The following is a 115343-nucleotide window of genomic DNA, read 5'->3' on the forward strand; positions in this document are numbered from 1 at the left end:
AAGCTTTGAGCATCTTCCCTAAAAGTGATGATTTTGTTGGACTTTAAAATTAAATCCATATTTACTATTCATAAAAAAAGACCGTTACAGAATTTGTAACGGTCTTTTTAGTTTATAAAAAGTGATTCTTATTCTATAATAATCTTAAAATTGCTATTCAAATTTTCACCTGAAACATTCAGCATGTAAATTCCAGAAACTTCTTTATGGGCTATATTTAAAGTAAAATCTCCATTTCCGTCAGAAGAAATCTTTTCTTTTAGAATAATTTTCCCAGTCATATCGCTTAATGTAGCTGTTGCATGTAATAAATTATAATCAGGAATCGTAATATGAACCTGATCTTTTACCGGATTGGGATACACAATTATATTACTTTTGTTTTGACTGAATTTATCTGTACTTAAAAATACCTGCGTATACAATCCCATTACTTCAGTAGCATTTAGCGGATAATTAAATAGTTGGAGTTCATCAAACAAGCCTTTATATGGCGCCGGAGCAGTACCGGATGACAGTTCGAGTTCGCCAATATTCCCTATTATTAAATCAGTAGGTTCAGCAATACCTGTAACAGCTGTTTCATCAAGTTCTGCCGATAAAATACCATCTGTGTAAATTCTCATTTTATGGGCAATAATATCCCTCATAATAACCACATTTACCCAATTTTCAGTAAAATATTTTGCCGCAGCCGTAGTCACTTCTCTTTTTGTAACATCATCATCTATTGCAAAACGTAAAAGCCCGCCTTTAACCTCAATATTATATCTTTTACCAGTTGCTCCGGTTGTCGCATTTTTTGTAAATGAACCTTTGCACAATACATAAATACTCGTTGCTGAAGAACTTGGTAATAAAGCCGGAGCTGCTTTCATCCAGAAAGAAACGGTAAAGGAATTTTTATCAAATAATAAATAATCCTGATTCGGGATATTTACCATAGATTTATTATTTAATGATGTCGAAAAATCAATCGCATTGTTTGCCTTTCCCGGAACTCTGACAGCAGCATTATCAAAAGAAATATCCAATACACCATGATTTGCATAAGTCGTAATATCAGTAATTCGTTCTCCTTCTAAGGCTGATTCTTTAAACGGCCAATGTCCCACAATTCCCGGTTTTATCGTACTGAAATTCCATACATCGCCTGTTGCCGTTCCTTTAGCATTTATTGCATCTATTCGCCAGTAATAATTTGTTGCAGCACTTAATCCTGTAACCTGATAAGATGGATTTGCAGAATATGCAACATCTGCCATTTTAGTCAAGTTTGAAGGATTGGTACCAAAATATACCGCATAACTAAGCGTGTTCGAGCTTCCGGTCCATTTTAGAGTCAAATTTCCACTTGTCAATTCTACAGTATTAAATCCTGCAGCAGGTGTTGGTGTAATTGCTTTTGTTGGTGCAGATGGAATTGGCGGTGTTGTTATCACTGCTACAGTATTATACACAGAAGATTCTGTGCTATTTGTAGCCTTAACACGATAATAATATTGCGTATTGGGCACTAGACCTGAATCATTATAAGTCGTGATATTAGATCCTAATGTAGCAATTATTGTAAAGTCAGTTCCATTAGCAGAACGCTCTAAAACATAATGATCTTCATTTGCTGCATTATCACCCCAATTTAAAGTAACAGAACTAGAGACCGGAATTTCGGTAGAAACCACATTGGTAAAAGTAATATCAGATGGTGGAATAATAAAATCCGGTGGTGTTTCATTTGTCAATCCATTTATATAAACCTCAATATTCAAATAAGGTGCATGAATTGTACTTACTAATAAAGCATCTGCAACATTTTTGTTAAGACCATTTGCATCTTCCCACGCATCAGGCATGCCATCATTATCAGTATCAATTGGAGCCGGAGCACCATAAACATGTCCTGCGCCACCGTTTATAAAACCAAATTTTTGTGTTAAATCAGTTTGAACATACACATAAGTTGCCGTTGTTCCTTTAGACTTTAAATCAGAAATCATTAAATTCTCGACCTGATCACGTCTTGGGTAAGAAGCTCCAACATTCAGCACTATTTTATCATAAGCATCCTGAGCCGTAACTGTTGTATTTTTCATAGGATAATCATAAGGTGTTGATAAAATAGTAGCAGCATCTCCAGTAGGATATCCGGTTAAATCTGCCGGAACCAAAGTGCCGTTTAAAACACCATCTTTATTATTATCAAAATAATTTCCGGAACCGTACAAAGAGAAATTGTCATTTCCTCTGTTAAAAGGCGTCGAAATCGTAGAACTTGTATTTGGACCGCCAATAAAATAATTATTGATAATATTAACATCAGATCTTCCTGCAGAATCTCCTCCCATAATATAAGCATCGCCAGATTCTGTATGTCCGTAAGTGTTTCCGTAATTACCCCAGTTATAAACAACATTGTTTACAAACTCATTAATTCCCTTTATTTTATTATTACGCGTTTTATTGCAGATATATAAGTTTCCTATTAAACTTATTTTTCCTCCGGAAGGCTGCATCAAACCACCGGCCGAATGATTATGACGATGCAATCCCTGACCAATAATCGAATTTTGAATGGTTATATTATCAGGACTTATTCCTTTATTATCCCAATTAATAGAGAAAACTTCATCTGTTCCCCACGTAAAAGTCATGTGGTCAAAAATAAGGTTAGCCCCATTTGATAAGCCTGATGCATCCTGATTTTGAGCCGTGCCACCATACCGAATACGAAGATATCTGGCAATTGTATTACTGGCTCCCGAAAAAGTAACACGAGGGCCTAAAAACACAATTCCTTCTCCGGTTGCAGTTTGCCCTGCAATCGTAGTATTACTTGCTACAACAACCTGAGTTTGCAAATTTACAATACCGCCAACTCTAAAAATTACAAATCGGCCTTCCTGACTAACTGCATCCCGAAACGATCCCGGTCCGCTGTCATTTAAATTGGTTACTAAATAAATTTGAGGATTTGCAGCGCCTCTTGCTCCTGTAGTGAATCTGCCAAAACCTGTAGCTTCAGGAAATGCCAGTGTTTGAGCATCACAAAAGTGTACCGAAAATGTACAAATCATAAAAATTTTAAGAGCATACGTAAAGGTTAAAAAACTTTTTTTCATGATAAATTGGTTAATTTGGTTAAATAGTTATAACCAAATTAGCGATATCACAAAAGGAGACCGTCCTGCCCTATCCTGATTTACATTATTAATTATCAACACGTTACACAATTCACAAGAAAACAGAAACTAACATCAATCGTAATAACTTAAAATTAAAAAAATCTTCTTTTTACAAAATTTACTTCAAAAAATGTAACAAAAAATAATATTATTACACAATAATCAACTCATAACTTATTATCTGATAATTTACCAATTAAAAATAAAAATTGAATATCACAGGATTATATCCTATCAAAAAATCTACACCTGCATACAAATTATTAAGAGCAACTATACATACAAAGATCTAAAACTTCGTAAATTAGCTTAAAACTGAAATCCTCACTTATTTATTAAATACAAAATATTAGATTTAATATAAAAGCTTAAATGTTTATGATCGACTTTTCAAAAGACTTTAGAATAGCTATAATAATTGCCATAATTGCTCTTACTACAATTGTTTTAGGTGCATTGACCGAAAAAATTTTACGCTATTTTTTATATCGAAAATTAACGGATAAAGAATATGATGCAACAGGTTTTAGATTCTTAAAACATTTAATCATTACCGTAATTTATATTTTAGGTTTTGCTTTTGCCCTCATACAAATTCCGGAATTCAAAATTATTGGTCATTCCTTTTTAGCTGGCGCAGGTGTTATTTCGTTAGTAGCAGGTTTAGCTTCTCAACAAGCTTTAAGTAATATTGTAAGCGGAATTTTTCTGGTGATTTTTAAGCCTTTCCGAATCAATGATAAGATTACAATAAACAATTTTGTTGGTACGGTTGAAGATATCAATTTAAGACAAGTTGTCTTGAAAGATGCTGAAAACAACCGAATCATAATTCCTAATTCTGTGATCAGCAATCAGATAATTGTAAACACCAATATGCATGATACTAAATGCTGCAAAATAATCGAAATAGGAATTGGTTATGAATCTAATATCGAGAATGCATTAGCAATCATGCAGGACGAAATTGCTAAACACCCTCTTTTTATTGATACGAGAACAGCTGAAAATAAAAAGCAAAAAACACCTTTGGTCATTGCCCGTGTTGTGGCACTGGCAGATTCAAGCGTGACGCTAAAAGCCTGGGCATGGGCAAAAAATTCTACAGACGGTTTTGTTATGTATTGTGACTTACTGCAAAGCATTAAAAAACGTTTTGATGAAGCTAATATCGATATTCCTTATCCGCAACGTGTTGTCACTTTAAAAAATAATGAAACAAAAACTTCAGAAAAATAATTTCATGTATGCTATCTCCAAAAATTGTTCCCATAAAAACCGTACATCTCTTTTCTATTTTAGATGAATTACTAATAGACCTTCTAAATTCATTATCAGATGAAGAATGGAATGCACCAACCGTTGCCAGAAAATGGGCTGTAAAAGATATTGCCTCGCATTTGCTGGATGGAAACTTAAGAGGTTTATCGATCTCAAGAGATCAGTATTTTGGCGAAAAACCTGAAAATATTAATTCATATGGTGATCTGGTTACATTTTTGAATCAGCTTAACATGAGTTGGACAAATGCAACAAAACGACTTAGCCCAGTTGTTTTAACCCAATTGTTAGAAACTACAGGCAAACAATATTCAGAACATTTACAAACATTAAATCCTTTCGAAAATGCCATTTTTTCGGTCGCATGGGCAGGAGAAGAAACTTCGCTAAACTGGTTTCATATTGCACGCGAATACACTGAAAAATTCCTGCATCAACAACAAATTAGAAATGCCGTAGGAAAACAGGCACTCCTGACAAAAACATTATTTCATCCATTCATCAGTACATTTATGTATGCATTGCCTCATACTTATAAAAATACAGCCGCAGAAAAAGGTACAATTGTAACATTAATAGTTAATAGTGACATTGGTGGTCAATGGAATATTATTAAGGAGGAAAGGGAGTGGAAATTCATTGAATCTTTTGATGATGAACAAAGTGCAATTATAAAAATTGATCCAGACGATGCCTGGCTATTATTTTCAAAAGGCATGACTCCTCATCAGGCAAAAGAAAAAGTAACAATTATTGGTGATAAAAAATTAGCTGAAGTCGCTCTAAATATTGTTGCCGTCATGGCATAATTAGCAGTAGATATTTTCTGATAATTTTAAGATTTTATTTTTTGAATTTAAAAAGGTTAACTTTAATTTTATAAATACTCCAAAACCAATACATTCAAAAGATGAAAAATATAAAAATTATAATGTTACTGCTGCCCTTCTTGTGTTTTTCGCAGCAAGAGAATATAAAGGCACTCGACATCAACTTAACCCATTATGAATATCCTTTTACTGTACAATTTTTAGAATTGAGCAATCAGCGTCAATATCTTAAAATGGCTTATATGGATATCAAACCTGATAATTACAACAATAAAAATATTGTTTTACTTCATGGTAAAAATTTTAATGGCGCTTATTGGGAGACTACTATAAAAGCTTTGACAAAAGAAGGTTTCAGGGTTATTGTCCCTGATCAGATAGGATTTGGTAAATCCTCTAAACCAGATAATTTTCAATATACATTTCAGCAGCTTGCTGCCAATACAAAAAAACTATTAGATCATTTAGGAATCGAAAAAGCAACTATTTTAGGACATTCTATGGGCGGAATGTTAGCGACGAGATTTGCTTTAATGTATCCGGAAACGACACAGAAATTAGTATTAGAAAACCCAATTGGTTTAGAAGACTGGAAACTCGTTGTGCCCTACAAACCTGTAGATTGGTGGTACGAATCTGAACTAAAACAAAACTATCAAAATATAAAAAGCTATCAAATGGCAAACTATTATGATGGTAAGTGGAATGCTGATTTTCAAAAATGGGCTGAACTTGGAGCCGGCTGGACAACTGCTCCTGATTATGCAAAAGTTGCCTGGAATTCTGCACTTATGTATGATATGATATTTACACAACCTGTTTTATATGAATTTAAAAACATCAAAAGTCCAACACTTTTAATCATTGGTACAAGAGATAAAACAGCTATAGGAAAACCTTTGGTATCTGAAGAAATCAGAAAAACTATGGGTAATTATATGGAGCTGGGCAAAAAAACACAAAAAGCAATTCCGAATGCGAAATTGGTCGAAGTCCCAAACACAGGACATTTACCACATATCGAATCTTTCGACCAATGTATAAAACCATTAATCGTATTTTTGAAATCATAATTTTTCATGCCACCGATGATAAAAATCAGCATTAATTTTTTTATTCAAAATTCTTAATTAATTTCATAACAATTCGTGGCAGCCTTTAACTTTAACTAAAAACTAAAACACATGTTTACAATCGAGCAAATAAAAGAAGCACATGCCAAAGTGCAAAGCGGTGCAGATTTTCCAAATTATATACAAGACCTGATCATTTTGGGTGTAAAAGGGTACGACACCTTCGTTAACAATGGAAATGTTGAATATTACGGCGTAAATAATTACAAAGTTTCTGCAGACGAGAAATATCCTGAAATTCAGGTGGCTCCAGTTGCCAATAAAGAACGTTTTATAGAATTTTTAGTAATGCACCAGGATGGTCAAACAGATTACTTGACCTTTTGCCAACATGCAGCACAATCCGGAATTGCAAAATGGCGCGTTGATATCATTGAAATGACTTGTACATATTACGACAAAGCAGATAATGAAATATTGATCGAAAAAATTCCAGATTGATAGATCACAATATTGTTTTTTCAACAAAAAAAGAATTTACTAAAATGTCAAACAAATTATCTTCCATTATAAATCCGGAAGAACTTTTAAACATAAAAGATTCTCCTGAAGTTATATTAATCGATGCCAGAGCAGGAATTAATGCTGAAGAAAACTATCAAAACGAACATCTAAAAAATGCACGTTATGTAGATTTAAATCGTGATCTGGCAACTGTTGAAAATCCCGCAAACGGAGGAAGACATCCTTTACCATCACTTCAAAAATTTTCTGAAGTACTTTCTAAAGTCGGAATTTCACCTTCGAGTCATGTTGTTATTTATGATGACAAAAACGGATCGAATGCCGCTGCCAGATTTTGGTGGATGTTACGTGCGATTGGTCATGAAAAAGTTCAGGTTTTAAACGGAGGTTTACAAGCCGCGATACAAACTGGTTTTCCTGTCAGTTCAGAATTAGAAACTTTTGAACCTACACAAAAATATACAGTTACAGAATGGAAATTAACTCAAGCCGATATCGATGAAGTCGAAAAAGCCAGAAATAACGAAGAAAGTATAGTCATTGATGTAAGAGATAAAAATCGTTTTGATGGCCTTACAGAACCGCTGGATTTAATTGCAGGACATATTCCCGGCGCTATCAATGTTCCGTTTAGTGAAAACTTAAGCGAAGATGGATTTTATAAATCGGCTGACGTTTTAGCAAAAAAATATACTGAAATTACAGGAGCCAAAAATCCTGAAAATATAATCGTGCATTGCGGTTCTGGTGTTACTGCTTGTCATACTTTACTCGCGATGGATTATGCCGGACTTCCAATTCCTAAACTATATGTAGGATCCTGGAGCGAATGGTCTCGCAACAATAGAGAAATGGCAACAATAAAAACAGAATAAACTAAAAAACATTTAAAGCATATATAATTCTTTAAAAAATCTATTTGTCACAGATTAATTGATCATTCTAATCTTTTTAATCTGTGGCAAAAAAAGCTATTAATCTATGCGCAAATAAATAATATATTAAAATGCAACATTGGGATATACTCTTATCAAATCACGTAAATAAAAAAGCTTTTATAGATACTTTACTTTCTGGTGAAGCCAAAGGAGAATTAGCCGTTTTTAACAATCAAAAAGGTATTTTGTTTTCAGACATTGCGATTGAAAAATTCATCGAAAAAGAATATCAATATGATATTGTAGAAGCATCTCCGGAATCCCACAGGCAATTAAGAACTTTTTCATCAGGAGAACGCAAAAAAGAATTTCTGAAATATTGTATCAATCAAAAACCCGATTTTATCATTTTTGATAATCCGTTTGATCATTTAGATCAGGCCTCCCGCGTAATTTTAGCCGAATCCTTAAAAGACCTGACAGATGAAATTGCTATTATCCAAATCGTAAATCGTGTAGTTGATGTATTAGCTTTTGTGCCTAATAAAGCACATATCAAAGACAATACTTTTGAATTACATCCTATACCAAAAGCCATTCATCATTTTAAAACCCTAAACACAGCAGCGATTCCAAAAGCTATTGAGCCGCATTCCTTTCACGAAAGTGTACTAATAAAAATGGAAAACGTTTCTGTAAGTTATGACGACCGCAAAATTGTAGACAACATTTCCTGGACGATAAAACAAGGTGAATTCTGGCAATTAATTGGTCCGAATGGTTCGGGAAAAAGTACTATCCTTTCATTGATTACAGGAGATAACCCAAAAGGATTTGGACAGGATTTACATTTATTCGGAAGAAAAAAAGGAACTGGTGAAAGCGTTTGGGATATCAAAAAACAAATTGGAATCTTCACTACTTCTATGACTGATTTATTTCAAAAAGGACATACTTTAGAAGAAATGATTCTTTCCGGCTTTTTCGATTCCATAGGATTATATATTGAACCAACTACTTTGCAAAAACAAACCGTAGCACAATGGCTTGAAGTTATTGAAATGAGCGATTTAAGAAAAAAACGTTTTATCGATCTATCAATTGGTCAGCAAAGAGTTGCCTTGATTGTTCGTGCCGTTTTAAAACACCCGCCATTATTAATTTTAGACGAACCTGTTGAAGGCTTAGACGACGAAAATGTCGATTTGGTCATTCAGCTTATCAATACCATTAAACAAGAAACAAATGTTAGTATTTTATATGTTTCGCATCGTATAGAAACTGGCCTCGCTCCTACTTCGGTTTTTGAACTTTTACCAAATCCTGCAGGATCTATTGGTAATATTAAATACCACTCAGAGTTAAACTAAAAAACAAATGAGAATTAAACATATCGTATTATCAGCCTTTTCAATAGTAATCACTTCATGTTGCGGAACAATTTCGACCGCAAAACATCAATACAAAATAAGTGAAAGCGGTTCTTTAAAATCAGAATGGAAATCAAATCCCAAAGAATGGTTTCTGGAAAAAGACACCTTAAAAGGAATTGGAGGTCCAATGCATTGGGGCGTTATAGAATCTAAAAAACAACTGCCTGAAAATTATGAGATCGATTTTAAAGTAAACATGACGCGAGAATCTCTTTTTGAAGTAATGTTAAATATCGACAAAGAAAATTACATCAGGACTTATCTGTACCAAATCGACCAGAATATTGTGATAGGCAGAGGGGTTTACAATAAAAACAGCGACGAATATGGCAAACGAGGCGGTCCAACTTTGTTTAAAAAATCAATGAAACTTGAAAACAATAAATGGTATGCCGTAAAAATCAGGGTTTCAAATAATCAATTGTTTTTTTCTGTAGATAACGAAAACTTCTTAGAATGTTCCATAGAAAAAAGTAAATTAAATGAACAAGGTAAATTAGGTTTTCTAACAAACGGCGAAGTAAAAATCATAGATTTAATAATAAAAAGTATTTAGTAGAAAAACACCCTTTTAATCTATATACAATCTATTAAATTAGTACATATATTTGAACGATGGAAAAATATATTATTAAGAAAATGGAAAGTAATGAAATTATTATTTCTTTTAATTTTAATAAGACCTCCACAATTCTATCAATAGTATTTTCACTATCTATTTTAACATTAATAGCTTTAAAAATAAGATCTGGTGTAATACAAAATATTTGGGGTTCATTAATAATTTTAATACTTATTCTATTATATCTAACATTTAATAAATACTACGAGTGGACAAAAAACAAATATCACAAATTCAACATTCAAGAAGAAAATTTGTTTATTAATGATAAGTTTCATTGCAATCTAAACAAATTACAATCTATAAACATTTATAATAGCATCAATAAATTTGAGAGCGGATGGATTATTTATTTAAAAATTTTTCCTGGTTCTTCTCACGATTATATAATCAAAAAAAGATTAGGCGAGAAAGAAGCCATTGAGATTGCGGATAAAATTTCACTATTTCTAAATAGAAAAGTCATAATTGATTAGATATAAAAAAAAGCTCCAAATTGGAGCTTTTTTTATATCAGAAAATCTTATCTCTATTTTCTTTATTCTAAAATCTAATTTCTAAAATTAGTTCTCATCATCTTCCATATTATGCGTCTTTCCATAATTGCGCCATTTCTCGATACAATCCTGAAAATCCTGAGGTAGTTCAGTATCAAAACGCATCATTTCGCCAGTTGTCGGATGCACAAAACCAAGCGTTTTAGCGTGAAGCGCCTGACGTGGCAAAGCCTTAAAACAATTGTCTATAAATTGTTTGTATTTTGTAAACGTCGTTCCTTTCAAAATCAAATGACCACCGTAACGTTCGTCATTAAAAAGCGGATGACCAATATGTTTCATATGCGCACGAATCTGGTGTGTTCTGCCTGTTTCCAGTTTACAGGAAATCAAAGTCACATACCCAAAACGTTCTAAAACTTTATAATGCGTAATCGCAGGTTTTCCTATTTCTGGATCAGCAAAAACTGCCATTTGCATGCGGTCTTTTAAGTGCCTTGCAAGGTTACCTTCAATAGTTCCCTCCTCTTCAGCAACATTCCCCCAAACAAGGGCAATATATTCACGTTCAGAAGTTTTAGCTTCAAATTGTTTAGCCAGATGCGTCATAGCCGCTTCGGTTTTAGCCACCACTAAAAGTCCGGACGTATCCTTATCAATTCGGTGAACCAAACCTGGGCGTTCGCTGCTGTTCATTGGCAAATTATCAAAATGATGTGCCAGAGCATTTACCAAAGTTCCGGTATAATTACCGTGACCAGGATGGACCACCATTCCAGGTTCTTTATTAATCAGTAATAAAGCATCATCTTCATAAACGATATTCAACGGAAGGTCTTCCGGAAGAATATGATTCTCAAAAGGCGGATGCGTTAACATAACCGTCACTACATCAAACGGTTTAACTTTATAATTTGATTTTACCGGAATATCATTTACGAAGATATTTCCTTCAGTTGCGGCGTTTTGAATTTTGTTTCGCGTCGCATTCTGAATCAAATTCATTAAATACTTGTCAATACGCAAAAGCGCCTGACCTTTAGGGACTTCAAATCTAAAATGTTCGAATAATTCGTCTTCCAGATCTAAATTTTCATTATTATTGTTCATCTTTTGGGGTTTCAGTAGTTGGCGCAGCTAAACTGTCTGTCGCCTGACTTTCATCTACATACGTTGCTTTTCCGTCTCCTAAAACCAAGTCGATTTTAGAAGCTTTAAGCACGCGGTCTCCTACTTTTAAGTTTCTACCTTTATAACGCATCTCTAAAACCATATCTTTTCCAAGATTTGGGATATAAGTAATCGTTCCCTGTTCAAGCCCTAAAGCCTTTAAAGTAGGAACAGCCTCACGATACGTTTTCTCGATCAAATCCGGAATTTTAACAGACGAAAATCCAGATGCATTAATTTTAATATATATTTTTCTTCCTACTTTTACCATTGTTCCCGGCAACGGATCTTGCTCAACAACACTGTATTTAGGAAATTCACTTCGGTAATCAACACTATCCAAAAGCACGTAATCCAAGTCTAATTCGTCCAATTTTGATTCTACCTGCTCCTCAGTCAATTTAGATAAATTAGGAACGGCAATTTCGTGACCATGATCAGTTGTAAAAGTCAGCCAATGCATAAACAAATAACCTAAAACTGCAATGATAGCAGCCGCGATTAGTATTTGTACAAAAAATACACGGCTCGTTAAATACTTACGTAAACTCATAAATTTATTTTTAGTTGTGGCAAAGATAAAGCTATTTCGTTTCAAAAAAAATGATAATTTTGTTTTAAGCAAGAAAGTGTTGCGATTGTCATCCTCAGAGAAGTCTAAGGACAATTTTCAGGAGCTGTTTCCTGCTGTCCGCTGTATCTTTTATGCCGAACCCCGGCAAAAAAGGATGCCGCTCCAATCAGGGCTAGGGCTTTAGGTTTTATAAGAACATTTTTATTGCTTTTTTTGTCATTCCGAGAAATGACAAAATGAGAACACAATAATGGCAAAAACCTGAAACCTGAAATAAATAAACGATTAAACAAATACACAATAAACGATTAAACATCAAATCAATGAAAAACATAGCCATCATCATGGGCGGATATTCAAGCGAATATAAAATTTCTCTTATCAGCGGAAACGTCGTTCACCAATATCTTGACAAAACAAAATACAACGGATTCCGTATTCATATTTTTAAAGAAAAATGGGTTTATGTAGATGAAAACAATGCTGAATATGCTATTGATAAAAATGATTTTTCTGTAACTGTAAACGATCAGAAAATTACTTTCGACTGTGTTTTCAATGCTATTCACGGAACTCCCGGAGAAGATGGATTAATGCAGGCTTATTTTGAATTATTAGGAATTAAACAATCGTCTTGCGATTATTACCAAGCCGCATTAACATTCAATAAACGTGATTTATTATCGGTTTTAAAACCATACGGAATCAAAACGGCAATTTCTTATTACTTAAATAAAGGTGATGTTATCAATACTGCCGAAATCGTTAAAAAAGTAGGTTTGCCATGTTTCGTAAAACCAAACAAAGCAGGTTCTAGTTTCGGAATCTCAAAAGTAAAATCAGAAGCCGAATTGCCAATTGCAATTGAAGTAGCGTATAAAGAAGATAACGAAATCATCATCGAAAGCTTCCTTGACGGAACCGAAGTTTCTGTTGGAGTAATCAACTATCAGGGAGAAATTAAAGTTTTACCAATTACCGAAATTGTCTCTGACAATGATTTCTTTGATTATGAAGCTAAGTATGAAGGAAAATCACAAGAAATTACACCCGCCAGAATTTCAGATGAACTAACACAAAAAGTAGGAGAAACTGCAAAACGTGCTTACGAAGTACTTAAAATGAAAGGCTTTTCAAGAAGTGAATTCATTATCGTAGACAACGAACCATATATGCTGGAAATGAACACAATTCCAGGTCTGACAACAGAAAGTTTAATCCCGCAACAAGCAAAAGCAGCCGGAATATCTCTGGAAGATTTATTCACTAATGCAATTGAGTTAGCGTTGGCATAATATAGAAAAGGTTCTGAGATACTAAGTTGCTAAGGCACTAAGATTTTAGAACCTTTTTTTAGCTCAAATATTTTCAGACTTCGGGAGAAGTCTCTCTCAAACTGATTTAGCCCAAAGAAAAAGACTTAGTAACTCAGCGCCTCAGCAACTTAGAACCTCAAAAAAATGAAAGAAATCTTCGAATGGAATAGACTTTTTTACAACAATCTTCCCGCAAACTTTGCTTTGGAAGTAATATTTCGTTCTACAGTTATGTTTATCATTTTACTGTTAACCCTAAAACTGGCAGGAAAACGAGGTGTAAAACAATTATCGATTTTCGAAACTGTAATCATTATTGCCTTAGGATCTGCAGCAGGAGACCCTATGTTTTATGAAGATGTTGGTATTGTTCCGGCTGCCATCGTTTTTACGGTCATTATTATTTTATATCGATCCGTAACCTGGCTTACCGGAAAAAGCAAAAAATTTGAAGAATTTATAGAAGGTAAAACGGAATGTCTGATCAATAATGGTAAATTTTCTATTGCGACTTTCAAAAAGGAAAGCCTTGCACAAGACGAGTTTTTCTCTGAGCTTCGCATAAAATCTATTGAACATCTGGGACAAATAAAACATGCTTTTATAGAAACCAGCGGAGAAATAAGCGTCTTTTTTTATGAAGATCAGGAAGTAAAATTCGGATTACCAATCCTACCCGGAGCATTCAATAAAAAAAGCAAAATCATCGAAAATGATGGTATACACGCCTGCACTTTTTGCGGACATACCGAAGAACAAAAATCAGGAACTGCAAAATGTGAAGTCTGCAAAAAAGATGAATGGGTTCCGGCTATAAATACAAAAAGGATTACTTAACAGAAAATCTCAAATAAAAAGATATGATATTTCTTGTTGGAACTCGAGAATCAAATATGAAAAATGGTTCTATATTGAATGAAAAATGTCCAAATTGTGGAGCACAAGATGATTTATATTTTAGTATTTATAAAAGATATACCCATATTACTTTGTTTCCTTTATTTCCAGTTGGAAAATCAGTTTATATAAAATGCAGTCAATGTAATAAAAACTTTGATTATGAAGATTTATCTGAAATCGCTCAATTACAACTGAGAAACGAAAAATTAGATAATTCACTTTGGATGTTTTCTGGTTCCATTATAATTGCTTTATTCCTTATTTTTACAATTTATAGTTATTTTGAAAAGAAAGACGAAGCTGGAATTTTAATTAAAAATCCAATACAAGGAGATGTTTATAATTTAAAATTAAATAATGGATATTATTCAAATATGCGAATTGATAAAATCACAACTGATAGTGTATACGCTACTTTAAACGATTTTGACGCTTATATGCCTAATGAAATAGATGACTTAAATAAACCTGAAAACTATTCAAATCGAAAAGTTTCTTATTCAAGAAAAGATTTAATTAAACTTTATCAAGAAAATCAAATATTAAAAATTACTCAAAAAAACGTTAATGGTTTTAGTAATTAAAAACCTTTATAACCTTGAATCTCTCAATCTCTGAACCTTAAAAAAATGAGAAAAGCCATATTTCCGGGATCATTTGATCCCATTACATTAGGACACGAAGACATCATTAAAAGAGGAATTCCTTTATTTGATGAAATTGTAATTGCAATTGGTGTGAACGCCGAGAAAAAATACATGTTTTCACTCGAAGAAAGAAAACGTTTTATAGAAGAAACTTTCAAAGACGAACCAAAAATTTCTGTTATAACATACGAAGGATTGACTATTGATTTGGCAAAAAAATTAAAAGCCAATTTCATTTTAAGAGGTTTGCGCAATCCTGCCGATTTCGAATTCGAAAAAGCCATTGCCCACACCAACAGAAAACTATCTAAAATAGAAACCGTATTTCTATTAACAGCAGCAAGTACCTCATTTATTAGTTCAAGCATTGTTCGTGATGTATTGCGTCATGGCGGCGAATATGAAATGCTGGTTCCGGATGCAGTTCGAGTGAAAAAATAACCCAAAAAACATAAACTTGCCAGCGAAGCAAATTATAAGTAATTTCGCATTTTAAAATAAACACCAAATAATGAGCATCGAAAGAGAATTAAACAAACGCAGCGGATCTAAATGTGAACTTTGTGGAGCCGAAGAAAACCTAAAAGTATATCAGGTATTACCAACTCAAAAAGGCGGACTTGACGAAAGCATAATGGCATGTAGTACGTGCATTGATCAAATTGAAAACCCTGATAATGTAGATTTAAATCACTGGAGATGTCTTAATGACAGCATGTGGAATGAAAATATTGCTGTACAAGTTGTAGCCTGGAGAATGCTAAGCCGCATGCGTGCTGCTGGTTGGCCTCAGGAATTATTAGACATGATGTATTTAGACGAAGATACTCTGGCATGGGCACAAGCAACTGGAGAAGGGGAAGAAGACGAAAACAAAATCATTCACCGCGATAGTAACGGCGTAATTTTAGAACACGGAGATTCTGTAGTTTTAATCAAAGATCTTAAAGTAAAAGGATCAAGTATGGTTGCCAAACAAGGAACTGCTGTTCGTAACATTCGTTTAGATCACGAAAATGCGGAATATATTGAAGGAAAGGTAGATGGACAGCAAATTGTAATTATCACACAATACGTGAAGAAAATATAAGTCGCAGTGACAGTCGCAGTATTCAGTATTCAGTTATTTGCTGACTCAATACTGAGACCGAAAACTGTAAACTAAAAAAGGCTATTCAAATCTGAATAGCCTTTTTTGTGTTTAAAAGTTTCCTAACACAGATTTTAACTTGAAACAAATAAAAACCTGAAACTAGAATTTATTTTTGAAATAATTTATTAATCTGATCTTTTACAAATGGCTCAGAAACACTGCTTGTAGCAGAAGAAGCTTCTTTAGAAGAAACCATAAACTGAACTGTCGCTTTCTCAGGAATAACACTTCCTGTGTAATGCAACCAAATATAGTTGTTAGGTAATTCTAGTTTTATATCATACAAAGGACTTGCAGTAAAACCGTTTACAATAATACTATAAAGGCTATTATAATCATTATTTACATTTTTAAATGTAAACTTTCTTAAGCTTGAAGATTCGTCATCATTTTGAATACTAGTATAATAAACAGTATACTCATCTCCTATTTTTTGAATATAGTTGTTATTTACTTTTCCTAATCTTTCAACTGGAACGGTTTCAAGAACTTTGATTTGTGCAAAAGACACAAAACTAAACATCAAAATAGCAATCGTAATAATTCTTTTCATAATTAATTTGGGGTTTATTATTTACGGGTACAAGAAACGCAGAAAATATGATAAATTAAAGTCTTAGCCGTTAATTTATTAACAATAGATTAAGATGTTATTTTAAAACCGTTTTACGACTATAACAACCCATAATTAAAATATTGAAATTCAATAAATTAAAACATTAATCAGGTCTTAAAACGTTTAATCGAAATAATTTAAAATCAAAAAAACAAAGGCCTGTCAGTGTCATAAAATCCTGATTTTTCTTCTATAATACTCACTTTTAAACGATATAAAAGCTGGGTTTTAAACAAAGATTTGCTACAAAATATCTAAAAGCAGATTCTAAACGTAATCAGGATTGAAAAAAGTATTACCTCTCCTCTTCTTTTTTAACCACTTTGCGAGCAACTTCGATTTTAAATTTCTTGCCTTTCATTTTTTCATCCTTAATACTATGCAGCAAGTCTTTTACTTTATTGAATTTTACAGCAGCAAACGAAATGAAATCTTTTACCTCGATTAAACCTAAATCGCCTTTTTCCAGTTTTCCTTTTTGAGAAAAGAAACCAACAATATCAATTTTATTCAGTTTTGTTTTCTTTCCGCCACTAATATAAATAGTTTGATATTCCGGTGGCTTTGGTAAAGTTGTTGCATTTTCGACCTTCAAAACTTCCATTCCGTAGTCAATATAATCTAATTGTTTTTCACTTTCGTGAATGATGATATAAGCCGTTCCGGAAGCTTGCATACGAGCAGTACGACCGTTACGGTGTGTAAATTCATCTTCTTTAAGTGGTAAATGATAATGAATTACATGTTTCATCTCCGGAATATCCAGTCCACGAGCTGCTAAATCAGTTGTGATGAGGTAACTCATACTTCCGTTTCTAAACTGGATCAAAGCACGTTCGCGTTCATCCTGATCCATTCCGCCATGATAATACGTTGCGTAGATTCCTTTTTCGTTTAATGTATCACTAATACGTTCTGCCGCATCACGATGATTACAAAAAATAATAGCCGATTGCGATTTCAACGAACAAATCAAATTAAACAAACTTCCTAATTTATCTTTGGCTGGTGAAACAACCATTTTCATCGAAAGATTTGTTTTCTCTTCCTGCTCCGGAATAAAATCTAAAACCGTAGGATTTACTACTCTCGTGTATCTTGGAATCTCAATATCTGAAGTTGCCGAAACCAAAACACGTTTGTTCAGTTTCGTCAATTTACCAATGATATAAGACATTTGCTCATGGAAACCCAATTGCAATGATTTATCAAATTCGTCCAGAATTAAAGTCTGAATTTTATCTGTTCTAAAAGTATCTCTGTCAATATGATCTGCAATTCTTCCCGGCGTTCCTATTAAAACTGCTGGTGGATTGCTAAGGTTTTTAATTTCGGTATCAATCGAATGTCCGCCATAACAAATGTTTACTTTGTATTGCGTTCCCATTTTTTTCCAAACCTGCTCGATCTGCAAACCCAATTCGCGCGAAGGCACTAAAATCAAGCACTGAACCGAAAGTATCTCAGGTTGTAATAATTCTAAAACAGGCAGTAAAAAAGCCAGTGTTTTTCCTGATCCGGTAGGCGAAAGTAATAATACATTGTTATCGTTTAAAATTGCGTCTTGAGCAACTTCCTGCATTTCGTTTAGGCTTTCGATTCCTAAATTCAAAAGTATGTTATTGGAATGGTGATTTTTATTCATTTTGCAAAAGTAGATAAAATAGTTGGCAGTGTACCGTTTTTAATATTCAGTTTTCAATCGCAGTCGCAGTTTTCAGTCTCAAGTCAAGTTTATACAAATCGTAAATAATGTTTCCCGCAGATTTTGCAGATCCAGCAGATAAATTTTTAACAATAAAAAAATCCGCTCAATCTGCAAAATCTGCGAGAGAAAAAAACACAAAGTATTTCAACCTGAAACAAATAAAACCTAAAACAAAATTTCTATATTTGATTTCTATTTAAAACCAAAATCATGAGATTTTTCACCATTATCATTTCACTTTTCACGCTTACCATTTTCGCTCAAAACAATAAAAAATACGATACTTTTTTTGAGAAAGGAAACGGAAATCAATCTGCTTCTTATGCAGAAACCATTGCTTATTTTAAACTTTTGGCGAATGATTTCCCTACGATTCAAATGAAGGAAATGGGTCTGACAGATTCCGGAGAACCATTGCACATGATAGTTTATAATCCTGACAAGGAATTTGATTTTGAAAAAATCCAGAAAAATAAAGCGGTTCTTTTTATTAATAACGGAATCCACGCCGGAGAACCTGACGGAATCGACGCCACAATGCAATTCTATAGAGATCTGGCAATTGGCAAACTAAAAGCACCTAAAAATACGGTTTTGGTTACGATTCCGGTTTATAATATTGGCGGAGCTTTAAATAGAAATTCGACTACAAGAGCCAATCAGGACGGACCGGAAATTTATGGATTTAGAGGAAACGCAAGAAACTATGATTTGAATCGCGATTTAATGAAATCTGACACTCGGAACACAAAGAGTTTTGTAGAAATTTTCCAGAAAATAAACGCCGATGTTTTTATTGATAATCACGTAAGCAATGGATCAGATTATCAATATAAGCTGACATATATTATGACGCAACACAACAAATTAGGAACCGTTTTGGGTGATTTTCTAAATAACGAAATGATGCCGGCATTAGTAAAAGATTTACAACAAAAAAAGATTGAGACTACGCCTTATGTTGATTCGTTTAAAGATACTCCGGACAAAGGTTTTGGTCAGTTTGTTGATAGTCCGAGATATACAACCGGTTATACTTCGTTGTTTAATACAATTGGTTTTGTAGTAGAAACACATATGCTTAAAAAATATGCCGAACGTGTAAAAATGACTTACGAATACACCAAATCGACTTTGGATTTTACAGATGCTAATTATCAAAAAATCAAAGAACTCAGAATAAAAAACCTCGAACAATATCAGCCTAAAAAACCGTACACTTTAAAATGGGAATTAGACAGTACAAAAGCAACCACATTTTCGTTTTTAGGATATGAAGCCGGTTACAAAAAAAGCGAAGCCACAACAGGAAATCGTTTGTATTATGACAGAAGCAAACCATACAAAAAAGACGTTCCGTATATCAAGGAATTCAAATCAGTAAAAGATGTTGTTATTCCGTCTGCTTATATCATTCCGCGTGGGTATTGGAATATTATTGATTTATTAAAGAATAACAATATCAGTTATTCTCAACTTAAAAACGATACAATTATAGCAGTAGAAAGCTATAAAATTGCCGATTTTAAAACAGTCACAAATGCTTACGAAGGACATTATTTGCATTATAATACAACGATAAATTCTAAAGTTTTAAAAATGGCTTTCGCCAAAGGTGATTACGTAGTTTCGACAAACCAAAAAGGCGTAAAATATCTCGTAGAAGCTTTTGAGCCGGAAGGTGTTGATTCGTTCTTTAACTGGAATTTCTTTGATCCTATTTTACAGCAAAAAGAACATTACTCAGAATATATTTTTGAAGATACAGCTGCAAAACTTTTAAAAGAAAATCCAGCCCTAAAAGCCGAATTAGAAACAAAAAAACAAAACGATCGCGAATTTGCGAAAAACGCTGAAGCACAATTAAACTGGATTTACAAAAATTCTGTGCATTACGAAAAGGCGCATATGCAATATCCTGTTTATCGTGTTTTGTAGATTTTTGTAACCGCTAAGTTTGATTATGTTGAAAAACACAAAGATCGCAAAGCTTTATGCTTAGAACTTTGTCAAAGTTTCTAAGGATATTTCGCAGAATTAACCCAATCATTGTCATTTCGACGAAGGAGAAATCACAATCGCAGCTCGACAAAGATTGTCGACATTGTTTATAGAATTTCTGATGCGATTTCTCCTTCGTCGAAATGACAAACTTTATGCAAAAATTTTTGAACGAATAAAACAAAGTTTCTTAAAGTTGTAGTTTTAAACTTTGACAAAAATTAATTGAGTTGAAACACTTTCAATAAACTGATAAATAATGGCATACAAACTTTTTCTAGACGATATTAGAGATGTAAAAATGGTTTATAAAAACCTAACCGACGATGATTTTGTGATTGTCAGGAATTTTAATGATTTTAAAAAAGTTATACTTGAAAACGGAATTCCTGAACTAATTAGTTTTGACAATGATTTAGGATTAGATGAAAATGGTATAATTGCAGAAGATGGTTATGCCGCAGCAAAATGGCTGGTTTATGAATCTGGACTTGATCTGGAAAATCTAAAATTTAATGTTCATTCTGCCAATCCTGTTGCATCTGTACAAATACAAAGTTTACTGGATAATTATATTAAGTATTTGAAAAATGAGAGCAACAACAAGTAGAATATCAAAAATAGCTTGCAAGAAATGTTCTCAATTGCGTGGGTACAAAGTCGGGAGACTTCGCACAGCAATCATCAAAGTGAACACTTCACAGAGCTGGTTTGTTTACTTGTAAACTAGATATTAAAATTATACAATTCCAATTCTTTAAAAATAGGCTGAAAGTCTAAAATCATTAGCGTAGTGCAACGCGCTACAAACTAAATTAAGTACGAAAAAAAGCCCTGAAAGGGCAAAAGCAAACAAATAATATTGAACTACAATACGATTATAACTTTCTTAAAAATGATATTAAAATATTAAGAAACGCTTTGTTCGAAATGAAACTTACGCCCTTACAGGGCTAAACAATAATCGTAATTTAATCATAGTGCTTCGCACCATGCTAATGCTAAAGCTCTTTCAGAGCAAAAGAATGTGATACTTTTTTTTAAATACGATGAAGAAAACATAGTTTTAAATAATAACAGTAAACTAAATAGCATAAAAAAGCCCAATAAAAATTTAAATTTTTATTGGGCTTTTTTTCACAGAAAGAATAAAAACTATTTATCCTTCAATATATTTTCTAAAAACTCAACTTTGTCTTTTTCTGCCTGAACCAAACGTTCGTAAAGCTTTTTATTTTCTTCTATTGTTTCCATTAATTTATCTAATGGATTAAAAGTGAATATTGATCCATTTGCAAACGCACCATTACTGCCGCTATTATCATAAAAATTATTGAAATAATTAATTGCAGCTTCGTCTGAAAAATTTTTTAGCGCTTCAACACTTACTCCCAAAGCTTTTGCTACTTCTGCAAGTCTGTCGTCATCGATGGTTTCGCTGTTTTCAAGAGCCGATATAGTTTGTTGGCTAGTTCCTAAAGCTTGTGCCAAAGCTTCTTGCTTCATGTCACGAAGTTCACGAATTCGGCTGATTTTTCGCCCTATATGATTTTGTTTTGTTAGTGTGCTCATAATTCAAAGATACTGTTAAGGGTAATAATAGGCAATAGATAAAAAACAAATTTTGTGATGTACGATACCAACAAAATGATTTGTATACTAACAATGTATTACTTATTGTACTAAACAAAAATACGATTTTTGAGACATGAAATCGTTAAAATTAGAAATTATAAAACGCATGACTTCTAGCAAAAAAACCTAAAACGTGAAACTTTAAACAAATTTTATATTCAAAGTGTAGCTTTGCGTGAGGGATAGAGCTAAGCTACCGAAGTAGCAGCGAAAGCCCGACAGCAATTAAAAAAAGACCTAATGAACGCAAAGTTGATTAGGTCTTTTTTTAATTGGTGGCACGCCCAAACTATGCTTCTAAGTCGCTAAGTTACTGAGTTGCTAAGATTAGAAAATCTGTATTCTATTTTTTATAATCTTGATTCTTGATTCTTTCTTCTTCTTCTTCTAAGAAACTGTATTCTCTTCTTCAAACAACAATTTAATGTTTTCGTAGGAGTTTTTTAAGGCTTCCTTGATTTGTTCCGGGTTTAACCATGCTACTTTTTCGATGCCTTCTTCGGCCTGACCGTGAGGAATTCCGTCAAAATCTGATTGCATTTCAAACCAATGTGTGATTTTGAGTTTGTATTTTCCGTTGCGTTTAAAAACGTGGTAGGTTTTTTCGAGTTTATTGGTTATTCTAAGCTTCCCTACTCCGGTTTCTTCTTCGACTTCTCGCATTGCGGTGTCTTCAATTTCTTCTCCTTTTTCGATTCCGCCCTTTGGTAAGTCCCATTTTCCATTCCTGAAAATAAAAAGAACCTCGCCTTTTTTATTGTAAACAAGTCCTCCACCCGCTTTGTTTACAGGGATTTTAGCCTTGAGCGTCTTCATAATTTCCTTTTCGTCAGGATAATACAAATAAGCCTTTTGAATTTTATTTTGAAACATTTTAACTATAAGATGCTCGATATCAATACTCTCTAACAAGAATAATTGAAAATCAGTCTCTCTCGAGATCTCATTTGTCAAAAAAAGTGGTTTGTCGTTCACAAAAACTTTATACATTTGTACTATGATTTTTAATAAAGATACTGCCGAAAAAACAGCCGAATTGCTTTTGCAAATAAATGCAATTAAATTGAATCCCGAAAATCCTTTTACATGGGCTTCTGGTTGGAAATCTCCTATTTATTGCGATAATAGGTTAATTCTTTCATTTCCTAGCATCCGAAACTATGTTCGTGATGAGTTTGCGAAAAATATTGAAAAACAATTTGGGAAACCAGATGTGATTGCCGGTGTTGCCACTGGTGCTATTGGAGTGGGGATTCTTGTTGCTGAAAGCCTTGGATTACCGTTTGTATATGTGCGTCCGGAAGCCAAAAAACATGGAAGACAAAATCAGGTGGAAGGTTTTTTACAAAAAGGTCAAAATGTTGTTGTTGTCGAAGATTTAATAAGCACAGGAAACAGCAGTTTGATGGCTGTAGAAGCTTTACGTAACGAAGGCGCCAACATAAAAGGAATGGCAGCAATTTTTACTTATGGCTTTAATGTTGCCGAAGAGAACTTTAAAAATGCTAATATAGATTTGTATACGTTAAGTAATTACGAAAATTTACTGGACTTAGCGGTTCAAAAACAATACATTACAGAAGATCAGCAATCGACTCTTTTAGAATGGAACGAGAGTCCATCTACCTGGGGACAAGAAGAAGAGTAATTTTAGATTTTAATTAAACATAAAGCTTTCAGTCCCGATTGGGATTACGGTAAAAAACAATAAAAGTTAAATAAAAAAAATATGAACTTAGAAAGTCCAAAAGTTACTGTTCAGAAATCAGCTCAAGATTTATTTGATTTATTGACTGATGTTAGGAATTATGAAAAATTAATGCCGGATAATATCGCTAAATTTGAAGTGATTGGCGAAGATGCATTTATCTTTGGATTAAAAGGCATGCCGGAAATAAAACTTAAAATGAAGGATAAAACAGCACCAAACAAAATTGTTCTGGGAGCTGCAAGTGATAAACTTCCTTTTACTTTGGTTTCGAATATCGATAGTATTTCAGATACTGAAAGTGCCGTACAACTACAATTCGATGGTGAATTTAATGCTATGATGGCTATGATGATCAAAGGGCCAATTAGTAAGTTTATCGAAACTTTGGCCAATAACATGACGAAACTTTAATTAATTATTAATAGTAAATAATTAATTTTCGAATTACATAAAATTTAAAGCCTGATTTTACAATCAGGCTTTTTTATGAATAGACTTTTTATGGTTACTATTGTCATTTCGAAAAATGAGAATCTTCGAAAGAAACTCGACAATGCAAATCATTAATCTTTGTTGAGCTATTAGTGTGATTAGAAACAAAAACAAGTCAAGGAAAAACCTTTGAACCTTTGTCACTTTCTCCCTTTGAACCTTCCTCTAATAAAGCATCTGAACTTCCTTGATTTCAAACTCTGAAACAGAATCATCTTCCAGCAAAATTTGAATTTTTCCAACGCTTGAAACGCCTTGAATGATTCCCATAAAGTTTTGCCCGTCAGAGTCGGGATGAAGATTTTTGAATGGCATTGGAACTCCTTTTCTAAATAAAGTATCGAAATATTCTTTCCAGAAATCAGCCGAATTATCTTTCCAGGATTCAATTTTGTCTTGTATTTTTTCGACAATTAAAAAAGGTAAAGCATCTTTGTCAAAATCCTTATTACAAATTGCTTTTAAAGAAGTCGCAAGTGGCAAATGCTCATAATTTGTCTGATTTACATTGAGCCCAATTCCGACAACTGACACGATCCTGCCATCACTTTTGATGGTATTTTCGATAAGTATGCCACCAATCTTTTTGTTGTATGACATAATGTCGTTAGGCCATTTGATACATAAATCAGGAATATTCAACGATTTTAAAGCATCGATTACACTTAAGGAAACTATAATACTTAGATTAAAAACCTGCTCGTTATCATACAGAAAATCCTTTACCAAGACACTCATAATTAAGTTTTTACCTGATTGTGACTGCCATTTAGAACCCATCTGTCCTTTTCCTTTTGTCTGATTTTCAGCAGTTACAACGGTAAAATTATCGAGTTCATCCTGACTTGCCAGCGATTTAAGGAAGTCATTTGTCGAATCTATGGCATCGAGTTTGATTAGTTTCATTAAAGTAATTTAATTAACTTAATTTAATATTTTGTTAAGGTTCAAAAATAATCACAAAATTTGGTAACTTTACAAAATCATATAAAATAATTCATGGCGAAAAAGACTATTAATAATGATGTTCTATTGGCGAACATAATCAAAGGGATTGAAGAAGTAAAAGGAAATGATATCGATATTCTTGATTTACGAGATATAGATACGGCAGTTTGTGACTATTTTGTCATTTGTAACGGAAACTCAAATACCCAAGTTAACGCCATTGTAAACTCAATACAAAAAACAGTATCTAAAGACTTAAAAGATAAACCGTGGCACGTAGAAGGAACCGATAATGCAGAATGGGTTCTTATGGATTATGTGCACATCGTTGTACATGTTTTCCAGAAACACATTCGTGAATACTACAATATCGAGAGCCTTTGGGGTGACGCCAAAATAACTACAATCGAAAACAAATACTAAAAGAAACTTTCTCTAATGGCTAAAGATAATAATCCAAATCCGAGTAAATTTAAAATAAGTCCTTGGTTAATATACACCGCAATACTTCTAGTTTTTTTATTTATAAGTTTTGCAACCGGAGGATCTAACTTAAGCGAACCAGCTCAATTAACCTCTTCTAAATTTAATGTTTTATTAGAAAAAGGTCAGATTGAAAAAGTTATTGTTTACAATAAAGCTGAAGCTGAGGTATATTTAAATGCTGCTGCTCTTAAAGATGCAGCTAATAAAAAAGTAGCTAAAGATATATTCGAAAGACCAAACAAAGGTCCTCACTATACTTTGGAAATAGGTAACGACCAGATTTTTCAAACTAAATTAGAAAAAGCAGTTGGCGAAGGCAAACTGAAAGATTTTAATTTTCTTCAAAAAAATAACTGGAGCGATATTCTAATCAGCTTACTTCCTATCATCATCATTATTGGTGTTTGGATTTTTATTATGCGTAAAATGTCAGGTGGCGCTGGTGGCGGTGGCGGACAAATTTTTAACATTGGAAAATCTAAAGCTAAATTGTTTGATGAGAAAACTGACATCAAAACTACATTTAAAGATGTTGCAGGTTTAGAAGGTGCTAAAGAAGAAATACAAGAAATTGTAGAATTCCTTAAAAATCCTGAAAAATATACCAACTTAGGAGGTAAAATCCCTAAAGGTGCATTACTTGTAGGACCTCCGGGAACTGGTAAAACCTTATTGGCAAAAGCAGTTGCAGGAGAAGCTCAGGTACCTTTCTTCTCGTTATCAGGTTCTGATTTCGTAGAGATGTTCGTAGGAGTTGGTGCTTCACGTGTTCGTGACTTATTTAAACAAGCAAAAGAAAAATCTCCTGCTATTATCTTCATCGACGAGATTGATGCCGTTGGTAGAGCAAGAGGAAAAAGCAATATGTCAGGTGGAAACGACGAAAGAGAAAATACATTGAACCAATTACTGACAGAAATGGATGGTTTTGGTACAAACTCAAACGTAATCGTTTTGGCTGCAACCAACAGAGCTGATGTTCTCGATAAAGCTTTAATGCGTGCAGGTCGTTTTGACAGACAAATTTTTGTTGACTTACCGGACATTCGCGAAAGAGCTGAAATCTTTAAAGTGCACTTAGCTCCTATTAAAAAAGTAGAAGGTCTTGACCTTGATTTCTTAGCAAAACAAACTCCTGGTTTCTCCGGAGCTGATATAGCAAATGTTTGTAACGAAGCTGCATTAATTGCTGCACGTAATAACAAAACTGCTGTAGACAGACAAGATTTCTTAGATGCTGTTGACAGAATCATTGGTGGTCTTGAAAAGAAAAATAAAATTATTACCCCAGAAGAAAAAAGAGCAATCGCTATTCACGAAGCTGGTCACGCAACTGTAAGCTGGATGTTAGAACATGCTGCACCACTTATAAAAGTAACTATTGTGCCTCGTGGACAAAGTTTAGGAGCTGCATGGTACCTTCCTGAAGAAAGACAAATTGTGAGAACTGACCAAATGTTAGACGAAATGTGTGCTACTATGGGAGGAAGAGCTGCTGAAAAGGTAACTTTTGACAGAATTTCGACTGGTGCATTAAGCGATTTAGAAAAAGTAACACGTCAGGCTCGTGCAATGGTAACAATTTATGGTTTGAATGAAAAAATTGGAAATGTTACGTATTACGATTCAACAGGACAAAGTGAATACAACTTTTCTAAACCATATTCTGATGAAACTGCAAAAGTAATTGACAAAGAAATTTCAGAATTAATTGAAGGTCAATACCAAAGAGCAATTCATATTCTTGAAGAAAACAAAGACAAGCTAAATCAATTAGCAGACATATTAATTGAAAAAGAAGTTATTTTTAAAGATGACTTGGAAACTATTTTCGGAAAACGAACTTTTGATAAAAATTTAGAAGAAGTGGTTTCGTAAATAATCAATAAATATGTAATATTTTTTAAAATCTTAATTCAAAATAGCCTTTTGAATTAAGATTTTTTTATCTTTGAACGTTTTCAATTAACATGTAAAGTATTTCATATAAAAATGAATTTTTTCAAAAAAATATTTGGTTCAAGCGACACCTCTTCAGATGAAGAAAATGAAAGCGAGTATGGAGGAAATCACGCTCCGGACAGTCATTTATCAATAGATGAAAGATTCATTTTCAATTTTAAGAAAAATGGCGGTAAATTTTTGTATTGTGAAAACAAACAAGAAGTTGCAGAGCAATTTGAAAATATATTAGAAGAAAATGACTGGTTCGAAAATGAAGTTTTATGCTATGAACCAGCTTTATTTAGTTTATTAGAAGAAAATAAACTCACTTACATTTCCCCTAGAAATCCTAAATTTTTACTGGCCACTTGCGAAAATCTAATTGCTGATGAAGGTTCTATCTTATTTTCATCAAAACAAATCAGACAAGACAAACCAAACGAATTACCTGCAAATATTGTAATTATTGCTACGACAAGTCAACTGCAATTGATTAAAAGTGATGGCCTGAGCGCTATTAAAAGAAAATACGAAAGGGACTATCCTACTAATATTACCACCATAAAATATTTCGAAAAAGCAAAAGAAGAAGATTTTACACAATACGGAAGTGTTGCCAAAAATTTGTATTTATTGCTCCTAGAAGATCTTTAAGATGAATGAAACACTTAAGAGAACCATTTCTGGTGCTGTTTATATCGCTTTACTATTAACATCAATTTTGTTTTCTACAGAAAGCTTTATTATCCTTTTTGGTGTTTTTCTAGTGATTGCAACTTATGAATTTTGTAATCTTGCAAGAATCAATAAGATCTTTTCTATTTTGTTTGTTTCTTTATTTTATTCGACCGTTTCCCTAATTAGTTTTTACAGAATCGAAACTGAAAATTATCTCAATAAATTTTTAAAAGAGAATATTGTATTTACTATCGATACAGATCGATTATTTAGCATATTACTCATTATTACTTTATTTGTATCTATAAAATGTATTTTCTTTTTATTCGATGACACACAAACTATAAGCAGAGTATCCAAATACATTTACCTAATTGGATATATTATGCTTCCTTTCCTTTTTATCACTAAAATTTCTTTTGGTATAAAAGATTACAACCCGAAAATTATTATTGGTTTATTTATTTTAATCTGGACAAATGATACATTTGCCTACCTCGTTGGGAAATCGATTGGAAAACATAAGTTATTTGAACGTATATCTCCTAAAAAAACAATAGAAGGATTTCTTGGTGGAGTTGTTTTTGCTGCTTTAGCAGGATTTTTAATTTCGAAATTTTATATTCAGCCAAATCCGGATTTCAGCAGCAAATCTATTTTAATCTGGACTATAATTGCATTGATTGTAAGTGTTTTTGGAACTATTGGAGATTTGATTGAATCAAAATTCAAAAGGATTGCCGGCGTAAAAGACAGCGGTAAAATAATGCCTGGTCACGGAGGTGTTTTAGATCGATTAGATAGTGTTATATTTGTAGCACCAATTATATTTTTATTTTATCAAATTTTATATTATGTTTCATAAAGAAGGAGGCCCATCCATTTTATTAGGTACTGTGTTTGCAGTAGCTGTACTTTTAATTGCTGACAAATTCATTGACATTACCTGGCTTAGAATGCTTGTTCAGATTGCCGGCGTAATAGTTTTGATTATTATTTTACAATTTTTTAGAAATCCTAAAAGAATTGCAATTAGAAACAGCGATCAGATTCTTGCTCCTGTTGATGGAAAAGTTGTAGTTATCGAAGAAGTTTATGAAGGAGAGTATTTTAAAGATAAACGTTTACAGGTTTCTATCTTTATGTCTCCAATAAATGTTCACGTAACTCGTTATGCTATGGACGGAATTATAAAATTCAGTAAATACCACCCAGGTAAATTTTTAGTAGCCTGGCACCCAAAAGCAAGCGAAGAAAACGAAAGAACCACTGTGGTAATCGAAAATGAAACTTTTGGACAAATATTATACAGGCAAATTGCTGGTGCATTAGCAAGAAGAATTGTAAATTATGCTCAGGAAGGCATGCAAGTTGTACAAGGTACTGATGCTGGTTTTATCAAATTTGGTTCAAGAGTAGATTTATTTCTACCTTTAGGTACGCCTATTAATGTGGTATTAAACCAAAAAGCAATTGGCGGAAAAACTATTATTGCTACAAAAGCTTAATGACTGAAAAGGATTTAGATACTCGTTTTTCTGAGGCTGTAGAAACTGCATTAAAAATGACTCAGGCCTCACTGCCGCAAGATGTGCAGCTACGCCTTTATGCCTATTACAAACAGGCAACTTTTGGGACTGCAGTCTATAATCAATCTGAAAATTTTGATTTAAGAGATGCTTTCAAAACAAATGCCTGGATGCAAATTAGCCATATTTCGATCGATGAAGCTAAAGAATGCTATATTGAAATCATTAATTCACTAACAACAAAATAAATAACACTATGAAGAAAAACATTGTTTATTTCAGCATTTTGGCTTCATTTTCTCTATTATTTTCTTGTAATGATAACAAGCTAACCGAAGTTGTGGAAGTTCCTTTACCAACCAAGGAAGAAAAAATAACAATAGGATCACCAAATGATGTTAAAGCAGATCCTGGTTCTTTTGAGATGACAAAGTTATCTTACTCTTATGATGGTTTAGCACCTGCAATAAGAACACTTACTTTAGAAACACATTACTCTAAACACTATTTAACGTACACAAACAATTTTAATAAAGAAATTATAAATACTGAATTTGAAAACATGCCCATTGAAGATATCCTGAAAAAAATGGATCTCAGCAATGCAAAACTTCGTCAAAACGCCGGAGGTTATTATAATCATACCTTATATTTTAATGTTTTAACTCCTAAAGAGCAAACTCCTAAAGACACACTTTCTGGCTCGATTAATAAAGAATTTGGTTCTTTTAGCAATCTTACCAATCAATTTAAAGGTCAGGCAACAAAGCAATTTGGTTCAGGATGGGTTTGGCTAGTAGTTGACAGATACGGAAAACTACAAGTAACAACAACCGATAATCAGGACAATCCTTTAATGAAAAATGCTTTGATTCCCGGAACACCAATTTTAGGAATCGATTTATGGGAACATGCTTATTATCTCGATTATCAAAATAGAAAAGGAAGTTATATTGATGCTTTTTACGAACATATAAATTGGGAAAAAGTAAACGAAAACTATATTGAGGCTTTAAAGAAAGTCAAGAAAGTATAAAAAATATAAAAGCTGATACAATTAAGTATCAGCTTTTTTTATATCTACTAGTTTCCATTACTGCATTAAGCAATTTTAACGCTTTGGGAAGAATGTCAATAATTTAAATACTCTGGCGTCACTACTTTAATTCAAAAATAAATGATTGAGAAGGCATAATTTTTATTCTCACCACTCCTTCTCCATTTTCTACTTTGAGTTTAGACGAAGTATTTTGATACAATTGATCTGTAAGTGTATATTCTCCATTCTTCAGGTTCCATTTCGAAATAATATCAGCCGGGATTTTCAAATCAAACTCACTTGTTTTTTCTGAAGAAAAATTCGCAACTACAATCAGTTTTTGATTATCTGACCAACGAACATAAGAATAAAGTAATTCATCGTAACCAACATTATTTTGACGGTTTAAAGTTTGAATTTCCTGAAAACTTCCCATTAAAGCCGAACTATTAATGGAGAAATTCAACAATCGTTTATAAAAATCACGAAGATTTTTCTCTGATTCAGACAGCTGCCCTCCGTCAAATTTTCCATCATTCATCCAACGCTGATGATTTGGTACTCCAATATAATCAAAAATAGAAGTTCTGGAACGAGTTCCAAAACCTGCATTTTCATTTCCAGGCTCACCTACTTCCTGTCCAAAATAAACCATTGTTGGCGAAGTACTAATAGTTGTAGAAACCACCATCAAAGGTTTTCCTCTTTCTGGCGTTCCTGCAAATTCAGACGAAGCCAAACGTTGTTCATCATGATTGTCTAAAAAATGAAGCATGTTATGCTCGATATCCAACATTCCTTTCTGAATATCCGATAATCCATCAGGAGAAGATTTACCACGAATTATATCTTTTAGTTTATCATACGTTTCGACCTTATCATACAGATAATCCATTTTTCCTAAACGAATATAATTACGATATTCATTCGGGTTATATACTTCTGCCAATAAAAAAGCATTCGGATTTTTCATTTTGATCGCCGAGTTCATATAACTCCAAAATTCATACGGAACCATTTCAGCCATGTCGTATCTAAAACCATCAACACCTTTCGCAGTCCAATACAAAGCGATTGATTTGAATTTCTTCCAGGAATCAGGCACATCTTTATCCTGCCAAAAAGCAAAATTTTCTACGTATGATTTCTTATCAAATCCAGCCGGAAGCTCCGGAAAATCTTTAGAACCATCAGGGCGAATTCCGTAATTTACTTTTACTGTTTCGTACCAGTCATTTTGATCCGGTTTCACCTTACGCGAGCCATTTCCTGTCCATTTTGCGGGATTTTCATCAAATACACCATCAATAAGTGGATTCTTTTCTCCGTTTAACGGAATATCATTGTCAGGAATTTCAAAATGATTATTTGGGATATAATAAAAATTATTGTCTCTGCTGTATTCTACAGTAACATCATCATCAGCACCAAAATCTTTAACGCTTTCAGGATTATTTTTTCCTTCATATTTTCGGGCAATGTGATTGGGTACAATATCAATAATAACTTTCAAACCTGCTTTGTGCGTACGCGCAATCAAATCTTCAAATTCTTGTAATCTATTCGCAGGATTTACTGCCAGATCAGGATTTACATTATAATAATCTTTTACCGCATATGGCGATCCTGCACGGCCTTTTACTACTTCAGGATCATCATCAGAGATCCCGTAAGCTTTATAATCTCTTACCAAAGCGTGGTGCGGAACACCGGTATACCAAATATAAGTAACACCTAAATCCTTAATTTCCTGAAGTGCCTTATCCGTAAAATCATTAAATTTACCAACACCATTTTCTTCAATTGTTCCCCAAGGTTTATTGGTTGTATTTTTATTTCCAAACAAACGGGTAAAAACCTGATATACTACAATTTTCCTATCAGTAGAAACTTCTTCTTTTGCTGTATTCATTTTAAAATCTTTTGTTTTACATGCAGAAAACAGCATGCTTGCTGCCAATCCCGTAATGAAAACTTTTTTGTTGATCATATTCATTTATAACTAATTTTTCCTGACTAAAGATTCAATCGATAATCGATAAACCATTTTCTAAATTTAGGCTTATTTTTAAATTGAAAGGAACCTGAAAGCAATTTTAACCTAATCTCAATTAAAAAAAACAAACTACAACGAAAGAGTACCATATTTTGTTGATAAATTAAAAAAGGTTCAAAGCCATGTAGATTCAGCTCTTTTAAAACTTTAAACCTTTGTTCCTTTGAACCTATGCAACTTTGAGCCTCATAAGAAACCTTTGCAACTAAAAACCATAATTTAATCCTAATAACATTATAAGGTTGTAACCTTTTTCATAAATTTGACAAAAAATTAATCAATTGAAGAAATCACTCTTTTTCATATCATATTGTCTGCTATTGTTAAGCATACATTCCATTTATGCGCAAGCACAAAAGCCAAAAGTAATTAATATTGAAAATTCAGATTTAGTAGAAGTGAATCAGGATTTAGTGCCTGACGGTGTTTTGCTTACCGGAAATGTAAAAGTAAATCATGATGGCGTTGTATTAACGTGCAATAAAGCCTACTTTTTTCAGAAAGAAAACTATCTTAAAGCCTTTGGAAATGTGCAATTAGTACAAGGTGATACTTTATTCCTGAATAGTAAATATGCCGAATATAGTGGAAATCTTAAAAAAGCGTTCGCAACCGGAGATGCTGTAATGAGTTCTCCAGATGCTACTTTACGAACAGATACGATTAATTTTGACCGAAATATTCAACAGGTTTTTTACAATACAAAAGGTACAATTGTCAATAAAGACAATACTTTGGTGAGTAAATCCGGAAAGTATTTTGTATCCGAAAAGAAATTTCAATTTCTTACAGAAGTCACTATTACAAATCCCAAATATGTAATAAAGTCAAATCACCTGGATTATTACAGCAATTCCGGACATACTTATTTATTTGGGCCTTCGACTATTACCAGTAAATCAAATTATATTTATACTGAAAAAGGGTTTTATGACACTAAGAAAAACCTTGCTCATTTTTTAAGGAAATCATACATTAAATATGATGATCGACGTATAGAAGGAGATAGTTTATATTATAATCGAAATATCGAATTTGCTTCAGCAACGCGAAATGTAAAAATTACAGACTCTATAAATCGAGGGATTGTAAAAGGTCATTATGCTGAAATTTACAAGCTTAAGGATTCTATGTTTGTTACTAAAAGAGCCGTTGCAGTGAATCTTGTCGAGAATGATTCGGTTTATATTCACGGAAAAAAGTTAATGGTTACCGGAAAAGAAGGCGAACGAATATTGAGAGCTTATAATAATGTTCGCTTTTATAAAGTAGACATGAGCGGAAAATGCGATTCGATACATTCGAATTCAAAAACTGCTTTGACAAAACTAATAGGAAATCCAATTTTATGGAATGGCGAAAATCAAATCACCGGAGACGTCATGCATTTAATAGGTGATAACAATACTAAAAAGTTAGACTCTTTAAAAGTGCTCAATAATACGTTTATAGTCTCGCGGGATACCCTTGGAACCGGTTTTAATCAGGTAAAGGGCCTCAACTTGTTTGGCAAATTCCTGGATGGAAAATTACATGATGTAGATGTTATCAAGAACACTGAGGTCATATACTATATGCGTAATGACGCCAATGAGCTTATTGGAATCAATAAAAATGTAAGCAGTAAAATCAATCTTATATTAGAAAATAATGCGGTAGAAACTATCACTTTTTTTAATAAAGTAGATGGAGATGTTTACCCTGAAGCCGATTTGCCTGAAAATGCACGTAAGCTAAAAGGCCTTCGATGGCGCGGAGACGAACGAATAAAATCGAAAGATGATATTTTTACTGCCGAAGATAATGAACTAAACGACAAATTAGTACAGGAAGGAAAAGACGAAGAAGCCAAGGATAAAAACACCCCAATGAAAGTTAGGAAAGAAACTTTAGATTACGACAAGAAGAAACCCGCTGTTAAAACAAGTACTGCAAAAGCAAGCACTACTAAGACTAAGAAGTAGTTTTCAGTCGCAGTCACGGTTTTCAGTCTACAATGCGTTGTGGACTTTGCATTTTAATAATATGATCTTGACCTAAATCTTAGTAAACTTTGCGATCTTTGCGTTTAAATTCAGTCACAGTATTTAGTCACAGTTTTCAGTTTCATACTGAGACCGAAAACCGAGACTAAACTTTGAACCTTAGTACCTTTGCCACTTTGAACCTTAAAAAAAAAATGAATCCAGATTTTATAAAATACCAGGCACAAACTTCTCCTTATCCGTTAGGAATGGAAGTTTCGCATGCTATTGGTTCCTATATTTACGATACTAACGATAAAAAATATCTAGACTTTGTTGCCGGTGTTTCTGCTTGTACACTTGGGCATCAGCACCCAAGAGTAAATCAGGCTATCAAAGATCAGCTGGACAAATATTCGCATGTTATGGTGTACGGCGAATATTCTCAAAGTCCGGCCGTTCAGTATTGCAAACTTTTAGCCTCGCTCCTACCCGAATCTCTAAATAAAACCTACTTAGTCAATTCAGGTACAGAAGCAATAGAAGGTGCGCTTAAATTAGCGAAACGATCCACCGGACGCAGCCAGCTTATATCTTGTCATAACGCCTATCACGGCAATACAATGGGTTCTATGAGTGTTATGGGATTTGAAGAGCGTAAACAAGCTTTTCGACCATTACTTCCTGATGTTGATTTTATTACGTTCAACAACGAAGAAGATTTACAAAAAATAACTACCAGAACTGCTGCCATACTTTTAGAAACCATTCAGGGAGGTGCGGGATTTATTCAGCCTGAGAATGATTATCTTCAAAAAGTACGCAAACGTTGCGACGAAGTTGGTGCAATGATGATTGTAGACGAAATTCAGCCAGGCTTTGGAAGAATAGGTAAACTATTTGGCTTTCAAAACTATAACGTCATTCCGGATATTGTTGTTATGGGAAAAGGAATGGGTGGCGGAATGCCAGTGGGAGCTTTTACAGCTTCGGCAGAAAAAATGGATCTCCTTACCGAAAATCCGAAATTGGGACATATTACAACCTTTGGAGGCCATCCTGTCATTGCGTCAGCTTGTTTGGCTACTTTGCAGGAATTAACTGAAACTACGTTAATGCAAGATGCCTTAAATAAAGAAAAACTCTTTAGATCACTTTTGGTACATCCTTTGATAAAGGAAGTTAGAGGAAAAGGATTAATGCTTGCCGCCATGACCGAAACGGCCGAAATAACCAATCAGGTTATTTTAAACTGTCAGGACAAAGGGCTCATTTTATTCTGGTTGCTTTTTGAAGGTTGTGCAATTAGAATAACTCCTCCATTAACCATTTCTGAAGAAGAAATAAAAGAAGGTTGTGCCATAATCTTAAATGTTATGGATGAAATAATGAAAAAAGAACAAGCAGTTTAACCAGGAGCTGTTTCCTGCTATCCGCTATATCTTTTATTTTTTCTAAAGAAAAAAAATAAAAGGATACCGCTGCTATCAGGGCCAGGACTTACGGTTAAAAACAAAATAGAATAAAAATTAAATTTAATCTTTTACAGATCAAAAGATTATAACTTAAAACAGAATAGAAATCCTGTCCATATTGTTAATTAAATTGTTCACAACAATTAATTCGCATTCCTCACAACAATAATATGGTTGCCTAAATTTATAACAGGCTAATTTCAAATAAAGACAAGTATGCAATTAAGCAACGAAGAAGAAGATTATAACCTATCCTTATCCAAATTTGAGTCAATGTTAAAAACTAACAAAGTACTCTTTTTTGATTCTGAAGAATTTGAAGAAATCATTCTTCATTATTTAGATATAGGCAAGGCTAATTTAGCAAAGAAGGCCTTGAAACTTGCATTAGACCAACACCCAAAATCTACGGGCTTAAAATTAGTACAAGTAGAAATGTTGGTTTACGACGACAAACTAGAGATCGCCGAGAAGCTCTTAAATGAGTTATATGCAATCGAACCTAATAACGAGGAAATTTACATCCAGAAAGCGAATATCTGTTCTAAGAGAGATCAACACGAAAAAGCAGTAGAATTGCTTAAAATTGCCTTGCAATATACTGACGACTACGCTGATGTGTACAACTTGATTGGGATGGAATACCTTTTCATGGATAACCTTGAGATGGCAAAAGATAGTTTTATCAAATGTCTTGAAGAAGATTTAGAAGATCAATCTGCCTTATATAACGTCGTGTATTGTTTTGAATTTTTAGATCAAAATCAAGAAGCGATTGTATATCTAAACGAATACATCAATAAAAATCCTTACAGCGAAATCGCGTGGCATCAGCTTGGACGCCTGCATTATGGTGTAAAAGAATATCAAAATGCTATTCGTGCTTTTGATTATGCAACTCTGATCGACGATGAATTTTTGGGTGCTTTCATGGAAAAAGCAAAAGCGTATGAGCGTTTGAAAAAATATGCTGAAGCGATTGAAAGTTACAATCGTACAATCGAATTAGACGACGCAACTTCTTATGCATTATTACGCATTGGTAAATGCTATGAAAAATTAGGCAACGCCGTTAAAGCACTTCAATATTACAACCAAACAGTACACGAAGATCCTCTTTTAGACAAAGGATGGATTGCCATTACTGATTTTTATGTACGCCAGAAAAATTTTCAAAAAGCATTATTTTTTGTCAATAAAGCATTAGCAATTGACAATCAAAATAAGCTGTACTGGAAACGTTATGCAACGATCAATAAACAAATGAACTTTTTTGAAGAAGCCGAATTTGGTTATAGAAAAGCTGTAGAATTTGGAGATTATGCCTTAGATACATGGTTATTTTGGGTGGATATTCTTCAGTTTTTGGGCGAATTCGAAAGCGCTATTCAGACTTTATTACAAGCAACAGAATATTTTCCGGAAGAAAACGAAATCGAATATCGTTTGGCAGGATTGTATTTTATGATTCAGGACAATACAAAAGCAAAGTTTCATTTAAGCAATGGTTTACGTTTAAACTTTGATAATTATATTCTGATTGAAGATTTATTTCCAGTAGTATGGTCGAAAAAAACAGTTAAAAATTATATTGAAAAACATAGAAAACAATAATGATTGATATTTTAAGAAGACGCTTTGGCTTATTAGGCCGTAATATTAGTTATTCATTTTCAAAAGGATATTTTACAGAAAAATTTAGTGATGAAGTTTTTGCAGGAAACAGCTACGAGAATTTTGACATCTCTGAGATTAATGATTTTACTGAATTAGTAAAAAACAATCCCGATTTAAAAGGATTAAATGTTACCATTCCTTATAAAGAACAAGTTATTCCCTTCTTAGATAAACTTTCAAAAAAGGCCGCTTTAATAGGCGCTGTAAACACTATTAAATTTACCAAAAGCGGAAAATTAAAAGGATACAATACAGACTATTATGGTTTTAAAAAATCATTAGAGCCACTATTAGAGCCACATCATAAAAAAGCACTTATCTTAGGCACAGGCGGCGCATCAAAAGGTGTAGCTTTTGCGCTGAATGAACTTGGAATTCCTTATACTTTTGTTTCAAGAGAAGCTAAGGAAAATATTATCGATTATAATTTAATAAATGCTACTACATTTGACAATTTTCAAATTATAATCAATTGTACGCCTGTTGGTACAAGCCCAAATATAGAAGCTTGTCCTGATCTTCCGTATGAGTTTTTTACTGAGAAACATATCGCCTACGATTTAATTTATAATCCTGCAGAAACTCAGTTTTTAAAAAATGCCAAAGAAAAAGGAGCAGTAATAAAAAATGGTTATGACATGCTTATTTTTCAGGCAGAAAAAGCCTGGAAAATCTGGAATAAATAAAAAAGAAAAAATACACTAAAGGCTAGTGTATTTTTTTTTTGTAATTTAGACTACTCATTAATAAGTAGTTATGAATAAATTATTCTTTTTTTATTTATCATTTCTTTTAATTGTTTTTTCTGTAAAAGCTCAGGATACTTTAAAGCGAGAAAAAAATCCTTATACAGAGGCACGTTATCATTATTATCTAAAAACCATTTTATTTTTTAATGAATATCTGGATACTGATTCCGGCTCATACAATACTACACAACTCCGGTTTTTACATCCTATTGCAAATAAGGCTTGGAATTTAAGGGTAGATCTGCCTTTAATATCAACCAATACTTCAACTAATATTAAAACAGGAATTGGTGATATTGGTGTTGGTATTAGCTACATTCCTTATTTAGATCAAAGCAAGGGGATTGCCTTCAGAGCGAGGGTCATTTCAAATTCTGCTGTAGATCCCGCATTTGGTACAGGAAAATGGGTTTTCGCCCCTGCATTATTTTATGGTACTTATTTCATAGAAAAAAAGATGCTCTGGATTGCTTCGTTAGAAAACCAATTGAGTTTTGCCGGATCTCACAACAGACAAAATATAAATACAACAGCACTTGAAAATTATTTCATGTACATCATTGGAAAAAACTGGATTGCTGCTGACGTTGCTTTTCGATATAATGCAACCAATAAAGGATATCCTAATAATGCTTTTGTAGAATTTGGTCGAAAATTCACTTCGAATAACATGTTTTACATTCATCCCAGTATTGCATTTGGTGGTCAAAAAACATATAATTATGGTATCGAAGCAGGGCTTTTAATTTTGTTTTAGTCATAAAAATTTAAAATTTAATATTGATTTTTGAAAAAACAGATAGTTTAATTTTTAAATTAAATTCAAAAAAAACAGCAAAAAAATTCACATCATATTTGTAAAATTGCATAATAAATAAGAATTTAATTAAAAAATAGTGTATAAACAAACGAATTATTTTGTATTTAGAAACACCTTTACTATCTTTCGCTCTGTTTAAAATAAAAACCTTATACATTTAAAATGTTAGAAGAAAAGAATGATAACCTGCAGGAAGCAGACGGAAAACTAGAAATCGAAATTAACGATTCTGTACAAGAGAATGCAATTGAAAAATTGGAGCCTGAAACAGTTACCGAAAATCCAGTTTCTGAAACTGAAAATGAAGCAGAAAACACAGACGAAACGACTGAATCCAATCATCAGACTGCATTAGACGCGATAACAAACTCGAATGCCGAAGAAAGTGAAGATGAAACACTAAAAGAGCGTCATGATATTCCTATGCAGGATTATGATACTTTTTCTTTGGATGCACTTGTTGATGAGCTTAAAAAACTGATCAATACAGATAAAGTAATGTCTGTAAAAGATCATATTGAAGAAATTAAAAAGTCATTTTTATTACAATACAATCACCTTCTAGAGGAGAAAAAAGAAGAATTTAATGCTTCTAAACAGGATCCGAATGAAGAATTTGAATATCACTCTCCGTTAAAAAATAAATTTGACGAATATTACAATGTTTTTAGAGAAAAAAGAAATGCTCATTTCAAGCATTTACAAACCAATTTAAAAACAAATTTAGAAAACAGACTTGCGATAGTTGAAGAGCTTAAAGAACTTATTAATCCACAGGAAAACATCAAGGACACTCTTAAACATTTTAATGATTTAAGAGAAAGATGGAAAAATGCCGGAGCAATCCCTAAAGACAAGTACAATCACGTTTGGAATAACTATCATTTTCACGTAGAGAATTTTTATGATTACCTGCACTTAGACCGTGAAGCAAGAGATTTAGATTTTAAATATAATTTAGATCAAAAACAAAAAATAATTGCTCGTGTCGAGGAATTAGTGAATGAAACTGATATCAGCAAATCTTTTAGAGAATTACAAGATTTACACCGAATCTGGAAAGAAGATATTGGACCTGTTTCTAAAGAACACCGTGACGTAATCTGGAATAAATTCAGTGAACTGACTAAAAAAATCCATGATAAAAGAGAAGTTTTGTTTGAAAGCCAAAGAGCAAACGAACAAAAAAATCTTGAAGTTAAAAAAGAAATCATTGCCAAAATTGAGGTTTTAGGAACTGAAAAAGTAAATTCTCACTCTCAATGGTTAGTACAGATTCAGAAAGTAGAAGCACTTAGAAATGAGTTTTTTGCTGCCGGGAAAGTACCTTCTGAAGTTAATGAGGAAACCTGGGCTGCGTTTAAAACTGCCGTTAGAAACTTTAATTCTTTTAAAAATTCATTTTACAAAGACATTAAGAAAGACCAAAACGACAATTTAAATAAAAAAATGGCTCTTGTTGCAAAAGCAAAAGAATTACAAGAAAGTACTGATTTTAGTGCAACTACTCCAATAATGAAGCAAATTCAGGAAGAGTGGAAACAGATTGGTCACGTTCCTAAGAAATATTCAGACAAAATCTGGAAAGAATTCAAAGATGCCTGTAATCATTATTTTGACAAATTAAAAGAGCACAAATCAGAAGAAAACGTTGACGAAGTAGCTGCTTTTGATAATAAAAAAGCATATTTAGATATCTTAAGAGCATATCAGCTTATAGGTGACCACAAAACTGACCTGGATGCCATAAAAGCTCATATCGAAATCTGGAAAGGTTATGGAAAAGTACCTTTTTCAAGACGTCACATCGAAGGGAAATTCAATAAAATATTAGATGCTCTTTTTGAAAAATTAAGTTTGAGTAAGAAAGAAACTGAAATGATGCGTTTCTCTAATAGAATCGATTCTTTATCTGACAGTAATGATACTCGTAAATTAGACAACGAAAAGATTTTCTTAATGCGCAAAATTGAGGAAGTTCAAAATGAAATTTTCCAATTAGAGAACAATATTCAGTTTTTTACAAATACAAAAAATGCAAAAAAAGAAAACTCAATCGTTCTTGAAGTTCGCAAGAACATCGCTATTCACAAAGAAAGCCTTGAACTTTGGAAAGACAAATTAAAACAATTACGCAACCTGGGTCAGGAATAGACTTTAGTTTATATAATAATTTATTAAGGAGTAATGATGTTTTCATTGCTCCTTTTTTTGGTTATTGATGGAGCGAATTTTACCGCAAAGAGCGTAAAGTTTTTTTTTATCTGCTCGGTTTTATAAAAACACAAAGCTTACAAAGCTTAGTCTTAATATTGTTTACAGTCAATTGTTGACATACAATCTTGTCATTCCAAGAAACTTCACAATCAGAATCGCCAATCTTTGTAGAGCCACTAACGGAGATCCTTCGTTCCTCGGGATGACAAGATTGTCGATTATAATTGTAACGAAACACAAAGCTTTGTGATCTCTGTGGTTTTAACCATAATACAAAATAAAAAACCTTAGCATACTTAGTGGCAAAGAACTACTTTCAATAGGAACAGGCTTCGACTTCGTTCAGCCTGACAAACCTGAAACTTGAAACAAAAGAAACTTTAAACCTAAACCTTAACATTTCCAATTTAAATTCATAAAACATTTCTTTAAAATATTCATTATATTTGATAACCACATCAACTTTTGATGATCTAAAATGAACAAATTCAATTATTAATCTTAATAACGACGAAAAATGAAATTTACAAGAAAAGCAAATGCCAACTGGAAAGGAACTGGTATGGAAGGAACCGGAAAAATCAGTACTCAGAGTACCACATTAGATAATGCACAATTATCGTTTAAAACAAGGTTTGCTGACGGTGTTGGAACTAATCCTGAAGAATTGGTTGCTGCAGCACATTCTGGCTGTTTTACCATGCAATTAAGCTTTTTACTTAACGAAGGTGGTTTTACTGCAGATGATTTAAATACAGAAGCTACAGTAACTTTTGAAGATGGAACAATAACTTTAATACATTTGGACTTAAAAGGTAAAGTTCCTAATATTTCAGCTGAAGAGTTTGAAAAAACAGCGGCAAAAGCAAAAGAAATCTGTCCGATTTCTAAACTTCTAAATACAACAATTACACTTTCTGTGACTTTATTATAAGCTGTTTAAGAAAATTGTAAGCATAAAAAAACCATTCACAAAGGTGAATGGTTTTTTATTTTTATCTAATGTTGTTTAGAATTACATTGTAGCTTTCAAAGCTTTTGCTTCAGCTGTCATTTCTAATGCTTTATAAACCCCTAATAATGTTTTAGAAACGTCTTCATTTTTAGGATCTAATTCATTTGCCTTTTTAAGGTAAGGAATAACTCCTTTAAAAACATTTTCTCTTTGTGCTTTCAACACATCGTAACGTTTCATATCTTTTGCAGAAGTACCCAATTTATTCATCTCATCAATAATTGGTTTTTCAGCTTCTAATTTTAAAGCTGCCAGGTTAAGATAAGCATTTGCATAGTTTGGATTGATCTCGATTGCTTTCAAATAATATTTTTCAGCATCTGCATTATTCTTTGAATTTGCACTAATAACACCTAAATTAAATACTAAATCAGCATTGTTTGGTTCTTTTTGCAAAGCCTCACCAACTAATTTTTTGTAAGTTTCAAAATCTTTAGACTCCAAATACAAGTTAGCTTCGGTAAGAATCAAAGAAGTGTCATCCGGATTTGCTTTTCTTGCATCAGCGATTGCTTTTTTAGCATCTTCGCTACGTCCTTTTTGAACTAAAATCAAGGCTAAGTTTTTATAAATCTCACCTCTTTTAGAAGGAATAGCTTCAGTTTTAGGTTTTTCGTGAGTTCCTAATTTTACAGCTAAATCTCTATCTTTAGCACTATTAAAACCATCTTCGTTACCTGAAATTTTATTTACAGCAGTATAACTAGTTCCTTTTCCTGAATAGTTTAATTTTTTTAATTCTTCATACATTGGCAATGCAAGATCAAAATCCTGTGCATTTACTGCTGTTGAAGCTGCGTAATATAAATTGATTGTATCATTTTTATCTAACAAATATGCATCATACAATTTTTTTGCTCCTTCAGCATGTTTACTTACCTGAGAATCTGCAATAGCTGAATTAATCAATTTTCCTTTAATATCAGTAATTGAAGTTGCAGCCTGAGTTGAATATTTCACTTTTCCAGATGCTTTTTCAACCTCGATTAGTTTTTTATAGCTTTCAGCGGCAAGAGACAAGTTTTTACTTTCTTCTACTTTTTTATTTGCTAATTCTAAATAAGCATTTCCTTTTACAAAATAGTATTGTGCCTGCTCAACATCTTTGGCATTTACTACCAGGTTTTCAGCATCTTTCAAGATCGCAATCGCTCCTTGTGCGTCTCCTCCTTTTAATGCTTTTTCAGCACTTTTTATCTGATCTTTTTGAGCAAAAGTAGCTACTGAAATCAATAATGCTGACGCAAGTATTACATATTTACTTTTCATAGTATTCAATTTGTGGTTTTTAATTTTAATTTTCGTAATTGTTATTTTTATTCTTCAGATTCTTCTTCGTCAGAATCATCTTCCTCTTCTATCTCTTCTTCAGAATCATCATCTTCATCATCTTCTACTATACCATCATCTTCAAGAACTTCTAAATCCGGTTTTACTCTTTCGATAGCAGACTCAATAACATTTCCGTCTTCGTCAACAACAACTTCTGCAACATCGTCTTTCATTACTTTTGTTACAGCAGCAATAGAGTCTTTACCTTTTAAGTTAATCAATCGAACACCTTGTGTTGCACGACCCATTACACGTAAATCCTCAATAGCCATTCTGATTGTTAATCCGGATTTGTTAATGATCATTAAATCATCAGCATCAGTTACATTACTAATAGAAATTAATTTTCCGGTTTTCTCCGTGATATTAAGTGTTTTAACACCTTTACCTCCACGGTTTGTAATTCTGTAAACATCCTCTCCATCGTCATCAACTAATTTAGTACGTTTACCGTATCCGTTTTCAGTTACAACCAAAATCTGTGTGTCGTTTACGTTCTCTTTATCAACCGTAACCATACCAATTACTTCATCAGTATCGTCTTTTAAGGTAATTCCGCGAACTCCTGAAGCTGTTCTTCCCATCGGACGCGTTTTAGTTTCCTCAAAACGAACCAATTTACCAGACTTAACAGCCAGGATAATTTGACTTTCTCCGTTAGTTAATTTTGCTTCTAGTAATTCATCACCTTCTTTAATAGTAATTGCAGCAACACCATTTACTCTTGGTTTAGAATATTTCTCTAAAGAAGTTTTCTTAACCTGACCTTGTTTCGTTACCATTACAAGATTATGACTATTGATATAATCTTTATCTTTTAAGTCCTGAGTACAAATGAAAGCTTTTACTTTATCATCACTTTCAATGTTTACTAAATTCTGAATTGCTCTACCTTTTGCAGTTTTACTTCCTTCAGGAATTTCGTAAACACGCATCCAGAAACATTTTCCTTTTTGCGTAAAGAACATCATATATTGGTGATTGGTCGCAACGAACATATGCTCAAGGAAATCCTGATCTCTTGTTCCTGCACTTTTTTGTCCAACTCCTCCTCTATTTTGAGTTTTGTATTCTGTTAAGTTTGTACGCTTAATATAGCCGGCGTGAGAAATTGTAATTACTACATTTTCATCCGCAATTAAATCTTCGATACTTACATCTCCACCAGAATATTCGATTTGAGAGCGACGCTCATCTCCGTATTTATCACGAATTTCTTCAAGTTCTTCTTTGATTAAGTTTGTTCTTAAATCTACATCTGCCAATAATGCTTTCAAATGTTCAATTAACTTCATCAATTCGTCATACTCAGCTCTTAACTTGTCTTGTTCCAGACCTGTTAACTGACGTAAACGCATCTCAACAATTGCACGAGCCTGAATGTCTGATAAATTAAATCTTTCGATTAATTTCTCACGTGCTTCTTCTGTATTTTTAGAACCTCTGATGATCGCAATTACTTCATCAATATTATCAGAAGCGATAATTAAACCTTCTAAAATATGCGCTCTTTCTTCTGCTTTACGCAATTCAAAACGAGTTCTTCTTACTACAACATCATGACGGTGCTCAATAAAATAGTGAATCATATCTTTTAGATTCAACATTTGTGGGCGACCTTTTACTAATGCAATATTGTTTACACTAAAAGAAGACTGTAATGATGTAAATTTATATAAGGTATTCAAAACTACGTTTGGCGTAGCGTCACGTTTCAGGATATAAACGATACGCATACCGTTTCTGTCAGACTCGTCACGAATATTCGCAATACCTTCAATTTTTTTATCGTTAACTAAGTCAGCCGTACGTTTGATCATTTCGGCTTTGTTCACCTGATACGGAATCTCCGTTACGATGATACATTCTCTTCCGTCAACTTCTTCAAAACCAACTTTAGCACGCATAACAATACGTCCTCTACCGGTTTTAAAAGCTTCACGAACTCCTTCATAACCATATATTACACCACCGGTTGGAAAATCCGGAGCTTTAATATGTGTCATTAATTCGTCAACTTCAATATCGTTATTATCAAGATACGCTAATGTACCATTGATAACTTCAGTTAAATTGTGTGGAGGCATATTTGTTGCCATACCAACTGCAATACCTGTTGCTCCGTTTACTAATAAAGTAGGAACTCTTGTAGGCATTACTTTTGGTTCATATAAAGTATCGTCAAAGTTCAATTGAAAATCAACTGTTTCTTTTTCGATATCTGCCATAATATCTTCAGATATCTTACGCATTCTGGCCTCAGTATAACGCATCGCTGCAGGACTGTCACCATCAACAGATCCAAAGTTACCCTGACCATCCACTAATAAATAACGCATACTCCATTCCTGAGCCATACGAACCATTGCATCATAAACAGAAGTATCTCCGTGTGGGTGATACTTACCCAGAACCTCTCCTACGATTCTTGCAGACTTTTTGTGGGCAGATCTTGAAGTTACACCTAAATCATACATTCCGTAAAGAACTCTTCGATGCACTGGTTTCAAGCCATCTCTAACATCCGGAAGCGCTCTCGATACAATTACTGACATCGAATAATCGATGTAAGCTGATTTCATTTCATCTTCAATGTTAATAGGAATTAACTTTTCTCCTTCAGACATAAGTTGTTATGTTTAAATAATTATATTAGTTTCAAAGCGTGCCAAGATACGTTTTTTTGGAATTTTTTCAGCTATTTACTTACACTTATTTCAATGATTTATTAACAACTTTATTTTAGGTTTTGGTTAATAAATTAAGCGTTTTTTAACGCTTTTATTGTTATTTTTTTTGTCTCTTAGCTGTCAGGAGTTCCTTAAGGGTATGGTTTTTGTTTTTCAAACACTAATTCACTAAATTTACAATACCAATTATATATTATGGATGATAATTTTTCACCAAGAGTAAAAGATGTTATTACCTACAGTAAAGAGGAAGCCTTACGTTTGGGCCACGACTTTATTGGTACTGAACATCTAATGCTAGGCATTTTAAGGGATGGAAACGGAAAAGCTATTCATATACTTAATAACCTAGCAGTCGATTTAGATCATTTACGCAGGAAAGTAGAAATACTGAGTCCGGCCAATCAGAGCGTTGAAGTAAATGCGGAAAAGAAAAATCTTCATCTTACGCGTCAGGCGGAAAGAGCACTGAAGACAACCTTCCTTGAAGCTAAAGTATTTCAGAGCTCGTCTATCAGCACGGCGCACTTGCTATTATGTATCTTACGAAACGAAAACGATCCAACAACCAAGCTGTTGAATAAGCTAAAAATAGATTATGACATAGCTAAAGAACAATATTTAAATATGACTCCCAACGAAGAAGAATTCTTAGAAAACTTGCCAAGAAACGAATCGTATAATGATGATTCAGGACAAGATGACAGTCTTAAAGAAAGTAGTTTTAATAATCCAGCCAATAAGTCAAACAAAAAATCCAAGACTCCGGTTTTAGATAATTTTGGGAGAGATTTAACAGAAATGGCCGAGGAAGGAAAACTAGATCCGGTTGTAGGACGCGAAAAAGAAATTGAACGTGTTTCTCAGATCCTAAGCCGTAGAAAAAAGAACAACCCGCTTCTTATTGGAGAGCCCGGAGTTGGTAAATCTGCTATTGCAGAAGGACTGGCACTGCGTATTATCCAAAAGAAAGTATCCCGTATTCTATTCAACAAACGTGTAGTAACACTTGACCTGGCCAGTTTAGTAGCCGGAACAAAATACCGCGGTCAGTTTGAAGAAAGAATGAAAGCCGTAATGAACGAACTTGAAAAAAATGATGATATCATTCTTTTTATAGATGAAATTCATACTATAGTAGGTGCTGGCGGAGCAACTGGCTCACTTGATGCTTCGAACATGTTCAAACCTGCTTTAGCAAGAGGAGAAATCCAATGTATAGGTGCTACTACTCTTGATGAGTACAGACAATATATTGAGAAAGACGGTGCTCTTGAAAGACGTTTCCAGAAAGTAATTGTTGAACCAACATCTGTTGAGGAAACTATTGCAATTTTGAACAATATTAAAGACAAATACGAAGATCATCACAATGTAACCTACACTCAGGAAGCTATTGAAGCTTGTGTTAAGTTAACAAACAGATATATGTCTGAGCGTTTCTTACCAGACAAAGCTATTGATGCTCTTGACGAGGCCGGATCTCGCGTACACATTACTAATATTGATGTTCCTAAACAAATTCTTGATTTAGAACGTCAGTTAGAAGAAGTTCGTGAAATGAAAAACATGGTAGTCAAAAAACAAAAATACGAAGAGGCTGCCAAACTTCGCGATGATGAAAAACGCATTGAAAAAGATTTAGCTGTTGCACAAGAACAATGGGAAGAAGACTCTAAAAACAACAGAATTGAAGTTACAGAAGACAATGTAGCCGATGTGGTTTCGATGATGACAGGAATTCCAGTGAACAGAATTGCGCAAACAGAAAGCAACAAATTAGCCAAATTACCTGAATTGATTCAGAATAAAGTAATTGGTCAAAATGAAGCCGTTTTAAAAATTGCACGTTCTATTCAACGTAACAGAGCCGGACTTAAAGATCCTAACAAACCAATTGGTTCGTTTATTTTCTTAGGTCAGACCGGAGTTGGTAAAACTCAATTAGCAAAAGTTTTAGCAAAAGAATTATTCGATTCTGAAGATGCATTAGTTCGTATCGACATGAGTGAATACATGGAAAAATTTGCGATTTCTCGTTTAGTTGGAGCGCCTCCGGGATATGTAGGTTACGAAGAAGGTGGTCAATTGACTGAAAAAGTTCGTAGAAAACCATATTGTGTGGTACTTTTAGATGAGATCGAAAAAGCGCATCCGGATGTATTCAATATGATGCTTCAGGTTCTTGATGATGGATATTTAACAGATAGTTTAGGTCGCAAAATTGACTTTAAAAACACTATCATTATCATGACTTCTAACGTTGGAGCACGTCAGTTAAAAGATTTTGGACAAGGTGTAGGATTCGGAACTGCTGCTAAAGTAGCTCAGGCTGATGAAAACTCTAAAAGTATTATCGAAAATGCCTTGAAAAAAACTTTTGCTCCTGAATTCTTAAACAGAATTGATGATGTAATCGTATTCAATGCATTAGAAAAAGGTGATATTGATTTGATTATCGAAATTGAGCTTGCTAAACTATATTCTCGCATTGCAGAATTAGGATACAAACTAAATCTTACTGATAAAGCAAAAGCATTTATTGCTGAAAAAGGTTTCGACAGACAATTTGGAGCAAGACCTCTAAAAAGAGCGATCCAGAAATATGTTGAAGATTTGCTGGCAGAAGAAATCATAACTTCAAAAATACATTCAGGTGATGAAATCTTAATGGATTTAAAAGATGATTCTCAGGAACTTTCGGTAGAAATACACAAAGCGGAGGAGCCGACAAATTTATAAATAATTTAAATTTTATAACAAATATAATTTACCCGTTACGTTTTCATAACATAACGGGTATTTTTTTTAGAAAAATTACTATCTTTAGTAAAAGCAAATAGCTATTTTTGGCTATTAAATTCTATAAATAAATAATAACGTATGCTTCAAAACAAAGTCATTTTAGGTAGCGAAGAATGGTGCTCATTTCCAGAACTAGGAATCCCAACAATAAAAGCTCGCGTGGATTCCGGTGCTAAAACTTCGGCAATGCACGCTATAAACATAGCTCCTTTTATAAAAAATGATGCCAATTGGGTGAAATTTGATATTAATCCAATTCAGAATAATATCAAGACCATCATTCATTGCGAAGCTCCGTTGGTTGACAAGAGAATTGTAAAAAGTTCAAGCGGTTTCAGAGAACATCGTTACGTAATTCAGACCAGCATAAAACTTGGCGATATAAAATGGCCAATAGAAATGACATTGACCAACAGAGATTCAATGGGTTTTCGTATGCTTTTAGGCCGTGAAGCCATGAGCGGGCGTGTATTGGTTGATCCGCAGGAAAAATATTTATTAGGACAACCTTCTACCGAAACATTAAAAGAATTATACCAAAATTCAGAAAAAGCGACTTCAGGTTTGCGAATTGGACTTTTAGCCAGTAATCCGGAATTATACAGCAATAAAAGAATTATGGAAGCGGGTGAAATGCGCGGTCATGAAATGCATTTTTTAAATATCAAAGAGTGCTACATGAAACTTGATGCCAAAACTCCTGAAATTCATTATCGTGGCGGAAAAATATTAAATCAGTTCGACGCTATTATTCCTAGAATTCGTCCAAGTATTACTTTTTACGGTTGTGCTTTAACGCGTCAGTTTGAAGCTTTGAAAGTTTTTGTTTTAAATTCGGCTACAGCCATTACACAATCACGAGATAAATTATATTCACTTCAATTGCTTTTGAATAGCGGAATTGATATCCCAACAACCGGTTTTGCGAATTCTCCTTTAGATACTGACAATTTAATTAAAATGGTTGGAGGTTCGCCTTTAATTGTAAAATTATTAGAAGGAACACAAGGAAAAGGAGTTGTTTTAGCCGAAACCAAGAAAGCTGCAGAAAGTGTTATCAACGCCTTTAAAAGCTTAAATGCAAATATACTTGTTCAGGAATTCATTAAAGAAGCAAACGGAAAAGACATTCGCTGTTTTGTAATCGACGGAAAAGTAGTTGCAGCGATTCAGCGTGAAGCAATGCCAGGAGAATTCAGGGCAAATATTCACCTTGGCGGAACTGCATCTGTAATAAAAGTAACTGCCGAAGAAAAAAAGATCGCTATAAAAGCCGCAAAAGCTATGGACTTAAAAGTAGCCGGAGTTGATATTATTCGTTCTTCAAAAGGGCCATTATTACTGGAAGTAAACTCTTCTCCGGGACTTGAAGGAATCGAAGGCGCAACAAATAAAGATATTGCAGGAGAAATGATTAGAGCGATAGAGAAAAATTTCAAAATAGTTCACTAGTTCATTCCAGCTTAATATCTTATACTTATTTTAGCAGCTTTGTCAAAGTTTTAAACTTTGACAAAGCTTTTTTTAATTCAAATTCTAATAAAATGATCGTATTTCCTTACTTAGATATTATTTTCAGAAGTGCTGCCGTTTATTTTTTCATGACAATTGCATTACGAATTTTTGGAAAAAAAGAACTTTCGCAATTAAATACTGCCGATATTATTTTGATTTTATTGATTAGCAACTCCGTCCAAAATGCAATGGTTGGCCCAGACACTAGCCTTTGGGGAGGCTTGGTTGCTGCATTGGTTTTGTTCGTTATCAACTTCATCATCAAAAAACTAACGCACAAGTACAAAATACTAAACGATTTACTTTTAGATAAACCGGAAATATTAATTCATGACGGAAAACTTGATTTTAATGCTTTAAGTAAATTAGACATTTCACACGACGAATTAAAAGAAGCGATGCGCGAACATGGTTTAGAACACTTTACAGATGTTAAACTTTGCATGCTTGAAATCGACGGAACTATTAGTGTAATCTCCGAAGATAAAAAACATCTTAAGCAAACCAACTACAAACGAAAACACAATCGCAAGAATTTACAAAAACAATTTTAAACAAAAATCAGGTAGTCAAACCTTCTACATTAAAAAAGTTAGTTTCGTATGTTTAGAAAACTAACTTTCTTTTATTTCTAAAAACCCACACATTATTGCTTTAAGAATCTGTTTTAATTTTCTTTATCGTTTTATTAGTCAAGCCAAATGGTTTTAGCCTGTGGTTAAGATTTGCTAATATATAATCTTTTTCTACAGGGAATTTTTCAGCTATAGCTTTGTAATACTTTAAAAGTTTTTTATCTTCTACTCCATTTAATGCCTGCAAAGTCGTATGAATTACTCTATTTGAACTATCATTAAGACCGGCAATAAAAGCATCAATATAATCCGTTTTATTAGGTAATTGTCCCAGCGAATAAAAAGCACTAACCCTGATGCTTTCGTTTTTATGAGTCACAAACGGAACGATAATTTTACCATAATCCACATTCATTTCTTTTAATAAATAAGTACAAAAAAGAAAAGTTTCATCATCATTTATATTTTCAATATTTGATTTTATAGTATCCAGCCAATCTATACTTTTATCTTTTGCATACCAGAATACGAATTGAAAAACATCTAATAAACTCTTTTTTGCAAAATCAACCAAATAAGAAAAAGCCCGATTGTAATCAAATTTCACAAGGATTTGAAGTATCTTTTTCTGAATCTCATCTGAACTTAACTTATATTCTTCTTCCAGAATATCAAGATTATCAGAATCAATTTTTTCTTTTTTTAAGATTCCGGTCAAACATTCTATCTTCGTTTCATAATCATCTGAAGAAAAATATACTTCCAAAATATACCTTACATTTCCTGCTAATGTGTATTTAAACAAATCAGGTTTATCTATCATTATGTTTTCAGGTATAATCTCATCAAGCCATCTTTCGTACCAATCTAAAAAATTTGATTCAAAAGCAAAAAAAGGCTTTTGCCTGTCAATATCCACATTGACCACTTTTCCTTTAAATTTACCATTTAAAACAAGCGCATGACAATACGAACAGCCTTGCGAACCAATTGGCAGTAACCCGGAAAATATTTTACCTAATTCAATATTAAAATCTTCATTTGAGATATCATCATCCTCTTCAATATTTTTGATGAGATGAGCCCAAAATTCATTGGTCATATTTGGATAAATTTTACAATCTTCCTTTAAATATACTTTGGTGTTTTCATCGATAAACTCATTTGTGTTTTTTCCAAGAGGATAAATTCCATAGGACGGTCCTGCGGCAGAATTCGCATATGAAATACCTCCATTACCAATGTGGAGTAAAAAAGCTTTATAACTCTCCGGAAGCTTTACCTCATATTCATTTTCAAAATTTAAAATTTGGGTTGGAGTTACGGTATCTCCTAAAATATACTTATGACTGTCAGCACCAAATACTTTTAAATTTTTATCTGATTTTTTTGCAATAATCAACTTACTTTTAATTCTCTCTATTTGATTTAATTCATCCATTCCCTAACCTTTATATCTTCTTATATTATGAAGTAAATGTAAATACATTATAACTTTAAAACAACCCATAATACCAAACAAAAAAGCTGGTTTCAATAAAGAAACCAGCTTTTTTTATATGTTTAAAAACATGATTTTTAACTTTCACATTTTACAGAAATCATTTTACTATTATATAAATACACTTAAAATATAGTAAACCAAACCAGCTAATATAGCCGAAATAGGAATTGTTAATATCCAGGCCCAAATTAAACTTACAGTAACTCCCCAACGAACAGCAGAAACACGTTTTGTTAATCCAACCCCAATAATAGAACCTGTAATTGTATGTGTCGTACTTACCGGAATTTTCAAGTGTTCAGTAAAGTAAAGTGTCAAAGCACCAGCAGTTTCAGCTGCTACACCTTCGAACGAAGTTACTTTTGTGATTTTAGAACCCATTGTTTTCACAATTTTCCATCCTCCACTTAAAGTTCCTGCAGCAATTGCAGAATAACACGCTAACGGAATCCATCCCGGCATTACTCCTTTTATTCCTAAATCATCATTTGGCAATACAACATCTAACCACGAATCCATATGAACACCCGGATTTGTATTGATATAAACTGCTACAGCAGCAGCAATAATACCCATAACTTTTTGTGAATCATTTCCTCCGTGTCCTAAACTAAAAGCAGCAGAAGAAAGTAATTGCATTTTTTTCAAAGCAGCATCTGCCTGATGTAAGTTTAAACTACTAAAGATCAAACAAAATGCACTTACTGTTAAGATAATAAAGGCTACTAAAAACCATTTGATATTATGCGGGTCAAAAGCAACGCTCCAAAAATGAGACTCGAATCTAGGTTTTCCATGCTCAACAATCTCTTCGTAAGGAACCATTAGATTACTAACTACCCAAATGGTAGCAATCATTAAGACAACAGTGAATATTTTAGGTCCAATACTTTTACGAGAAGCGTTTAACAACCAGATCGATATTAAATAAGAAGCAAGCGCTCCTAATAATGGTGCCAGAACAATAAACGCAATAATAATAAGAACCCCTGAAGGCATTCCGCCATCTTTTCCTGCCTTATACCAGCTTACGATTTGATACCAATAATGCGTAGTTCCATCTGCGTCAACATAACCTGAAAAACCATGCACAGCAATAGCATGAGCAACTGCAGCTCCGGCAAAACCACCAATTAAGGTATGAGATGAACTGGAAGGAATACCCAACCACCAGGTCAATAAATTCCAACAAATTGCTGCAATAACACCGGCAAGGATAACAACAAGATTAATCTCCATGGTGTGCGCTGTTTTTGCGACAGTATCTGCAACACCAAATCCGAAAACCCAATAGGCCAAAAAGTTAAAAAATGCTGCCCAAAGAACCGCCTGAAAAGGCGTAAGAACCTTTGTAGCAACAACTGTTGCAATAGCATTTGCCGCATCATGAAAACCGTTGATGTAATCAAAAATTAAGGCTAATACTATAATAATTATAAGTAGCGTCATAAATTATAACTTCAGAATGAAATAAATTGAATTTAAGAATGTTTTACAGAAATAGATTCCAGTATATTCGCAACGCTCTTACATTTATCTGTTGCTGATTCTAAAACAGACAATACTTCTTTATATTTAATAATATTTTTAGCATCTGTTTCGTTTTCAAAAATTTCAAAAACTGCTTTGTTATAAACGTTATCTGACTTGTTTTCCAGTTTATTGATTCTGGCACAAGCATCTTTTATGACTTTGAAATTCTTTAAATTTCTCAATTCTTTTACTGCACTATCAATGTTTTGACAAGCTTCAAGATTGATTTCTGTCATTTTTCTGATCGATTTTGTAATCTTATCAACCTGATACAATCTCATTCTGCTTGCTGCTCCGTGCAAATAATCTGCTACGTTATCAATAGACGTAATTAATGTGTGAATGTCCTCTCTATCAAACGGAGTTATAAAGTTTCTACTCAATTCAAGATTGGTTTGACGGGTAATGTCTTCTCCTTTTTGCTCTAATTCATCAATTCTTTGAAAAAGAACTTCTCTTTCTTTTAATGGAAGATTTACAGCTTCGTGTAAATTAGAAGCTAATTCAATTAAATTGCTTGAAGCCTCTTCAAAAAGTGGAAAGAATTTCTTGTCTTTCGGCACTAAAAATTGGAAAATACTGTTTATTGACATTTTTATATTTTTGATAGTGCAAAATTACTTCATTAATACTTTACAATGTTAAGCCATTGTTAACAAATCGTTTTCAATTTGGAAACTGTCCAGGAATTCCACAGTCTTTTTAATGTCGTAATGTAAGATTCTATCTTCCTTTACAAGAGGAACTACCTCTCTGTAACTGCTTAAAAACATCTCTATAAAATCACTTGATTTCAAAGGTTCTCTATATGCAATTGCTTGTGAAGCATTCAATAATTCGATCGCCAGAATACGCTCTAAATTCTCTAAAACGCGCAATGCTTTTGTTGCTCCGTTTGCCCCCATACTTACATGATCTTCCTGCCCGTTGCTTGACACAATACTGTCTACACTTGATGGAGTTGCCAATTGTTTATTTTGACTTGCGATACTTGCAGCAGTATATTGCGGAATCATAAATCCTGAATTTAATCCCGGATTATCTACTAAAAATGCCGGAAGATTGCGCAGTCCTGAAATTAACTGATAGGTTCTTCTTTCAGAAATACTTCCTAATTCTGCCAATGCTATTGCCATAAAATCTAAAGCTAAAGCCAAAGGCTGACCGTGAAAATTTCCTCCGGAGATAATCTGATCTGCTTCTATAAATATATTTGGATTATCTGTTACTGAATTAATTTCGGTTTTAAATACTTTTCGAACATAATCGATCGCATCTTTTGAAGCTCCGTGAACCTGCGGCATACAACGGAAAGAATACGGATCCTGAACGTGTTTTTTCTCCTGAGCAATAATTTCGCTTCCTTCAAGAAATTCATTAATACGTTGTGCCGTAACAATTTGCCCTTTATGCGGACGTATATAATGTATCAATTCATTAAATGGTTCGCTTCTTCCGTCAAATCCTTCAAGAGAAATTGTCCCGATTAGATCCGCCAGATAAGAATATTTATATGCTTTTATTAAAATATGAGCTCCGTAAGCACTCATAAATTGTGTTCCGTTTAATAATGCCAAGCCTTCTTTTGACTGTAAAACAATTGGTTGCCAGTTAAAATGTTTTAAAACTTCAGCCGAAGCTACTTTTTTCCCTTCAAACAAAACTTCACCTTCTCCTAATAATGGTAAAGATAAATGTGCCAAAGGAGCTAAATCTCCAGAAGCTCCTAAAGAACCCTGCGTATAAATAACAGGTAAAATATCATTGTTATAAAAATCAACCAAACGGTTTACTGTCTGTAACTGAATTCCTGAATGTCCGTAACTTAAAGATTGAATTTTAAGCAAAAGCATTAATTTCACAATTTCGGCAGGAACTTCTTCTCCGGTTCCGCATGCATGTGACTTTACCAGATTTTCCTGAAGCTGAGATAAATTTTCATTCGATATTTTTACATTACAAAGTGATCCAAACCCAGTATTGATACCATAAATAGGTTCAGAATGTGAAGCCATTTTTTTATCTAAATAATCACGGCATTTCTGAACATTTACTTTAGCTTCTTCTGATAATTCAAGTGTTTTTTGATTTACTATAATTTCTTGTAAAGCTTCTAAATTTAAGGTTTCAGTACTTATGTAATGGATTTCTCTCATGATGTTTGTATTTTAAGAGACCAAAATTCAACAAATCAATATTAAAAAGCAACATTTGTTCATAATAATTAAAATTTAACCATTTTGGCTTCGTCGCTTTTATTTATTTCATAATCCTTATCAGACAAAAGATCAGTTTATTATTTATGGTATTTACTATTAAATTTTATTGTAATAACCAAAATATTTTTCCTACTTAACATATCAGATAAAATCTGTTATTTTTAATCACTTTTGTATACAATCACGTCTTTATTGACTTAAACAAGTTTATGAAATAGGCCTAAATATATGAATAAGTCAGATTTAGAGTTTTAATTTTAACAAATACTCAATATTAATTTTCTTATATTTGAAATATTAAAATATTCGTAAAAAGGTCCTTAGGTTTTTTAGCCTTTATAAAAAACTGTACTTTTGAAAAATCAAAATGAAAAGTAACAGCGCAAAATATCAATCTACAATGACAGCTCAAACCGGAGTTGCAATTGCTGCTACAACAATTTCTACTACAACAACTACTACCCCTTAGGGGTATACATTTTACATATAATCCTGGTTATCTATACTTTTTTCTTAAAAGAAGAGAGTTATTGGATACATAAAAAACATTTACAAAGAAAAAAAATAGTCTCAGTTTTCAGTTTCAGTTCATAGTTGATAACCTTTGAACCTTTGTTACTCAAAATCTTTGCACCTTATTAAAAAACACAAAAATGAAAGTATTAAAATTTGGCGGAACTTCGGTTGCCAATGCTCAAAATATAAAACTCGTTCTCGACATTATAAACCAGAATTCTAAACAAGATCAATTAGTAGTTGTTGTTTCCGCGTTAAGCAAAGTAACTGATCTATTGCAATTAGCAGCAGCAAAAGCAGCGGCAAACGATGAAAGTTTTAGAGATATCGTTGCTGAAATCGAGAAAAAACACCTTGATACCTTAAAAGATTTAATTCCGGTAAGCGAACAAAGCAGCTTATTAAGTCACGTAAAAAGAATTATAAATCACTTAGAAACTTTATTGGACGGGTGTTTTCTTTTAGGCGAATTATCTCCAAGAACTGCTGATACAATTTTAAGTTTTGGAGAATTACTTTCCTCCTATATCATAGCACAGGCTTATAAACAGGTTGATAGTAATGTTTCTTATAAAGACAGCCGCGAGTTAATAAAAACAAATAATAATTTTGGTAAAGCTGTTGTAAACTTTGAAGTTTCAAACAATCTGATTCAGGAATACTTTGCCGAAAATCAGTCAAAAATTAATATTTTACCCGGATTTATAGCCTTAACTCTTGACGGAATTACGACTACTTTAGGTCGTGGCGGTTCTGATTATACTGCAGCCATAATTGCAGGAGCGCTCGATGCGGAACAATTGGAAATATGGACTGATGTAAACGGAATGTTTACTGCAAACCCGAAAATTGTAAAACAAGCGCAGCCTATTGCAACAATTTCTTATCAGGAAGCGATGGAGTTATCGCATTTTGGTGCCAAAGTGTTGTATCCGCCAACAATTCAGCCAGTTTTAAGAAAAAATATTCCAATTTTAATCAAAAATACTTTTGAACCGGAAGCCGAAGGAACTTTAATTTCCAGTCAGGTTTCATCAAAAGATACTGTAGTAAAAGGAATCAGCCATATCGATAATATTTCGTTAGTAACGCTTGAAGGTCCTGGTATGATTGGAGTTTCGGGTTCATCAAAACGTTTGTTCGAAGTATTGTCTCAGGAAAAAATCAATGTTATTTTTATCACTCAGGCTTCTTCTGAGCATTCGATTTGTATCGGAATTTTAAATTCTGATGCTGAAAATGCCGAAGCTGCCATCAACAAAGCTTTTGAAGTGGAGATTTTACAAAACAAAATTGATCCTGCTATTGTCGAAAAAGATCTTTGCATTATTGCTTTAGTGGGTGAAAACATGAAAAATCACCAGGGTTTAAGCGGAAGAATGTTTAGTACTTTGGGTAAAAACAACGTAAATATCCGTGCGATTGCACAAGGTGCTTCTGAACGTAATATCTCGACTGTAATCAACGAAAGAGATGTTAAAAAAGCATTGAATACGTTGCACGAAAACTTCTTTGAAGAAAACACCAAACAGCTGAATTTATTTGTAATGGGAGTTGGAAATGTGGGTGAAAAATTCATCGAACAAATTCATAATCAAAGAAAGTTTTTAAAAGAAAATCTAAAAATAAATGTTCGCGTAATTGCTTTGTCAAACTCCAGAAAAATGCTTTTTGATGAGGACGGAATTTCACTAAAAGACTGGCAATCGGCTTTAGACAAAGGCGAACACGCGATTCCAACAGAATTTATCGCACGCGCCAGAGAATTGAATTTACGTAACAGTATTTTTGTCGATATTACAGCAAATGCAAGCGTTTCTGAAATGTATGAGAAGTTCTTAAAAGAAAGTATTGCTGTTGTAACTTGTAATAAAATTGCCTGTTCATCTGCTTACGACAATTATAAAAAACTAAAAAGTTTATCTCGTCAATACAACGCTCCGTTTTTATTTGAAACGAATGTTGGCGCGGGATTACCTATTATTGATACCGTAAAAAACCTAATTGCTTCAGGCGATAAAGTGCATAAAATTCAGGCGGTTTTATCAGGAAGTTTAAACTTCATTTTCAACAATTTTGATAAGAATAATTCTTTTCATGATGTGGTAAAAGAAGCCGGAGTTCAGGGATTTACTGAACCAGACCCAAAAATCGACTTAAGCGGAATCGACGTTGCGCGTAAAATCTTAATCTTAATTCGCGAAAGCGGTTACGAAATGGATATTGACGCCATCGCAAACGAATCGTTTTTACCGGAAGATTGTTTGGCAACAACTAATAATGAGGACTTTTTTGCTTCACTAATTAAACACGCTGCTCATTTCGAAAAAATATATGAAGAGGCTTTAGCCAAAGATTCAAGATTAAAATACGTTGCTCAATTCGAAAACGGAAAAGCAAGTGTTGGCCTTCAATTCATCCCGAAAGATCATCCTTTTTACAATCTTGAAGGAAAAGACAATATTGTACTTTTCTACACAGATCGTTACGTAGATCAGCCTTTATTGATCAAAGGCGCAGGTGCGGGAGCTGCGGTAACAGCATCAGGAATTTTTGCAGACGTGATCCGAATCGGAAATGTATAGCCGCTAAGGCACTAAGACGCTAAGTTTTTAAGTTTTGTTCTTTGAAACTTAGCGCAAAAAAATAAAGAAATCTTTGTGTCTTGGCGCCTTCGTGGCAAAAAACCAAAGCATTAAAAAATAAAACTTTGTGACTTTGTGCCTTCGTGGCAAAACCAACCAGAAATGAAAGAAATAAAACTATTTTGCCCGGCTACCATAGCGAATCTTTCGTGCGGATTTGACGTACTTGGGCTTTGCCTTGACAATGCGGGTGATGAAATGATTGTTCGAAAAACAGAACAAAAAGGAGTTCGCATTACTAAAATTGTGGGTGCAGATTTACCGATGGAAACTGAGAAAAATGTTTCGGGTGTTGCAGCAATTGCAATGCTTGAAGCTTATGAAAGAGATTTTGAAACAATAAATTTTGGATTTGAAATCGAAATCTATAAAAATATCAAAGCCGGTAGCGGAATTGGAAGCAGCGCTGCAAGTTCTGCCGGAGCTGTTTTTGGAATTAATGAATTATTAGGACAACCCTATTCTCGTAAAGATTTGGTACAATTTGCGATGCAAGGCGAGAAATTAGCCAGCGGAAACGCGCATGCAGACAACGTTGCTCCTGCCCTTTTAGGCGGATTTACGTTGGTAAGAAGTTATGCACCGCTTGACATTATCAGGATTGATAGTCCGGAGGAATTATTTGCAACGGTGGTTCATCCTCAAATTGAGTTGAAAACTTCGGATGCGCGTTCGGTTCTAAAACAAACTGTTTCCCTAAAAAGCGCGATCATGCAATGGGGAAATGTGGGCGGATTAATCGCAGGATTATACACAAAAGATTATGATTTGATTGGAAGATCTCTTCATGACGAAATCGTAGAACCTTTAAGAAGTGTTTTAATTCCTGGTTTTGATTTGATCAAAAAAACGGCTCTTGAAAATGGCGCTTTAGGTTCCGGAATTTCAGGTTCCGGTCCGTCGATTTTTGCTTTAAGCAGAGGGAAAAATACCGCAGACCAAATTGCCAAAGCCATGAGCGATGTTTACGAAAATATGAATTTGCCTTATGAAATTCACGTTTCGAAAATTAATCCTGATGGAGTACGCATTTTGTAAAATGTAACTTGTAAAATGTGAAATGTATTAAGTAAGAAGAATTTAAGATAACGTTTGTCATTCCCAGGAACGAGGAATCTCAGCAAAGTATAGCACACACAGTTTGCCATTTCGACCGAAGGGAGAAATCGCACTAGTTTGTCGACAAAGTGTAAACACAAAGCGTAGCCATACAGTTTGTCATTTCGAGGAACGAGAAATCTTTACTAGAAGCTCGACAAAGATAATCGATTTAGTTTGCGGAGTTACTTGCGAAGATTTCTCGTTCCTCGAAATGACAAAAAAAACGAATAATAAATATTAGAATTAAAAAATATCACCACAAAGCTTTGCGATCTCTGCGTTTCAAAAGAAACCAAATACCTTGCGAACTTTGCGGTTAAATAAAAAATAACCATTGGAATTTAAAAAAATTGAAATTTGATTTAAAGAAAAGTCTATCCTCTATACTCTATTCTCTTTTTTCTAAAATCTAAAATCTAAAATATCAAAATGAAATACTACAGTTTAAACCATAATGCACCCGAAGTTTCATTTAAAGAAGCTGTTATACAAGGATTAGCGAGTGATAAAGGATTATATTTTCCTCAGACTATTACGCCATTAAATCCTGCGTTTTTTAACGTAATCGAAAATTTAAGCCATAAGGATATTGCTTTTGATGTGATTCAGCAATTTGTGGGCGATGAAATTCCTGAAGATCATTTAAGAGAAATTATTGCCGAAACTTTAAGTTTTGATTTTCCGGTGGTAGAAGTCGAAAAAGACATTTATTCGCTTGAATTATTTCACGGACCTACAATGGCTTTTAAAGATGTTGGCGCGCGATTTATGTCACGTTGTCTGGCGTATTTTAATAAAGACAAAAAAGGCAGTAAAAATACCGTTTTGGTAGCGACTTCAGGAGATACCGGAGGAGCTGTTGCTAGCGGATTTCTTGGCGTTGACGGTGTTGATGTCGTGATTTTATATCCGTCAGGAAAAGTGAGTGATATTCAGGAAAAACAATTAACGACTTTAGGAAAAAACATTAAAGCACTTGAAGTTGATGGTGTTTTTGATGATTGTCAGGATATGGTAAAAAAAGCGTTTCTTGATGAAACTTTAGCGCATAAAAACCTGACTTCGGCAAATTCTATTAATATTGCGCGTTGGTTGCCGCAAATGTTCTATTTTTTCTTTGCTTACAAAGCATTGAAAAGCCAAAACAAACCGTTGGTTTTCTCTTGCCCAAGCGGGAATTTCGGAAATATCTGTGCAGGAATTATGGCAAAAAAATTAGGTTTACCAATCGAACATTTTGTTGCGTCTACAAACGTAAACGATACTGTACCAAGATTCTTAGAAAACGGAAAATACGACCCAAAACCTTCTAAAACCACAATTTCTAACGCGATGGACGTTGGAAACCCAAGTAACTTTATCAGAATTCAGGAATTATACAACAATGATTTAAAAGCTTTCGAAAAAGATTTCTCTTCTTATAGTTATACTGATGAAGAAACGTTAGCAGCCTTAAAACAAATTTACAATACCAACGGTTACATCGCAGAACCACATGGCGCAGTTGGTTATTTAGGTTTGAAAAAAGAATTACAAAAACACGAGAATGCAATTGGTGTTTTCTTAGAAACTGCTCACCCTATTAAATTTTTAGATGTTGTTGAACCTGCTTTAGGAATTACACTTCCTATTCCTGCTCAGATTGAAAGTGTTATTAATGAGGAAAAAGTGAGTACTAAGATTGGAACTTATGAGGAGTTGAAGGCTTTCTTGGGGTAAAACTTAACATTTATAAAATTTTAAGTCACAGATTATATAGATTTAATTCTAATAATTTGTGGCTTTTTATTTTCAAGCAATTTACTTAAATAAAAAATAAATTTTCCATAATCTTTGTTACTTTAGTAAAAGCAATATAGAAATTAAAAACAAACAGAAGTAAGAATGAATATTCCTTTATCTTTTAAGACAATAATAGAAAAAAATCAAAAATTAAATGGAATTGTATATTATACTGTCTCCCAATATGATCAAATTTTAAAAGAAAATAATCTGTATTTTTTTGAAGAATATACAGATCACGGAATCAATCATATTGAATCTATTTTAAATTCATCAATTAAAATTATACCAAATGAAACGATTGAACAATTTCTAAATAATGATTCTGAATCTATTGCTATTTATATACTAGCTACAATATTACATGACATTGGAATGCATCTAACTTATGATGGTTTTTGCGCTCTAATTTCTGGGCGAAATGACGATATACGAATTAATGAAATTGACACAAAAACTTGGACTGAATTATGGAATGATTTTTTAGATGAAGCTCGAAGATTTGGAGACACAGAAAAGAAAAATATTATAGGAAATGAAACATGGAATTTTAGAATTCCACAACTTGAGAATAAAGATAAACTTAACGGAGAAGACAAAAAGTTAATTGGTGAATTCATAAGACGAAATCATCCTCGAATTGCACACGAAATAGCTTTAAAAGGATTTCCTATCAAAAATGGCTATGTACCATTTGCTTCAGATTTGGATTATGATTTAAAAAACATATGTGGACTTATTGCAAGAAGTCATGGAATCAATATAAGAAGTCTTTTCAGCTATTTAGAATTAAAATTTCAAGATACATGGGTTAAACCCTACAACATTGAGATTATTTACCTAATGGTTCTTTTAAGAATTGCTGATTATTTTCAGATTGATTCATCAAGAACTCCAGATGTAACAGTAAAATTAAAAACATTTAATTCCCCTATTTCCGAAATTGAACATTACAAACATTTAGATGTAAAATATGTTCAGACTTTTAATAAGGACCCTGAAACATTAATCTTGCAATGTGAGCCAAGAAACAGTTATATATTTATCAAACTACAAGAATTATTTGAAGATATTCAAAAAGAGTTAGATACTAGTTGGGCTATTTTAGGTGAAATTTATGGCAAAGATGTAAAAGAAAAACAGCCTAAAATATCTTATAGACGTGTTAAGTCAAATATAGATAATGTGCAAAATTTTGCAAAAAAAATAAATTATATACCTGAAAAAATTACTTTTAAAGTTTCAAATGAGTTACCAAAACTATTAATTGGTCCTTTATATGGAAATGACCCAACATTTGGAGTGAGAGAATTACTACAAAATGCAGTAGATTCTTGTAGAGAAAGGGAGTTTATTGAAAAAACAGAGTACAAAGGAGAAGTTAATATTACACTCTACTCTGAAAATGATAATTATTTTTTTAAAATTGAGGACAATGGAATAGGAATGAGTTTGAATATCGTAAAAAATTATTTTTTAGAAGTTGGATCATCTTTGAGAAAAAGTTCTCTTTGGAAAAAAACTTTTTCAAATGAAGAAGGAGAATCCAAAATTCAAAGAAGTGGGAAATTCGGCATAGGTGTTTTAGCGTCATTTCTCATTGGTAATAAACTTATTTTAGAAACTCGAGATTCTAATTCTGAATTTGGCTTAACATTTTCAACTGATTTAAATACAGAACAAATAGAAATAACAAAAACAAATAAACCAAGTATAGGAACCATTATAACTATTCCAATAGATAAAGAAATTTTAAACAAATTAAAAAATAGTAATTATTCGTTTGACAAGTGGTATCTACAAAATACTCCTCAAGTTAATTATATAGACAAAACCGGAACTTTTAATAAAATAGGTGAAGTAGCTAAATCCCCAGGATATAGTGATGAATTAAATAACTCATGGAAAATACTAAATATTGAAAATTATAATAAAATTATTTGGACATTTGATAAAGTTTTTTTTGATGGATCTGGAAAAATGATTTCCAATGGTATTTTAATCCCTGAAGTAAGAGATTTTAAAAAGGATTATTGGGAAGGAAAAATTAATCGTTGGATTAAAGAATTAAAACTTCCTTTCGTTTCTATTTTTGATTTTAATGGTAACCTACCTCTTAATTTGAGTAGAAACAATTTAGATGGAGGAGTTATACCTTTTAGAAAAGAATTGCAAACAGAAATTTACAAAGATGTTCTTGCAAAGATTTTAACTACAGAGATCAAATTCCCTCCAAATATTAAAGATTTTAAGATTCAAAAAATTAATCATCCTGCAATTGGTGATTTTGAATTACTTTTTTCAAAAAGAGGATTTATTCTAAAGCATAATTTTTTTATCAAAAAAAATCCCGATAAAACTTTACTCATTTTTCTTCGGAAAAAAGAATTTAAATTTCTTTCAGAATTCGATATAAAAGATTCTTTTATTTTTCTTTCAAATGAAAAAAGAGATTTTTCGATGACAGATTATCAATATCAAGCAAATGTATATAGCTATTATGGAGCTAAACTTTATACAAACAAATTGATGTATGATAAATTGTTTGATGATTATTATAATAGATACCCTGTCACGGTAAAAAAAAATCATCAAATAAAAAATTCATCATCAGAAAATATTGAGCTTTCGTATAATTATTTCAATGATGAGTTCATCTTAAATGAATTGGAAACAAATTTATCATCATGTAATGCAATAATAGAAACTAAACTTAATAGAATTAATGGTTCTTTAAATATCGATTCTTCAGACATATTTGAAAAATTGATGCTTGAATTATTAAATAATTTTGATGTTATTCCGTATGATATGAAAGAAAGAAAAGAGAAATACAAAAGTGCATTTCTAGAGCTGGATTATTATATTAAAAAATACGAATAATTACTTATTTTCTTCGACACGAGTGTCTCGCTCAGAACACAAGAATAAAAAAGAGATCTATCAAGATCTCTTTTTTATTGTAATATATGTCTAAAAACGTTATTTCCCGTTTAGTAATTTCTCTAAATACTCAACTTTATCTTTTTCAGATTGCACCAAACGTTCGTAAAGTTCAACAACTTTATCTAAAGGATTAAAATTGCACTCATTATTATATGTTCCTTGTCCAAAACTACTATTTGAAACAGTATCATTAAAAGTATTAAAAAAAGTAAAAACCGCTTCTTCTGAAAAGTTTTTAATTGCTTCAGCAGAAACTCCAAGAACTTTTGCTATTTCAATTAATCTTTGTTCTTCTACAGTTTCGCTGTTTTCAATAGCCGAAATCGTCTGCTGGCTTATTCCTAAAGCTTGTGCCAGTGCGTCCTGTTTCATATCTTTAAGCTCTCTGATACGGCTTATATTTCTGCCGATATGTTTTGGTTTTATTGCTGTACTCATAATTCAAAGATATTTAAAATTCTCAAACGAAAATTAGTTTAGGTAAAAAACAAACCCTTTTTGTAAGATACTCTTTTCATAATTTATATAAATTGACAAATTCAGCTTTATCCAAAAAAAATAAAGATTAGGCTAAAGCCATTTTCTAATGTAATTTTACAATTTACAATTTACAATTTACATTTTTCAAAAATATATGATTACAAAAGCAACATTACAAGATATTCCATCATTATTAACTTTAATAAACTCTGCATATAGAGGAGAAACTTCTAAAAAAGGCTGGACTACAGAAGCACATTTATTAGAAGGTAAAAGAACCACCGAAGACGAATTAACAGCAATGATTTTAGATCCTAAAAATTCATTCCTGAAATTTACAGAAAACGACAAAATTATTGGATCGGTTTTATTGGTCGAGAAAGAACATCAATTGTATGTAGGAATGTTAACTGTTTCTCCTGAATTACAAAATGCTGGAATCGGCAAAAAGATGCTGGCAGAAGCTGAAATTCATGCCAAAACTTTAGGATTGTCTACGCTTAGTATGACCGTCGTTTCGGTACGTTCAGAACTTATTGCCTGGTACAAACGTCACGGTTATGTGGAGACTGGCGAAAGAGAACCTTTTCCGTCAAGCGATATTCATATTAATATTTCGGATAAGCCTTTGGAATTTATCTTTTTAGAGAAGAAGATTTAAAAGGTTTTGCCACGAAGGCACTAAGACACAAAGATTTTTTTTACCATATAAGTGATATAAGCTCATTTAAAAAGCAAGTTTAAAAATGCATCAGGAAATTTGAAGTTATATTAAAATATTCAATAAATGAACATAAGTCTTTTCACTAAAAAAAATACTACAGCCTCTATTTGGAGTGGCGGATTGACCTATGAATATGTGATATATCCGAAAACAGCAAATTACACTGATCGGGATTTTCTATTTAGAATAAGCAGCGCTACAATAGAGAAAGTGCCGTCTGAGTTTACAAAATTTAAAGGTTATTATCGATATCTGGTTATGCTTGATAACTGCTTGGATATTAAGACAAACAAAGAAAAAAAAGTATATGAGAAATACGAAATCATGGAATTTAATTCTAATGACGAAGTGACTTCTTATACAAAAGGCATTGATTTTAACTGCATGGTTTCTGAAAAAATTAGCCATCATAAACTAAAAATAGCCAATAGCAATCAGAATTGTAATGCTCAAATAATAGTTTTATATTCTATCGATACAATTGTTATTAAAATTAATGAGAAGTCGTATGATCTAAAACCGCATGATTTATTAGTCATAGAAAATCCGGAAAGGGAAAATATAATGCTTGATTTTTCTAATGAATGCCTTTTTGGGCTATTGGATTTTTAATCTACGCGAAGATTCGCTAAGTTTTTTTAATCTCGCAAAGTCGCAGAGTCGCAAAGAAAAATAAAACTTTGCACCTTCGCGACTTTGCGAGATTGTTTAAATACTAAATGTTAGACGCACTGCTGTGCATCTCTACATAGTATCTCAACCCTTAGCACTTCTTTTTAATTTTTGATAAAAATTCGTGCGAAACACCAAGATACGAAGACAAATTTCTGTTATTGATTTTATCCGCTTTTTGTGGGTGTTTCTCAATAAACTCCAGATATCTTTGTTTTGAGGTTTTGTTCAGGACATCTATAAGTCTTTGTTGAATAGCAATGTTTGCTTTCTCGACCATGATGATGTGAAACTGGATTAGCTTGGGTACTTGTTCAAATAATAATGTTTTGTTTGTTTTGCTTATTACCAGGATTTCGCTGTCTTCAATTGCCTTTATATTGTAGGTTGTTGGCTTTTGATGATAGAAACTTTCGAGGTCACACATCCATTCGTTTTCAAACGAAAAGAAAATTACACTTTCGGTGCCGTTATCATTCAAAATGTAGGTTTTGAAAGCACCTTTTAAAATAAAGCCTTCATAAGAACTGTTTGAATCCTGAATTTGCAGGTATTCATTTTTCTTGAGTTTGATAAACTCGGCTTTTTCAACGACAAATTTCCATTCATTATCTGTTAACGGAATTTTGCGTTCAATACTTGATCTGAGGGTTTTGTACATGTGTTTTTACTTTTATTCTTACTCGGGGGCGTAAGTTTTGAATTAATTAAAAAATAATGTAATCGATTACGTAAAAGTACCTTTTTTATGCGTTTTTGTAAATTAACAACTGTTAAAAAAACACTTTTCGTCAATTTATTTTCAAATTATTGAACTTGTTCAACTTTTTAAAGATTTTTTATAGTCAGTTTTGCACTGTTAAATTAATATAAACCCCCAATTTATTATGAAAATTAAATCAACACTTTCAATGTTCCTACTAACATTGATTTTAGGTTTTACAGCGTGTAACACCGAAGAAGTTGCTTCGTCATCAAATGACGAAAATGCTATTATTGAAACAACCACACCAACTTCTGGCAGTTTAACTGCAAAAATTGGAAACTGTGCCGCAGTTCCGGGATGGGCTTCACAAAACGGAAGTGTAACCGGTGGTGGTTCTTCTGCAGAAACAACTGTTACTACCTACGCTCAGTTGAAATCTGCAATAGAAAGCAGTTCTGTAAAAGTGATCAAAGTTAGCGGAACTATTACTGTTACTACAAGATTATCATTGCAAGACCAGACTGGTAAAACTATTTATGGTGCAACCGGCGCTAAATTAGTTTCTACTAACCAAACCAAAGATGCATCTGGAATTATCAACATTAAAAGATGTAAAAACCTAATCATCAGAAATCTTATTTTTGAAGGACCTGGCGCTTACGACACTGACGGATGGGATAATGCAATCTTAGACGAATGTACAAATGTATGGGTGGATCACTGCGAATTTAGAGATGGTGTTGATGGAAACTTTGACATTAAAAACAAATCTGATTATATCACGGTTTCTTACACTAAATTTGGATACTTAAAAGCTCCAAAACCAGGAGGATCAGGAGGTTCTGATGATCACAGATATTCTAACTTAATTGGTTCAAGCGATGGTGCTACAGGAGATCGCGGAAAATTAAGAATTACTTTTGCTCGTTGCTGGTGGGCTCCTGGATGTAAGGAAAGAATGCCAAGAGTACGTTTTGGAAAAGTACATTTAGTAAACAATTTCTTCAACAGTACAGTAAGTAATAAATGTATTGCTGCTGGTTTTGAAGCTGATCTTCGCGTTGAAGCAAACGTTTTTGAAGGTGTAAAAACACCAATCGATTTAATGACAGGTTATACAGCTGTAACTGCTGTTGATAACATCTTTACAAATACTACAGGAAACCAGGCAGGAAGCAAAACAGCTTTTACTCCTCCTTATACAATTGTAAAACTTACTAATACTGCTGTAAAAGCTGATGTATCGGCTAATGCAGGAGCAACTTTAGGCGGTAATATCTGCGGATCGTTTTAATGAGTGACGAGCAGAAAAAAAACATGAGTTAGTTTAGTTTTTTTTTATTTAACCATATAAGTTATATAAGAAAATTTAAGTCAATGGGCTTATAATTTCTTAAATTACTTATATGGTTGTTTTTTTACTGTTTTTTGCCACAAAGGCACTAAGTTTTTTTTAGCCTATTTTTATAATCTCGCAAAGATGCAGAGTCGCAAAGTTTTTTTCTTATAATTCTTTGTGATTTCGCGTCTTTGCGAGATTATTTTAAGTAAAAGCTTAAATTTTCTTATATATAACTTATATGGTTTAAAACGATTATAACACCTGTTCTTCAAACAATCGCTGAATCGTTTTTTCTAAATCCTGAGATAATCCTGAATGTGGTCTGGAAGTTTGAATTGCTGAACTTCGGATAGCGGTTAACCAGCGAAAACGCTCCGGAATATCCATTTCGCCAATTGGCCCACCATTTTTTCCTCCAATCACGATTTTTTCTAATGCGGTTACGTTGCAATGCAATTGCTCAAGATCAAAATCGTTCGATAATGCCTCGATTTTAGCATCGTTTATGTGATACAATACTTTTATAAATTTAGCTTTTTTACAAAACAAAATGATTCCGATATTTAGGAATTCTTCGCGTTCTACTCTTGGTACCACACGAATTACGGCATACTCATATAAGTGACTATCTTGCATTTTGCGCTTGGTTTACAAAGATTTCAGAATTGTTTAATCTGGTTTGCAAAAACTGTAGATACACCTTTCGCAATGCTTCGGGCGTTTCATCGGTATCTTCCCATTGCAGCCATTCTTCCGGAATCGTATTTACAATATCTACCAGAATTTCAGGTGTTAAAAGTGCTTTATATTCGGCATCGACTTCTTTTAATAATGAAGCTTGCGGTAATAAAACATGATCTTTTATCAATGCAAAAGGGCTTTTTGCATGCTGCTCCCAATTGTTCCAGGAATGATGAAAATACAAACATGCACCATGATCAATAAGCCATAATTCTTTATGCCAAATTAGCATATTCGTATTTCTAAAAGTGCGATCTACATTAGTAATATAGGCATCTAACCAAACAATTTGCGAAGCTAGTTTAGCATCAATTGTTGTTACTACAGGATCAAAAGTAATAGCACCGGATAAAAAATGCAGGGCTAAATTTAATCCCTGACTTCCTTGCAGTAAATCCTGGATTTCTTCGTCGCCTTCGCTTCTTCCAAAGGCTTCATCGAGATTGGCAAAAACCAATTCCGGCAATTGTAGTTTTAAGGCTTTAGCTATTTGTCCGCCCACTAATTCGGCAATCAAAGCTTTTACACCGTGACCGGCTCCTTTGAATTTCAGGACGTATTTAAAATCGTCATCGGCTTCTGCCAAAGCGGGTAAAGAACCGCCTTCGCGCAAAGGCGTTATATAACGTGTAACATTTACTGTTCGCAGATCAAAATTGTTTTTCATAAGCAGTATTTACTGGAATACAAACTTACTAATTTAGATTGTTAGATTTTTAGACTTCTTAGATTTTGCTTATTTAACCGCAGTGATCGCAAAAAAGTACGCAGATGAAACGGATTCGCTGAAGCGAAGATGCAGATTAATACGGATTTTTTTATTCTTTCTTGTATCTTTTTATCATCCCGAGGAACGAGGATCACACTAGAAACTCAACAAAGATTGGCGAATTTCTACAAGGGAGTTTCTAGTGTGATTTCTCCTTTAGTCGAAATGACAAAAAAGTTAGTCGAAATGAAAAAAACTCGTTTAAACTTTAGTCTATAAACAAACTGAGTTACCAGAAACAAAGAAAACATAAAACCTGAAACAATTCACATTTTCTAATTTTCTCATTGGCACATTATCTAATTCTCTAATTCCAAAAATGCTTTCCCTAAATTCTCAATAATATCTGAAGCTATAAAAGATTGATATCCTGTTTTTGGCAAAGCAATATCAGCAGTTAATCCGTGTAGGAAGACACCAAGTTTTACGGCGTACTTGGGTTCATAACCCTGAGCGAGGAAACTGGTAATGATTCCGGTTAGGGTATCGCCGCTTCCGGCTGTGGCTAATGCAGCATTTCCTGTCGTGTTTTCGTAGATTTCGGTTTTATTGATGATGTAAGTTGGAGCGCCTTTCATGACAATGATTACTTTGTATTTCTCAGAAAAAGCAGTTGTTTTTTGAAACTTTTCAGATTCTGAATTCCATTTGCCTATTAAGCGTTCAAGTTCCTTAGGATGTGGCGTTAATATTGTATTTTCAGGAACTAGTTCCAGCCAGGACTGATTTTGGGATAAAATATTCAAAGCATCGGCATCGAGGACTAATGGAATTTTGTTAACTCTTAAAAATTCGAATACCGCTTTTTGTGTGCCTAACTCCTGCCCTATTCCGGGACCAATTGCGATTGCTTGTGGTTGTATGGTAAAATGAATATTGGTAATAAAATTAGTGTTTTCATCTGTTAAGACCATCACTTCGGGAATGGAAATTTGTATGATTTGATAGCCACATTTTGGTGTAAAAGTGGTTACGAGTCCGCAGCCTGATTTTAAACAGGATTTTGATGCCAGAACCGCAGCACCAATTTTGCCATAACTTCCGGCAATAATCACGGCATGTCCCTGAAGTCCTTTGTGTGTATGAGGATTTATGGGTTTATAGAACTTTAAAATTTCTTGTTTGGTGATTAAAAGCGGATCTTTCATTTGGGCTATTTATTGTATTATTTTAATTTTTAATCACTTTTGGATTTTGGTTGAGGTTATTAGAACGCGGATGAAACGGATTTACTTCGCAAAAACGCGGATAAAAACGGATTTTTATTTGGTGGATTTCCCTACGTTTTTCATTGTTTTTGATTCTGAAAATTAGTTGATTAAAGTTACGCAAAAAATTAAAAAGTAAAGTGTTCTTGTTACCTGAATGTCCTAGCCCAGATTGAAGTGGAAAGCCCGGAGTAAAAAACGCAAAAGTTTCTTGTTCTAAAAAAGCGACCAGCGGAAGCTCTTTTTAGGACATTAGAAACTTTGCTTTTTTTATGAGGACTTGCAACAAAAAGCTGGAATAGCTCCTAATCATTGCGAAATTTATAATTTAGACTATCAATTTTAGATATTTTTTGAATAAATTTGCGACACAATTTTATAAAACAACACAATGAAAAATACTGCGCTTACGCACATACATGAGAGTTTGGGAGCGAAAATGCTGCCTTTTGCCGGTTATAATATGCCTATTACATATGAAGGTGTAAATGCTGAACACGAAACAGTTCGTACTAGTGTGGGCGTTTTTGACGTGTCGCATATGGGCGAATTTTTGCTGACGGGTCCAAATGCTTTGGCTTTGATTCAGAAAGTGACTTCAAACGATGCTTCGACTTTGACAATTGGCAGAGCACAATATTCTTGTTTACCAAACAGTGAAGGCGGAATCGTAGATGATTTGATTGTATATAAAATGAAAGATGAGCAGTATTTACTGGTTGTAAATGCTTCGAATATTGAAAAAGACTGGAACTGGATTTCTTCTCACAATGATTTGGGAGTTGAGATGAAAAACCTTTCTGATGATTATTCGCTATTGGCAATTCAGGGGCCAAAAGCGGTTGAAGCGATGCAGGCTTTATCGTCTATAGATTTAGCTGCAATTCCTTATTATCATTTTGAGGTGGCGGATTTTGCAGGAATCGAGCATGTTATTATTTCGGCTACTGGTTATACAGGTTCTGGCGGATTTGAAATTTATTGCAAAAATAGTGAGGTTGAACAGGTTTGGAATAAAGTTTTTGAGGCTGGTGCAGCCTTCGGAATTAAACCTATTGGTCTTGCAGCCCGTGATACTTTGCGTTTAGAAATGGGATTTTGTTTGTACGGAAACGATATTAATGATACTACTTCTCCTCTTGAAGCTGGTTTAGGCTGGATTACAAAATTCAATAAGGATTTTACGAATTCTGAAAGTTTGAAGAAACAAAAAGAAGAAGGCGTTACTAAAAAATTAGTGGCTTTTGAAATGCAGGAACGTGCGGTGCCAAGACATGATTATGAAATTGTTGATGCAAATGGAGCCGTAATTGGTGTTGTAACTTCTGGAACTATGTCGCCTTCTATGAATAAAGGTATTGGTTTAGGATATGTAACGGTATCTAATAGTGCTGTTGACAGTGCTATTTTTATTAGAATCAGAAAAAATGACGTTCCGGCTAAAGTGGTAAAATTACCTTTTTATAAGAAATAGTCTTTAGTAGTATAAAGAATTTTTAAACATGCATCGCCTTATAAGCGATGCATGTTTTTTTTTGTCAAAATTCACGAATTTATTAGATAGCGTTTGAATAAAAAATTCGTGAATTCGCAGCGGGAATTTTGAATAAGTTAGAAATTATGTACTAAAAATATATTGTTTCGATGTAAGAAATTTTAGAAAAATTGTAACTTTTTATTAAAAAATTAAACGTAATTTTAATGTAAACGAAGATTTTCGATTCTATGAAAAAAATATTATTAGTATTATTGTTAGTTACGAACGTTCTATTTAGTCAAAATAGTAATTCAATATGCGAAATACTAAACAAAATAAATGCAGTTATTCAGGAAGAACATATTAGACCAAAACCGGTGGACGATAGTTTATCGGTTTTTGTTTTTGACAATTTAATTAATGAATTAGATCCTTCCAGAAACATATTATTTAAATCAGAATATAAAGAACTTGTTGATAAATATCGTACTAATCTGGATGATTTGATTCTGAGTAATGATTGTAGTTTTCTCGCTGATATTACTGCCAAATATAAAAATGGGTTATTAAGAACTAAGGCTGTTCTGGAAAAAATCGAGAAAGAACCAATTGATTACAATAAAAAGGATACGATTAGATTTTATAAAAAATCCTTTGCTTTTTATCTTAAAAAAGAAGACCTGGAGAAAGTATGGTCAAAAAAAATACGCTATCAGATTCTCGACGAAATTGCAGAGACGAGTGACAATCTCGATTCGCTTAAAGCTAATTTTAGTTCGATTGAATCAAAGTCTAAAAACTTGATTGTATCAAATGAAATTTGCCGAATAAATACACTTTTAGAAACCAATACCAAGCAGGAAGAAAAGCTCTACAATTTTTTCTGTACGTATTTTGATCCTCATACTGCTTATTTTAGTGATGATTCTAAAACAAGTTTTGTTGCTTCATTATCAAAAGAGCATTTGTCTCTGGGAATGACGGTTAACCTGAATGAAAAAAATGAAATTATCATAGCCGAAATTGATCCAAATGGTCCTGCGTATCAAACTGGACAAATTAAAAAAGGAGATCAGATTCTTTCAATATCCAATCAAAAGGAGACGTTGCAGGTTTCGTGTGCTTCTTTAGAATCTATTTCGACAATGATTTTATCCGAATCCAATAAAAGTATTACGCTTACTCTTAAACGAAATTCAGGTAAAAGCTTTGATGTTTATATCGAAAAGCAAGTTATGAAGGATGAGGATAATTCTGTTTTTAGTTTCATAATTGGTAAAGACAGTAAAATTGGATATATAAAAATTCCTAGTTTCTACGCTGATTTAGACGGAAACAGCCGTAAAGGTTGTGCAGATGATGTTGCGCGTGAGGTCATGAAACTGGAAAGGGATAATATAAAAGGTCTTGTAATTGATTTAATTGATAATGGCGGCGGATCTATGGAAGAGGCCATAAAACTTGCCGGAATGTTTATAGATTATGGTCCGCTTTCTATTGTTGTCGATAATAAACAAGGTAAATCTATTATCAATGATCCGTATAGAGGCTTGATTTACAAAGGTCCAATTGTAATTTTAGTGAATAGTAATACGGCATCTGCAAGCGAATTTTTCTCTTCTATATTACAAGATTATAACCGTGCATTACTATTGGGCAGCAATACATTGGGAAAAGCTACAATGCAAACCATTCTTTCGCTTGACGAAACTAAAAATACCGATTTTTTAAAAATCACGATTAATAAATTCTACAGGGTTACCGGAAAAAGCCACCAATATATTGGCGTAAAACCAGATGTAATTCTTCCTGAATTTTATGAAGGTGTATATCAAAAAGAAAGTGATTTTCCTACCGCTATTAAAAATGATAGTATTGAACCACTGCAAAAATTTAAACCTTACGTAAAAAGGGCTTTGATCGATAAACTGGCTAAAAACAGCTCTGTAAGACTTGCTGATAATTATTTTTTTAATAATATAAAAAAGATCAACCTAAAAATCGATCAGCTTGTTAATACACCAAAAGCGGAGATTCCGATGACATTGGATGCTATTTTTAAACAAAAGAAAATTGTAAATTCACTTTGGACAGAAATCAATACATTTAATGATGAAAACAACCCTTTAGATGTTTATAATTCTACTGTAAATCAGTTTTTATTAGGTGCTTATCCTAATGATAAAACGATAAACCAATATCAAATCGATAATCTAAAAACAAATCCGTACCTGAATGAAGCGGTGAATGTTATTAATGAGTTTAATGCGATGAAATAGATTTTGGTTTCAGGTTTCAGATTTCAATAAAAAGTTCAATTCATGACGAATTGAACTTTTTATTTTATCGATTTTCTAATCTCTCTAACAAAAACCTGAAACCTGAAACCTGAAACAAAAAAAAAGAGTAGAATTGATTTTGCAAAAATAAGGAATAACCGTATTTTTGCATCTCAAAACTAAAAATTAGAAATGGGAAGAGCGTTCGAATTTAGAAAAGGAAGAAAAATGAAACGTTGGTCAGCAATGGCCAAAACATTTACCCGAATTGGTAAAGATATCGTTATGGCTGTTAAAGAAGGTGGTCCTAACCCAGATGCCAATTCTAGATTAAGAGCTGTAATACAAAATGCAAAAGCCGCTAACATGCCTAAGGACAATGTAGAGCGCGCGATAAAAAATGCAAGCAATAAAGATACTGCCAACTATAAAGAGATTTTGTTTGAAGGATATGCTCCTCACGGAATTGCTATTTTGATTGAAACAGCATCTGACAACAATAATAGAACAGTAGCAAACATACGCAGTTACTTTAATAAATGTAACGGAACAATGGGAACTCAGGGTTCTGTTGAGTTTATGTTTGATCATACTTGTAATTTTAGAATTGCAAAAGGAAATCTTGATCCTGAAGAATTAGAACTTGAACTAATTGATTTTGGTGCCGAAGAGGTTTTTGAAGACGAAGACGGAATCTTAATCTATGCGCCTTTTGGAAGTTTTGGTGCTTTGCAAAAAGAACTTGAAAACAGAGGCTTAGAGATTTTATCTTCAGGTTTTGAGCGTATTCCGCAAATTACCAAAGAACTAAACGAAGCTCAAATCGCTGACGTTGAAAAATTAATCGAAAAAATTGAAGAAGATGATGACGTTATGAACGTTTATCATACAATGCAGGAAGCATAATATTCTTGATATTGACATATATAAGCTCTGAAATTTTCAGGGCTTTTTTGTTTTAGTACCTGAAGAAGGCTTTTTGATTATTTAGAAACTAATTATACGTTATTCAAACTTTATTTTAAACCAAATTAGTTTAAAGATGTAAAATAGAGAATAAATACTAAAATGATTAATAGTTCACCTCACACACTTTTACACTGTTCATATACACTCTAAATAGCTTATAAAGCCTTTAAAACAGACATTATCGCCTATATTTGTAAATTCCAAAAACTAAAACTAAATATAATTTATGAATAAATCGAGATATACAAAAGCTGCCGTAATTATTATGGTAATTCTATTTGTGGCTATTAGTGTTTTAAGCTGTAGTACACATGTTCACAGCAGTAACAATAGCAGTAGCAGTAATAGCAGCAATAAAAAGATACCGCCAGGACAAGCAAAAAAAATGTCCGGAAGCAAAAGCGCTAAAGCATATGCACCTGGACAACAGAAAAAACAATAAATCAAAAAGCCTTCTAAAATATAATTTTTAGAAGGCTTTTACCATTTAGAAATTGTAATATATAAATAAAATTGGAAGTTATTTTTTTGCGGGGTTATTGCTTACTTTCAATAAATAAGTCCCTTCTGGCAAATCGCCAATGTTAGTAGCATTCGCTCCTACTACTTTTGTACCTTGTGAGAAAACCTCAACAATTTTAGAACCTGTATTTGTTTCAGATGCAGTTCCTGTTTTTGCAGGTACTTTTGCAGCAACTACAGTTTTTACAGGTGCCGGAGCAACTACTTTTTTAGCAGGACTTGAAGCCTGAACAGTTTCTGTTACTGCTGCACCAGTTGGTTTCGAACTGTTATACGATTCCATAACCTGTTCGTCTGTCATGGCCACATTATATATTTTAAGATCATCTACATCTGCATTAATCCCAACTGTACCGTTTAATGCTCCTAACCTAAGAATATAACCTTTAGTTAAACGAGAAATTCCGTCAGCAGATTTTAATAATTCTCCGTTACGATACACTTTTGAGTGAGTGCCATCATAAGTAATACTATATTGATACCAAACCTCTCTTGAAAGCGGAACGGATACTATAACATTGTTTGTATCACCCCAACCCACTAAACTTAAGTCTGAATTACCTCCAGATGCTGCTTGTTGTAATAAACCAAAATACTGCGAATTTACAGCGCCGCCATATCCCAAAATATAATTTACTGAGGTAATAGCATTAAACTTAACCCATATCGATATTGATCTTGGTTTGTTATCCTGCGGAAGATCGCCAACTACACCTTGCAAAACTTTATTTGTGAGGCGTTGGGCTCCTTTAGCAACTCCCATTCTGTCATTTACAAAATTAGGTGTACCTAAAAGCGAAATCGAATTATCGGCATTATTTAAAGTCCCGTTAAAATTGAATTCCTGGACTGGATTTTGGGCATTAGTAATTAAAAAACTTACAAACATTAATGTCAGTAATAATTTTTTCATATGGACAGATTTTAGGGTATTTAGAAAAGCGCATTTAAGAACACTAATCTATATTATAATATGTATGAGCAAAAATTTATTCGGTAACAAACCTAAATAACCGTTAAATAACCAAAATTGATGATTATATCCTCTTAATTAAATTTAGTTATACTTTTATAAATTTTGTTAAAACTATAAATTTAATTCAATACTACAAAAAATTTATCACTAATAAATACAGTATTCTTATCAAAATTAACAATAAACGCAGTCAATAAATTTTATTGCCCAGATTTGTAAAAACATTTTTACAAAAAAAAACTCCATTCGTAAAACGAATGGAGTTGTATATCTAAAAGTAACTTAAAATTTACTTTACAAATTCTATTTTTTGAACCTCTTCTTCATTGACACTGTCAAAGAAACCTTGTTCGTTCATCCAGTCATCGCTAAATACTTTACTCATATAACGTGATCCATGATCTGGAAAAATTGCGATAATATTACTTTCTTTAGTAAATTCGCCTTCTTCTGCATATTGTTTAATTGCCTGCATTACTGCTCCGGAAGTATATCCTACAAACAAACCTTCTTTTCTGGTAATCTCTCTGGCAGAGTGAGCACTTTCTTCATCCGTTACTTTGATGAATTTATCGATAATATCGAAATCTGTAGCAGATGGGATCAGGTTTTTACCTAAACCTTCTATTCGATACGGATAAATTTCTTTGTTATCGAATTCTCTTGTTTCGTGGTATTTTTTTAATACGGACCCAAAAGCATCGACACCTAGAATTCTAATATTTGGATTTTGCTCTTTTAAGAATTTTGCAGTTCCGGAAATTGTTCCTCCAGTTCCGCTACAAGCCACAAGATGTGTGATTTGTCCTTTTGTCTGTTCCCAAATTTCAGGACCTGTAGTGTTATAGTGTGCATCAATATTTAATTGATTAAAATACTGATTGATGTAAACTGAGCCTTTTGTTTCTTCGTGCAATCGTTTGGCGACATTGTAGTAAGATCTCTCATCATCTGCAGACACGTGGGCGGGGCAAACATATACCTTTGCTCCTAAACTTCTCAGCATGTCAATTTTATCTTTAGATGATTTTGAGCTTACGGCCAAAATACAGTTGTACCCTTTTATAATACTTACCATTGCCAAACTAAAACCCGTATTACCGGATGTGGTTTCAATGATAGTATCACCTGGTGTTAAGATTCCTTTTTTCTCAGCTTCTTCAATAATATATAACGCTATTCTATCTTTCGAGGAATGTCCCGGATTAAAAGCTTCTACCTTTGCGTAGAAATTACCTTCTAACTCTTCGGTAATTTTATTTAGTTTAATAAGTGGGGTATTACCTATTAACTCTAAAACATTATTATAAGCGTTTATTTCTTCTTTCATAAAAAAATAGTTAATCAAAGGCATTTTTAAATAACCTTGATAGGTTGCAAATTTAACAAAAAATTTCTAATTAGCTTTTAATTTTTTCTAAATCTAATAAAAAACTAAATTCCTTTGCTAAGTCTTTTAAAGCCTCAAAACGTCCAGAAGCTCCACCATGTCCTGCATCCATATTAGTATCTAAAAATAAAAGATTATTATTTGTTTTTAGATTCCTCAATTTCGCTACCCATTTAGCTGGCTCCCAATACTGTACCTGCGAATCATGTAATCCTGTAGAAACATACATGTTAGGATAGTTTTGCGCTTTTACATTATCATACGGTGAGTATGATAACATATAATCGTAATATTTTTTATTATTTGGGTTTCCCCATTCGTCATATTCTCCGGTTGTCAACGGAATACTGTCGTCCAGCATAGTTGTAATAACATCTACAAAAGGCACCTGAGCAATAACTCCTCTATATAATTCCGGGGCTTCGTTTACGATAACTCCCATTAAAAGTCCTCCTGCAGATCCTCCTTCAGCATATAAATGTTCAGGAGATGTGTAATTTTCGTTTATTACAAATTTAGAGCAATCGATGAAATCTGTAAAGGTATTTTTCTTTTTTAACAGTTTTCCATCTTCATACCATTGTCTTCCCAAGTCTTCTCCTCCTCTAATATGGGCGATTGCATAAATAAATCCACGATCCAGAAGTGAAAGTCGTGTCGACGAAAAATACGTATCCATTGTGATTCCGTATGAACCATAAGCGTAAAGTAATAACGGATTTTTACCATTTTTATTTAATCCCTTACGATAAATCATCGAAATTGGCACTTTTACACCATCTCTGGCTATTGCCCAAACACGCTCTTCGATATAATTTTCTTTATCAAATTTTCCGCCTAAAACCTGTTGTTCTTTTAAGATCTCTTTGGTTTTAGTTTTCATATTAAAATCAATTACAGACGAAGGTGTTGCAAGCGATTGATAACTGTAACGTAAAACATCAGTATCAAAATCAATATTTGTTGTTGTGTAAGCATTATAGGTTTCACTGCCAAAAGGCAAATAATAGTCTGCATCGCCGCTCCATGGCATAATACGAATATGATTTAAACCGTTTGAGCGCTCTTCAACTACTAAATAGTTTTTGAAAATTTCGATATCTTCTAATAAAACATCTTCTCTATGCGGAATAAGATCTACCCAGTTTTTCTTTCCTGTTTTATTTTCAGGCGTTTTCATCAACTTAAAATTGGTCGCCTTGTCTTTATTGGTTAAAATATAAAAAGAGTCCTCAAAATGAGAAATACTATACTCTAAACCACGAACACGAGGCTGAAACACTTCAAATTCACCATCAGCATTATCAGAATTCAAAATTCTGTATTCAGTCGTTAAAGTACTTCCTGAACCAATAACAATATATTTTCTTGATTTTTCTTTGCTTACAGAAACATTAAAAGTATCATCAGTTTCATTAAAAACTAATATATCAGCAGCGGAATCTGTATTAAGTTTATGCCTAAAAACTTTATCAGCTCTTAAAGTAACTTCATCCTGCCTGGTATAAAAAACAGTTTTATTATCATTTGCCCAAACTGATCCTCCTGTAGCATTTTCGATTTTATCAGATAGAATTTCACCTGTTTCTAAGTTTTTAAACTGAATGGTATAAATTCTTCTTCCCACAATATCAACTCCAAAACTGGCAAATTTGTTATCCGGACTCACACTTAAACCTCCCAGTTTAAAATAAGCATGTCCTTTTGCCAATTCATTACAATTAAACATAATTTCTTCATCTGCAGAAAGGCTTCCTTTTTTTCTGGAAAATATAGGATAATCCTGACCGGTTTCAAAACGAGTAATATAATAGTATCCATTATAAAAATAAGGCACAGAGGAATCATCTTCTTTAATCCTGCCTTTCATTTCCTCATACAAACTTTCCTGAAGGGCTTTTGTGTGGGATGTCATGTCCTGATAATATGAATTCTCCTGATTTAAATAATTGATAACTTCAGGATTTTCCCGGTCGTTAAGCCAAAAATAATTATCGACTCTGGTTTCTTTATGTTTTTTTAATGATTTTGGAATTTCTTTGGCTTGTGGGGCCATTATATCGTTTTGCATTGATTGAGCATTAGTTTTTAAATACGAAGGAGCAAAAATACTACAAAGACAACAGAACCAAATTAATTTTTTCATAAAATATTCTATTGTTATCAAACAGCAATATACTAATTTTGTATGAAATAATTTAAAATCAACAAAAATGGATTTAATGGGAATGATGGGTAAACTTAAAGAAACCCAACAAAAAATTGAAGATACAAAAAAGCGTCTTGATACTGTTTTGATTGATGAACAAAGCGCTGACGGATTATTAAAAGTAACATTAACTGCAAATAGAAAGGTAAAATCAATCTCTATTGACGACTCTTTACTTGAAGATAAAGAACAATTGGAAGATTATTTAATCGTAACATTAAATAAAGCTATTGAAAAAGCTACTAGCGTTAATGAACAAGAACTTGACGCTGTTGCAAAAATGGATATGCCAATGATTCCTGGAATGGATAATTTGTTTAAGTAAGCTGCAAAGCTTCTGATGCACAAAGGTTCAAAGGTTTTATTTTGTAAACCTGAACATTCTAATAAAAAAAGACGCACAATTGTGCGTCTTTTTTTTAATCTTGTCCCTCTGAAACTTTTTCTAAAATTTTTGCAACGTCTCCAAAACATACGTATGCATTACTTCCTTATAATCTAAATGCGTTACAAGTCTAAGTTTATTATGTCCCATAGAACTTATCAGAATATTTTTCTGTTTCAATTTTTCAATCAAAAGCTGATCGCTGTAACCCTCTGCAAGTGAGAAAATCAAAATATTAGTTTCGACAGGTTCAATTGCAGACACCCATGGTTTTGTACTTAAAACAGCTGCAATTTCTTTGGCACGCCTGTGATCTTCGGCTAATCTTTCTATATTATTTGCTAAAGCATATAATCCGGCCGCAGCCAAATAACCAACCTGACGCATTCCCCCGCCAAGTATCTTCCTGATCCTCAACGCCCTGTGAATATCAGCTTTACTTCCTAACAAAACAGAACCTATTGGCGCACCCAATCCTTTTGACAAACAAACCGAAATTGTGTCGAAAATAGCCCCAAATTCTTTAGGATTTTGCCTTTTAGCCACTAATGCATTCCAAATTCTGGCTCCATCAAGATGGAATTTCAAATTATTTGCATCGCAAACTTTTTTTATTTCCTTTAAATCATCTAATTCATAACATGCACCGCCACCTTTATTGGTAGTATTTTCTACACAAACCAAACTCGTTAACGGACTATGGTAAAACTCCGGATCATTAATCGCGGCGGCAACCTGACTTGCAGTTATCATACCTCGGTCACCGTCTAATAAACAACATGAAACACCGCTGTTAAAAGAAACTCCGCCTCCTTCATAATTATAAACATGTGCATATTTATCAGCAATTAATTGCTCTCCGGGCTGTGTATGTAATTTAATCGCAGTTTGGTTAGCCATAGTTCCTGATGGAAAAAAAAGTCCTGCTTCCATACCAAAAAACTCAGCCACTCTGGTCTCTAATTCGATAACCGTAGGATCTTGCCTGTATACATCATCGCCAACATGCGCATTAAACATATACTGCAACATTTCGTATGTAGGTTTGGTAATAGTATCGCTAATTAAATTTATTTCCATATTCTAAAAACTATATCTTATTTTTGTACAGCAAAATTACGTATTACTGTTTGTTAATTTTTGCAAGTTTCATTAAATTTTAACTTGCGAATTACAATACAACCAAATTAACGTAATATTTATAAAAATCATATAAAAAACTACTATTAATTTATGACAACTACCGAACAAATAAAAGGTATTGTGGAGCGCCTTGGTGCGTTGAGGAGGTATCTTTGACGTTGATGCCAAGCTAATCGAAATTGCCAACGAAGAAGAAAAAACCTTTGCTCCAGACTTTTGGAACAATGCAAAAGAAGCCGAAGTCATTGTAAAAAATCTCCGAAACAAGAAAAAATGGATCGAAGATTATAATAAAGCAATCGAACTTACGGATGAATTACAACTTGCCTATGATTTTTATAAAGAAGGGGAACTTTCTGCAGAAGAATTAGACGGGCATTATAATACAACGCAAACTCATATTGAAAATATTGAGTTCAAAAACATGCTTTCTGACGAAGGAGACAGCTTAAGCGCCGTAGTACAAATTACTGCTGGAGCCGGAGGAACCGAGAGTTGTGATTGGGCAGGAATGCTAATGCGTATGTATATGATGTGGGGAGAAAGTTATGGCTATAAAATAAAAGAACTAAACTTTCAGGCCGGTGAGGTTGCAGGAATCAAAACTGTTACCCTGGAGTTTGAGGGTGATTATTCTTTTGGTTACTTAAAAGGAGAAAACGGCGTACATCGCTTAGTTAGAATCTCTCCTTTTGATAGTAATGCAAAACGTCATACTTCATTCGCATCTGTTTATGTTTATCCGCTTGTTGATGACAGTATCGAAATTGACATCAATCCCGCAGATATCGAAATTACGACTTCTCGTTCCAGTGGAGCCGGAGGACAAAATGTGAATAAGGTTGAAACCAAAGTACAATTAGTACACAAGCCAACCGGAATCCAGATCCAGTGTTCTGAAACGCGATCTCAACAAGACAACAGACAACGTGCCATGCAAATGTTACGTTCGCAATTGTATGAAATCGAGCTGAAAAAACAGCAGGCACAACGCGCAGACATCGAAGCCGGAAAAATGAAAATCGAATGGGGTTCACAAATACGCAATTACGTAATGCAGCCTTATAAATTAGTAAAAGATGTTCGTACCGGTTATGAAACAAGCGATGTCGATGGCGTTATGAACGGGAATATTGATCCTTTCCTAAAAGCATTTTTAATGATGATGGGGCAAAAAGAGGAAGAATAAATGAATAAATATATCAAAGGTTGTTTAGTTTTAATAGGTATTATTATTACTATAATAGCAATAATAGTTGGTCTGTTTTTTTGGTCATCAAATAGCCGGAGAAAACAAGCCGAAATTGATGGAATCAAATTCTCTAAAGAATGCGATTCATTCAAATTTATTACTGAACAACCAGAGATTCAATTCGCAAAATTTAAAAAAAACGAAATCAATATCCTTAAGTTTCAGATTCTCAGAAAAGGAATTTTTATTCATGATACATTGATTAAAAACGGTTTTAATAAAGAAGCCAACTCTAGTGAATACAAATCTATTGCTATTCCGTACAAAGAATTTTTAAAAACAGATACAATTGTAGTCACCACACAAAACAAACTACATTATTACATTTCAGGTTATCATCATTATGCTTACCTGCATTATGGCATGAATGGCTATCTGGGAAGTCATGAATGTAGATTTTCTGATTATACTACAATTAATAATGAAGTTTTTGCAAGCCCAGTCCTTTTTAGAGAATATGGCTGGATTAACCCTGAAATATCCAAACATATCCATAAAATAAGTATCTCTGATAGCATCAAATATTATAGTTTCGCTAAAAAATGCAAAATAAAAATAGAAGATGCTGATCGTATCCTGAAAGAAAAAAGAAAAAATCAGGTTTTTAGATCTACCACAATTGATGGAATTGAGGTTGGTCCAAAAAATAATTACTACATATTTGGAGAAGAAACAGAATCAGGAACACTTCCAAACGATTTAGTTCCAAGAAATCTTCAACATTACGTTGTTAAAATAAATTGTGAAACGGGAGAATATAAACGCTACAAAAATTATCCTTTTGATGAATAATTTTTACTTTTAGAAGTAATGGTAATTACACTTATTACTTTTTCCCTATCAGAAAGAATAGTAACTTTACAAGACAAGCTAATTCAATCTTTTTTAAATTAAAAAAAAACAGTTATGATAAAGTGGGCAGATATAATTAGATATACAAATAAAGGAAATCCAGTTCCGGATAAAAGAGTAGATAAAACAGCTGAAGAATGGAAACAACTTCTAACCCCGGAAGAATTTCAGGTAACACGTTTAAAAGGCACTGAAAGGTCTTTTAGTTCTGAGCTTTGCAGTTTATTCGATCCCGGAATTTATGAATGCAAATGCTGCGGTACTTTACTTTTTGATGCAAGCGAGAAATTTGAATCAGGAACAGGATGGCCCTCTTTTACACAACCATTAAAAGAAAATGCCATTGCTTATCATGCGGATAAATCATACGGAATGATTCGCGTTGAGGTTGTTTGTAATACTTGCGACGCTCATTTAGGACACGTTTTTCCTGATGGTCCTGAACCAAGTGGTTTACGCTACTGCATTAATGCAATTTCTCTTTCGAAAATAAAAGAATAATACCAAAATAAGCGATTCCTTTATAAAAGTGAATCGCTTTTTTATTCTAATTTAAATTTTTAGAACAATGCAAATCTATATTGCTTTTTTGCGCGGCATTAATGTTAGCGGACACAAAATCATCAAGATGGAAGCACTAAGAACTATTTTAGCAGAACTTCCCATAGAAAACATTAGCACCTATATACAGAGTGGGAATATTATTTTTACTAGTAATCTTACTAATATTTCAGATTTAGAAAATCAGATCGCAAATTGTATTGAAAAACATTTTGGTTATCAGGTTTCCGTTTTAATTCTGACTCTCGAAGAACTTCAAAAATGTGTCGAAAAAAATCCATATCCAGATCATAATTTAAGCGATCCAACTCAGCCGTATGTTACTTTTTTATCAAAAAAGCCAACAACTACTGATCTTGACAATTTTCAAAAGATTGATTTCCAAAACGATAAACACATAACAATCAACAAAGTACTATATATTATATATGCTAATCCCGGAGGAAATTCAAAACTCAGTAATACTATAATCGAGAATAAACTTAATGTTAAAGCAACTACCAGAAACTGGAAAACAATTAACAAATTAATAGATTTAATGTTAATTTTACAATATTAGAAGCCTTATTTTAAATACTTTTTAACAAACTCAAAAAAAATATTAGGTAATTCAAATCTAATTGATTTTATTTGGCGAAAATTAACCCAATCAATTAAATTCATTCGATGAAATCCTATTCAATTCAAGAAATTAACGAAGTTATAAAAGGTGAAATTTATGGCACCACTTCTCAGAGCATTACTGCAACAGAGCAATTAGAAAAAGCTACTACTTCAGAAATTTCATTTATAGGAAATAAAAAATATGAAAAATTCTGGGAAGGATCAAAAGCTTCGGTTGCAGTTGTTAACGAAGACATTTCAATTGAACCTGGAGAAAACCGTGCTTTTATAAAGGTGAAAAATGCAGATTTGGCTATGTCCCAAATTTTAGCTCTTTTTGCCCCTCCTACTCCAATATTCAGAAACAACATTCATAAATCAGCAAACGTTGACGAAACTGCTATTATTGGTGAAGGTGCAAGAATTGGTGCAGGTTGCTATATTGGTCCAAAAGTTGAAATTGGTGCAAACGTAACCATATACCCAAACGTTACTATTCTAGACGAATGTACTATTGGTAAAAATACTATCATCTGGTCAGGAGCTGTTGTTCGCGAACGTTGTCATATAGGTAACGATTGTATCATTCACCCAAACGCAACTATTGGTGCTGATGGTTTTGGTTTTCGACCTTGCAGTGAAAAAGGCTTAGTAAAGATTCCACAAATTGGAAATGTAATCATAGGAAACGGAGTCGAAATTGGTGCTAATACATGTGTTGATCGCGGAAAATTCAGTTCAACTATTCTTGGTGACGGATGTAAAATTGATAATTTAGTTCAGATAGGGCATAATAGTAAATTAGGTAAATTTTGTATTATGGCCGGAAATAGTGGTTTAGCGGGTTCTGTAACACTAGGAAATGGCGTTATCATTGGCGGAAGTGCTTCTATAAAAGACCATACCACAATTGGCGATGGCGCTATTGTTGGTGCAGGTTCTGGCGTAGTTGGTGATATTCCTGCCGGAAAAACGATGTTAGGATATCCTGCTGTTGAAGCTCGTGACGCCTTGAAACAATGGGCAATCTTAAAACGAATGGTTTGCGATTCTAAAAAATAAAATACAATCAACAATATTATAAAACAGAAGCGTGCTTCTGTTTTTTTTGTTTCTGACAAAATCAATTAAAATTTAATTTGATCTTTACTACTTGGCGAAGTGAATATTTTTTTATTTAGAAACCTATTTTAATTCAATATGACTTTATATTTTATTATGTGAATTTCAATTGATTTTGTAAATTAGCCAACACTATTTTGTAAAAACCACAATATATCATGGATTTAAACTTCAATAAAAACGAAGATCACAATAAACTATTACTTTCTGACTTAAAACAAAGATTTGCCAAAGTAAAATTAGGAGGCGGCGAAAAAAGAATTGAAAAATTACATGCCGAAGGCAAAATGACAGCCCGAGAACGTATCGCTTATTTGCTGGATGAAGGTGCAAAAAGTATTGAGATTGGAGGATTTGTAGGAGACGGAATGTATGCTGAACATGGCGGTTGCCCATCTGGAGGAGTTGTTATTAAAATAGGATACATAAGAGGCAAACAATGTATTGTTGTTGCCAATGATGCTACGGTAAAAGCTGGTGCCTGGTTTCCTATTACCGGAAAGAAAAACCTTCGCGCTCAGGAAATTGCAATGGAAAACAGATTGCCCATTATTTATTTAGTTGATAGCGCAGGGGTTTATTTACCATTACAAGATGAAATTTTTCCGGATAAAGAACATTTTGGCAGGATCTTTAGAAATAATGCACAAATGAGCAGTATGGGAATCACCCAAATCGCAGCCGTTATGGGCAGTTGTGTTGCCGGTGGTGCTTATTTACCTATTATGAGCGATGAAGCTCTGATTGTTGATAAAACAGGAAGTATTTTTCTTGCAGGAAGTTATCTCGTAAAAGCAGCAATTGGCGAAACGATTGATAATGAAACCTTGGGTGGAGCTACAACACATTGTGAAATTTCAGGTGTGACAGATTATAAGGCTAAAGATGATAAAGATGCTCTAGATAAAATAAAAAATATTGTAGACAAAATTGGTGACTATGATAAGGCAGGATATAACAGAATTAAGTCTGAAAAACCGGCCTTAGAACCCAAAGATATCTACGGAATTTTACCTAAAGCCAGAAACGAACAATATGATATGATGGAAATTGTCAATCGTTTGGTTGATAATTCTGAGTTTGAAGCTTATAAGGATGGTTATGGGCAAACTATTATTACCGGTTACGCCAGAATTGATGGCTGGGCAGTAGGAATTGTGGCCAACCAAAGAAAAGTAGTTAAAACCAAAAAAGGCGAAATGCAGTTTGGCGGGGTTATTTATTCTGATAGTGCTGATAAAGCAACCCGATTTATTGCCAATTGCAACCAGAAAAAAATTCCGTTGGTATTTGTACAGGATGTCACCGGTTTTATGGTAGGATCAAAATCTGAACATGGCGGAATCATAAAAGATGGTGCTAAAATGGTGAATGCTGTCAGCAATTCGGTTGTTCCTAAATTTACAGTAATAGTAGGAAACTCATATGGAGCAGGAAACTATGCCATGTGCGGAAAAGCCTATGATCCAAGATTAATTTTTGCCTGGCCAAGTGCAGAACTTGCTGTTATGGGAGGAACTCAGGCTGCAAAAGTTTTAGCACAGATCGAAGCTTCTTCACTTAAAGCAAAAGGAGAAATTGTAGATGAAGCAAAAGAAGCTGAATTGTTTAATAAAATAAAAGCACGATACGATGAGCAAACTTCACCTTATTATGCCGCATCAAGATTATGGACAGATGCTATTATTGATCCTTTAGACACCCGTACCTGGATTTCTATGGGAATTGAAGCTGCTAATCATGCTCCCATTCAAAAAGCTTTTAATTTAGGTGTAATACAGGTTTAAGATTTTAAAACACGTTAAATAAATATAAAAAACTTATATTCAGATACTTAAAATTAAATTTATCATTAAAATTTACTAACTTTATATGTAATTTTTAATCACGTAGTATCATGGAAAATGTAAAAAGCTTAAATAAATGGGCAAATTCGCACACTTATTTACCTGTAGATTTAGTACGTATTGTTTTGGGTGTTTTTTTATTTATGAAGGGAGTTTCATTTGTAACAAACGTTCAGTATTTACATGATTTAATCTCTCCAATTGATCAATTTGGCGGCGGAATGTTTCTTTTACATTACATCGCTCCAGCCCACATGATTGGAGGAATTATGATTGTTTTTGGATTACTCACACGTTGGGCAATTGCTGCTCAATTACCTATACTATTTGGAGCAATTCTCATCAATTTTATGGGACATATGCACTCTGAAAGTTTAATTTTGGCAATAGTAATCCTATTGGTTTGTGTTTTCTTTTTATTTTATGGAAGCGGAAAACATTCAGCTGATTATTATTTCAAAATGCAACAATAACATTTCTTTATCCTCAATAATTCTTACAATGAAATATTGAGGATAAACAATAACAGTACTTTTAAAAGTTAATTAATTCTTTAAAATTTCTTTAATTGTATTTTATGAGTTAAATTCGCCACCATGAATTGGATTCGTAAAACTGTTATTTTTGTATCACTTTTGATAATTGCTTTTTTTGCTGTTCAGGCAAACGATTCTGTTATTCAAATAACGGATAGTCAAAAAACGGATACGAATTTTTCTATCGATCAAGCTGATTCATTAGCTTTTATCCAACCACAAGCAAGTTATCAATTTGCAGCCAATATCAAAACCAATCCATCTATATTAAGTAAATGGTTTGATTCTTTATTAATGGTATTACCTCAGCATAAAGCTGTAAAATCAACCTCAAATTTTGCAAATCAATTTGCAGCACAGAGCAAAAAGGTACTTCTAATGCTCTATCCTTTCCATTTTTTTTGGTAGACAATTTATGATATATTAATGAGGAAAATATCCTTTTCCTAAACAAGACGGCTCATTTTCTATTCTGGAAATGGCGCCATATTTCATAATAATTTATCAAATTTTAAAAAACACAATGGAAACAAGTGTAACTATAATTGGTATTGTGATCGCAATCATAGTAGCCATTCCTGTCTATTTTTCAGCAAGAACAAGCGCTGCAAACAAATCAAAAATCTTAAACATAAAAAAGAAATTCAGTCCAACACATCCAGAGGATTTCGATTTAACTGAATCTCAGAACAATAAAACGCTTACAATAGATCAAAAAAACCGAAGATTTATTCTAATGAATTTTAATCCAAATCAACAAGAATCTACTTTTTTAGATTTAAAAAGTGTTTCATCGTGCAAATTAGTTACAACAACAGAAGGACCTTCAGATACCATTGTAAAAATTGATTTTGAATTTCAGGAGAAAGAAACTTCTAAAAAAATTATAATTCCATTCTATGATTTTGATGATGACCGCATTAAACAGATAAGTGTCTATCAAGATCATCAGTTTGCTAAAAAATGGCTTAAAATCATCCAAGATTCTATTTCACGTTAGTTATTTAATTCAGAAAAGAGGCTCCTAGTGAGTCTCTTTTTTTTGGTTAATACATGATATTTGTCATTTTATATACAGTCCGTAAATTCTAATTTTGAAATAAACAAAATCCGACTTTATGAAAATCTCACTGACTCAAAAGTACAATGTCCCAGGTCCCAGATATACGAGTTATCCAACAGTTCCCTATTGGAACGACAGCGATTTCACAAATCAAAAATGGATAACGTCTTTTCAGAAAGCATTTTCAGAAAGCAATTCTCAAAACGGAATTAGTCTATACATCCATTTACCATTTTGTGAAAGCATGTGCACTTTTTGTGGCTGCAACAAACGAATTACAAAAAATCATTCAGTTGAAGAAACCTATATCACAGCTCTACTTAAAGAATGGAATCTATATTGTAATTTATTATCAGAAAAACCAATAATAAAAGAGATACATTTAGGCGGAGGAACTCCTACTTTTTTTTCTGTAAATAATTTGGAAATGCTTATAAATGGCATACTTTCTAAAGCTGAGAAAGCCGCTAATTATGAATTTAGTTTTGAAGGTCATCCTAATAACACTACATATGTACAACTTAAAAAATTTTATGATCTGGGCTTTCGCCGAGTGAGCTTTGGAGTTCAGGATTATGCAGAAAAAGTTCAAAAAGCAATTCATAGAATCCAGCCTTTCCATAATGTTGCAAAAGTAACTTTCTGGGCAAAGGAAATTGGATATACCTCTATTGGCCATGATATCATATTTGGTCTGCCTTTTCAAACAATTGAAAACGTAATTGATACTGTCGAAAAAACAAACTCTTTAAAACCGGATCGTCTGGCATTTTATAGCTATGCACATGTACCATGGATAAAAGGAAACGGTCAACGCGGATTTAATGAAGAAAACCTCCCTAAAGATTCCGAAAAACGAAAACTATATGAAACCGGAAAACAAATGCTTTCTAAAAATGGTTATCAGGAAATAGGAATGGATCACTTTGCTTTAGTATCTGACAGTTTATATAAAGCAACAGCGAATAAGGAATTACATCGAAATTTCATGGGTTATAGTGCTTCAAAAACGCAGCTTATGATTGGTTTGGGCGTTTCGTCTATTAGCGATAGCTGGTATAGCTTTGCTCAAAATACAAAAAGCATCGAAGAATATTATCAATTGTTAGAACAAGACAGATTGCCTGTCGTAAAAGGTCATATTCTAACCAATGAGGATTTAATTATTAGAAAACACATATTAAACTTAACATGTGAATTTGAAACTTCCTGGGACAATGAATTATATTTTGAGGAAATTACAGATGTATTAGAAAATTTGAAAGAAATAGAAAAAGATCAATTGATTATAGTAGAAAAAAACAAAATTAAAATTACCGAAGCGGGAAGACCTTTTGTTCGAAACATTTGTATGGCGTTTGATTTACATCTAAAAAGAAAATCACCGGAAACCAACTTATTCTCAATGACAGTTTAATGACAATTTGGAGTTTGCTGAACAAACAAACTCATATTTGACGGAGAAATATAAGGAATCCCTAAACCAAGTCCTCGAAGGATAAATAATACACCAATCACTACTGCGAAATACGGAATTGCCTTTTGGATTTTATTTCTGAAAGGTAATTTTATTAATGAATGTATATAAACAACAATTGTCATTAATGGTACAGTTCCTAATCCGAAAAGTATCATATATAAAACTCCATATTCTGCACTTTGCATGGCAATTGCACCAAATAGAGCGACATAAACCATTCCGCACGGCAAAAAGCCATTTAATAATCCTATTGTAAAAAGTGATTTATAAGTTTTCTTTTTAAACTGATTTCCTAAACCTGATTTTACTCTTGAAATAACTTTATAAACCGGTTTTGAAAAATTATATTTCGAAAAAACTTTTTCAGGAATCAAAACGGCAACAATCATTGCTAAACCAATAAAAATAGACATTTTTTGTTGTAATCCAGCCAGAAAAAAACCTCTTCCCACTAATCCAAAAATAAGCCCGATAGTAGCATATGCAGTCAATCTTCCTAAATGATAAGTAACAATTTGACTAATTTTCTTAGCTTCATTTTGGTGATCTACAGGTAACATCATAGCAATCGGACCACACATTCCAATACAGTGCAAACTACTAATTAAACCCAATATAAAAGCGGAGTATAACATTACTTATCGTTTTTTTCTATTTGCCACAGATTAAGCAAAAAATGATTTTTAAAAAAATGGCCTTAAAAAATCCTGATGATCTGTGGCATAAAAATATTTTTTAACGTATAATTTAATTTACGTAAATAATCTCTTTAGAAAGGTATTTTGTTCCTTTATATTCCCATTCCATATTAACATCCCAGCGTCCTTTAATCAATTTCTTTTGTGGAATAATCAAGGATGAATTTGTTAACGCTATTTTCGTATCAAAATCAAATTTCTTGTTTGAAGGTCGGTACAATAATACATTCCCTTTTACTTTATCATTTTCAAAAGTTGCAGGAAAAGCTATTTTTACTCCATTTTCAGTATAAATTATAGAAGGTTTTTGCTGCAAATCATGAGCATTCTGAATTCGGGCCATTTCATCCTGAAAATGCGAATCGTGTTTATAGTATTCTTCAACAACTAAGTCATTGTCGTACTTACTATTTGATTGTACCTGAAAAACAAAATATAAAATAAAAGTCATAAACAATGCAAATGCAATGACGATTCCGGTTCCCCAATTTATTTTCATAATATTCTATTTTTTAATTAAAACTTCGTGGTCCTAAAAAATTAGTTGTAGTAGTTTCGAGCAATTCTTTACCGTTATAAACTCCAATTTCAACTTTGGTTTTATCACTTTCAAGTAGAGCCTGATCAATTTCTATAAATAAGGTTCCTTGTGAAATTCCCTCTTTTAAAACTTTAAAATGCTGTTTCCCAACATTTCTGATATTCCCTTTTTGATCAATTAATTCAAAATGAATATCATGATAATCTTTTATTGTTTTGTTTACAATTTTATAAGTATAAACATTACTGATCATATCTCCTTTATGTTGAAAGAGTTGCCCCGGTAAGCGTAAAACCACAGCCTGAACTTCGGTTCTCAAAAATAACATTCCAACAAAAACACTTAACAAAATGAATAGAACAGCTGTATAGCCTTTCATTCTCGCCGTAAATTTAAAAGGAGCTTTTTTTACGATTTCATCTTCAGATGCATATCGAATAAGACCTTTAGGCAAACCTACACTTTCCATAATGGTATCACATTCATCGATACAAGCGGTACAATTCGTACATTCTAACTGTGTTCCGTTTCTAATATCAATTCCCATTGGGCAAACATGAACACACTGATGACAGTCAATACAGTCTCCTTTTCCAGTTGTTGTCCTGTCTTCTTTTTTATTAAATTTTGCACGACCTGCTTCTTTTTCTCCACGAATAAAATCATAGGCTACATTAATTGATTTATCATCTAAAAGTACGCCTTGTAACCTTCCGTAAGGACAAGCGATAATACAAACCTGTTCCCGAAACCAAACAAAAACAAAATAAAAAACTCCGGTAAAAATTAATAAGGCAACAAAATTACTTGATTGCTGAATTGGTCCTTGTTCCACCATTAAAAACAGTTGATCACTACCTACAAGATAAGCCAGAAAAACATTTGCAATACCAAATGAAATCAGGAAAAAGATGGTCCACTTGATCAGCCTCTTTCTTATTTTTTCTGTATTCCATTCCTGTCTTGCTAATCTTGACTGCGCTCCACGATCTCCATCAATCCAATATTCTATACGACGAAAAACCATTTCTAAAAAGATGGTCTGAGGACAAATCCATCCGCAAAAAATTCTGCCAAATACAACGGTAAATAAGATTATAAAAACAATACCAACAAGCATTGAAATTACAAAAAGATAAAAATCCTGTGGCCAAAATGGAAATCCGAAAATATTAAAACGCCGTTCCATAACATTAAACAGCATGAATTGATTTCCGTTTACCTTTATAAATGGATTTGCAATTAAAATAGCTAATAATATATAACTAACTATTTTTCGATATTCATAGAACTTACCAGACGGTTTTTTAGGAAAAATAAATTTTCTGTTACCTCCTTCATCAATAGTTCCAATGGTATCTCTAAAAGCTTCGTCTGGTAAATTTGACATGATTTTTTGTAATTATTTTTTAACTTCAGTACTATCTGCTGGTGTACTTGCTGTGGCATCTTTTGTTGGGGCATTTTCGTCTACCCAAATTTCACCTTCTGATTCTTTTGGATCTTTAGGATTACTTCCTTGTAACGATAGAATATAACTCGCTACTTTCTGAATTTCTTTAGGTTTTAAAGTTCCTTTCCAGGCAATCATTCCTTTTCCGTCTCTACCTCCGTTTGTTATGGTATGGAAAAGATTTTTGATTCCTCCACCCAAAATCCAGCGATCATCAGTAAGATTCGGGCCAATTTGTCCGCCTGCATCTGCACGGTGACAAGCCGCACAATTGGTTGTGAATATTTCTTTACCAGCAGCTAAATTTTCAGGATCAGTAAGCAAAACAACCGTTTTTTCATCCATTAAGTCTGGTGCAGTTTTAAGGTATTCATCGACGTCAATTTTTGCCTGGGCCATTTCTTTTTTAAGCTCCATTTCCTGATCATCTCCACCAAAAACTTCGTAACGCGCAAAATAAATTACTCCAAAGACAATACAGATATAGAATAAATACACCCACCAAGGCGGTAAATTATTATCCAGCTCTTTGATTCCATCATAATCATGGTCCATTAATAAGTCTCCTTCTCTTTCTATAGGTTCTGTTTTGGTAAGTTTGTGCATTAAATCTTTATACCAGGTACTTTCTGTTAAACTCAAATTATTTTCATATTCAAGTTTTGCCTTTTCTTCCGGTGACATCAGTTGGTACATAATGCGATTAACTGCACTTAATGTAATTTCGATGGCAATCAAAATAAACAGAAAAACAAACAAAAAAACTGAAACCATAGGATACTTTATAAAAGCAGCTCTGTCACCAGAATCTATAAAATACTCCATTAAACCAAATACGATGAAGAAAATCAGCGGTACTCTTACATATACTGGGAAAAACTTTTTCATTTTAATTATCTTTTGAAATTATACTATGCCCTTCATCTAAAGGTATTTCACTCATTTCCTTAATCTTTTCTTTTCTATATGTAAATACCCAAAAACCTAATCCTACAAAAAAGAAAAAGAATATCAGGAGAGAAAGTATCGGGTATACTTCAATACCCGAAATTGTCTCCATATTGTGTTTTATTTGTTCAAACATAATGTTGTTATTTAGAAGTCTCTTTTACTTTAATATCAGTTCCAAGTCTTTGTATATAAGCAATCAAAGCAACGATTTCTCTCTCGTTCATTGGAGTGAATTTTTCACCTTTGGCAGCTGCTTTTTTCTTACTTTCCTCATAACTTTTCACAAAATCAGGATCGTTTTCTAAATTCTTTTCGATTGCGATAGCCTGAGCTCTTAACGTTTTTTGAGCATTTGCCACTTCGGCTTCAGTATAAGGAACTCCAAGAGTAACCATAGCTTGCATTTTCTTTTGAGTCAATGAAATATCCATTGGCTCATTATCAAATAACCATTTGTATCCTGGCATAATTGAACCTGCAGAAATACTTTGCGGATTCCAAAAGTGGTTAAAATGCCAATTGTCATTATACTTCCCGCCTACTCTTAATAAATCCGGACCTGTACGTTTTGATCCCCAAAGGAAAGGGTGATCATAAACAAACTCTCCTGCTTTTGCTTGTGGCCCGTAACGTTCTACCTCACTTCTAAAAGGACGAACCGATTGTGAATGACAACCAACACAACCTTCTCTAATATATAAATCACGTCCTTCAAGTTCTAACGGTGTATAAGGTTTTACGCTTGAGATTGTTGGAATATTTGATTTGACCATAATCGTTGGAACGATTTGAATAACCCCACCGATTAAAATAGCAATTGTGGCTAAAATCGTCAGTTGAATTGGTCTTCTTTCTAACCAGGTATGAAATTTTTCTCCTTTAAGTCTACCAGTACTTATTCTTTGTAAAGCCGGAGCCTGAGCTAATTCATCTTCAATTGTCTCACCCGCTCTAACAGTCATTATAATATTATAAACCAAAGTAAACATCCCTATTAAATAGAAAGTACCTCCAATTGCTCTCATCCAGTATAATGGCATAATTGCAGTTACCGTTTCCAGAAAGTTACCATAAGTTAATGTACCATCCGGATTAAATTGTTTCCACATTGATGCTTGCTGAAAACCTGCAACATACATTGGTACAGTATATAAAATGATTCCTAACGTACCAATCCAGAAATGGAAATTTGCTAACTTTTTAGAGAATAAAGTACTCTTGGTCATTCTTGGAATCAACCAGTAAATAATACCAAAAGACATAAATCCGTTCCAGGCTAAAGCTCCTACGTGAACGTGTGCAATAATCCAGTCTGTATAATGCGCGATAGCATTTACATTTTTAAGAGAAAGCATTGGGCCTTCAAAAGTCGCCATTCCGTAACCTGTTATAGCTACCACAAAGAATTTTAAAACTGGTTCTTCACGAACTTTATCCCACGCACCTCTTAAAGTAAGAAGTCCGTTAATCATACCTCCCCAGGATGGAGCAATAAGCATTACTGAAAATGCAACACCTAAATTTTGTGCCCAGTTTGGCAAAGCCGAATATAACAAATGGTGTGGTCCTGCCCAGATATAAATAAATATTAAGGACCAAAAGTGAATGATTGATAATCTATAAGAATAAATAGGACGGTTAGCAACCTTTGGAATAAAGTAATACATTAATCCTAAAAACGGAGTTGTCAGGAAAAACGCAACCGCATTATGACCATACCACCATTGTACTAAGGCATCCTGAACACCGGCATAAACGGAATAACTTTTTAAGGCAGATACCGGAATTTCTATATTATTAAAAATATGCAAAACAGCAACTGTAACAAATGTGGCTAAATAAAACCAAATCGCTACATATAAATGTCGTTCTCTACGGCGCAACATTGTTCCTATCATATTAATACCCATAACTACCCAAATAAGAGCGATCGCGATATCAATAGGCCATTCTAGCTCTGCATATTCTTTTGATGAAGTATAACCAAGAGGCAATGTAATTGCTGCAGCAACAATAATAAGCTGCCATCCCCAAAAATGTAAGTTACTTAAAAAATCACTATACATTCTGGCTTTTAGCAATCGCTGGAGAGAATAATACATTCCCGCAAAAAAGGCATTACCAACAAAGGCAAAAATTACAGCATTGGTATGCAAAGGTCGCAATCTACCGTAGCTAAGCCACGAAATACCATCTGTGATGTTGGGAAAAAGGTACATAACCGCCAGGGTCAGACCTACTAACATACCTACTACTCCAAAGAGGATAGTGGCGTAAATGAACTTTTTTACAATTTTGTTGTCGTAATAAAACTGTTCCATTTCCATAATTATACTTGTTTTTCTTCTGTTGTTGATTTATTATTGTGGGGAGTAATTTTTGTTTCATCATCAAAAAGCATTCTGACGGAGGGAGTATAGTCATCATCGTACTGTCCGGATTTGACAGCAATTATGAAAGCGATAAAAAAACAAATTGCGACGAAAATACTTACTGAGATTAATAGATAAATGACACTCATACCTTAAATTTATGTTAACAAAATTAGAATGTTACAGGCTTTTAAAATATGATAATTATCATGATTGAGGATATTTATTAAATATATAAAAAAATTCCTTCAAAATTATCCATAATCATTATAAACTACTCTTACTGAAATAGTTAGACATTAAGGTAACAAAGCTCACTATTGTAATGGTACTTAAAGGCATAATAATCGCTGCTACCAACGGAAGCAGGTTGCCAGTGACTGCAAATGAAAGTCCTATTATGTTATAAAGAAGTGATAAAACAAAACTCATTTTGATTATTAAAATCGATTTCTGAGATAATTTTAGAAAATAATCTAATCGCGAAAACTCTGAGGCATCTAAAATTGCGTCGCATGCAGGAGAAAAAACATTGACGTTTTCAGAGATTGAAATTCCAACATTACTTTGTGCCAAAGCACCTGCATCATTCAACCCATCACCTACCATCATTACATTTTTGCCATAATCCTGCAAGTTTTTTATAAAATCAAGTTTTTGCTCTGGCTTTTGATTAAAAATCAATTCTGTTCCTTTTGGCAATATAGCTTCAAGATTATCTCTTTCTCCGTCATTATCTCCTGAAAGTACTTTTATGGTATATCTTTTACTTAGGGTCAAAAATAACTTTTCGATACCTTCCCTATACTGATTCTGAAAAATGAATTTACCTAAATACTGATTATCAATTTTAATATGGAGTGCAGTTCTTTCAATCTCAGATTGCTCTAAAACCGGATTACCCACAAAAGCTGCTGATCCTATTTTAATAACCGTATTTTCGACAGAAGCCTGAATCCCTTTTCCTGTTATCTCCTGAAAGTCATCAATTTTTATTCTTTTAGATTCTTGTAAAAAATCATATAACATTCGGCTTAAAGGATGATTCGATCCACGTAGTACATTCTTTATCAGAATATAGTTTTCATCAGAAATTATATTTCCCTCATAGCTAATATTAGATTTTCTGTTGGTCGTAATTGTTCCGGTTTTATCAAAAACAATAGTGTCAACTTTTGCTAATTGTTCTATTACCAATGCATTTTTCAGATACATTTTTTGTTTGCCCATTATCCTTAAAATATTTCCAAAAGTAAACGGAGCTGTAAGTGCCAGTGCGCATGGACAGGCTACTATTAGAACGGCTGTAAAAACATTAAATGCTGTATTGGCATCAATAAAGATCCAATATCCAAAACCCGCAAAGGCAATCAGTAATAATATAGGGGTGAAATAATGACTTATCGCATCTGTAATCGTCTTATGTTTTTGAAGTACTTTTTTCTGGAAAATTTCATTACTCCATAACTGTGTCAGATAGCTTTGTGAAACCGAATGTAATACTTCCATTTCGATAACTTTACCAATTTGTTTTCCGCCAGCAAAAACTTTATCTCCTGATTTTTTAGTAACAGGAACTGCTTCACCGGTTACAAAACTGTAATCGATTTCGGCTTTTTCGGTTATCAAAATACCATCTACAGGAATCAGCTCCTGATTTCTAATTAATAATCTATTACCCTTTAGAACATCATAAATAGGAACACTTTCTTCTGATGCATCTGAATTTATTCTGGTGACTGCAATAGGGAAATAAGATTTAAAGTCTCTCTCAAAACTTAAGAAACTATAGGTTTTAATTTGGAACATTTTTCCAAGCAGCATGAAGAAAACTAAACCTGTTAAACTGTCAAAAAATCCTGATCCATAATTCATTACAATATCAAAAGTACTGCGAACGAACATTACTATTATTCCTAAAGCAATTGGTATATCGATATTAAGCATCTTCGATTTGATACTTTTATAGGCAGAAACATAATAACCACTTGCTGAATATAAAAAACTAGGCAAGGCTAAAACAAAAATTAAAATCCTAAAAAAAGGCTTGTAATTATCCAGCCAGAATTCTTTGATTTCGAAATATTCAGGAAAAGATAACAGCATAATATTTCCAAAACAAAAAAATGCAACTCCTAACTTATAAGTCAAAGTTCTATCTACATTTGTTTTACCCGTTTCATAATTTTCTAAACTAATATAAGGTTCATAACCTATTGAGCTTAACAGATAAACAATCGTTTTTAAGGAAACAAGATCTGAGTTAAAGGTAATTCTAACTCTCTTTTCCGGAAAATTAACTTGAGAAACACTTATTCCGGATTGAATTCTATTAAGATTTTCAAGAATCCAAATACAAGAACTACAGTGAATATGAGGAATATTCAATGACACTATCGAAGTATTACCTTCCTGAAATTCTAACAATTTAGGCAAAATAGCCTCATTATCTAAAAAGTCATATTTACCCTGAATATCTTGCGGAGTAGCACCTGGTGATTTTTCGAAATCATAGTAGCACGTTAAATCATGAAGACTAAAAATTTCGTAAACGGTTTTACATCCGGTACAACAAAACTTTTTTTCATCAAAATTGATTTCTTCATTTTTAACAATGGCCAACCCACAATGAAAACAATTCTGCTCACTCATAAATTTGTTTTTTTGATACCGCAAATGTTAAAAAAAGGAGAGATTATAAAAATGATATTTATCATATTATAACGAAATCGGATTCTAAATTTAGGCAAATAAAAAGAGGCAAACAGAAATAATAGTTTTTTTGTGTGTTTTTTTCTAAGGATAATACCTTGTATCAACTGAATAATGGTTAATTTTACATCAAATATTTTTGCCATGAATAAATGTGATCAATGCATCGTACGACAACTTTCATCTCTTAAAGCGCTTAATAAAGACGAAGTTGTAAAATTGGCGAATAGTAAAACTACCTACAAAATAAAAAAAGGCGAATCTATTTTTGAAGAAGGTGAAATCACGAATGGTGTTTTTTGCATAAAAGACGGTGTAGGAAAACTCTCTAAATTAAGCGCCAACGGAAAAGATCAGATTGTGAAATTGGTACAGTCAGGAGAACTTTTAGGACAACGTTCCATGATTAGTAATGAACCGGCAAATTTATCTGCAAAAGCGGTTGCTGATATGGAAGTTTGTTTTATTCCTAAAACTGAAATCTTGCATTTTTTCAATAACAATAATCAGTTCTCCATGAACTTAATGCAATCTGTCTGTGAAGATTTAAAAGAATCTGAAAATGACAAAATTGCTTTAGTACAAAAAACCGTAAAACAACGTTTAGCTGAAACTTTATTGCATTTGCATGACGCTTTTGGTGAAAACGATGATAAAACTTTGAAAGTTCAACTTACGAGAGAAGAATTGGCCGGAATTATAGGTACTGCTACAGAAAGTTGTATTAGACTATTATCTGATTTTAATAAATTAGATTTGATTGAATTGGTCGGTAAAAAGATCATGCTTAAAAACGTTAAGGCATTAAAAAAAATGGCCGAATAATTACAGTTTTTTAGCTTCGTTCCAGAACACATCCATTTCTGCGAGAGTCATATCCATTAATGGTTTACCGAGTTCCCCAGCTTTACTTTCCAGATATTGAAAACGCTTAATAAATTTTTTATTAGTGCGTTCTAAAGCATCTTCAGGATTTACATTTAAAAAACGGGCATAATTTATCATAGAAAATAAAACATCTCCAAATTCGGCTTCAATTTTATCCTGATTTCCGGATTGCACTTCTACTTGCAGCTCTTCTAGTTCTTCTTGTACTTTATCCCAGACCTGATGTGGTTCTTCCCAATCAAAACCTACACCTTTTACTTTATCCTGAATTCGGCTTGCTTTTACCAATGCCGGCAGACTTCTTGGAACCCCTTCCAGAACTGATTTTTTACCTTCTTTCAGTTTTAGTTTTTCCCAGTTTTGTTTTACTTCTTCTTCATCTTTAACTACGGTATCACTATAAATATGGGGATGACGATGAATTAACTTATCACAAATTTCATTACAAACATCAGCAATATCAAAATCATGGGTTTCAGAACCTATTTTTGCATAAAAAACAATATGCAGCAACAAATCTCCCAATTCTTTCTTTACTTCATTCAAATCATTATCTAATATGGCATCTCCCAATTCATAAGTTTCTTCGATTGTAAGATGTCTTAAAGTTTGTAGAGTCTGTTTTTTATCCCAAGGACATTGCTCACGAAGTTCATCCATGATAATCAATAGCCTTTCGAATGCCTTAAGTTGAAGTTCTTTGCTCATTATTTTATTTTATGAGATCAAAAATAATTTATTTTATTGATTTAAATCTATATAAATAAAAAAAGGAAGATCATTATGACCTTCCTTTCTAAAAATAAATTATATCGATTCCTTAATTATGCGCCCATTTAATTGTTGAATATTTCTGAAATTATTAACCGGCATTATTTTTCTTAGGTCTTCAATCATTTTTAAAGAGACATCTACTGAATTTTTAAAAATATACCATTGAACTCCTTCTGTACATGGTGGTGTTGTAAGCGATCCTGTATATGTATAATATGTTTGATTTTCAGGCAGAACGTTATTTAAATTAAAAACATCTTTTACTTCAATAGTTTCATTTACTTTTATTGGTAAAAATTTATCCAGAAAGTCAAAAGTCTCATTATTATCCTTACTTTCTTTTGCCATTACTGCAACTACTGCAAATTTTCCTTCCTTGTTCATATGTACCATATGAATAACCAAAGGATATCGAACTCCTCTAATAGTATGTTCTGCAGGTTCATGAAAATGAAATTGTACCAGATTATATCTATCTCCTCCCAGAATGATATAATCACCTTCTTCAAAATCAAACTGAATAGAATGCCCGTTATTTACGACATCATGTATTTTAGTTTCGTGGCTGTAATGAAAATCAATAGGTTTTAAAGTTTCATCTTTTTCAGTTTCTACAATATCTACAGGTGATTGTGCACTTCCTCCACAATCGTTCTGATCAATTTCTGACCAGTGTTCCGGTCCTGTTTCTCCATCGTAATTCCAATGTTTTTTAGGTTCGTCATTTGCTTTTTTATCGGATTTGCTGTTATCGCATCCCATAAGTATAATCATTGCGCAACCAAGCAAAATTTTTGTGATAATCTTTTTCATTTTTATGTTTAAAATTAATTTTATGAAAAATATCAATGTTATATTCCTCTTTGAATAACTAAAATAATTAGACAAGAAATAAATCCTTTAAAAGAATAAAATAAATATTTTCCTACAAAATTAATTTTTAATTTAATTTCAGCACTTAAAAAAAACATAAAATATTAAAAAAGGCAAAAAAAAATCCTGTCAAGAAACTTAACAGGATTAATATATTTGAATGCAGTAACTACTATTCTTCTTTTTTAGCTTTTGCTTTTTTAGCAGCTGGAGCTTTTTTTGGTTTTTCTTCAACAACAGCAGTTTCTTCAGTAGTTTCAGCAGCAGCCGGAGCTAAATCTGTAACCAGACCTTTCGCCTGAAGTGTGTTGTACCAGTTTAATACTTTTTTAATATCAGAAGGGTAAACTCTTTCCTCATCATAATCAGGAAGAATTTCTTTGAAATATGCTGCTAGTGTAGCGTTATCTTCTTTATGAGAAATTGCCTGACCTTTGTTTTCTTTAGCAGCAATACGTTGCATTACTTCAGTCAATGGTTTTTCTCCATCGTAAGTATAAATAGAAATCTCTGATAATAAACTTACGTTACTTTTTAAGTTAACAGTAATTTTTTTTCCGTCTGTCAATGATTCTGCCACAAAGCCTGTACGAGTTTGCACTTTCAATACATATAAACCCGGTTTCCCGGAAATGGCTAAAATTTTCTCTAAATTCATGTTTATTAAAATTAGTATTAAGAATTTGATTTATTATATTTTTATTGATCGTAATGTCTTAGATCAATTATCTCCCTTTTTTAGCAGCAGCAAATTTCATTCTATATTCCTGAAATGTTTTGCCTTCGGTAATGTTTTTTAATTTCTTTTGAATCAAACGTTTTTTCAAAGAAGATATTTTATCTGTAAATAAAACTCCTTCAATATGATCGTATTCGTGTTGAATAACCCTTGCGATTAAACCATCAAAAACCTCTGTTTTCATTACAAAATCTTCTTCGCAATATTCGATTGTCACGGTTGGTTTTCTATAAACATCTTCGCGAACATCCGGAATACTCAAGCAACCTTCGTTAAAACTCCACTCCTCACCTTCTTCTTTTAAAATCTTAGCATTGATAAAAGTTTTTTTGAAACCTTTTAAATCTTTTTGTTCTTCTGAAGGCAGATCATCATCATCACTAAAAGGAGTCGTATCAATAACAAACAAACGTATTGGTATACCCACTTGCGGTGCGGCTAATCCAACTCCGTAGGCGTTATACATGGTTTCATACATGTTTGCTATTGTTTCTTTTAAGTTTGGATACTCTGGCACAATTGCCTCACCCACTTTCCTTAAAACAGGATCACCATATCCTACAATTGGTAAAATCATTTGTATTATTTTAATGTATTATCTACTGAAACTCCTGAATTTAGTTCTCATAATTCAGCTGGCAAAAATAGTAAAAAATAGTCAATGAATAATTCTAAAGATTATATAATATCGCATTTTTTGCTTAGTCCTTAAAATCTCATCCATAATTATGCCAAATTAATTCGTACAATTCGTACTTTTGTTTGTAAACCTTACAATATGTTCGATCGTATCTCTAAATTTACTAACAGCACTTCTTTTTTAAACGCCTCCAAAGTAACTATTGCTTCTGTTGTTCCTGTTTTGGTTTTAAATTTCCTGGGACATTTTGAAATAGGTTTCACAATAGCATTAGGTGCTTTTTTTACGTATCCCAGTGATGTTCCCAGTTCATTAAGCCATAAAATAAAAGGGCTTATTGTAGCTTCATTTATTGTATCCGGAGTAAACCTGCTGGTAAATCTGGCTTATCCATATCCTTTTTTGTTTTACCCTTTTTTATTCTTTTTACTTTTTATATGTTCCATGATTTCAGTTTACGGACAACGTGCTACTCTGGTTTCATTTTCTGCTTTACTTTCTATTTCGTTATCATTTGGACATTTACATCAAGGCTGGGAGGCTTTTGAGTATTCGGGATTTATTTTTATTGGAGGTATTTTATATTTAATCGTATCTCTTGTATTTCATTTTGTACAGCCTTATAAATATGTTGAATTGCAAATTGCCGAAGGCATAAAATTAACCGCAAAATATTTAAAATTAAGAGGTGATTTATGGAGTCCTGAAGCCAATAGAAAAGCCATAATCGAAAAACAATTAAGTGTTCAGGTTGATCTCAATTTGATTCATGAAGACTTGAGAAGAATGCTCATTGGTAATCAAAATGCATCCGGAACTACAAGTCAAAACCGGAAAATGCTTCTTGTATTCATTACTTTAGTAGAGATTCAGGAACTTGCCTTATATACCTCTTTCGATCATAGTAAACTTCATGAGAAATTTGCTAAACATCCAGATGTTCTCAGAACATATCAGAATGTGGCCTATAAACTGGCTTCGACATTAAAGAAACTTTCTAAAAACGTACATAATATTAGTGTATATGTTGATAAGAATGATTTAAAAAATGAACTAGACGCTCTTGAGTTTGCTATTTTCGACTATGAAAAAACTTTAGGAAAAGACGAAGCTGCCGAAGGTGTTTTGATGCTGACAAATATGCTGAAATATGCTAAGAATCAGGTTGGAAAAATTAAAATTATCCAACGTGCTTTTTCGCTTGCCATGCAATCTTTTAAATTAAAAGATAAAGACAAAGAACTGGAGAAATTTTTAACGCCTCAATATTATCCTTTACGAACTTTAATAGAAAATCTAAGTTATTCCTCTTCTATTTTCAGACATTCGTTACGACTAACAATTACAATCCTCATTGGCTTAATTATAGGCGGATTACTAAATGTTCAAAATACGTATTGGATCTTACTAACGATTGTTGTTATAATGCGTCCCGGTTATGGCTTAACAAAAGAACGTTCTTACCATAGGATTTTTGGAACTATTTTAGGAGGAGTAATTGCATTTGGAATTGTTTTGGTTATTCAAAACCACTTTGCGCTTAGCATATTATCAATTGTGTGTATGCTACTTGGGATATCTTTTACACAAATCAATTATAAAATCAGTGCAACTTTTGTTACGATGTATGTGGTTTTTATTTATGGAATCCTGGTTCCTAATATTGTTGAGGTTATCCAGTACAGGGTTATAGATACACTTGCAGGGGCTACATTGGCTTTTTTGGCAAATCAGTTTTTATGGCCGGCTTGGGAATTTATAAATACGCCTATTCATATCGAAAATGCAATTCGTGCCAATAGAAATTATCTTAGGGAAATTGCTGATTTTTATAATAAAAAAGGAGAAATCCCAACATCATATCGATTAGCCCGAAAAAATGCTTTTGTTGAAATTGGTAATTTAATGACTTCATTTCAGCGTATGATGCAAGAACCTAAGTCAAAACAAAAGACATTACCATTGGTTAATAAACTAGTAGTTTTAAATCATTCGATCTTATCTGCATTAGCTTCTTTATCGACTTATATTCAGTCACATCAAACAACATCAGCTTCAGAATCGTTTAATTATATCATAAAAACCATACTTTCAAACTTAGATCATTCGATTTCTGTTTTACGAAATGAAGTCATCCTGACAGATACTTTTTTTGACAAAGAAGATGTCACTTTACAATTTGAAGAACTCAAACGCATCAATTTTACCCGTTTAATAAAAGATGATGAACTGGATAAGGAAACCCGTCAGGCTAAAATGCAGGAAGCCCAAATGGTGATCGAACAATTGATATGGATGAGCAATCTGGCTGAAAAGATCTTAAAAATTACGGAAGAATTTAAAGCAACAAATCCAGATTAATTCATCTGGATTTGTGTTTATTCTCTATATAAAAACTAAGCTTAATTATTTAGTTTTAAAACTTCTGCAGTATGTTTTCTAAGTTCTGCTAAAAGCTCTGGTTTGTCATTTAATGTTTGACCGTAAGACGGGATCATTGCTTTCATTTTCGCTTCCCATTCCGGTGTTTTAATCTGATTTGTAAAACATCTGCTGATCAAATCAACCATAATCGCAACTGCAGTTGATGCTCCAGGAGAAGCTCCTAATAAAACTGCCAAAGATCCGTCATGTGTATTGATAACTTCTGTACCAAATTCTAAAACTCCGCCACCATCTTCACCTTTTTTAATAACCTGAACACGCTGTCCTGCTTTCTCTAATTTCCAGTCTTTAGAACGCGCAGTTGGCAAGTATTCACGAAGTGCATTCATTCTGTCTTTTGGAGACTGACGAACCTGCTCAATTAAATATCGGGTTAATGGAATATTATGAAATCCCGCTGATAACATCGGAATCAAATTATTTGCTTTTATAGATAGTGGTAAATCCAGGTAAGATCCATTTTTTAGAAAACGGGTCGAAAATCCTGCAAAAGGACCAAAAAGCAATGCTTTTTCTCCATCAATAACACGAGTATCAATATGAGGAACTGACATTGGCGGTGCGCCAACACTTGCTTTACCGTATACTTTTGCCTGATGTTTAGCAATTACCTCAGGATTTGTACATTTTAACCATTGTCCGCTTACAGGGAAACCTCCATAACCGTTTCCTTCCGGAACATTTGCTTTTTCAAGCAAGGGTAATGAACCTCCACCGGCACCAATAAATACAAATTTAGTATAGGCTTTTCTGGTTTGACCTGATGTTAAATCGGTAATTTTTATACGCCATGATTTATCTTCACGCTGTCTTAACTTTTTAACTTCATGATTAAAGAATAAAGAAACACCATCCAGTTTTTCTAAATAATTAAACATACTTCTGGTCAAAGCTCCAAAATTCACGTCGGTTCCAATTTCCATGTGAGTTGCAGCTAATTTTTCATTATTTTCTCTGCCTTCCATAACAAGTGGCATCCATTCTTTCAGTTTTTCAAAATCAGAACTAAATTCCATTTGAGAAAAAATAGGATTGCTTTGCAAAGCTTCGAATCTCTTTTTAAGATATTCTACATTTTTATCTCCCCATACGAAACTCATGTGAGGAACACTTTTAATAAAATTATCTGGAGACGGTACTTTATTTTGTTCTACTAAATAGGACCAAAACTGTCTTGAAATCTCAAAAGATTCTGCAATACTTATTGCTTTTTTGGGATCAATAGTTCCGTCAGCCTTTTCTGGGGTGTAATTTAGCTCACAAAAAGCTGAATGTCCTGTTCCTGCATTATTCCAAGCATCAGAGCTTTCGGCTGCAGCAACATCTAATCTTTCGTAAATTTCAATTTTTATATCGGGTTGCAGCTCTTTTAAAATTAATCCAAGAGTTGCACTCATAATTCCAGCTCCAATAAGCACTACTTCACTATTGGAACGTATTGTATTGTCAGGCATAACAGTAATTTGTTTTTAAAGTGCAAAGGTACTTTTTATAATTGCAAAAAAAAACTAAAATTACATGATAAAAGTTATGTTTTTACAAAAAATAACAGACTATGAAAATGTAATGAATGAAAATTAAAAACGTTTTGAAGAAAGATAATCCTGAAGCATTATCGTAGCTGAGATTTCATCAATTAAACCTTTATTTTGACGTTGTTTTTTGCTTAATCCGCTATCGATCATGGTTTGAAATGCCATTTTCGAAGTAAAGCGTTCGTCGACACGAACTACTTTCATATCCGGAAAAATATTTGAAAAGTGTGTTACAAAACCTTTAATTATAGAAGCACTTTCTGATGGCTGACCATTCATTTGTTTAGGTTCGCCAATTAAAACAGCCTCTACTTTTTCTTTAGCAAAATAATCTTTCAAAAAATCGATTAAAGTAGTGGTAGGAATCGTCGTTAAACCTGATGCTATTATTTGCATTTCGTCTGTAACGGCAATTCCGGTGCGTTTTTGTCCGTAATCTAAAGAAAGGATTCTTGGCATTTATTTATGTTTGTAAATTATTGTAAAAAGGAATTTCTGTGTTTTAAAATACTAATAATATAAACTGTTTCGGTTTCTGATTCAACTTTTATAATTGTCGTATATCCTTTAAAAATATGGTCTCTATAAGCTTCATTTTCAAAATAAATTGATTTTAAAATGAAATGGATTAAGTAAATCCTTTTTAAGCTTTTTAAGCAAATCGTTTTTAAATTTTCTTGCGGCAATAGGTTTATCTTGTGAAATAAAATCTACTATGTCATTCAATCATAACTAAATTCAATTGTTAATTTAATCTTCATATTTTGAAATAGTATTCTCAAGTAAAATATTTAATTCTTCAAAAGTACTATATTGGGCAGTTCCGTTAGTTATTTGGTCTGCTCTTTCTTTTAAGCGTTTTTTATCTTCTTCAAAATCAGAATCCTCTTCAATTATCCTTAATTCATCTGAAGAAAACGTACTTAGTAATTGCAATACTTTTTCTTTAATCTCCGGCTGAAATTCTAATCTTATCGCTTCCATAATACTTTCATTTACATTACAAATATAAACTTTTTCAGTCTTAACTTCATAGAATTTAACTTTCTAAAAAATCTAACAAGTTTCAATTGTTGAAACGAAATATAATAAAAAATCCGTCCCGAAAATTCGAAACGGACTTATCCAAATATTCAAAACCTAAAAAACCTACCTATTAAATAATCTTCTAAAAAAACCTCTTTCTTCTTCCTCTTCTTCCTCTACTACTGCTCTTTCTTCATATTGAGCGAATTTTGCCTGTCCTTTTTCATGTTCAAAAATCAAATCCTTAATATATTCCACATATGTTTTCTTTTTTTCTTCTAAGAATCCAATAAGGTATTTTTCGCTAAATTCCATTCCGCTTGCGGCTTCAATCTGCAGTAATTTTTTATACAAAGGTTCAATATGTAATGCTATCACCTCCTGAGGAACTGCCTGACGTCTTCCAAAATAATTCACAATAACATCGTTCTCATCTCTCGAAATCTCAAAATCAGTAATCACCCAATAGTATCTGCCGGATTTCGCTAAGTTTTTTACAATAGCATGAAAATTTTTACCATTTTTAAGATTCTCCCATAATACTTTAAAAATTACTTTTGGCATATCCGGATGACGAATAATATTATGCGGCTGTCCCATTAATTCATAATCTTCATAACCTGAAACGTCTACAAAAACTTCATTGGCATATTCGATAATACCAAAAGCATTTGTTTTACTCATGATTACCTGAGTTTTGTCCCATGAGACTTCTTTATCAATAATAGTTTTTTGTCCGTGAAGTTGATTTTCCTGATTCATATCTTGCTTATGTAATTTGTTTTGGAATGGTATTTTTAATTTCCCAGATATTCTCAGAAATTAATGGTGCAAAACTAATTAGAAGAAAAAACCAAAAACCTGATTTTTGTCATATTTTGATACTTAAAAAACTTTTAGAGGAGTTTTTAGTAAATAAAATCATGTAAAGCGATTAAATTTATTTATCAAATTATAAACAAAAAGTTAAATATGTAACATTTTCAAAAGCGTTTACCTTTTCGGATTTGCCTAAATACGCTATCTTTGCCAAAAATTAAAACTTATGAATTCTTTACAGACTATAATTGAACAAGCTTGGGAAAACAGAGCTTTATTACAAGAAACTACTACAACTGATGCTATTAGAGAAGTTATCGAATTAGTTGATGCAGGAAAATTGCGTTGTGCTGAACCAGTTGGTGACAAATGGCAAGTAAACGAATGGGTTAAGAAAGCAGTTGTAATGTATTTCCCGATTCAAAAAATGGAAACATGGGAATCTGGTATTTTCGAATATCACGATAAAATGTTGCTAAAAAGAGGTTATGCTGAAAAAGGAATTCGTGTAGTACCAAATGCTGTTGCACGTTACGGAGCTTATATTTCAAGCGGTGTAATTTTGATGCCAAGTTATGTAAATATTGGTGCTTATGTAGACGAAGGAACTATGGTTGATACCTGGGCAACTGTTGGTAGTTGTGCACAAATTGGTAAAAATGTACACTTAAGTGGTGGTGTTGGTATTGGTGGGGTTTTAGAGCCTTTGCAAGCTGCTCCGGTAATTATTGAAGATGGTGCTTTTATTGGTTCTCGTTGTATTGTTGTAGAAGGAGTTCATGTTGGTAAAGAAGCTGTTCTTGGTGCAAATGTTTGTTTGACGGCTTCAACAAAAATTATCGATGTTACGGGTGATGAACCTATTGAAATGAAAGGTTTTGTTCCTGCTCGTTCAGTAGTAATTCCTGGAAGCTATACTAAAAAGTTCGCTGCAGGTGAATTCCAGGTACCATGTGCTTTAATAATTGGTACTCGTAAACCATCTACAGATTTAAAAACATCATTAAACAATGCGCTTCGTGAATATGATGTAGCGGTTTAATTTTATAAAACAAATAAAAAAATCCAAATTTCAATTATAATGATTGAAATTTGGATTTTTTGTGTTTATTGCTTTTTCTGAAGTTTTAAAAGCTTTGCATATTTCATATAAGAAAAGAAACTCTGAATCATTGCTATCGATAATCCGTCTACTCCGTTAAAAACACCTTTCTTAAAAAAGTAACAGCGAATAAAAGCAACTGTTCCGTTAAGAATTGGTTTAAAAGCATTTATTCTTTTTCCCTGATCAAATAATTGTTGGGCATGCCAACCTGAATATTGATTTTTTTTTGCAATAATCTGATCTAAAGATTCCCAGCCATAATGCAATATATGTACAGCAACTTTTTTCTCGTTCTGAGTTATTATTTTCTGATGTACTATTGATTCTGAAGGATGTGCGGTTTGTTTATTAAAAAAACGAACTTTATGATCCGGATACCATCCTGAAAAATCAATTAGTTTATCTGCCAGAAAGTTTTTAACCCTGAAACTAAAAGCGTCATGGTTTCCTTCTAAATATTTTTTCTTTAAAATAAAATCCTCAGCATCTTTATCCAGGAATTCATCGGCATCAAGATTTAAAATCCAGTCATTTTTGCAATATGGCAAACCGTGTGTTCTTTGAGGTCCATCTCCTAAAAAGGCTTGCTGGATCACTATAGCACCTTTTTCTTTGGCAATTTCAACTGTACGATCTTTACTAAAAGAATCCACTATGATTACTTCATCACAAACTTTTAATAAAGCATCAATGCATTTTCCTATGTTTTTTTCTTCATTGAAAGTAATAACCAGACCACTAATTTCCATTGCAAAATTTAATTTATTAGCTACAAAAATATAACTTTTTTGTTTTAGTTTAATCTTAATATCATCATACGGTTGCACACTTGATAAAATAGTTTGTAATTTAGCCTTAAATTGAATTTAAAAATAAATGAGGATATTAGTCATTCAGCAAAAAAGAATTGGAGATGTATTAACAAGTACAATAATTTGCAACAACTTAAAAACAAAGTTTCCGGATGCCGTGATAGATTATATGTGCTATCCAAATTCTGTTGATGTACTAAAAGAGAATCCAAATATTGACAATATAATCCCATTATCTAATAAGGTAAGAAAATCAATCCCTTCGTTATTTAAATTTATTTTTCAGATCCGAAGAAAAAAATATAATGCCGTTATTGATGTCTATTCTAAGCTGGAAACCAATTTGATTACCTTATTTTCAGGAGCAAAATATAAAGTTTCATATCATAAATGGTATACTAAAATATTCTATAATTATACCTACGAACGTTTTGATGCCATAGCATCTGAACACGGATTAGCCATTGAGAACAGGTTACTACTCTTAAAACCCTTTATATCTGAAAAAATTACAGATGTAAAACCTAAGATCTTTTTAAAAGAATCTGAAATCAATGAAGCCAGACAACTTCTAAAAAATCACAATATCAGCAATGAAAAACCACTGATTATGTTTGGAATTTTAGGGAGTGAAGTCTACAAAACATATCCTTTAGAGGGAATGGCAAAAATTATAGATTTTACAGTCGCAAAAACTAACGCTACAATTATCTTTAATTATATCCCGGACCAAAAAGAACAAGCTCTGGAAGTTTATAATTATTGTAGCGAAGAAACAAAAAAACATATTGTAATTGATTTGTATTGCACTGAATTAAGATCTTTTTTAGCATTACTTTCTCAATGCGAAATGCTGATTGGTAATGAAGGCGGCGCTGTAAATATGGCAAAAGCACTTGAGATTCCAACTTTCTCGATATTTACACCTTCTGTTAGAAAAGAAACCTGGCAGTTATTTGAAAATGAAGCTAAAAATGATTCTATTCATTTAAAAGATTTAAAACCTGAAATATACGAGCAACACACGGAACAATACATTAAAGAACATACACTTGAGTATTATGCTGAATATCCTTTGCCTCTAATGCTCGAAAAATTAGAAGCTTATTTTCAGGAATACAAGAATTAAATTTAAAATACAGGCAGAATAAATGGTTTACGAAAAATTAATCGAGAACTAAAAGAATGCTCAAGATATATTAAACAAAAAAGGACCGAAACTTCATATAAGATGTTTCGGTCCTTTTTTTATATTTATACTTGCTCTTTTTATCAAAACTTAACTAATTACTTTTTCCAGAATTTAAGTTTCTTTTTCAGACGTTTTTTTCTATAAAACTGTTCCTGAAATTCAGCTGTATATTTCCACAAGGTATCAAATGTTTTTTGTTCGGATTCGCTGTATAATTTAGCATATTCATTACTCATAGTCGCTACCATTTCTTTTAAAGGAGTTAAGCGACACAAATTCTTCATTCGCATTTCGAAAGTCATTGATTCATGAAATTCCATTCGGTTTAAATCAACCAGAAAAAAAGAATAATTTCCATCTAAATTCTTTTTGATCAACGTATTTCCGGGTGAATGATCCAGAAACTCTATTCCTTTTTCATGTAAATCAAAACTAAATCTGGTAAACTGTCTCAAT

103 protein-coding genes (2 of these 103 cut by a window edge) are annotated in these 115343 nt (G+C 32.9%); 61 read left to right on the forward strand and 42 right to left on the reverse strand.

Going from position 1 to position 115343, the window contains the following annotated elements; genetic code table 11:
• On the forward strand, positions 1–47 hold the 3' portion of the coding sequence (locus tag RC62_RS19695) for an acyl-CoA thioesterase (protein WP_055098026.1). The gene continues 391 nt to the left of window position 1, outside the view; the window shows 47 of its 438 coding nt (coding positions 392–438); its start codon lies off the left edge, out of view; its stop codon occupies positions 45–47.
• Between the two features lie 81 nt (positions 48–128).
• On the opposite strand, the gene RC62_RS19700 is transcribed toward RC62_RS19695, so the two are convergent.
• On the reverse strand, positions 129–3119 hold the full coding sequence (locus tag RC62_RS19700) for a LamG-like jellyroll fold domain-containing protein (RefSeq protein ID WP_055098027.1): 2991 nt from the start codon (positions 3117–3119) through the stop codon (positions 129–131).
• A 441-nt stretch (positions 3120–3560) separates the two neighbouring features.
• Between RC62_RS19700 and RC62_RS19705 the strand changes: the two genes are divergently transcribed.
• The 8 genes from RC62_RS19705 to RC62_RS19740 all read left to right on the forward strand — a co-directional run bounded on the left by RC62_RS19705 (position 3561) and on the right by RC62_RS19740 (position 10300).
• Positions 3561–4421, forward strand: coding sequence for a mechanosensitive ion channel family protein (locus RC62_RS19705; protein WP_055098029.1), 861 nt, complete (start codon positions 3561–3563; stop codon positions 4419–4421).
• An 8-nt stretch (positions 4422–4429) separates the two neighbouring features.
• A complete protein-coding gene (locus RC62_RS19710) occupies positions 4430–5272 on the forward strand; it encodes a maleylpyruvate isomerase N-terminal domain-containing protein (protein WP_055098030.1) in 843 nt (280 codons plus the stop codon).
• A gap of 101 nt (positions 5273–5373) precedes the next feature.
• Entirely contained in the window at positions 5374–6366 is a 993-nt protein-coding gene (locus tag RC62_RS19715; RefSeq protein ID WP_055098031.1) for an alpha/beta fold hydrolase, read from the forward strand.
• Between the two features lie 111 nt (positions 6367–6477).
• Positions 6478–6867 carry a DUF1398 domain-containing protein gene (locus RC62_RS19720; protein ID WP_055098033.1) on the forward strand — a complete coding sequence of 130 codons (390 nt, stop codon included), beginning with the start codon at positions 6478–6480 and terminating at the stop codon, positions 6865–6867.
• A gap of 44 nt (positions 6868–6911) precedes the next feature.
• Positions 6912–7766 (forward strand): sulfurtransferase, encoded by an 855-nt coding sequence (locus RC62_RS19725; protein WP_055098588.1) that lies wholly within the window; start codon positions 6912–6914, stop codon positions 7764–7766.
• Between the two features lie 131 nt (positions 7767–7897).
• Entirely contained in the window at positions 7898–9139 is a 1242-nt protein-coding gene (locus tag RC62_RS19730; RefSeq protein WP_055098034.1) for an ATP-binding cassette domain-containing protein, read from the forward strand.
• 7 nt (positions 9140–9146) lie between these two features.
• The gene (locus tag RC62_RS19735; RefSeq protein WP_055098035.1) at positions 9147–9758 is read left to right on the forward strand and encodes a hypothetical protein; all 612 of its coding nucleotides are present in this window, start codon (positions 9147–9149) and stop codon (positions 9756–9758) included.
• A 59-nt stretch (positions 9759–9817) separates the two neighbouring features.
• Entirely contained in the window at positions 9818–10300 is a 483-nt protein-coding gene (locus RC62_RS19740) for a hypothetical protein (RefSeq protein ID WP_055098036.1), read from the forward strand.
• Positions 10301–10387: 87 nt separating this feature from the next.
• On the opposite strand, the gene RC62_RS19745 is transcribed toward RC62_RS19740, so the two are convergent.
• Together RC62_RS19745 and RC62_RS19750 are read right to left on the reverse strand one after the other, a co-directional pair.
• Positions 10388–11431 carry an RluA family pseudouridine synthase gene (locus RC62_RS19745; RefSeq protein WP_055098037.1) on the reverse strand — a complete coding sequence of 348 codons (1044 nt, stop codon included), beginning with the start codon at positions 11429–11431 and terminating at the stop codon, positions 10388–10390.
• A complete protein-coding gene (locus RC62_RS19750) occupies positions 11421–12044 on the reverse strand; it encodes a PASTA domain-containing protein (protein ID WP_055098038.1) in 624 nt (207 codons plus the stop codon). The genes RC62_RS19745 and RC62_RS19750 overlap by 11 nt, the downstream gene beginning before the upstream one ends.
• Positions 12045–12388: 344 nt before the next feature.
• Between RC62_RS19750 and RC62_RS19760 the strand changes: the two genes are divergently transcribed.
• The 5 genes from RC62_RS19760 to RC62_RS19780 all read left to right on the forward strand — a co-directional run bounded on the left by RC62_RS19760 (position 12389) and on the right by RC62_RS19780 (position 16018).
• Entirely contained in the window at positions 12389–13360 is a 972-nt protein-coding gene (locus RC62_RS19760; protein WP_055098040.1) for a D-alanine--D-alanine ligase, read from the forward strand.
• 165 nt (positions 13361–13525) lie between these two features.
• Entirely contained in the window at positions 13526–14218 is a 693-nt protein-coding gene (locus tag RC62_RS19765) for a DUF421 domain-containing protein (RefSeq protein WP_055098042.1), read from the forward strand.
• A gap of 23 nt (positions 14219–14241) precedes the next feature.
• Entirely contained in the window at positions 14242–14865 is a 624-nt protein-coding gene (locus tag RC62_RS19770; RefSeq protein ID WP_157472589.1) for a hypothetical protein, read from the forward strand.
• Positions 14866–14910: 45 nt separating this feature from the next.
• Positions 14911–15369 carry a pantetheine-phosphate adenylyltransferase gene (coaD, locus tag RC62_RS19775; protein WP_055098044.1) on the forward strand — a complete coding sequence of 153 codons (459 nt, stop codon included), beginning with the start codon at positions 14911–14913 and terminating at the stop codon, positions 15367–15369.
• A gap of 70 nt (positions 15370–15439) precedes the next feature.
• Positions 15440–16018 carry a PhnA domain-containing protein gene (locus tag RC62_RS19780; RefSeq protein WP_055098045.1) on the forward strand — a complete coding sequence of 193 codons (579 nt, stop codon included), beginning with the start codon at positions 15440–15442 and terminating at the stop codon, positions 16016–16018.
• A 169-nt stretch (positions 16019–16187) separates the two neighbouring features.
• Here the strand turns inward: RC62_RS19780 and RC62_RS19785 are convergent, their stop codons facing one another.
• Together RC62_RS19785 and RC62_RS19790 are read right to left on the reverse strand one after the other, a co-directional pair.
• Positions 16188–16634 carry a hypothetical protein gene (locus RC62_RS19785; RefSeq protein ID WP_055098046.1) on the reverse strand — a complete coding sequence of 149 codons (447 nt, stop codon included), beginning with the start codon at positions 16632–16634 and terminating at the stop codon, positions 16188–16190.
• Positions 16635–16992: 358 nt separating this feature from the next.
• On the reverse strand, positions 16993–18342 hold the full coding sequence (locus RC62_RS19790) for a DEAD/DEAH box helicase (RefSeq protein WP_055098047.1): 1350 nt from the start codon (positions 18340–18342) through the stop codon (positions 16993–16995).
• A 273-nt stretch (positions 18343–18615) separates the two neighbouring features.
• Here RC62_RS19790 and RC62_RS19795 point away from each other — a divergent pair, with 273 nt between their 5' ends.
• Together RC62_RS19795 and RC62_RS19800 are read left to right on the forward strand one after the other, a co-directional pair.
• Positions 18616–20343, forward strand: coding sequence for a M14 family metallopeptidase (locus RC62_RS19795; protein WP_055098048.1), 1728 nt, complete (start codon positions 18616–18618; stop codon positions 20341–20343).
• Positions 20344–20665: 322 nt separating this feature from the next.
• Positions 20666–21016 carry a cyclic-phosphate processing receiver domain-containing protein gene (locus tag RC62_RS19800; protein WP_055098049.1) on the forward strand — a complete coding sequence of 117 codons (351 nt, stop codon included), beginning with the start codon at positions 20666–20668 and terminating at the stop codon, positions 21014–21016.
• Between the two features lie 545 nt (positions 21017–21561).
• On the opposite strand, the gene RC62_RS19805 is transcribed toward RC62_RS19800, so the two are convergent.
• A complete protein-coding gene (locus RC62_RS19805; RefSeq protein WP_055098050.1) occupies positions 21562–21978 on the reverse strand; it encodes a helix-turn-helix domain-containing protein in 417 nt (138 codons plus the stop codon).
• Positions 21979–22428: 450 nt separating this feature from the next.
• Positions 22429–23031, reverse strand: coding sequence for an NUDIX hydrolase (locus tag RC62_RS19810; RefSeq protein ID WP_055098052.1), 603 nt, complete (start codon positions 23029–23031; stop codon positions 22429–22431).
• Positions 23032–23038: 7 nt separating this feature from the next.
• On the opposite strand from RC62_RS19810, the gene pyrE reads away from it, so the two are divergent.
• Both pyrE and RC62_RS19820 read left to right on the forward strand, forming a co-directional pair.
• Positions 23039–23689: an orotate phosphoribosyltransferase gene (gene pyrE / locus RC62_RS19815; protein WP_055098053.1), complete on the forward strand. Its 651-nt coding sequence runs from the start codon at positions 23039–23041 to the stop codon at positions 23687–23689.
• An 81-nt stretch (positions 23690–23770) separates the two neighbouring features.
• On the forward strand, positions 23771–24163 hold the full coding sequence (locus tag RC62_RS19820; RefSeq protein ID WP_055098055.1) for a hypothetical protein: 393 nt from the start codon (positions 23771–23773) through the stop codon (positions 24161–24163).
• A gap of 246 nt (positions 24164–24409) precedes the next feature.
• On the opposite strand, the gene RC62_RS19825 is transcribed toward RC62_RS19820, so the two are convergent.
• Positions 24410–25150 (reverse strand): biotin--[acetyl-CoA-carboxylase] ligase, encoded by a 741-nt coding sequence (locus tag RC62_RS19825; protein ID WP_055098057.1) that lies wholly within the window; start codon positions 25148–25150, stop codon positions 24410–24412.
• A 93-nt stretch (positions 25151–25243) separates the two neighbouring features.
• Between RC62_RS19825 and rsfS the strand changes: the two genes are divergently transcribed.
• The 7 genes from rsfS to RC62_RS19860 all read left to right on the forward strand — a co-directional run bounded on the left by rsfS (position 25244) and on the right by RC62_RS19860 (position 30865).
• Positions 25244–25615, forward strand: a complete 372-nt coding sequence (gene rsfS / locus RC62_RS19830) for a ribosome silencing factor (protein ID WP_055098058.1) — start codon at positions 25244–25246, stop codon at positions 25613–25615.
• 15 nt (positions 25616–25630) lie between these two features.
• On the forward strand, positions 25631–27556 hold the full coding sequence (gene ftsH, locus RC62_RS19835) for an ATP-dependent zinc metalloprotease FtsH (RefSeq protein WP_055098060.1): 1926 nt from the start codon (positions 25631–25633) through the stop codon (positions 27554–27556).
• Positions 27557–27670: 114 nt separating this feature from the next.
• The gene (locus RC62_RS19840) at positions 27671–28276 is read left to right on the forward strand and encodes a hypothetical protein (RefSeq protein ID WP_055098061.1); all 606 of its coding nucleotides are present in this window, start codon (positions 27671–27673) and stop codon (positions 28274–28276) included.
• 1 nt (position 28277) lies between these two features.
• Positions 28278–29165, forward strand: a complete 888-nt coding sequence (locus RC62_RS19845; RefSeq protein ID WP_055098063.1) for a phosphatidate cytidylyltransferase — start codon at positions 28278–28280, stop codon at positions 29163–29165.
• Entirely contained in the window at positions 29155–29808 is a 654-nt protein-coding gene (locus tag RC62_RS19850; protein ID WP_055098064.1) for a phosphatidylserine decarboxylase family protein, read from the forward strand. Before RC62_RS19845 ends, RC62_RS19850 begins: the two co-directional genes overlap by 11 nt.
• Positions 29808–30077: an acyl-CoA-binding protein gene (locus RC62_RS19855; RefSeq protein ID WP_055098065.1), complete on the forward strand. Its 270-nt coding sequence runs from the start codon at positions 29808–29810 to the stop codon at positions 30075–30077. Before RC62_RS19850 ends, RC62_RS19855 begins: the two co-directional genes overlap by 1 nt.
• Positions 30078–30085: 8 nt before the next feature.
• Positions 30086–30865 carry a superoxide dismutase gene (locus tag RC62_RS19860; protein WP_055098066.1) on the forward strand — a complete coding sequence of 260 codons (780 nt, stop codon included), beginning with the start codon at positions 30086–30088 and terminating at the stop codon, positions 30863–30865.
• A 121-nt stretch (positions 30866–30986) separates the two neighbouring features.
• Here the strand turns inward: RC62_RS19860 and RC62_RS19865 are convergent, their stop codons facing one another.
• Complete coding sequence (locus RC62_RS19865; RefSeq protein WP_055098589.1) at positions 30987–32858, reverse strand: alpha-amylase family glycosyl hydrolase; 1872 nt, start codon at positions 32856–32858, stop codon at positions 30987–30989.
• A 347-nt stretch (positions 32859–33205) separates the two neighbouring features.
• Here RC62_RS19865 and RC62_RS19870 point away from each other — a divergent pair, with 347 nt between their 5' ends.
• From RC62_RS19870 to RC62_RS19905, 7 genes are all read left to right on the forward strand, one after another.
• A complete protein-coding gene (locus RC62_RS19870; protein ID WP_245176851.1) occupies positions 33206–34888 on the forward strand; it encodes an OstA-like protein in 1683 nt (560 codons plus the stop codon).
• A gap of 215 nt (positions 34889–35103) precedes the next feature.
• Complete coding sequence (locus tag RC62_RS19875) at positions 35104–36300, forward strand: aspartate aminotransferase family protein (protein ID WP_055098067.1); 1197 nt, start codon at positions 35104–35106, stop codon at positions 36298–36300.
• Positions 36301–36579: 279 nt separating this feature from the next.
• Positions 36580–37977 (forward strand): tetratricopeptide repeat protein, encoded by a 1398-nt coding sequence (locus tag RC62_RS19880; protein ID WP_055098068.1) that lies wholly within the window; start codon positions 36580–36582, stop codon positions 37975–37977.
• Positions 37977–38726: a shikimate dehydrogenase family protein gene (locus RC62_RS19885; protein ID WP_055098069.1), complete on the forward strand. Its 750-nt coding sequence runs from the start codon at positions 37977–37979 to the stop codon at positions 38724–38726. The genes RC62_RS19880 and RC62_RS19885 overlap by 1 nt, the downstream gene beginning before the upstream one ends.
• A gap of 70 nt (positions 38727–38796) precedes the next feature.
• Positions 38797–39546, forward strand: coding sequence for a hypothetical protein (locus RC62_RS19890; RefSeq protein ID WP_055098070.1), 750 nt, complete (start codon positions 38797–38799; stop codon positions 39544–39546).
• Positions 39547–39771: 225 nt separating this feature from the next.
• A complete protein-coding gene (locus RC62_RS19900; protein ID WP_055098072.1) occupies positions 39772–41763 on the forward strand; it encodes a DUF349 domain-containing protein in 1992 nt (663 codons plus the stop codon).
• A 580-nt stretch (positions 41764–42343) separates the two neighbouring features.
• Positions 42344–42760: an OsmC family protein gene (locus RC62_RS19905; protein WP_055098073.1), complete on the forward strand. Its 417-nt coding sequence runs from the start codon at positions 42344–42346 to the stop codon at positions 42758–42760.
• Positions 42761–42841: 81 nt separating this feature from the next.
• On the opposite strand, the gene RC62_RS19910 is transcribed toward RC62_RS19905, so the two are convergent.
• The gene (locus RC62_RS19910) at positions 42842–44110 is read right to left on the reverse strand and encodes a tetratricopeptide repeat protein (RefSeq protein ID WP_055098074.1); all 1269 of its coding nucleotides are present in this window, start codon (positions 44108–44110) and stop codon (positions 42842–42844) included.
• A gap of 47 nt (positions 44111–44157) precedes the next feature.
• Entirely contained in the window at positions 44158–46800 is a 2643-nt protein-coding gene (gyrA, locus tag RC62_RS19915) for a DNA gyrase subunit A (RefSeq protein ID WP_055098075.1), read from the reverse strand.
• Between the two features lie 258 nt (positions 46801–47058).
• Between gyrA and RC62_RS19920 the strand changes: the two genes are divergently transcribed.
• The 3 genes from RC62_RS19920 (at position 47059) to RC62_RS19930 (ending at position 51737) form a co-directional block, all read left to right on the forward strand.
• Positions 47059–49605: an ATP-dependent Clp protease ATP-binding subunit gene (locus tag RC62_RS19920; RefSeq protein WP_055098076.1), complete on the forward strand. Its 2547-nt coding sequence runs from the start codon at positions 47059–47061 to the stop codon at positions 49603–49605.
• Between the two features lie 141 nt (positions 49606–49746).
• The gene (rimK, locus tag RC62_RS19925) at positions 49747–51120 is read left to right on the forward strand and encodes a 30S ribosomal protein S6--L-glutamate ligase (RefSeq protein ID WP_055098077.1); all 1374 of its coding nucleotides are present in this window, start codon (positions 49747–49749) and stop codon (positions 51118–51120) included.
• 92 nt (positions 51121–51212) lie between these two features.
• Positions 51213–51737: a DUF421 domain-containing protein gene (locus RC62_RS19930; RefSeq protein ID WP_055098078.1), complete on the forward strand. Its 525-nt coding sequence runs from the start codon at positions 51213–51215 to the stop codon at positions 51735–51737.
• Positions 51738–51837: 100 nt separating this feature from the next.
• Here RC62_RS19930 and RC62_RS19935 read toward each other — a convergent pair whose 3' ends face one another.
• The 4 genes from RC62_RS19935 to hutH all read right to left on the reverse strand — a co-directional run bounded on the left by RC62_RS19935 (position 51838) and on the right by hutH (position 56951).
• On the reverse strand, positions 51838–53199 hold the full coding sequence (locus tag RC62_RS19935; RefSeq protein WP_055098079.1) for an SMI1/KNR4 family protein: 1362 nt from the start codon (positions 53197–53199) through the stop codon (positions 51838–51840).
• Between the two features lie 171 nt (positions 53200–53370).
• Positions 53371–54711, reverse strand: a complete 1341-nt coding sequence (locus RC62_RS19940) for an inorganic phosphate transporter (protein ID WP_055098080.1) — start codon at positions 54709–54711, stop codon at positions 53371–53373.
• 32 nt (positions 54712–54743) lie between these two features.
• Entirely contained in the window at positions 54744–55388 is a 645-nt protein-coding gene (locus RC62_RS19945) for a DUF47 domain-containing protein (protein WP_055098081.1), read from the reverse strand.
• A 48-nt stretch (positions 55389–55436) separates the two neighbouring features.
• Entirely contained in the window at positions 55437–56951 is a 1515-nt protein-coding gene (gene hutH / locus RC62_RS19950) for a histidine ammonia-lyase (RefSeq protein WP_055098082.1), read from the reverse strand.
• Positions 56952–57667: 716 nt separating this feature from the next.
• Between hutH and thrA the strand changes: the two genes are divergently transcribed.
• The 4 genes from thrA (at position 57668) to RC62_RS19970 (ending at position 65941) form a co-directional block, all read left to right on the forward strand.
• Positions 57668–60115, forward strand: a complete 2448-nt coding sequence (gene thrA / locus RC62_RS19955; protein ID WP_055098083.1) for a bifunctional aspartate kinase/homoserine dehydrogenase I — start codon at positions 57668–57670, stop codon at positions 60113–60115.
• A 162-nt stretch (positions 60116–60277) separates the two neighbouring features.
• Entirely contained in the window at positions 60278–61213 is a 936-nt protein-coding gene (locus tag RC62_RS19960) for a homoserine kinase (protein WP_055098084.1), read from the forward strand.
• Positions 61214–61705: 492 nt separating this feature from the next.
• Entirely contained in the window at positions 61706–62995 is a 1290-nt protein-coding gene (gene thrC / locus RC62_RS19965; RefSeq protein WP_055098085.1) for a threonine synthase, read from the forward strand.
• A 165-nt stretch (positions 62996–63160) separates the two neighbouring features.
• Entirely contained in the window at positions 63161–65941 is a 2781-nt protein-coding gene (locus RC62_RS19970; protein ID WP_055098086.1) for an ATP-binding protein, read from the forward strand.
• Between the two features lie 99 nt (positions 65942–66040).
• Here the strand turns inward: RC62_RS19970 and RC62_RS19975 are convergent, their stop codons facing one another.
• Entirely contained in the window at positions 66041–66442 is a 402-nt protein-coding gene (locus tag RC62_RS19975; RefSeq protein ID WP_055098087.1) for a helix-turn-helix domain-containing protein, read from the reverse strand.
• A gap of 196 nt (positions 66443–66638) precedes the next feature.
• On the opposite strand from RC62_RS19975, the gene RC62_RS19980 reads away from it, so the two are divergent.
• Both RC62_RS19980 and RC62_RS19985 read left to right on the forward strand, forming a co-directional pair.
• Positions 66639–67145 (forward strand): GNAT family N-acetyltransferase, encoded by a 507-nt coding sequence (locus tag RC62_RS19980; RefSeq protein ID WP_055098088.1) that lies wholly within the window; start codon positions 66639–66641, stop codon positions 67143–67145.
• Positions 67146–67271: 126 nt separating this feature from the next.
• Positions 67272–67820 carry a HutD family protein gene (locus tag RC62_RS19985; protein WP_055098089.1) on the forward strand — a complete coding sequence of 183 codons (549 nt, stop codon included), beginning with the start codon at positions 67272–67274 and terminating at the stop codon, positions 67818–67820.
• A 151-nt stretch (positions 67821–67971) separates the two neighbouring features.
• Here RC62_RS19985 and RC62_RS19990 read toward each other — a convergent pair whose 3' ends face one another.
• A complete protein-coding gene (locus RC62_RS19990; protein ID WP_055098090.1) occupies positions 67972–68541 on the reverse strand; it encodes a Crp/Fnr family transcriptional regulator in 570 nt (189 codons plus the stop codon).
• Between the two features lie 226 nt (positions 68542–68767).
• Here RC62_RS19990 and RC62_RS19995 point away from each other — a divergent pair, with 226 nt between their 5' ends.
• Positions 68768–69880: a polysaccharide lyase family 1 protein gene (locus RC62_RS19995; RefSeq protein ID WP_055098091.1), complete on the forward strand. Its 1113-nt coding sequence runs from the start codon at positions 68768–68770 to the stop codon at positions 69878–69880.
• A 300-nt stretch (positions 69881–70180) separates the two neighbouring features.
• On the opposite strand, the gene RC62_RS20000 is transcribed toward RC62_RS19995, so the two are convergent.
• The 3 genes from RC62_RS20000 to RC62_RS20010 form a co-directional block, all read right to left on the reverse strand.
• The gene (locus tag RC62_RS20000) at positions 70181–70564 is read right to left on the reverse strand and encodes a DUF3037 domain-containing protein (RefSeq protein WP_055098092.1); all 384 of its coding nucleotides are present in this window, start codon (positions 70562–70564) and stop codon (positions 70181–70183) included.
• Positions 70554–71336 carry a HipA family kinase gene (locus RC62_RS20005; RefSeq protein ID WP_055098093.1) on the reverse strand — a complete coding sequence of 261 codons (783 nt, stop codon included), beginning with the start codon at positions 71334–71336 and terminating at the stop codon, positions 70554–70556. The genes RC62_RS20000 and RC62_RS20005 overlap by 11 nt, the downstream gene beginning before the upstream one ends.
• Before the next feature lie 401 nt (positions 71337–71737).
• Positions 71738–72586, reverse strand: coding sequence for an NAD(P)H-hydrate dehydratase (locus RC62_RS20010; protein WP_055098094.1), 849 nt, complete (start codon positions 72584–72586; stop codon positions 71738–71740).
• A 451-nt stretch (positions 72587–73037) separates the two neighbouring features.
• On the opposite strand from RC62_RS20010, the gene gcvT reads away from it, so the two are divergent.
• From gcvT to RC62_RS20030, 4 genes are all read left to right on the forward strand, one after another.
• Positions 73038–74120 (forward strand): glycine cleavage system aminomethyltransferase GcvT, encoded by a 1083-nt coding sequence (gene gcvT / locus RC62_RS20015; RefSeq protein WP_055098095.1) that lies wholly within the window; start codon positions 73038–73040, stop codon positions 74118–74120.
• A gap of 251 nt (positions 74121–74371) precedes the next feature.
• Positions 74372–76402: a S41 family peptidase gene (locus RC62_RS20020; RefSeq protein WP_055098096.1), complete on the forward strand. Its 2031-nt coding sequence runs from the start codon at positions 74372–74374 to the stop codon at positions 76400–76402.
• A gap of 192 nt (positions 76403–76594) precedes the next feature.
• The gene (locus tag RC62_RS20025; protein WP_055098097.1) at positions 76595–77308 is read left to right on the forward strand and encodes a YebC/PmpR family DNA-binding transcriptional regulator; all 714 of its coding nucleotides are present in this window, start codon (positions 76595–76597) and stop codon (positions 77306–77308) included.
• A gap of 289 nt (positions 77309–77597) precedes the next feature.
• Entirely contained in the window at positions 77598–77813 is a 216-nt protein-coding gene (locus tag RC62_RS20030) for a hypothetical protein (RefSeq protein WP_055098099.1), read from the forward strand.
• A gap of 78 nt (positions 77814–77891) precedes the next feature.
• On the opposite strand, the gene RC62_RS20035 is transcribed toward RC62_RS20030, so the two are convergent.
• The 3 genes from RC62_RS20035 to RC62_RS20045 form a co-directional block, all read right to left on the reverse strand.
• The gene (locus RC62_RS20035) at positions 77892–78806 is read right to left on the reverse strand and encodes a LamG domain-containing protein (RefSeq protein WP_055098100.1); all 915 of its coding nucleotides are present in this window, start codon (positions 78804–78806) and stop codon (positions 77892–77894) included.
• A gap of 352 nt (positions 78807–79158) precedes the next feature.
• A complete protein-coding gene (locus RC62_RS20040) occupies positions 79159–80199 on the reverse strand; it encodes a PLP-dependent cysteine synthase family protein (protein WP_055098591.1) in 1041 nt (346 codons plus the stop codon).
• A 70-nt stretch (positions 80200–80269) separates the two neighbouring features.
• Entirely contained in the window at positions 80270–82405 is a 2136-nt protein-coding gene (locus tag RC62_RS20045) for a S9 family peptidase (protein ID WP_055098102.1), read from the reverse strand.
• Positions 82406–82472: 67 nt separating this feature from the next.
• Here RC62_RS20045 and RC62_RS20050 point away from each other — a divergent pair, with 67 nt between their 5' ends.
• Positions 82473–82793: a YbaB/EbfC family nucleoid-associated protein gene (locus RC62_RS20050; protein WP_055098103.1), complete on the forward strand. Its 321-nt coding sequence runs from the start codon at positions 82473–82475 to the stop codon at positions 82791–82793.
• A 120-nt stretch (positions 82794–82913) separates the two neighbouring features.
• Here the strand turns inward: RC62_RS20050 and RC62_RS20055 are convergent, their stop codons facing one another.
• Positions 82914–83933, reverse strand: a complete 1020-nt coding sequence (locus tag RC62_RS20055; RefSeq protein WP_055098105.1) for a threonine aldolase family protein — start codon at positions 83931–83933, stop codon at positions 82914–82916.
• Positions 83934–84086: 153 nt separating this feature from the next.
• Here RC62_RS20055 and prfB point away from each other — a divergent pair.
• From prfB to hemN, 10 genes are all read left to right on the forward strand, one after another.
• A protein-coding gene (prfB, locus tag RC62_RS20060) for a peptide chain release factor 2 (protein WP_123773919.1) occupies positions 84087–85185 on the forward strand; the annotation gives its coding sequence in 2 pieces (ribosomal slippage) (positions 84087–84149 and positions 84151–85185; 1098 coding nt in all).
• A complete protein-coding gene (locus RC62_RS20065; protein WP_055098107.1) occupies positions 85186–86040 on the forward strand; it encodes a hypothetical protein in 855 nt (284 codons plus the stop codon).
• A 114-nt stretch (positions 86041–86154) separates the two neighbouring features.
• Positions 86155–86601 carry a peptide-methionine (R)-S-oxide reductase MsrB gene (gene msrB, locus RC62_RS20070; RefSeq protein ID WP_055098108.1) on the forward strand — a complete coding sequence of 149 codons (447 nt, stop codon included), beginning with the start codon at positions 86155–86157 and terminating at the stop codon, positions 86599–86601.
• Positions 86602–86668: 67 nt separating this feature from the next.
• Complete coding sequence (locus tag RC62_RS20075; RefSeq protein ID WP_055098110.1) at positions 86669–87220, forward strand: DUF1697 domain-containing protein; 552 nt, start codon at positions 86669–86671, stop codon at positions 87218–87220.
• 107 nt (positions 87221–87327) lie between these two features.
• Positions 87328–88326: a UDP-3-O-(3-hydroxymyristoyl)glucosamine N-acyltransferase gene (gene lpxD / locus RC62_RS20080; protein ID WP_055098111.1), complete on the forward strand. Its 999-nt coding sequence runs from the start codon at positions 87328–87330 to the stop codon at positions 88324–88326.
• A gap of 218 nt (positions 88327–88544) precedes the next feature.
• Complete coding sequence (locus RC62_RS20085; protein ID WP_055098112.1) at positions 88545–90173, forward strand: acyl-CoA carboxylase subunit beta; 1629 nt, start codon at positions 88545–88547, stop codon at positions 90171–90173.
• Between the two features lie 110 nt (positions 90174–90283).
• Positions 90284–90706, forward strand: coding sequence for a DoxX family protein (locus tag RC62_RS20090; RefSeq protein WP_055098113.1), 423 nt, complete (start codon positions 90284–90286; stop codon positions 90704–90706).
• 123 nt (positions 90707–90829) lie between these two features.
• On the forward strand, positions 90830–91177 hold the full coding sequence (locus RC62_RS20095; protein WP_055098114.1) for a hypothetical protein: 348 nt from the start codon (positions 90830–90832) through the stop codon (positions 91175–91177).
• Positions 91178–91292: 115 nt separating this feature from the next.
• Positions 91293–91769: a hypothetical protein gene (locus tag RC62_RS20100; protein ID WP_055098592.1), complete on the forward strand. Its 477-nt coding sequence runs from the start codon at positions 91293–91295 to the stop codon at positions 91767–91769.
• A 118-nt stretch (positions 91770–91887) separates the two neighbouring features.
• The gene (hemN, locus tag RC62_RS20105; RefSeq protein WP_055098115.1) at positions 91888–93249 is read left to right on the forward strand and encodes an oxygen-independent coproporphyrinogen III oxidase; all 1362 of its coding nucleotides are present in this window, start codon (positions 91888–91890) and stop codon (positions 93247–93249) included.
• Here hemN and RC62_RS20110 read toward each other — a convergent pair.
• The 8 genes from RC62_RS20110 to RC62_RS20145 all read right to left on the reverse strand — a co-directional run bounded on the left by RC62_RS20110 (position 93246) and on the right by RC62_RS20145 (position 101979).
• Positions 93246–93947: a sulfite exporter TauE/SafE family protein gene (locus RC62_RS20110; protein WP_055098116.1), complete on the reverse strand. Its 702-nt coding sequence runs from the start codon at positions 93945–93947 to the stop codon at positions 93246–93248. The genes hemN and RC62_RS20110 overlap by 4 nt on opposite strands.
• Positions 93948–94059: 112 nt before the next feature.
• Positions 94060–94509 (reverse strand): FixH family protein, encoded by a 450-nt coding sequence (locus RC62_RS20115; protein WP_055098117.1) that lies wholly within the window; start codon positions 94507–94509, stop codon positions 94060–94062.
• 13 nt (positions 94510–94522) lie between these two features.
• Positions 94523–95941 carry a cytochrome c oxidase accessory protein CcoG gene (gene ccoG / locus RC62_RS20120; protein WP_055098118.1) on the reverse strand — a complete coding sequence of 473 codons (1419 nt, stop codon included), beginning with the start codon at positions 95939–95941 and terminating at the stop codon, positions 94523–94525.
• Between the two features lie 12 nt (positions 95942–95953).
• Positions 95954–96892: a cbb3-type cytochrome c oxidase N-terminal domain-containing protein gene (locus RC62_RS20125; RefSeq protein ID WP_055098119.1), complete on the reverse strand. Its 939-nt coding sequence runs from the start codon at positions 96890–96892 to the stop codon at positions 95954–95956.
• A 1-nt stretch (position 96893) separates the two neighbouring features.
• Positions 96894–97088, reverse strand: coding sequence for a cytochrome c oxidase subunit IV (locus RC62_RS20130; protein ID WP_055098120.1), 195 nt, complete (start codon positions 97086–97088; stop codon positions 96894–96896).
• Between the two features lie 7 nt (positions 97089–97095).
• A complete protein-coding gene (gene ccoN, locus RC62_RS20135; protein WP_055098121.1) occupies positions 97096–99282 on the reverse strand; it encodes a cytochrome-c oxidase, cbb3-type subunit I in 2187 nt (728 codons plus the stop codon).
• 2 nt (positions 99283–99284) lie between these two features.
• The gene (ccoS, locus tag RC62_RS20140) at positions 99285–99476 is read right to left on the reverse strand and encodes a cbb3-type cytochrome oxidase assembly protein CcoS (protein ID WP_055098122.1); all 192 of its coding nucleotides are present in this window, start codon (positions 99474–99476) and stop codon (positions 99285–99287) included.
• Positions 99477–99594: 118 nt separating this feature from the next.
• Positions 99595–101979, reverse strand: a complete 2385-nt coding sequence (locus RC62_RS20145) for a heavy metal translocating P-type ATPase (protein ID WP_055098123.1) — start codon at positions 101977–101979, stop codon at positions 99595–99597.
• A gap of 204 nt (positions 101980–102183) precedes the next feature.
• On the opposite strand from RC62_RS20145, the gene RC62_RS20155 reads away from it, so the two are divergent.
• Complete coding sequence (locus RC62_RS20155; protein ID WP_055098593.1) at positions 102184–102864, forward strand: Crp/Fnr family transcriptional regulator; 681 nt, start codon at positions 102184–102186, stop codon at positions 102862–102864.
• On the opposite strand, the gene mazG is transcribed toward RC62_RS20155, so the two are convergent.
• From mazG to def, 4 genes are all read right to left on the reverse strand, one after another.
• A complete protein-coding gene (gene mazG / locus RC62_RS20160; RefSeq protein ID WP_055098125.1) occupies positions 102865–103635 on the reverse strand; it encodes a nucleoside triphosphate pyrophosphohydrolase in 771 nt (256 codons plus the stop codon).
• Between the two features lie 99 nt (positions 103636–103734).
• A complete protein-coding gene (locus tag RC62_RS20165) occupies positions 103735–104514 on the reverse strand; it encodes a carbonic anhydrase (RefSeq protein ID WP_055098126.1) in 780 nt (259 codons plus the stop codon).
• 232 nt (positions 104515–104746) lie between these two features.
• Positions 104747–105232, reverse strand: a complete 486-nt coding sequence (locus RC62_RS20170) for a DUF5606 domain-containing protein (RefSeq protein WP_055098127.1) — start codon at positions 105230–105232, stop codon at positions 104747–104749.
• A gap of 67 nt (positions 105233–105299) precedes the next feature.
• Positions 105300–105890 carry a peptide deformylase gene (def, locus tag RC62_RS20175; RefSeq protein ID WP_055098129.1) on the reverse strand — a complete coding sequence of 197 codons (591 nt, stop codon included), beginning with the start codon at positions 105888–105890 and terminating at the stop codon, positions 105300–105302.
• Between the two features lie 201 nt (positions 105891–106091).
• Between def and RC62_RS20180 the strand changes: the two genes are divergently transcribed.
• Complete coding sequence (locus RC62_RS20180; RefSeq protein ID WP_055098130.1) at positions 106092–108314, forward strand: FUSC family protein; 2223 nt, start codon at positions 106092–106094, stop codon at positions 108312–108314.
• 41 nt (positions 108315–108355) lie between these two features.
• Here the strand turns inward: RC62_RS20180 and RC62_RS20185 are convergent, their stop codons facing one another.
• The 4 genes from RC62_RS20185 to RC62_RS20205 all read right to left on the reverse strand — a co-directional run bounded on the left by RC62_RS20185 (position 108356) and on the right by RC62_RS20205 (position 111721).
• Positions 108356–109852, reverse strand: a complete 1497-nt coding sequence (locus tag RC62_RS20185; protein ID WP_055098131.1) for a malate:quinone oxidoreductase — start codon at positions 109850–109852, stop codon at positions 108356–108358.
• 123 nt (positions 109853–109975) lie between these two features.
• On the reverse strand, positions 109976–110392 hold the full coding sequence (gene ruvX, locus RC62_RS20190) for a Holliday junction resolvase RuvX (protein WP_055098132.1): 417 nt from the start codon (positions 110390–110392) through the stop codon (positions 109976–109978).
• Positions 110393–110683: 291 nt separating this feature from the next.
• Positions 110684–110917, reverse strand: coding sequence for a hypothetical protein (locus tag RC62_RS20200; protein WP_055098134.1), 234 nt, complete (start codon positions 110915–110917; stop codon positions 110684–110686).
• A 165-nt stretch (positions 110918–111082) separates the two neighbouring features.
• The gene (locus tag RC62_RS20205; protein ID WP_055098135.1) at positions 111083–111721 is read right to left on the reverse strand and encodes a PAS domain-containing protein; all 639 of its coding nucleotides are present in this window, start codon (positions 111719–111721) and stop codon (positions 111083–111085) included.
• Positions 111722–112004: 283 nt separating this feature from the next.
• On the opposite strand from RC62_RS20205, the gene RC62_RS20210 reads away from it, so the two are divergent.
• Entirely contained in the window at positions 112005–112820 is an 816-nt protein-coding gene (locus RC62_RS20210; RefSeq protein WP_055098136.1) for a 2,3,4,5-tetrahydropyridine-2,6-dicarboxylate N-succinyltransferase, read from the forward strand.
• 65 nt (positions 112821–112885) lie between these two features.
• On the opposite strand, the gene RC62_RS20215 is transcribed toward RC62_RS20210, so the two are convergent.
• Positions 112886–113632: a glycosyltransferase family 2 protein gene (locus RC62_RS20215; RefSeq protein WP_055098594.1), complete on the reverse strand. Its 747-nt coding sequence runs from the start codon at positions 113630–113632 to the stop codon at positions 112886–112888.
• Between the two features lie 127 nt (positions 113633–113759).
• Between RC62_RS20215 and RC62_RS20220 the strand changes: the two genes are divergently transcribed.
• On the forward strand, positions 113760–114824 hold the full coding sequence (locus RC62_RS20220; RefSeq protein ID WP_055098137.1) for a glycosyltransferase family 9 protein: 1065 nt from the start codon (positions 113760–113762) through the stop codon (positions 114822–114824).
• A 158-nt stretch (positions 114825–114982) separates the two neighbouring features.
• On the opposite strand, the gene RC62_RS20225 is transcribed toward RC62_RS20220, so the two are convergent.
• A protein-coding gene (locus tag RC62_RS20225) for a lipopolysaccharide kinase InaA family protein (protein ID WP_055098595.1) crosses the window boundary here: on the reverse strand, positions 114983–115343 show its final stretch. The gene runs 404 nt beyond the window's last position; only the last 361 of its 765 coding nucleotides appear in the window; the start codon falls outside the window, past its right edge; its stop codon occupies positions 114983–114985.

It is taken from the genome of Flavobacterium aquidurense (genome assembly GCF_001404985.1).
Lineage (GTDB): Bacteria > Bacteroidota > Bacteroidia > Flavobacteriales > Flavobacteriaceae > Flavobacterium > Flavobacterium aquidurense_B.

Coding starts and splice junctions, on each gene's coding strand:
- RC62_RS19860 (WP_055098066.1), top strand. CDS start 30,086: ATGAAGAAAAACATTGTTTATTTCAGCATTTTGGCTTCATTTTCTCTA.
- RC62_RS19750 (WP_055098038.1), bottom strand. CDS start 12,044: ATGAGTTTACGTAAGTATTTAACGAGCCGTGTATTTTTTGTACAAATA.
- pyrE (WP_055098053.1), top strand. CDS start 23,039: ATGATTTTTAATAAAGATACTGCCGAAAAAACAGCCGAATTGCTTTTG.
- RC62_RS19855 (WP_055098065.1), top strand. CDS start 29,808: ATGACTGAAAAGGATTTAGATACTCGTTTTTCTGAGGCTGTAGAAACT.
- RC62_RS20095 (WP_055098114.1), top strand. CDS start 90,830: ATGAATTGGATTCGTAAAACTGTTATTTTTGTATCACTTTTGATAATT.
- def (WP_055098129.1), bottom strand. CDS start 105,890: ATGATTTTACCAATTGTAGGATATGGTGATCCTGTTTTAAGGAAAGTG.
- RC62_RS19810 (WP_055098052.1), bottom strand. CDS start 23,031: ATGTATAAAGTTTTTGTGAACGACAAACCACTTTTTTTGACAAATGAG.
- RC62_RS20155 (WP_055098593.1), top strand. CDS start 102,184: ATGAATAAATGTGATCAATGCATCGTACGACAACTTTCATCTCTTAAA.
- RC62_RS20125 (WP_055098119.1), bottom strand. CDS start 96,892: ATGAAAAAGTTTTTCCCAGTATATGTAAGAGTACCGCTGATTTTCTTC.
- RC62_RS20085 (WP_055098112.1), top strand. CDS start 88,545: ATGGATTTAAACTTCAATAAAAACGAAGATCACAATAAACTATTACTT.
- coaD (WP_055098044.1), top strand. CDS start 14,911: ATGAGAAAAGCCATATTTCCGGGATCATTTGATCCCATTACATTAGGA.
- thrC (WP_055098085.1), top strand. CDS start 61,706: ATGAAATACTACAGTTTAAACCATAATGCACCCGAAGTTTCATTTAAA.
- RC62_RS19880 (WP_055098068.1), top strand. CDS start 36,580: ATGCAATTAAGCAACGAAGAAGAAGATTATAACCTATCCTTATCCAAA.
- RC62_RS20210 (WP_055098136.1), top strand. CDS start 112,005: ATGAATTCTTTACAGACTATAATTGAACAAGCTTGGGAAAACAGAGCT.
- RC62_RS20010 (WP_055098094.1), bottom strand. CDS start 72,586: ATGAAAGATCCGCTTTTAATCACCAAACAAGAAATTTTAAAGTTCTAT.
- RC62_RS20090 (WP_055098113.1), top strand. CDS start 90,284: ATGGAAAATGTAAAAAGCTTAAATAAATGGGCAAATTCGCACACTTAT.
- RC62_RS19795 (WP_055098048.1), top strand. CDS start 18,616: ATGAGATTTTTCACCATTATCATTTCACTTTTCACGCTTACCATTTTC.
- RC62_RS19930 (WP_055098078.1), top strand. CDS start 51,213: ATGATCGTATTTCCTTACTTAGATATTATTTTCAGAAGTGCTGCCGTT.
- RC62_RS19850 (WP_055098064.1), top strand. CDS start 29,155: ATGTTTCATAAAGAAGGAGGCCCATCCATTTTATTAGGTACTGTGTTT.
- RC62_RS19745 (WP_055098037.1), bottom strand. CDS start 11,431: ATGAACAATAATAATGAAAATTTAGATCTGGAAGACGAATTATTCGAA.
- RC62_RS19900 (WP_055098072.1), top strand. CDS start 39,772: ATGTTAGAAGAAAAGAATGATAACCTGCAGGAAGCAGACGGAAAACTA.
- RC62_RS19845 (WP_055098063.1), top strand. CDS start 28,278: ATGAATGAAACACTTAAGAGAACCATTTCTGGTGCTGTTTATATCGCT.
- RC62_RS19805 (WP_055098050.1), bottom strand. CDS start 21,978: ATGAGCACACTAACAAAACAAAATCATATAGGGCGAAAAATCAGCCGA.
- RC62_RS20185 (WP_055098131.1), bottom strand. CDS start 109,852: ATGCCTGACAATACAATACGTTCCAATAGTGAAGTAGTGCTTATTGGA.
- RC62_RS19875 (WP_055098067.1), top strand. CDS start 35,104: ATGAATCCAGATTTTATAAAATACCAGGCACAAACTTCTCCTTATCCG.
- RC62_RS19800 (WP_055098049.1), top strand. CDS start 20,666: ATGGCATACAAACTTTTTCTAGACGATATTAGAGATGTAAAAATGGTT.
- RC62_RS19945 (WP_055098081.1), bottom strand. CDS start 55,388: ATGTCAATAAACAGTATTTTCCAATTTTTAGTGCCGAAAGACAAGAAA.
- gyrA (WP_055098075.1), bottom strand. CDS start 46,800: ATGTCTGAAGGAGAAAAGTTAATTCCTATTAACATTGAAGATGAAATG.
- mazG (WP_055098125.1), bottom strand. CDS start 103,635: ATGAGCAAAGAACTTCAACTTAAGGCATTCGAAAGGCTATTGATTATC.
- RC62_RS19705 (WP_055098029.1), top strand. CDS start 3,561: ATGATCGACTTTTCAAAAGACTTTAGAATAGCTATAATAATTGCCATA.
- RC62_RS20035 (WP_055098100.1), bottom strand. CDS start 78,806: ATGAAAAAATTATTACTGACATTAATGTTTGTAAGTTTTTTAATTACT.
- RC62_RS19725 (WP_055098588.1), top strand. CDS start 6,912: ATGTCAAACAAATTATCTTCCATTATAAATCCGGAAGAACTTTTAAAC.
- RC62_RS20045 (WP_055098102.1), bottom strand. CDS start 82,405: ATGAAAAAATTAATTTGGTTCTGTTGTCTTTGTAGTATTTTTGCTCCT.
- thrA (WP_055098083.1), top strand. CDS start 57,668: ATGAAAGTATTAAAATTTGGCGGAACTTCGGTTGCCAATGCTCAAAAT.
- RC62_RS20000 (WP_055098092.1), bottom strand. CDS start 70,564: ATGCAAGATAGTCACTTATATGAGTATGCCGTAATTCGTGTGGTACCA.
- RC62_RS19825 (WP_055098057.1), bottom strand. CDS start 25,150: ATGAAACTAATCAAACTCGATGCCATAGATTCGACAAATGACTTCCTT.
- RC62_RS19790 (WP_055098047.1), bottom strand. CDS start 18,342: ATGAATAAAAATCACCATTCCAATAACATACTTTTGAATTTAGGAATC.
- RC62_RS20025 (WP_055098097.1), top strand. CDS start 76,595: ATGGGAAGAGCGTTCGAATTTAGAAAAGGAAGAAAAATGAAACGTTGG.
- RC62_RS19770 (WP_157472589.1), top strand. CDS start 14,242: ATGATATTTCTTGTTGGAACTCGAGAATCAAATATGAAAAATGGTTCT.
- RC62_RS20075 (WP_055098110.1), top strand. CDS start 86,669: ATGCAAATCTATATTGCTTTTTTGCGCGGCATTAATGTTAGCGGACAC.
- RC62_RS19820 (WP_055098055.1), top strand. CDS start 23,771: ATGAACTTAGAAAGTCCAAAAGTTACTGTTCAGAAATCAGCTCAAGAT.
- ccoN (WP_055098121.1), bottom strand. CDS start 99,282: ATGGAAATGGAACAGTTTTATTACGACAACAAAATTGTAAAAAAGTTC.
- RC62_RS19985 (WP_055098089.1), top strand. CDS start 67,272: ATGAACATAAGTCTTTTCACTAAAAAAAATACTACAGCCTCTATTTGG.
- RC62_RS19980 (WP_055098088.1), top strand. CDS start 66,639: ATGATTACAAAAGCAACATTACAAGATATTCCATCATTATTAACTTTA.
- RC62_RS19960 (WP_055098084.1), top strand. CDS start 60,278: ATGAAAGAAATAAAACTATTTTGCCCGGCTACCATAGCGAATCTTTCG.
- RC62_RS20100 (WP_055098592.1), top strand. CDS start 91,293: ATGGAAACAAGTGTAACTATAATTGGTATTGTGATCGCAATCATAGTA.
- RC62_RS19910 (WP_055098074.1), bottom strand. CDS start 44,110: ATGAAAAGTAAATATGTAATACTTGCGTCAGCATTATTGATTTCAGTA.
- RC62_RS19760 (WP_055098040.1), top strand. CDS start 12,389: ATGAAAAACATAGCCATCATCATGGGCGGATATTCAAGCGAATATAAA.
- msrB (WP_055098108.1), top strand. CDS start 86,155: ATGATAAAGTGGGCAGATATAATTAGATATACAAATAAAGGAAATCCA.
- RC62_RS19700 (WP_055098027.1), bottom strand. CDS start 3,119: ATGAAAAAAAGTTTTTTAACCTTTACGTATGCTCTTAAAATTTTTATG.
- RC62_RS19990 (WP_055098090.1), bottom strand. CDS start 68,541: ATGTACAAAACCCTCAGATCAAGTATTGAACGCAAAATTCCGTTAACA.
- RC62_RS19935 (WP_055098079.1), bottom strand. CDS start 53,199: ATGGATGAATTAAATCAAATAGAGAGAATTAAAAGTAAGTTGATTATT.
- RC62_RS19785 (WP_055098046.1), bottom strand. CDS start 16,634: ATGAAAAGAATTATTACGATTGCTATTTTGATGTTTAGTTTTGTGTCT.
- RC62_RS20055 (WP_055098105.1), bottom strand. CDS start 83,933: ATGGAAATAAATTTAATTAGCGATACTATTACCAAACCTACATACGAA.
- RC62_RS19720 (WP_055098033.1), top strand. CDS start 6,478: ATGTTTACAATCGAGCAAATAAAAGAAGCACATGCCAAAGTGCAAAGC.
- rsfS (WP_055098058.1), top strand. CDS start 25,244: ATGGCGAAAAAGACTATTAATAATGATGTTCTATTGGCGAACATAATC.
- RC62_RS19715 (WP_055098031.1), top strand. CDS start 5,374: ATGAAAAATATAAAAATTATAATGTTACTGCTGCCCTTCTTGTGTTTT.
- RC62_RS19710 (WP_055098030.1), top strand. CDS start 4,430: ATGCTATCTCCAAAAATTGTTCCCATAAAAACCGTACATCTCTTTTCT.
- RC62_RS20200 (WP_055098134.1), bottom strand. CDS start 110,917: ATGGAAGCGATAAGATTAGAATTTCAGCCGGAGATTAAAGAAAAAGTA.
- RC62_RS20170 (WP_055098127.1), bottom strand. CDS start 105,232: ATGAATTTAGAGAAAATTTTAGCCATTTCCGGGAAACCGGGTTTATAT.
- RC62_RS19730 (WP_055098034.1), top strand. CDS start 7,898: ATGCAACATTGGGATATACTCTTATCAAATCACGTAAATAAAAAAGCT.
- ccoG (WP_055098118.1), bottom strand. CDS start 95,941: ATGTCAAATTTACCAGACGAAGCTTTTAGAGATACCATTGGAACTATT.
- RC62_RS19765 (WP_055098042.1), top strand. CDS start 13,526: ATGAAAGAAATCTTCGAATGGAATAGACTTTTTTACAACAATCTTCCC.
- RC62_RS19970 (WP_055098086.1), top strand. CDS start 63,161: ATGAATATTCCTTTATCTTTTAAGACAATAATAGAAAAAAATCAAAAA.
- RC62_RS20050 (WP_055098103.1), top strand. CDS start 82,473: ATGGATTTAATGGGAATGATGGGTAAACTTAAAGAAACCCAACAAAAA.
- RC62_RS20005 (WP_055098093.1), bottom strand. CDS start 71,336: ATGAAAAACAATTTTGATCTGCGAACAGTAAATGTTACACGTTATATA.
- ftsH (WP_055098060.1), top strand. CDS start 25,631: ATGGCTAAAGATAATAATCCAAATCCGAGTAAATTTAAAATAAGTCCT.
- RC62_RS19735 (WP_055098035.1), top strand. CDS start 9,147: ATGAGAATTAAACATATCGTATTATCAGCCTTTTCAATAGTAATCACT.
- RC62_RS20180 (WP_055098130.1), top strand. CDS start 106,092: ATGTTCGATCGTATCTCTAAATTTACTAACAGCACTTCTTTTTTAAAC.
- ruvX (WP_055098132.1), bottom strand. CDS start 110,392: ATGCCAAGAATCCTTTCTTTAGATTACGGACAAAAACGCACCGGAATT.
- ccoS (WP_055098122.1), bottom strand. CDS start 99,476: ATGAGTGTCATTTATCTATTAATCTCAGTAAGTATTTTCGTCGCAATT.
- RC62_RS19975 (WP_055098087.1), bottom strand. CDS start 66,442: ATGAGTACAGCAATAAAACCAAAACATATCGGCAGAAATATAAGCCGT.
- RC62_RS20130 (WP_055098120.1), bottom strand. CDS start 97,088: ATGTTTGAACAAATAAAACACAATATGGAGACAATTTCGGGTATTGAA.
- rimK (WP_055098077.1), top strand. CDS start 49,747: ATGCTTCAAAACAAAGTCATTTTAGGTAGCGAAGAATGGTGCTCATTT.
- RC62_RS20165 (WP_055098126.1), bottom strand. CDS start 104,514: ATGAAAAAGATTATCACAAAAATTTTGCTTGGTTGCGCAATGATTATA.
- RC62_RS20220 (WP_055098137.1), top strand. CDS start 113,760: ATGAGGATATTAGTCATTCAGCAAAAAAGAATTGGAGATGTATTAACA.
- RC62_RS20145 (WP_055098123.1), bottom strand. CDS start 101,979: ATGAGTGAGCAGAATTGTTTTCATTGTGGGTTGGCCATTGTTAAAAAT.
- RC62_RS20020 (WP_055098096.1), top strand. CDS start 74,372: ATGAAAAAAATATTATTAGTATTATTGTTAGTTACGAACGTTCTATTT.
- lpxD (WP_055098111.1), top strand. CDS start 87,328: ATGAAATCCTATTCAATTCAAGAAATTAACGAAGTTATAAAAGGTGAA.
- RC62_RS19840 (WP_055098061.1), top strand. CDS start 27,671: ATGAATTTTTTCAAAAAAATATTTGGTTCAAGCGACACCTCTTCAGAT.
- RC62_RS19905 (WP_055098073.1), top strand. CDS start 42,344: ATGAAATTTACAAGAAAAGCAAATGCCAACTGGAAAGGAACTGGTATG.
- hutH (WP_055098082.1), bottom strand. CDS start 56,951: ATGAGAGAAATCCATTACATAAGTACTGAAACCTTAAATTTAGAAGCT.
- RC62_RS19780 (WP_055098045.1), top strand. CDS start 15,440: ATGAGCATCGAAAGAGAATTAAACAAACGCAGCGGATCTAAATGTGAA.
- RC62_RS20215 (WP_055098594.1), bottom strand. CDS start 113,632: ATGGAAATTAGTGGTCTGGTTATTACTTTCAATGAAGAAAAAAACATA.
- RC62_RS19940 (WP_055098080.1), bottom strand. CDS start 54,711: ATGACGCTACTTATAATTATTATAGTATTAGCCTTAATTTTTGATTAC.
- RC62_RS20110 (WP_055098116.1), bottom strand. CDS start 93,947: ATGTTATACTCCGCTTTTATATTGGGTTTAATTAGTAGTTTGCACTGT.
- RC62_RS19995 (WP_055098091.1), top strand. CDS start 68,768: ATGAAAATTAAATCAACACTTTCAATGTTCCTACTAACATTGATTTTA.
- RC62_RS20115 (WP_055098117.1), bottom strand. CDS start 94,509: ATGAAAATAAATTGGGGAACCGGAATCGTCATTGCATTTGCATTGTTT.
- RC62_RS19865 (WP_055098589.1), bottom strand. CDS start 32,858: ATGATCAACAAAAAAGTTTTCATTACGGGATTGGCAGCAAGCATGCTG.
- RC62_RS20065 (WP_055098107.1), top strand. CDS start 85,186: ATGAATAAATATATCAAAGGTTGTTTAGTTTTAATAGGTATTATTATT.
- RC62_RS20205 (WP_055098135.1), bottom strand. CDS start 111,721: ATGAATCAGGAAAATCAACTTCACGGACAAAAAACTATTATTGATAAA.
- RC62_RS20030 (WP_055098099.1), top strand. CDS start 77,598: ATGAATAAATCGAGATATACAAAAGCTGCCGTAATTATTATGGTAATT.
- RC62_RS19890 (WP_055098070.1), top strand. CDS start 38,797: ATGAATAAATTATTCTTTTTTTATTTATCATTTCTTTTAATTGTTTTT.
- gcvT (WP_055098095.1), top strand. CDS start 73,038: ATGAAAAATACTGCGCTTACGCACATACATGAGAGTTTGGGAGCGAAA.
- hemN (WP_055098115.1), top strand. CDS start 91,888: ATGAAAATCTCACTGACTCAAAAGTACAATGTCCCAGGTCCCAGATAT.
- RC62_RS19740 (WP_055098036.1), top strand. CDS start 9,818: ATGGAAAAATATATTATTAAGAAAATGGAAAGTAATGAAATTATTATT.
- RC62_RS19920 (WP_055098076.1), top strand. CDS start 47,059: ATGGATGATAATTTTTCACCAAGAGTAAAAGATGTTATTACCTACAGT.
- RC62_RS19885 (WP_055098069.1), top strand. CDS start 37,977: ATGATTGATATTTTAAGAAGACGCTTTGGCTTATTAGGCCGTAATATT.
- RC62_RS20040 (WP_055098591.1), bottom strand. CDS start 80,199: ATGAAAGAAGAAATAAACGCTTATAATAATGTTTTAGAGTTAATAGGT.